This is a genomic window from Streptomyces sp. RKAG337 (assembly GCF_023701715.1).
Lineage (GTDB): Bacteria > Actinomycetota > Actinomycetes > Streptomycetales > Streptomycetaceae > Actinacidiphila.
The window spans coordinates 3669308-3784650 of the sequence record NZ_JAJOZA010000001.1; the positions used below are offsets into that span (position 1 = coordinate 3669308).

General features: G+C 70.0%; 101 protein-coding genes, 2 tRNA genes, 2 pseudogenes and 1 riboswitch (2 of these 106 running past the window's edge). Of the genes and pseudogenes, 51 read left to right on the plus strand and 54 right to left on the minus strand.

Annotation, left to right across the window (positions count from 1 at the left end; all coding sequences use genetic code 11):
• From LNW73_RS16260 to LNW73_RS36005, 7 genes are all read left to right on the plus strand, one after another.
• Positions 1-135, plus strand: the 3' portion of a protein-coding gene (locus LNW73_RS16260) for a hypothetical protein (RefSeq protein ID WP_250990405.1). 1011 nt of this gene lie to the left of the window's left edge; the window shows 135 of its 1146 coding nt (coding positions 1012-1146); its start codon lies beyond the left edge, outside the window; the stop codon is at positions 133-135.
• Positions 108-1337, plus strand: a complete 1230-nt coding sequence (locus LNW73_RS16265) for a hypothetical protein (RefSeq protein WP_250990406.1) — start codon at positions 108-110, stop codon at positions 1335-1337. The genes LNW73_RS16260 and LNW73_RS16265 overlap by 28 nt, the downstream gene beginning before the upstream one ends.
• Position 1338: 1 nt before the next feature.
• A complete protein-coding gene (locus LNW73_RS16270) occupies positions 1339-1821 on the plus strand; it encodes a hypothetical protein (protein WP_250990407.1) in 483 nt (160 codons plus the stop codon).
• 10 nt (positions 1822-1831) lie between these two features.
• Positions 1832-2671, plus strand: coding sequence for a hypothetical protein (locus LNW73_RS16275; protein WP_250990408.1), 840 nt, complete (start codon positions 1832-1834; stop codon positions 2669-2671).
• Positions 2672-2718: 47 nt separating this feature from the next.
• On the plus strand, positions 2719-2982 hold the full coding sequence (locus LNW73_RS16280) for a hypothetical protein (protein ID WP_250990409.1): 264 nt from the start codon (positions 2719-2721) through the stop codon (positions 2980-2982).
• Positions 2983-3400: 418 nt separating this feature from the next.
• On the plus strand, positions 3401-3763 hold the full coding sequence (locus LNW73_RS16285) for a hypothetical protein (RefSeq protein ID WP_250990410.1): 363 nt from the start codon (positions 3401-3403) through the stop codon (positions 3761-3763).
• Positions 3764-3766: 3 nt separating this feature from the next.
• A complete protein-coding gene (locus LNW73_RS36005) occupies positions 3767-5158 on the plus strand; it encodes a hypothetical protein (RefSeq protein WP_285391161.1) in 1392 nt (463 codons plus the stop codon).
• On the opposite strand, the gene LNW73_RS16295 is transcribed toward LNW73_RS36005, so the two are convergent.
• Together LNW73_RS16295 and LNW73_RS16300 are read right to left on the minus strand one after the other, a co-directional pair.
• Positions 5159-5698 (minus strand): hypothetical protein, encoded by a 540-nt coding sequence (locus tag LNW73_RS16295; RefSeq protein WP_250990411.1) that lies wholly within the window; start codon positions 5696-5698, stop codon positions 5159-5161.
• A 142-nt stretch (positions 5699-5840) separates the two neighbouring features.
• Entirely contained in the window at positions 5841-6581 is a 741-nt protein-coding gene (locus LNW73_RS16300; RefSeq protein ID WP_250990412.1) for a GntR family transcriptional regulator, read from the minus strand.
• 135 nt (positions 6582-6716) lie between these two features.
• Here LNW73_RS16300 and LNW73_RS16305 point away from each other — a divergent pair, with 135 nt between their 5' ends.
• Positions 6717-7121 (plus strand): recombinase family protein, encoded by a 405-nt coding sequence (locus LNW73_RS16305; protein ID WP_250990413.1) that lies wholly within the window; start codon positions 6717-6719, stop codon positions 7119-7121.
• A 411-nt stretch (positions 7122-7532) separates the two neighbouring features.
• On the opposite strand, the gene LNW73_RS16310 is transcribed toward LNW73_RS16305, so the two are convergent.
• Together LNW73_RS16310 and LNW73_RS16315 are read right to left on the minus strand one after the other, a co-directional pair.
• Positions 7533-7754 carry a helix-turn-helix domain-containing protein gene (locus LNW73_RS16310; RefSeq protein WP_250990414.1) on the minus strand — a complete coding sequence of 74 codons (222 nt, stop codon included), beginning with the start codon at positions 7752-7754 and terminating at the stop codon, positions 7533-7535.
• Between the two features lie 579 nt (positions 7755-8333).
• A tRNA-Ala gene (locus LNW73_RS16315) sits at positions 8334-8406 on the minus strand.
• A gap of 100 nt (positions 8407-8506) precedes the next feature.
• Between LNW73_RS16315 and LNW73_RS16320 the strand changes: the two genes are divergently transcribed.
• Positions 8507-9058, plus strand: a complete 552-nt coding sequence (locus LNW73_RS16320) for a helix-turn-helix domain-containing protein (RefSeq protein ID WP_250990415.1) — start codon at positions 8507-8509, stop codon at positions 9056-9058.
• Between the two features lie 29 nt (positions 9059-9087).
• A complete protein-coding gene (locus tag LNW73_RS16325) occupies positions 9088-10431 on the plus strand; it encodes a serine/threonine-protein kinase (RefSeq protein WP_250990416.1) in 1344 nt (447 codons plus the stop codon).
• 48 nt (positions 10432-10479) lie between these two features.
• On the opposite strand, the gene LNW73_RS16330 is transcribed toward LNW73_RS16325, so the two are convergent.
• The 12 genes from LNW73_RS16330 to dnaA form a co-directional block, all read right to left on the minus strand.
• On the minus strand, positions 10480-11802 hold the full coding sequence (locus LNW73_RS16330) for a hypothetical protein (protein WP_250990417.1): 1323 nt from the start codon (positions 11800-11802) through the stop codon (positions 10480-10482).
• Positions 11802-13724, minus strand: a complete 1923-nt coding sequence (locus LNW73_RS16335; protein ID WP_250990418.1) for a vWA domain-containing protein — start codon at positions 13722-13724, stop codon at positions 11802-11804. The genes LNW73_RS16330 and LNW73_RS16335 overlap by 1 nt, the downstream gene beginning before the upstream one ends.
• A gap of 206 nt (positions 13725-13930) precedes the next feature.
• Positions 13931-14071 (minus strand): DLW-39 family protein, encoded by a 141-nt coding sequence (locus LNW73_RS16340; protein WP_018559211.1) that lies wholly within the window; start codon positions 14069-14071, stop codon positions 13931-13933.
• Between the two features lie 180 nt (positions 14072-14251).
• Positions 14252-14325 (minus strand) — tRNA-Ile (locus LNW73_RS16345).
• A 62-nt stretch (positions 14326-14387) separates the two neighbouring features.
• Positions 14388-15089 (minus strand): DUF3566 domain-containing protein, encoded by a 702-nt coding sequence (locus LNW73_RS16350; protein WP_250976775.1) that lies wholly within the window; start codon positions 15087-15089, stop codon positions 14388-14390.
• 3 nt (positions 15090-15092) lie between these two features.
• A complete protein-coding gene (gyrA, locus tag LNW73_RS16355; RefSeq protein ID WP_138351183.1) occupies positions 15093-17678 on the minus strand; it encodes a DNA gyrase subunit A in 2586 nt (861 codons plus the stop codon).
• A gap of 41 nt (positions 17679-17719) precedes the next feature.
• Positions 17720-19753 carry a DNA topoisomerase (ATP-hydrolyzing) subunit B gene (gyrB, locus tag LNW73_RS16360; protein ID WP_308401994.1) on the minus strand — a complete coding sequence of 678 codons (2034 nt, stop codon included), beginning with the start codon at positions 19751-19753 and terminating at the stop codon, positions 17720-17722.
• A 257-nt stretch (positions 19754-20010) separates the two neighbouring features.
• Positions 20011-20592: a DUF721 domain-containing protein gene (locus LNW73_RS16365; RefSeq protein WP_250976774.1), complete on the minus strand. Its 582-nt coding sequence runs from the start codon at positions 20590-20592 to the stop codon at positions 20011-20013.
• A complete protein-coding gene (recF, locus tag LNW73_RS16370; protein ID WP_250976773.1) occupies positions 20589-21722 on the minus strand; it encodes a DNA replication/repair protein RecF in 1134 nt (377 codons plus the stop codon). Before recF ends, LNW73_RS16365 begins: the two co-directional genes overlap by 4 nt.
• Before the next feature lie 28 nt (positions 21723-21750).
• Positions 21751-22629: a phosphogluconate dehydrogenase (NAD(+)-dependent, decarboxylating) gene (gene gnd / locus LNW73_RS16375; RefSeq protein ID WP_250976772.1), complete on the minus strand. Its 879-nt coding sequence runs from the start codon at positions 22627-22629 to the stop codon at positions 21751-21753.
• A gap of 86 nt (positions 22630-22715) precedes the next feature.
• Entirely contained in the window at positions 22716-23846 is a 1131-nt protein-coding gene (gene dnaN, locus LNW73_RS16380; RefSeq protein WP_138351178.1) for a DNA polymerase III subunit beta, read from the minus strand.
• An 844-nt stretch (positions 23847-24690) separates the two neighbouring features.
• Positions 24691-26460, minus strand: coding sequence for a chromosomal replication initiator protein DnaA (gene dnaA, locus LNW73_RS16385; RefSeq protein ID WP_308407676.1), 1770 nt, complete (start codon positions 26458-26460; stop codon positions 24691-24693).
• 396 nt (positions 26461-26856) lie between these two features.
• Between dnaA and rpmH the strand changes: the two genes are divergently transcribed.
• From rpmH to LNW73_RS16430, 9 genes and pseudogenes are all read left to right on the plus strand, one after another.
• Positions 26857-26994: a 50S ribosomal protein L34 gene (gene rpmH / locus LNW73_RS16390; RefSeq protein ID WP_138351176.1), complete on the plus strand. Its 138-nt coding sequence runs from the start codon at positions 26857-26859 to the stop codon at positions 26992-26994.
• Positions 26995-27013: 19 nt separating this feature from the next.
• Positions 27014-27384: pseudogene (rnpA, locus tag LNW73_RS16395) on the plus strand (ribonuclease P protein component).
• Positions 27381-27713: a membrane protein insertion efficiency factor YidD gene (gene yidD, locus LNW73_RS16400; RefSeq protein ID WP_250976771.1), complete on the plus strand. Its 333-nt coding sequence runs from the start codon at positions 27381-27383 to the stop codon at positions 27711-27713. The pseudogene rnpA and the gene yidD overlap by 4 nt, the downstream one beginning before the upstream one ends.
• A 3-nt stretch (positions 27714-27716) precedes the next feature.
• Positions 27717-28856: a membrane protein insertase YidC gene (gene yidC, locus LNW73_RS16405; protein WP_250976770.1), complete on the plus strand. Its 1140-nt coding sequence runs from the start codon at positions 27717-27719 to the stop codon at positions 28854-28856.
• Positions 28857-28867: 11 nt separating this feature from the next.
• Entirely contained in the window at positions 28868-29401 is a 534-nt protein-coding gene (locus LNW73_RS16410) for a Jag family protein (RefSeq protein ID WP_285391165.1), read from the plus strand.
• 103 nt (positions 29402-29504) lie between these two features.
• A complete protein-coding gene (gene rsmG, locus LNW73_RS16415) occupies positions 29505-30269 on the plus strand; it encodes a 16S rRNA (guanine(527)-N(7))-methyltransferase RsmG (RefSeq protein WP_250990419.1) in 765 nt (254 codons plus the stop codon).
• Positions 30270-30502: 233 nt separating this feature from the next.
• Positions 30503-31552 carry a ParA family protein gene (locus LNW73_RS16420; protein WP_138351170.1) on the plus strand — a complete coding sequence of 350 codons (1050 nt, stop codon included), beginning with the start codon at positions 30503-30505 and terminating at the stop codon, positions 31550-31552.
• On the plus strand, positions 31549-32643 hold the full coding sequence (locus LNW73_RS16425; protein WP_250976767.1) for a ParB/RepB/Spo0J family partition protein: 1095 nt from the start codon (positions 31549-31551) through the stop codon (positions 32641-32643). Before LNW73_RS16420 ends, LNW73_RS16425 begins: the two co-directional genes overlap by 4 nt.
• A 263-nt stretch (positions 32644-32906) precedes the next feature.
• Entirely contained in the window at positions 32907-33524 is a 618-nt protein-coding gene (locus tag LNW73_RS16430) for a GNAT family N-acetyltransferase (RefSeq protein WP_250990420.1), read from the plus strand.
• 100 nt (positions 33525-33624) lie between these two features.
• Here the strand turns inward: LNW73_RS16430 and trxA are convergent, their stop codons facing one another.
• From trxA to LNW73_RS16465, 7 genes and pseudogenes are all read right to left on the minus strand, one after another.
• Positions 33625-33963 carry a thioredoxin gene (gene trxA / locus LNW73_RS16435; protein WP_250976766.1) on the minus strand — a complete coding sequence of 113 codons (339 nt, stop codon included), beginning with the start codon at positions 33961-33963 and terminating at the stop codon, positions 33625-33627.
• A 47-nt stretch (positions 33964-34010) separates the two neighbouring features.
• Entirely contained in the window at positions 34011-34961 is a 951-nt protein-coding gene (gene trxB, locus LNW73_RS16440; RefSeq protein WP_250990421.1) for a thioredoxin-disulfide reductase, read from the minus strand.
• Positions 34962-35062: 101 nt separating this feature from the next.
• Positions 35063-35962, minus strand: coding sequence for a hypothetical protein (locus tag LNW73_RS16445; RefSeq protein WP_250990422.1), 900 nt, complete (start codon positions 35960-35962; stop codon positions 35063-35065).
• Complete coding sequence (sigM, locus tag LNW73_RS16450) at positions 35959-36636, minus strand: RNA polymerase sigma factor SigM (RefSeq protein ID WP_164295677.1); 678 nt, start codon at positions 36634-36636, stop codon at positions 35959-35961. Before sigM ends, LNW73_RS16445 begins: the two co-directional genes overlap by 4 nt.
• Before the next feature lie 21 nt (positions 36637-36657).
• Positions 36658-38364 (minus strand): protein kinase family protein, encoded by a 1707-nt coding sequence (locus LNW73_RS16455; RefSeq protein ID WP_250990423.1) that lies wholly within the window; start codon positions 38362-38364, stop codon positions 36658-36660.
• A gap of 124 nt (positions 38365-38488) precedes the next feature.
• Positions 38489-40591: a murein biosynthesis integral membrane protein MurJ gene (murJ, locus tag LNW73_RS16460; protein WP_250990424.1), complete on the minus strand. Its 2103-nt coding sequence runs from the start codon at positions 40589-40591 to the stop codon at positions 38489-38491.
• 43 nt (positions 40592-40634) lie between these two features.
• Positions 40635-43033: pseudogene (locus LNW73_RS16465) on the minus strand (DUF6049 family protein).
• Positions 43034-43178: 145 nt separating this feature from the next.
• Between LNW73_RS16465 and LNW73_RS16470 the strand changes: the two are divergent.
• The gene (locus LNW73_RS16470) at positions 43179-44594 is read left to right on the plus strand and encodes a CCA tRNA nucleotidyltransferase (RefSeq protein WP_250976761.1); all 1416 of its coding nucleotides are present in this window, start codon (positions 43179-43181) and stop codon (positions 44592-44594) included.
• Between the two features lie 121 nt (positions 44595-44715).
• On the opposite strand, the gene LNW73_RS16475 is transcribed toward LNW73_RS16470, so the two are convergent.
• The 4 genes from LNW73_RS16475 to LNW73_RS16490 form a co-directional block, all read right to left on the minus strand.
• Positions 44716-45504: a proline-rich domain-containing protein gene (locus tag LNW73_RS16475; RefSeq protein WP_250990425.1), complete on the minus strand. Its 789-nt coding sequence runs from the start codon at positions 45502-45504 to the stop codon at positions 44716-44718.
• Positions 45505-45552: 48 nt separating this feature from the next.
• Positions 45553-46842: an MFS transporter gene (locus LNW73_RS16480; RefSeq protein WP_250990426.1), complete on the minus strand. Its 1290-nt coding sequence runs from the start codon at positions 46840-46842 to the stop codon at positions 45553-45555.
• A 136-nt stretch (positions 46843-46978) separates the two neighbouring features.
• Positions 46979-48058, minus strand: a complete 1080-nt coding sequence (locus LNW73_RS16485; protein ID WP_250976758.1) for an inositol-3-phosphate synthase — start codon at positions 48056-48058, stop codon at positions 46979-46981.
• Positions 48059-48078: 20 nt separating this feature from the next.
• Complete coding sequence (locus LNW73_RS16490) at positions 48079-48729, minus strand: PadR family transcriptional regulator (protein WP_250976757.1); 651 nt, start codon at positions 48727-48729, stop codon at positions 48079-48081.
• A 379-nt stretch (positions 48730-49108) separates the two neighbouring features.
• Between LNW73_RS16490 and LNW73_RS16495 the strand changes: the two genes are divergently transcribed.
• The 3 genes from LNW73_RS16495 to LNW73_RS16500 all read left to right on the plus strand — a co-directional run bounded on the left by LNW73_RS16495 (position 49109) and on the right by LNW73_RS16500 (position 53496).
• Positions 49109-50938, plus strand: a complete 1830-nt coding sequence (locus LNW73_RS16495) for a transglycosylase domain-containing protein (RefSeq protein ID WP_308407677.1) — start codon at positions 49109-49111, stop codon at positions 50936-50938.
• Entirely contained in the window at positions 50842-51864 is a 1023-nt protein-coding gene (locus LNW73_RS36380) for a penicillin-binding transpeptidase domain-containing protein (protein WP_308407792.1), read from the plus strand. The genes LNW73_RS16495 and LNW73_RS36380 overlap by 97 nt, the downstream gene beginning before the upstream one ends.
• 93 nt (positions 51865-51957) lie before the next feature.
• Positions 51958-53496 (plus strand): glycosyltransferase family 87 protein, encoded by a 1539-nt coding sequence (locus tag LNW73_RS16500; protein ID WP_250990427.1) that lies wholly within the window; start codon positions 51958-51960, stop codon positions 53494-53496.
• An 81-nt stretch (positions 53497-53577) separates the two neighbouring features.
• Here the strand turns inward: LNW73_RS16500 and LNW73_RS16505 are convergent, their stop codons facing one another.
• From LNW73_RS16505 to LNW73_RS16515, 3 genes are all read right to left on the minus strand, one after another.
• Positions 53578-54609: an alanine racemase gene (locus LNW73_RS16505; RefSeq protein WP_138351155.1), complete on the minus strand. Its 1032-nt coding sequence runs from the start codon at positions 54607-54609 to the stop codon at positions 53578-53580.
• Positions 54610-54645: 36 nt separating this feature from the next.
• The gene (locus LNW73_RS16510) at positions 54646-55767 is read right to left on the minus strand and encodes a lipid II:glycine glycyltransferase FemX (protein WP_250990428.1); all 1122 of its coding nucleotides are present in this window, start codon (positions 55765-55767) and stop codon (positions 54646-54648) included.
• Positions 55768-55864: 97 nt separating this feature from the next.
• Positions 55865-56167: a hypothetical protein gene (locus tag LNW73_RS16515; protein WP_164298569.1), complete on the minus strand. Its 303-nt coding sequence runs from the start codon at positions 56165-56167 to the stop codon at positions 55865-55867.
• Between the two features lie 256 nt (positions 56168-56423).
• Between LNW73_RS16515 and rpsF the strand changes: the two genes are divergently transcribed.
• The 8 genes from rpsF to LNW73_RS16555 all read left to right on the plus strand — a co-directional run bounded on the left by rpsF (position 56424) and on the right by LNW73_RS16555 (position 62735).
• Positions 56424-56714 carry a 30S ribosomal protein S6 gene (rpsF, locus tag LNW73_RS16520; protein ID WP_138351152.1) on the plus strand — a complete coding sequence of 97 codons (291 nt, stop codon included), beginning with the start codon at positions 56424-56426 and terminating at the stop codon, positions 56712-56714.
• A 65-nt stretch (positions 56715-56779) separates the two neighbouring features.
• Positions 56780-57394: a single-stranded DNA-binding protein gene (locus tag LNW73_RS16525; protein WP_250976754.1), complete on the plus strand. Its 615-nt coding sequence runs from the start codon at positions 56780-56782 to the stop codon at positions 57392-57394.
• A gap of 43 nt (positions 57395-57437) precedes the next feature.
• The gene (gene rpsR, locus LNW73_RS16530; protein ID WP_031512678.1) at positions 57438-57674 is read left to right on the plus strand and encodes a 30S ribosomal protein S18; all 237 of its coding nucleotides are present in this window, start codon (positions 57438-57440) and stop codon (positions 57672-57674) included.
• A 17-nt stretch (positions 57675-57691) separates the two neighbouring features.
• Complete coding sequence (gene rplI / locus LNW73_RS16535) at positions 57692-58138, plus strand: 50S ribosomal protein L9 (protein WP_138351150.1); 447 nt, start codon at positions 57692-57694, stop codon at positions 58136-58138.
• Between the two features lie 231 nt (positions 58139-58369).
• Positions 58370-59977 carry a phenylacetate--CoA ligase family protein gene (locus LNW73_RS16540; RefSeq protein ID WP_250990429.1) on the plus strand — a complete coding sequence of 536 codons (1608 nt, stop codon included), beginning with the start codon at positions 58370-58372 and terminating at the stop codon, positions 59975-59977.
• A 3-nt stretch (positions 59978-59980) separates the two neighbouring features.
• Positions 59981-60541, plus strand: coding sequence for a DUF4188 domain-containing protein (locus tag LNW73_RS16545; RefSeq protein ID WP_250990430.1), 561 nt, complete (start codon positions 59981-59983; stop codon positions 60539-60541).
• The gene (locus LNW73_RS16550; protein ID WP_250990431.1) at positions 60538-61653 is read left to right on the plus strand and encodes a GNAT family N-acetyltransferase; all 1116 of its coding nucleotides are present in this window, start codon (positions 60538-60540) and stop codon (positions 61651-61653) included. The genes LNW73_RS16545 and LNW73_RS16550 overlap by 4 nt, the downstream gene beginning before the upstream one ends.
• Positions 61650-62735 (plus strand): hypothetical protein, encoded by a 1086-nt coding sequence (locus LNW73_RS16555; protein WP_250990432.1) that lies wholly within the window; start codon positions 61650-61652, stop codon positions 62733-62735. The genes LNW73_RS16550 and LNW73_RS16555 overlap by 4 nt, the downstream gene beginning before the upstream one ends.
• On the opposite strand, the gene LNW73_RS16560 is transcribed toward LNW73_RS16555, so the two are convergent.
• Positions 62713-64080 carry an MATE family efflux transporter gene (locus LNW73_RS16560; protein WP_374118269.1) on the minus strand — a complete coding sequence of 456 codons (1368 nt, stop codon included), beginning with the start codon at positions 64078-64080 and terminating at the stop codon, positions 62713-62715. The two genes, LNW73_RS16555 and LNW73_RS16560, sit on opposite strands and share 23 nt — an antisense overlap.
• Before the next feature lie 422 nt (positions 64081-64502).
• Between LNW73_RS16560 and dnaB the strand changes: the two genes are divergently transcribed.
• Positions 64503-65999, plus strand: coding sequence for a replicative DNA helicase (gene dnaB / locus LNW73_RS16565; protein ID WP_187144945.1), 1497 nt, complete (start codon positions 64503-64505; stop codon positions 65997-65999).
• 105 nt (positions 66000-66104) lie between these two features.
• Here dnaB and LNW73_RS16570 read toward each other — a convergent pair whose 3' ends face one another.
• Together LNW73_RS16570 and LNW73_RS16575 are read right to left on the minus strand one after the other, a co-directional pair.
• Positions 66105-66671 (minus strand): dihydrofolate reductase family protein, encoded by a 567-nt coding sequence (locus LNW73_RS16570; protein WP_250990433.1) that lies wholly within the window; start codon positions 66669-66671, stop codon positions 66105-66107.
• Positions 66672-66785: 114 nt separating this feature from the next.
• Entirely contained in the window at positions 66786-67610 is an 825-nt protein-coding gene (locus LNW73_RS16575) for a MerR family transcriptional regulator (RefSeq protein WP_250990434.1), read from the minus strand.
• A gap of 98 nt (positions 67611-67708) precedes the next feature.
• Here LNW73_RS16575 and LNW73_RS16580 point away from each other — a divergent pair, with 98 nt between their 5' ends.
• The 5 genes from LNW73_RS16580 to LNW73_RS16600 all read left to right on the plus strand — a co-directional run bounded on the left by LNW73_RS16580 (position 67709) and on the right by LNW73_RS16600 (position 73411).
• Positions 67709-69106 (plus strand): serine hydrolase domain-containing protein, encoded by a 1398-nt coding sequence (locus tag LNW73_RS16580; RefSeq protein ID WP_250990435.1) that lies wholly within the window; start codon positions 67709-67711, stop codon positions 69104-69106.
• A 110-nt stretch (positions 69107-69216) separates the two neighbouring features.
• Positions 69217-69966 carry a DUF4097 family beta strand repeat-containing protein gene (locus LNW73_RS16585; RefSeq protein ID WP_250990436.1) on the plus strand — a complete coding sequence of 250 codons (750 nt, stop codon included), beginning with the start codon at positions 69217-69219 and terminating at the stop codon, positions 69964-69966.
• Between the two features lie 204 nt (positions 69967-70170).
• Entirely contained in the window at positions 70171-70815 is a 645-nt protein-coding gene (locus LNW73_RS16590) for an HAD family hydrolase (RefSeq protein WP_250990437.1), read from the plus strand.
• Between the two features lie 321 nt (positions 70816-71136).
• Positions 71137-72633: a globin domain-containing protein gene (locus LNW73_RS16595; protein ID WP_250990438.1), complete on the plus strand. Its 1497-nt coding sequence runs from the start codon at positions 71137-71139 to the stop codon at positions 72631-72633.
• On the plus strand, positions 72626-73411 hold the full coding sequence (locus LNW73_RS16600; protein WP_250990439.1) for a pyridoxamine 5'-phosphate oxidase family protein: 786 nt from the start codon (positions 72626-72628) through the stop codon (positions 73409-73411). Before LNW73_RS16595 ends, LNW73_RS16600 begins: the two co-directional genes overlap by 8 nt.
• Positions 73412-73482: 71 nt before the next feature.
• Here LNW73_RS16600 and LNW73_RS16605 read toward each other — a convergent pair whose 3' ends face one another.
• The 4 genes from LNW73_RS16605 to LNW73_RS16620 all read right to left on the minus strand — a co-directional run bounded on the left by LNW73_RS16605 (position 73483) and on the right by LNW73_RS16620 (position 76998).
• Positions 73483-73995, minus strand: coding sequence for an NUDIX domain-containing protein (locus LNW73_RS16605; protein WP_250976742.1), 513 nt, complete (start codon positions 73993-73995; stop codon positions 73483-73485).
• Between the two features lie 168 nt (positions 73996-74163).
• Positions 74164-75063: a LysR family transcriptional regulator gene (locus tag LNW73_RS16610; protein ID WP_250990440.1), complete on the minus strand. Its 900-nt coding sequence runs from the start codon at positions 75061-75063 to the stop codon at positions 74164-74166.
• A 211-nt stretch (positions 75064-75274) separates the two neighbouring features.
• Positions 75275-76417 (minus strand): cystathionine gamma-lyase, encoded by a 1143-nt coding sequence (locus LNW73_RS16615; RefSeq protein WP_250990441.1) that lies wholly within the window; start codon positions 76415-76417, stop codon positions 75275-75277.
• A gap of 203 nt (positions 76418-76620) precedes the next feature.
• On the minus strand, positions 76621-76998 hold the full coding sequence (locus LNW73_RS16620; protein WP_250976739.1) for a phage holin family protein: 378 nt from the start codon (positions 76996-76998) through the stop codon (positions 76621-76623).
• Between the two features lie 58 nt (positions 76999-77056).
• On the opposite strand from LNW73_RS16620, the gene LNW73_RS16625 reads away from it, so the two are divergent.
• Together LNW73_RS16625 and LNW73_RS16630 are read left to right on the plus strand one after the other, a co-directional pair.
• Positions 77057-77374, plus strand: a complete 318-nt coding sequence (locus LNW73_RS16625; RefSeq protein ID WP_250976738.1) for a cupin domain-containing protein — start codon at positions 77057-77059, stop codon at positions 77372-77374.
• 143 nt (positions 77375-77517) lie between these two features.
• Positions 77518-77733, plus strand: coding sequence for a DUF5326 family protein (locus tag LNW73_RS16630; RefSeq protein WP_138351137.1), 216 nt, complete (start codon positions 77518-77520; stop codon positions 77731-77733).
• Positions 77734-77857: 124 nt separating this feature from the next.
• On the opposite strand, the gene LNW73_RS16635 is transcribed toward LNW73_RS16630, so the two are convergent.
• The 3 genes from LNW73_RS16635 to LNW73_RS16645 form a co-directional block, all read right to left on the minus strand.
• Entirely contained in the window at positions 77858-79351 is a 1494-nt protein-coding gene (locus LNW73_RS16635; protein WP_250990442.1) for a flotillin family protein, read from the minus strand.
• Between the two features lie 180 nt (positions 79352-79531).
• Positions 79532-79732: a hypothetical protein gene (locus tag LNW73_RS16640; RefSeq protein WP_250976735.1), complete on the minus strand. Its 201-nt coding sequence runs from the start codon at positions 79730-79732 to the stop codon at positions 79532-79534.
• A gap of 71 nt (positions 79733-79803) precedes the next feature.
• Positions 79804-81219 carry a YibE/F family protein gene (locus LNW73_RS16645; RefSeq protein ID WP_250990443.1) on the minus strand — a complete coding sequence of 472 codons (1416 nt, stop codon included), beginning with the start codon at positions 81217-81219 and terminating at the stop codon, positions 79804-79806.
• A 61-nt stretch (positions 81220-81280) separates the two neighbouring features.
• Positions 81281-81393: riboswitch (TPP riboswitch) on the plus strand.
• Between LNW73_RS16645 and thiC the strand changes: the two genes are divergently transcribed.
• Positions 81387-83204 carry a phosphomethylpyrimidine synthase ThiC gene (thiC, locus tag LNW73_RS16650; RefSeq protein WP_285391173.1) on the plus strand — a complete coding sequence of 606 codons (1818 nt, stop codon included), beginning with the start codon at positions 81387-81389 and terminating at the stop codon, positions 83202-83204. Its footprint overlaps the riboswitch before it by 7 nt.
• Positions 83205-83321: 117 nt before the next feature.
• On the opposite strand, the gene LNW73_RS16655 is transcribed toward thiC, so the two are convergent.
• From LNW73_RS16655 to LNW73_RS16675, 5 genes are all read right to left on the minus strand, one after another.
• Positions 83322-84776, minus strand: coding sequence for an amino acid permease (locus LNW73_RS16655; RefSeq protein WP_250990445.1), 1455 nt, complete (start codon positions 84774-84776; stop codon positions 83322-83324).
• A gap of 157 nt (positions 84777-84933) precedes the next feature.
• Positions 84934-85890: a hypothetical protein gene (locus LNW73_RS16660; RefSeq protein ID WP_250976731.1), complete on the minus strand. Its 957-nt coding sequence runs from the start codon at positions 85888-85890 to the stop codon at positions 84934-84936.
• 715 nt (positions 85891-86605) lie between these two features.
• The gene (locus tag LNW73_RS16665) at positions 86606-87496 is read right to left on the minus strand and encodes a hypothetical protein (RefSeq protein ID WP_308401991.1); all 891 of its coding nucleotides are present in this window, start codon (positions 87494-87496) and stop codon (positions 86606-86608) included.
• 149 nt (positions 87497-87645) lie between these two features.
• Positions 87646-88890, minus strand: coding sequence for a metallophosphoesterase (locus LNW73_RS16670; RefSeq protein WP_250990446.1), 1245 nt, complete (start codon positions 88888-88890; stop codon positions 87646-87648).
• 280 nt (positions 88891-89170) lie between these two features.
• Complete coding sequence (locus LNW73_RS16675; protein WP_250976728.1) at positions 89171-90271, minus strand: LacI family DNA-binding transcriptional regulator; 1101 nt, start codon at positions 90269-90271, stop codon at positions 89171-89173.
• Positions 90272-90564: 293 nt separating this feature from the next.
• Between LNW73_RS16675 and hisC the strand changes: the two genes are divergently transcribed.
• The 5 genes from hisC to LNW73_RS16700 all read left to right on the plus strand — a co-directional run bounded on the left by hisC (position 90565) and on the right by LNW73_RS16700 (position 99796).
• A complete protein-coding gene (gene hisC, locus LNW73_RS16680; RefSeq protein WP_250990447.1) occupies positions 90565-91638 on the plus strand; it encodes a histidinol-phosphate transaminase in 1074 nt (357 codons plus the stop codon).
• A gap of 239 nt (positions 91639-91877) precedes the next feature.
• Positions 91878-93386 carry a cytochrome ubiquinol oxidase subunit I gene (locus tag LNW73_RS16685; RefSeq protein WP_250990448.1) on the plus strand — a complete coding sequence of 503 codons (1509 nt, stop codon included), beginning with the start codon at positions 91878-91880 and terminating at the stop codon, positions 93384-93386.
• 16 nt (positions 93387-93402) lie between these two features.
• The gene (gene cydB, locus LNW73_RS16690; protein ID WP_250990449.1) at positions 93403-94404 is read left to right on the plus strand and encodes a cytochrome d ubiquinol oxidase subunit II; all 1002 of its coding nucleotides are present in this window, start codon (positions 93403-93405) and stop codon (positions 94402-94404) included.
• A 77-nt stretch (positions 94405-94481) separates the two neighbouring features.
• Entirely contained in the window at positions 94482-98033 is a 3552-nt protein-coding gene (cydD, locus tag LNW73_RS16695; RefSeq protein ID WP_250990450.1) for a thiol reductant ABC exporter subunit CydD, read from the plus strand.
• Positions 98034-98086: 53 nt separating this feature from the next.
• The gene (locus LNW73_RS16700) at positions 98087-99796 is read left to right on the plus strand and encodes a sensor histidine kinase (RefSeq protein ID WP_250990451.1); all 1710 of its coding nucleotides are present in this window, start codon (positions 98087-98089) and stop codon (positions 99794-99796) included.
• Between the two features lie 33 nt (positions 99797-99829).
• On the opposite strand, the gene LNW73_RS16705 is transcribed toward LNW73_RS16700, so the two are convergent.
• The 5 genes from LNW73_RS16705 to LNW73_RS16725 form a co-directional block, all read right to left on the minus strand.
• The gene (locus tag LNW73_RS16705) at positions 99830-100696 is read right to left on the minus strand and encodes a Cof-type HAD-IIB family hydrolase (RefSeq protein WP_250990452.1); all 867 of its coding nucleotides are present in this window, start codon (positions 100694-100696) and stop codon (positions 99830-99832) included.
• 126 nt (positions 100697-100822) lie between these two features.
• Positions 100823-101800, minus strand: coding sequence for a MerR family transcriptional regulator (locus tag LNW73_RS16710; RefSeq protein ID WP_250990453.1), 978 nt, complete (start codon positions 101798-101800; stop codon positions 100823-100825).
• Positions 101801-101816: 16 nt separating this feature from the next.
• Complete coding sequence (locus LNW73_RS16715) at positions 101817-102710, minus strand: metal-dependent hydrolase (protein WP_250990454.1); 894 nt, start codon at positions 102708-102710, stop codon at positions 101817-101819.
• 74 nt (positions 102711-102784) lie between these two features.
• Entirely contained in the window at positions 102785-104641 is a 1857-nt protein-coding gene (locus LNW73_RS16720) for an SDR family oxidoreductase (RefSeq protein WP_250990455.1), read from the minus strand.
• The gene (locus LNW73_RS16725; protein ID WP_250990456.1) at positions 104638-105525 is read right to left on the minus strand and encodes a M24 family metallopeptidase; all 888 of its coding nucleotides are present in this window, start codon (positions 105523-105525) and stop codon (positions 104638-104640) included. Before LNW73_RS16725 ends, LNW73_RS16720 begins: the two co-directional genes overlap by 4 nt.
• 297 nt (positions 105526-105822) lie before the next feature.
• Here LNW73_RS16725 and LNW73_RS16730 point away from each other — a divergent pair, with 297 nt between their 5' ends.
• From LNW73_RS16730 to LNW73_RS16745, 4 genes are read left to right on the plus strand one after another with little or no spacing between them, the layout of a single operon-like run.
• Entirely contained in the window at positions 105823-106914 is a 1092-nt protein-coding gene (locus LNW73_RS16730) for an ABC transporter ATP-binding protein (RefSeq protein WP_250990457.1), read from the plus strand.
• Positions 106904-107866: an ABC transporter permease subunit gene (locus LNW73_RS16735; RefSeq protein WP_250990458.1), complete on the plus strand. Its 963-nt coding sequence runs from the start codon at positions 106904-106906 to the stop codon at positions 107864-107866. The genes LNW73_RS16730 and LNW73_RS16735 overlap by 11 nt, the downstream gene beginning before the upstream one ends.
• A complete protein-coding gene (locus LNW73_RS16740; RefSeq protein WP_250990459.1) occupies positions 107863-108780 on the plus strand; it encodes an ABC transporter ATP-binding protein in 918 nt (305 codons plus the stop codon). The genes LNW73_RS16735 and LNW73_RS16740 overlap by 4 nt, the downstream gene beginning before the upstream one ends.
• A gap of 31 nt (positions 108781-108811) precedes the next feature.
• Entirely contained in the window at positions 108812-109531 is a 720-nt protein-coding gene (locus LNW73_RS16745; RefSeq protein ID WP_250990460.1) for an ABC transporter permease, read from the plus strand.
• 36 nt (positions 109532-109567) lie between these two features.
• On the opposite strand, the gene LNW73_RS16750 is transcribed toward LNW73_RS16745, so the two are convergent.
• Both LNW73_RS16750 and LNW73_RS16755 read right to left on the minus strand, forming a co-directional pair.
• The gene (locus tag LNW73_RS16750) at positions 109568-110824 is read right to left on the minus strand and encodes a CynX/NimT family MFS transporter (RefSeq protein WP_250990461.1); all 1257 of its coding nucleotides are present in this window, start codon (positions 110822-110824) and stop codon (positions 109568-109570) included.
• Positions 110825-110878: 54 nt separating this feature from the next.
• Entirely contained in the window at positions 110879-111589 is a 711-nt protein-coding gene (locus tag LNW73_RS16755) for a FadR/GntR family transcriptional regulator (RefSeq protein ID WP_250990462.1), read from the minus strand.
• A 127-nt stretch (positions 111590-111716) separates the two neighbouring features.
• Between LNW73_RS16755 and LNW73_RS16760 the strand changes: the two genes are divergently transcribed.
• Positions 111717-112337 (plus strand): YceI family protein, encoded by a 621-nt coding sequence (locus LNW73_RS16760; protein ID WP_250990463.1) that lies wholly within the window; start codon positions 111717-111719, stop codon positions 112335-112337.
• An 82-nt stretch (positions 112338-112419) separates the two neighbouring features.
• Positions 112420-113181 (plus strand): rhomboid-like protein, encoded by a 762-nt coding sequence (locus LNW73_RS16765; RefSeq protein ID WP_250990464.1) that lies wholly within the window; start codon positions 112420-112422, stop codon positions 113179-113181.
• Here LNW73_RS16765 and pdxR read toward each other — a convergent pair.
• Both pdxR and LNW73_RS16775 read right to left on the minus strand, forming a co-directional pair.
• Entirely contained in the window at positions 113126-114592 is a 1467-nt protein-coding gene (pdxR, locus tag LNW73_RS16770) for a MocR-like pyridoxine biosynthesis transcription factor PdxR (protein WP_374118112.1), read from the minus strand. The two genes, LNW73_RS16765 and pdxR, sit on opposite strands and share 56 nt — an antisense overlap.
• 14 nt (positions 114593-114606) lie before the next feature.
• Positions 114607-115343, minus strand: partial view of an HAD family hydrolase gene (locus tag LNW73_RS16775; protein ID WP_250976710.1) — the 3' portion only. 109 nt of this gene lie beyond the right edge of the window; only the last 737 of its 846 coding nucleotides appear in the window; the start codon falls outside the window, past its right edge; its stop codon occupies positions 114607-114609.

Genomic DNA, 115343 nt, shown 5'->3' on the forward strand with positions numbered 1-115343 from the left:
TCGTTCTCACCGATCGGGGAGATCACCACCGTCGGCGCCGGCAGCCTCGTCCTGCGCTGGTGCCAGATCGCGAGCAACGCAACGCCGACGATCGTCCGCTCCGGCTCGTGGCTGCGCGCCACCCGGCTCAGCTGATGGCCGGCATCCACGCACTCGACGCGCTCATCGGGCAGGCCGCTGAGCAGCCCGAGCACACGTACACGTTCCTGTTCTGCGACCTGCTGACCGATGCGGTCCTCGCCGAGCTGCCGCTCCAAGACGTCAGCTACGGCTACGAATTGAACGGCATCGGCGCGATGCGCGCGTTCGTCCCATTGAATAACGAAACCTTCCCCCTCGACCCAATCAACGCGACAACCGGCGGCCGGACCGCGGTGTACGTCGACCGCGACGGCTCGATCCTGTGGGGCGGCATCGTCTGGACCCGCGACCCCGCCAAGGGCGGAATGCAAATCCAGGCCGCCGAATTCCTTTCCTACTACCAGCACCGCTATATCACTCAGACCCTGTCGACCCTGCTGGAAAACGTCACCGCGAATCCGGCGCTCGTCCCCGACGGACGCCGCCTGTACAGCGATCAAAAGTCGTTGCTCTGGAGTCTGTTCCGCTGGTCATCAATAGCGGCCGGCGGCGGCATCCGGATCGACATCAACCCCCTCGCGGGTACGGGCCACGGCGTGAGCAGGGTCGCCACGTACTTCGGGTACGAGCGGCAAGAGCTGTTCGCCCTGATGAAGCAGCTCGCCTCGGCTGACGACGGCTTCGACTTCGGTATCGAGGTCGGATGGAACCCCGTCGTGAACAACGTCCCTCCGTCGCGCTTCCGGAAAGCTGTCTCCTGGTATCCGCGCCGCGGCCGGGCTGCCGCCGATAGCGGATTGGTGTTCTCCAAGGGGGGCCCGGCGGCGAACATCGTCGCCTACAACTGGCCCGAGGATTACACCGCGGTCGCGGACCAGGTATGGGCCGTGGGCGACGGCGACGGCGAGGCGCGCCTCATCGCGGGCGCCGCTGATCTGGACATGCTCGCGGCCGGGTGGCCGCTGCTGGAGTCGGTGCAGCGGTACGAGGGCGTCACCGAGCTGGCCACCCTGCAAGGCCACGCGAACGCCGACGTCAACGCCCGCTCGGTCGCCGACGTCGCGCCCTGGTTCGACGTCCTCGCCGACGGCGACCCCGCCCTCGGCGGGTACAGCGTGGGCGACGAGGCCACGTTCACCATCAGCGACGACCCGCGGTTTCCCGATGGGCTGGAGGCGCAACTCCGCATTGTGTCGATGGACGTCAACGCCAGCAAGCGTCCCGAGATCGTCCGCCTTACCTGCGTGGGGGTGTGACGTGCCGCAATACATCCGCGAGCAGTCGGTCGAGGAGCGCCTTGCAGTGCTGGAGGACCAGCTCGCGCAATTGCGGCGCAGCGGTCGCCGGGCTGACGAACTAGCCATGCACCCCACCAATTTCCGGGGTCTCAATTACGACGACTCGACGGCCTATACGACCGTGTGGGAGACCACTTTCACGCCCCGCTCGGCGTCGCTGAATCTCGGGCTGATGTTCATTGGCGACGTCGTCAGCGCCGTGAATACGGGCGGCGACTGGCAGGTCTTCGTGAACACGACGGACGTCATCGCGTCCGGCTCGGTGCCCGCGACGTTCTCGTACGTCCTCCCCGACCTCGCTCTCGACCTTTCCCCTTACCTCGCCAAGGCGGATCTCCGCATTGACGTACGCACCCGCCGGACGGCAGGCGCAACGACCGGCGGCCGGAACGGTTCCGGCGGCTGCATCGGCTCATCCATCCGCTACGCCCGCATGATCTGAAAGGGAAGCCATGACCGGTATACGCGACAAGCTCGTGAACCTGCTCCGGAGTAAGGCCGGCGTTCACGAGGGGCGCGACCCCAACGGCAACTGGAACAACGTCCAACAGTTCAGCCCTGAGACACCCGGTCTGGAGTGGTCACAGGGTCAGCCGTGGTGCGCCACCTTCGAGGCGTGGGCCGCGCACCGGGTCGGCGCCGATGCGCTCTGGCCGATGACGGCGTCCTGCTACACCGCGGTGCAGTGGTGGAAGGACCGCGGCCGGTTCACTGAATACCCGGTCCTCGGCGCGCCCTTCTACATGGGCAGCGCAGGCCAGGACCACACAGGCGTCGTGTACGCCTACGACGCCGACTCGATCTGGACCGTCGAGGGCAACACCAACGTGACCGGCTCCTACCAGGGCGACGGCGTCTACCTGCGGGTACGCCCTCGCCGTGGCGCTGGCAGCCCGTACGGCTACGGCGTGCCGAACTTCCCGGAAGGCACGATCTCCGCAGACCCGCGCCTCGGGGGCATCGCGTCCGCCAAGGTCGCCCCGCCGGCCGCCCCGCCGCAGGTCCGTGTCTCCCTCTCGCACATCGTCGCCGCGGCGCACGCCGACCCGAAGGCCCGGCAGGGCGCGACCACGTACCCGGCAGACGTGAACGTGGTTGAGGCCGCGCTCGCCGCCGAGGGCCTGCTCAGTTCGGCGTACTCGCACGACGGCTCGTTCGGCACCAAGACCGTCACCGCCTATGCCGCGCTCCAGCACCGCTACGGCTACGTCGGCGCGGCGGCCGACGGCATCCCCGGCCGCACCTCCCTCACCAAGCTCGGCGCGGCTCACGGCTTCGTCGTCATCGACTGACCGACCGCACCCGCGGCCGGATCACCTCAGAGAAATGGACAACTGCCATGGCCAGTACCCTTCCCTCCGCTGACACCGTCGTGAAGACGGCCGCGACCTACGGGCGCGATCTCGCGGAGCGCGTCATCTGGACGTTCCTCGTCGCGGCTGGCGGCGTCGCCCTCGCGGCCGGCCCGGCGAGCATGTTCTCCGCGTCGTTCTGGCAGACCGTCGGCACGGCCGGTATCGCGGCCGTCGGCTCGCTCGTCAAGGGCCTGTTCGCCCGCGTCGTCGGAAGCCGGAACTCCGCCTCGACTGTGGCAGGGGTCTAGTGCACGCGGCGGCCCGATGCGCACGGGCGCGGCTGGGCCGCCGCGGCATTGCCCTGCTCATCCTCGGCGTGGGCCTGGCCTCATGGGGACTCGGCTTCATCGCCGCCCCCACGACCAGCACGCGCGGGCTGGAGCTGCTTCTCCTCGTCGGGCCGATCCACTGTTGGGCGCTGCTGTGGGTGGCCGCCGGAGCCGTCACGTTCGGCAGCGCCTTCCTCCGTATCGGCCGCGACCGGTGGGGTTTCGTCGCCGCGTGCGTCCCCCCGTTCCTGTGGGCGGCAGCGTACGGAACGGCCGCCGTCGATGGCGTCTACTCGCGGGGCGCGTTCGTCTGTATTTGGTACCTGACCTCGCACGTTGGCCTCACTGTGTGGGCCTCTCGCGTCCCCGAGGATCCATTGCCGGTGAGGGGGCCGAAGTGAATGAAGTCGTGGGCATTGTGGGCGCCGTCGTCACGGTCGTCGGCATGGTCATCACAGGGTGGATGTCGCTCCGCGGTACGCGAGCCGCCGCCGCCATCACCGCGGCCGGACAGGAGCGCAGCGCCGCCGCTGCTGCCGCACCGGCCGTGACCGCGGCCAACTTCGCCGTACTGCAAGCGACCGTCGACCGGGTCGACGAGGAGAACGCGGAGATCCGCACCGAGCTACGCGGCTTGCGCGCCCTCGTCCGCGCCTACTCCTGGACCGTCGACCGGCTCATCGCACAGATACGCCGGGGCGGCACCGAGCCCGAAGAGCTGCACGACCTGGTGAAAGAACACATGCGGACAGGAGCTTGAATCATGCTGCCTCCCGGGGTACAGACCGTCACCCTCACCGGCCACATCACCCGCCCGGATGGCCATGGGCTCGACGACTACGTGCACGTGACCCCGTCGCCGGGCGAGCTGGTGAGCGCCGAGCACGGGGTGATCATGCGCGGCATGGTGCCCGCCGCGCCGGACGCCGAGGGCGAGTGGTCGCTCGTGCTCTGCGCAGCCGACGCCGAGGGCGTGAGCCCGACCGGCTTCACGTACCGGATCGACCGGCCCGGTCGCTCGTACTACGTGAGCCTTCCGCATTCCCTCGGCACGGTAGACCTCTCGGCACTGACGCCGGTCCCGTCCGACGACGGCGACTACGTGATCGTGCCCGGCCCGCCAGGACCGGCCGGGCCGACCGGTGCCACCGGAGCGCAAGGCCCCGCGGGTGCAACTGGCCCGGCCGGAAGCACGGGCGCCACGGGACCGGCCGGCCCGACGGGAGCGACCGGGGCAACTGGCACACCCGGCGCAACAGGAGCGACCGGCCCGGCCGGGGCAACGGGACCACAGGGAATCCAGGGCGACACCGGCCCGACCGGTGCCACGGGCGCAGCAGGTACGCCCGGCGCAACCGGAGCAGCGGGCCCGAAGGGCGACACCGGCAACACCGGGGCGACCGGCGCCACGGGTGCGACCGGACCACAACCCGCCCTCGGCGCAGCCGGGGCAGGGCCCACCATCGCCCTCAAGTCCGATGACCCGACGACGACGAACGCCCGTACGCCGACCGCCCATCACGCCTCGCACGCCACGGGGGGCAGCGACCCCGTCACACCCGCTGACATCGGCGCCTACTCGCAGGCCGCCGGCGACGCGCTCGCCACGCGGGTCTCTGCGGTCGAGTCCGGATTCACCACGGTGAACGGCTACATCACCGACGCCCTCACCCGCATCGCGTCCCTTGAGGGCCGCATGACCGCGGCCGAGGCCGAGACCACCACGGTCTACAAGACGGCCGACGAGAGCCGCACCTCGCTCATCACCCTCACCGACGACGGGCACCTCTCGATCCCTGTTGCTGCGTCCTCGGTGTACGCCATCGACGTCCTGCTCATCGTCGATGGTGACCCGGCCGCGGACCTGGCTTTCCAGCTCGCGGCGCCGGCCGGATCGTCGGGCGGGTGGGCACCGGTCGCGACCACGCTGAGCACCGCCGACGGCACGGGCTCATTGCGGCTCACGAAGTTCGCGTTCGGCGCGCCGTCCAGCGTGGGCATCACGGCGGCCGGGCTGCTGGTCCTGCCCCGCGGCACCCTTGTGACTGGCGGCACGGCGGGCGTCCTCAAGGTGCAGTGGGGGCAGGTCGTCAGCTCGGCTACCCCGACGTGGCTGCGCGCTGGCTCGTCGATCCGGTTGACGCGTCTCGCGTGATCAGCCGAGCGACTTGGCCGCAGCCTCGTAGGCGCGGGCCTGCGTCGGCGTGAGGATGCGCGATACCCGCACGAGGGCCGTGCCGCTGACGTAGTCGTACTCGACGGCGGCGGGCATGGCCTTGCCGATGCGGCCGATGTACTCGGCGCGGGTGTGGGCCTCGGCTGCTGTGCTGAATACCTCGACGGATCCGCCGCGTTCGATCGCGTCGGAGCGCAGGCCCTCGACCTCGGCCGCCTTGACCCGGCTGTCGGAGAACGCCGTCTTCGAGGTGTAGCTCCCGGGGCGGCCGAGCAGGTGGTTCGGGTCGGTGTCCTCGGTGTAGACGAGCGTCGTCTTCATGGTCGGGATCTTCTTGCCGAGCCCGGTCGTGATGGCCTTCGCGTCGAGCGGCCCGGCCGGCTTGTCGGCGGCCGGCGGTTGGGCCGTGGTCGTGCTGGCCGAAGGCGCGGCGGCCGGGGCGTTGGGTGTCGGCGTCGAGCTGCATCCGGTGAGCGCGACGGCTGCGACGAGCGCGGCTCCGGCGATGGTGGTGCGCATGGTTCCCCCCACGTGTGGCGTGAGCGGCTCACGGTAGCGACAGGGGTGCGGCGCCCGGAGGTTCAGTGACCCGACCGTGACGTTCCGAGCAGCGCAGCGCCCCTGCCCTCGGGGGAGAGCAGGGGCGCAATCGGGCGCCAGGCTACGGCGTCGGCGTGTACTCGTAGCCGATGGTGTGCAGCTCGGGGAGGCACCACTCGCCGTACTCGACCATGCCGAGGTCATCGGACCAGCGGTGCGCACCGGCAAGGATGATCGAGCCTTCGTGCAGACCGAGGAGCCCGGCCTCGCGCCGGTCGGCAGCGCGGGCGTGGAAGTCGTCGCGGGCGTGCGTGATCCGGCGTCCGGTCGCGTGCATGATCTGTGTGATCAGGTGGTCGGCTTTGCCCGCGTCCGTCGACAGCAGGTCGGGGACCTGCACGGCGAACGTCGCGGGGTGCCAGCTCACAGACAGGCTCAGCCGGTCTTGCCCGCGGCCGGTCACCCACTCGCGGCGCACCACCTGATCACCGCCGTCGAGCCCGAAGAGTTCGCCGACGTACACCGGCGGAACGACGAGCGCCGCGGAGGTGACGCGCACCGTCTCGCCCTTGCCGTGAATGCTGCCGGTCCGCTGCACGCGGTCGAGCCGGTCACGCGGCGTGCTGGCCGCGAGCGCCGTATCGGAGACGAACGCGCCACGGCGAGGGCTGGTGTAGACGTACCCCTCGACGGCGAGCTGAGCTATGGCGTTCGCCGCCGTCTGGTGCGCGACGCTGAACTTTTCGGCGATGGCTCGGACACCGGGGAGTTGCGTACCGGGCGCGAGCTCCCCGTCGATGATCTGCCTGCGGTAGTGGCCGGTGATCTGCATGTACGGGGCGGGCGTTCCCTCGGTGCTCATGGTGCCCCTCTCGTCTGTTCTAGGTCAGCGCTCAGTGTACTAGAACACGGGCCCTTGACCTGTTCTAGGTCAGAGGTATCGTTGTCCTAGAACAGCACGCACCGTGTGCAGTCGCTCACTATCCCGGGGGCACCCATGACCCGCCCGCCCGGCACACCCGTCGTCCTCTACGCCTGCACCACCCACTACGGCAACACGGAGCAGCTCCTCGCTGACCTCCGCGCGCACGCCGTCGCGCACGGGTGGAACGTCGTGGCCGAACACGCAGACGCAACCGGCGCCGCACCGGAAGCCGAGCGCCCGGCATTCCTCAAGGCGAAGGCGCTGCTCACCAGCGGCGCAGCCGAAGGGATGCTAAGCCGGTACCCGGCGATGGCCGCCTATCACCCCCACGAGCAGGCTGCGTTCCGCGACTGGCTCGAAGTGCGGGGCGCATGGGTCCACTACACGTGGCCCGCCCCCCGGCATCGCCACCCGCGGCCGGACGGCGACGACTCGGTAGACCCGTGCGGCATCCCCGCTGCGGAGGTGGCGCGGTGAAGACCACGACCACCCCCCGCCTGTCCGGACATTGCCGGCTGGCGATGACTCCCGGCATGGCGTGGATGCACGGGCGCTGCTCGGGCTATCTGCTCGCGCAGCCCAGCACCAGCACGCCGCCGAGGGTCTGTGCCTGCACCATCTGCGGGCACGGTGCCCGATGACCGGCCGGCGGTACTGCTCGTGGTGCAAGATCGTGCAGGACGCGTGCGTGTTGGTCGGCGTGATCGAGCGAGCGAGTTCCGCGGCCTACCCCCTTTACGCGTGCCGAGGGTGCCGATCGATGCGGCGGCTCGTGCCGTTCGCGGACCACCCGGCGGGCACCGACGGCAGCCCGCGCACCGCACCACCGCGCATACGCCGCTGAGACTGGACTGCCGGCCGTTGGCCCCCCTCGCGGTCGGCAGTCCGCTACTCCCGCACGAGGTCGGCCAGGGGCACGCCGAGCGCACCGGCGATAAGGAGCAGGTGGTCGAGGAACGTACTCGACGAGCCCGCCTCGATACGGATGATCGTCGATCGGTCGAGGCCGGTCGCTCCGGCCAGCGCTTCTTGCGTTAAGTGCGCGTGTTCGCGGGTGGAGCGGATCCGCTGGCCGATGGCCTGGCGGCGCGGGAGCACCCATCCGGGCATCGGGTCTGCTGGCACATGGCCACGCTCTGTTGATCATGGCTGGATGTCAGTAGCATCGATGCAACATTTCCGGCGGTGACCTCCGGTTATGACTTACCTCTCAGGCAAACCAGATGCAGGGAGCACGGACCTTCGGGGATGGTTGCCCAAGTCACCGGTCGTGGCTCAGACTCCGCCATGACCGGGCAAGGAGCGGCGCAAGGGGTGTCCGCACATCCGCTCATTGCGCCGTTAGACGCCATGATTCGGTCAAGGCGTCCCGCCCCGCCCCGTTTTGGGGGCGGGGCGGTCTAGATTGCATGAGAGAGGCCCCCGCCGAGTTATCCGGCAGGGGCCTCTTCCCCGTAAGTCCCGCCTCCCCGCGGGTGCCTACAGGCAGACGGAGGGCGCACATCAGGCGCGTACGGGGAGCAACGCCAGCCCCCTCCGCGATCAGCACTCTACGGGGTGAGCGCTTACTTTCCAGTCCCTCGTTCGAGTGATCGAACGGCAAGATCACTAGGGGATGTGGACTCTATGCGGACTCTGATCATGGAAGCGGCCCCCCTGTTCGATAACAGGGGGGCCGCTCATCAGGGGTGGAGCCTAGGAGATTCGAACTCCTGACATCTGCCTTGCAAAGGCAGCGCTCTACCAACTGAGCTAAGGCCCCTCTTCGCAGAACAGCGTACCCGTTCCGGGACGCGACCCCGACCCAGTATCCCGGTCCGTAGGATGCTTTGCAGGATTCACGGCCGCAAACAGGAGTGCGTATGGACCCCTCTCCGCACGACGCCGCCAGCCGCGCGCAGGAGCTGCAGCGCAATTGGTACGGCGAGCCGCTCGGCGACCTCTTCCGCCGCCTCATCGGCGATCTCGGGCTGAACCAGGCGCGCCTGGCGGGCGTGCTGGGGCTCTCCGCGCCGATGCTCTCGCAGCTGATGAGCGGTCAGCGCGCGAAGATCGGCAACCCGGCCGTCGTCCAGCGGCTGCAAGCACTCCAGGATCTCGCCGGGCATGTCGCCGACGGCAGCGTGACGTCCTCCGAGGCGACCTCGCGGATGGACGACATCAGGCAGTCGTCCGGCTCCTCCGTCCTCACCGGCACCACCCACAGCTCCTCCTCGGGCTCCGCGGCCGGCGCCGCCCGGCACGTCGTACGGGACATCCAGTCGCTGCTGCGGGCCGTCGCGTCCGCCGAAGAGATTGCGGAAGCGGCGAACACCCTCGCGTCCAGCCATCCACAACTGGCAAAGTTCCTCCATGTGTACGGCGCCGGGCGCACCGCAGAAGCGATCGCCCACTACGAGGCGCACCAGAGCTGACCGGATGAGCAGGGGGCGGGTCGCAGACCATGGGTGAGGTCTTCGCAGGCCGGTACGAGCTGGTGGACCCGATCGGACGGGGCGGCTCGGGCGCGGTCTGGCGTTCCTGGGACCACCGGCGGGCACGCTATGTCGCGGCGAAGGTCCTCCAGCAGAGCGACGCGCACGCCCTGCTGCGCTTCGTCCGCGAGCAGGCGATGCGGATCGACCATCCGCACGTCCTGGCGCCCGCCAGCTGGGCCGCCGACGACGACAAGGTCCTGTTCACCATGGACCTGGTCCGCGGCGGATCGCTCTCCCACCTGATCGGCGACTACGGGCCGCTGCCCCCGCACTTCGTGTGCGCCCTGCTCGACCAGCTGCTCTCCGGGCTGACGGCCGTCCACGCCGAAGGCGTCGTGCACCGGGACATCAAGCCCGCCAACATCCTGCTGGAGGCCACCGGCACCGGCCAGCCGCACCTGCGGCTGTCGGACTTCGGCATCGCCATGCGCAAGGGCGAGCCGCGGCTGACCGAGGTCAACTACGTCGTCGGCACCCCGGGCTACTTCGCGCCCGAGCAGATGATGGGCGCGGAACCCGACTTCCCGGCCGATCTGTACGCGGTCGGCCTGGTCGCCCTCTACCTGCTCAGCGGGCAGAAGCCGGACGCCCAGGCGATCTACGAGCGCTATCTGAACGAGGGCGTCCCGCGCGCCCCGCAGGGTGTGCCCGAGCCGATGTGGCAGGTCATCGGCAATCTGCTGCAACCCGACCCGGACGCCCGCTTCCGCACCGCCACCGGCGCCCGCAAGGCGCTCTCCGCCGTGGTCGAGCTGCTGTCGGTGCCCGGTCTGGACGACGAGCCGGTCGAGGTCTTCGACCAGATCGGCCCACTGCCGGAGGGCTTCGACGCCCAGGGCCCGCACCGGAAGCGGCGTCGGGCCCGGGCCGAGGAAACCAGCAGCTTCCACCTCCCGGCGCCCCAGCCGCCACCGGCCCCGGCCCCGGTACCGTCCCCGGTACCGTCCCCGTCCCCGTCCCCGTCCCCGTCCCCGGAGTACGCACCGCAGCAGCCGCCCGCGTACGGCTACCCCCAGACGGGAACACAGACCCCACCGCCCCCCGCCCACAACCCGTACACGACGGCAGCAGCGGCCCAGAGCCACCTCCAGACAGGACCGGCCCAACCCGCGGCAGAGGCACCCACAGGCCCGCCCCAGCTGCCGGAACCCACCCGCCCGTACACAGCGGCGCTACACCCCACACCGCCCCCCGCCTTGCACCCGGCTCCGCAACGCCGACCGGGACCACCGACCAAGCTGGTGATCCCGATCCTGATCGTCGCCGCGCTCTGCTTCGCGGTAGGCATCTGGGCGCTGACAGCGGCCTGAACGACGGGGCCGGCCGAGGCATGCGGCCCCCGACACACCAACCGGCCACTACCAAGCAGGCGGCGGCCCGTACCCCGACTGCGGCGGCTGCGGCGCCTGAGCCGCGGCCGCAGCCGCAACCCGCGGCCGCCGCCGCGCCGCCACCAGCCACACCGCCAGGCTCAGCAGCAGGACCGTGCCCGCCCCGAGCGCCGCGAACGCCACCATCCGCATCGTGGAGCTCGAACCGCCACCCGTGGCAGTGCCGTCGGCCTTCGCCAGATCGTCGCCGCTGATGCTGAACCCGGCCTTGGCCGCGTCCCCGTCGTACCCCGGCGAAGGAGCCACCGCCCCCTTGACGTCCAGCCGCAGAGTGACGCCGATCGGGCCGTTCACGACGTCCTTGACGCCCGGGTGCACGCTGACCGCGAAGTAGTACCAGCCCGCGAACCGGGTGGCCGAGACCTTGCTGCCGCTCTCGAACCGGTTGGCGTACGAGACCGGTACGGTCTGGCCGGTGATCGACGTCTGCTTGCCCGCGTAGGACTCCGTGTCGTCGTCGATGTGGCCGCGGGCGGGGTTGTACGCGTCGACCCGCACCCCGGCGCTCTGGAAGCCGTTCTCCTTGGCCGCGGGCGCGTTGGCGAAGTCGGCGAAGAGGACCGCGTGCTGGCCCCAGTCCACCGGCACCTTGTAGAAGCGGGTCTCGCCGGGCAGCACCTTGTCGTTCCAGATGCCGCTCTTGATGGCCGCCGCATCGTTGAAGCTGGTGCCGCCCTGCGCCGGCTTGGGCGTACCGGTCACCGGCGTGGGAGACGCCTCCGTGGCGCTGGAGGCGGGCGCGGGCTTGGCGTCGGCCTTGAGTGCCGGCTCCGACATGAAACGGATCTCGACGGGCCACTCGGCCGGGTCCGAGGTCCCGGCGCTCTCCCGCTTGATCTCCAGGGTGTAGCGGTTGGCCTCCTGGCACCGCCCGTCCTTCTCGATGGTCCGCGCCGTGTAGCCGCCGACCGGCCGCGCCGCCCCGTCGTTGTCGAAGTGCGCGTCGAAGCTGTCGCAGTCGGTGCCGTCGGCACTCTGCAGCTTGAGGTCGATGCCGTCCCCGTAGGCGACCTTGGCGCCCGGCTTCGGAACGGCGAACGCCGACAGGTACGCCGAGGACTTCGCGTCCAGGTCCACGCCGTAGTACTTGGTGTCGCCCACCTTGAGGGTGTCCTTGTAGGTGCCGCCCGGCGTGAGCGCCTGGGCCTCGGCCGTCGTGGCCGCGCCCTTCACCGCCGTGCCCTGCGGCTGCCACACGGGCACGGCGGTGTCCGCCAGTGCCGTGCCCTGCAGCCCGGCGAGCGTCACGCCGGCCACCGCAACCGCCACCAACAGTCCGCGTCCGCGCATTACGCTCCGCCCCTCTTCGTCCGGCGCACCAGCGCCACCCCGCCGACGGCCGCGAGCGCGACCGCCCCGCCCGCTCCTGCCGCGATCATGTCCTTGCCGGTCATGAATCCGGTCATGAATCCTCCCCCGTCCGAGCCGCCGCTGTCGCGGCCCGCAGCCGAATCGCCGCCCTTGCCGGCAGCCTTCCCGCCGTCCGGTCCGCCGTCCTTGGTCTGGCCCTTGGCCAGGGCCGGTGCCTGGTACTGCGGCCCGGCCAGTTCGTCGCCCGTCACATCGACCCGCAGGACGACGCCGACCGCCGCGTTCCTCGCCAGCCGCGCGGCCTTCGGGCCGAGCGACACGGCGATGTAATAGTCCCCGGCGCTGTGCACCGCGGGGGCCGAGCCGCCGACGACCCAGCGGTTGGTCCAGGTCACCGGTACCGTCCCGAGCCCCACGGACAGGGGCTTGCCGGTGTAGCTGCGGTGGTCGTCGCCGCCGGAGGCGTCGCGCACCGGCTGCCGGCCCGGCCCGTACGTCCCCGTCTCGACGTAACTCCAGACGGAGGCCGCGGACGCGTCGTCCAGCACCGGCTCGTTGGCGAACTCGGCCGCATAGCTCAGCTGTTGTCCCCAGCCCAGCCGCACCTTGTAGAAGCGGGTCTGTGCGGGCAGCAGCTTGTCGCGCCAGACGCCCTTGGTGAGCGCGGCCGCGTCGTTGAAGCCGGTGCCGCCCGTGATGTCCTTCGGGTCGCCGGCGAGCGGGGCGGGCTTGTCGCCGTACTCGGTCTCGGCGGCCGCGGGCGTGGTCCCGGCCTTGAGCGGCGCCTCGCTCCCGTACCGGATCTCGATCGGCCACCGGCCCTGGTCGGAGCCGGGGGCGCTGGTCCGGTGCACCGAGAGCAGGTACGGGCCGGCCTTGTCGCAGCTGCCGTCGCCCTTGGCGGTGGGCACCCGGCTCACCGCCGCGGTGACGATCATCGCGCCCTCGTCCTGCCCGAAGTGCGCGGATCCGGTGTCGCAGGTGAACGCGTACTGGCCGGCCGACGCCGCCTTCAGCTCGATGCCGTCCCCGTAGCCGACCTTGACGCCCGGCTGCGGAACCGCGGTCACCGCGAGGTCCGCGGTGGCGGTGCCGTCCAGGCCCGCCGCGTACCAGCGGGTCTCTCCGGGCCCGATGGTGTCCAGGTACTGCCCCGGCGCGACGGCCGCCGCCCGTGCGGCCGTCGTGCCCCCGGTGATGCGGGTGCCGTCGAAGCGGTAGGCGTCGGCGCTGAGCTGCGACGCGCGCACCAGCTGCCGGGCGAGCGCCGCGGCGTCGGGGGCGTCGTAGTACGCGCCGTGTCCGGCCCGGGCGACGCACTCCAGCTCCGCGCGGGCGGCGCCCTTCACCTGGAAGCCGATGGTGTCGATCCGCAGCCCGATCCCGTCCCCGGCGAGCTGGGCCGCCACGTCGCAGGGCTTGGGCGCCCCGCAGTTGGACTCGCCGTCGGAGATCAGCAGGACCGTCCGCCGGCCGTCCTTGGGCAGGTCGCCCGCGGCCCGGGTCAGCGCCAGGGCGGTCGGGGTGTCCCCCTTGGGCTGGACGGCCGCCACGGCCCGCTTCATCGCGTCCCGGTCCAGCGGGACGACGGGCTCGGCGAGCTGGGTGTCGTCGCAGCCGTGCGGCTTGCCGGCGCCGTAGACCCGCAGCCCGGTCCTGTGACCGTCCGGCAGGGTGTCCACGACGGTGTTGACGGCCTTGCGGGCCGACTCGATCCGGGTGCTGCCCGAGCCGTCGGCTCCAGCCATCGATCCGGACGAGTCCAGCACCATGATCAGGCTGTCGTCCGCGGCCGGTACGGCGGCCTGCGCGGCCGCCGGCCCGCCGAGCGCCGCGAGGACGGAGATCAGCAGTCCGCCGCTCACCGCCCCGGCAGCCGCGCGCCACTGTGGTCGTTGCATGCTGTGCTCCCCCTCGACCGGACCGGCTCTATTTGCTACCGCGAAGGTATTGATTTGCGTGAGCAAACTCAAGACGTTTCCCGTCACGGTCCCGCAACAGCGGGCGCACCCTCACCGAGCGGCCGGCTTCGGCACGGAGCGCCCGGCCCGGCACAGCAAGAGGCCCCGACCGCTGTGCGGTCGGGGCCTCGGAGCACTTCGGCGTCTCAGACGCTCGCGCCGGAACCTGCCGGTACGGAGTCGGTCGCTTCCGTCCACAGATCCTGCTCGGCGCGGTCCGCCTGGATCTGGCGGTACACGAGGAGCCCGCCGATGGCGGCCAGTGCCACCAGGAGAAACTTCTTCACCGCGCGACCTCGTCCTTCTTGGATTGGGAGAGCCCTGACGCGCCCGACTATACACACCGGCCGATACCGAACGGTGACCTGCACCCGCTCCAACTCCCGTACCGGACAGCATCCGGACAGCCCGCCGGAGACAGCAAACGGCCCGTACGGATCAGGATCCGTACGGGCCGTTCAACGCGGTGGGCCTAACAGGACTTGAACCTGTGGCCTCTTCCTTATCAGGGAAGCGCTCTAACCGTCTGAGCTATAGGCCCGCGCTGCAACGAAAGATTAGCGCACCACAGGCCATGTCCCAAAATCGGAATCCGGCGCCCTGCTACTCGTCCTCGGCGAGCGTCAGCTCGACGCCCCCGACGAAGCCCGCGGACATGTTGTAGATGAAGGCACCGAGGGTGGCCAGCGCCGTCGCGAGGACCACGTCGATCACCGCGATGACCGTGGTGATGACCAGGACCCGGGACAGCGACAGGAAGGACACCAGGTCGAAACCACCGCTGCCACCGCCCTCCGCCGTCGTCGCGTCGCTGATCGTGCTGCCGACGGTGCTGAAGACGCCGATCGCGTCCAGCACCATCCACAGCACCGCCACCGCCACGATCGTGCAGACGCCCAGCGCGATGGAGAGCAGGAAACTGACCTTCATCACCGACCAGGGGTCGGCCCTGGCGACCCGCAGCCGCGCCTTGCGCGTCCGCGGGACGGTACGGGCGGCGGGACGCGGCCTGCGGACGCCCGCGGCGGCCGGCGCCCCCACGCCGGCCCCCTGAGCGGCCGGCGGCGCGTACGCCTGCGCGGGCTGGTGCGGAGGCTGCTCCGGTGCACCGGGAACCCCCGCGCCATAGGTTTGAAGCGGGCCCGCATGATGCGGCGGACGTGTGTCGGTCACGGTGGATCCCCCCTGCTGCGGGCCGCTGTCCGTGGGGGAACCAGGGGCACCGCCGGCACCGGCCTGGGTGGCCGCCTGCGGCCGGTCCGGGCCTGTCGTCCCACCAGCAGCGGCGCCCGTGGCTCCACTCACGGCCTACTCCTCGATTTCAGCGGCCACGGGCTGGTCGCCCTCGGCCTCTTCGGCGTCGACCTCATCGGCCTCTGCCCCAGCCTCGGCATTGCGGGCGATACCGACGACGGCATCCCGCTTGCCAAGGTTGATCAGTTGGACGCCCATGGTGTCACGGCCCGTCTCCCTGACCTCGTTGACCCGCGTACGAATCACTCCACCGCTGAGCGAGATGGCGAGGATCTCATCGGTCTCCTCGACCACCAGCGCCCCGACGAGGGAACCGCGGTCCTCGACGATCTTCGCCGCCTTGATACCGAGTCCGCCACGCCCCTGGACGCGGTATTCGTCCACCTTGGTGCGCTTGGCGTACCCGCCGTCCGTGGCGGTGAAGACGAACGTACCCGGCCGGACCACATTCATCGAGAGCAGTTCGTCGCCCTCTCGGAAACTCATGCCCTTGACGCCCGACGTGGCACGGCCCATCGGGCGCAGCGCGTCGTCCGTCGCGGTGAACCGGATGCACTGGGCCTTGCGGCTCACCAGCAGCAGATCGTCCTCCGCCGACACCAGCTCGGCACCGATCAGCTCGTCGTCGGAACCGTCCGCGGCCTCGCGCAGGTTGATGGCGATGACGCCGCCGGCCCGCGGGGAGTCGTAGTCCTTGAGCGCGGTCTTCTTGACCAGGCCCGCCTTGGTGGCGAGCACCAGGTACGGCACGGCCGCGTAGTCCCGGATCGCGAGGATCTGGGCGATCTTCTCGTCCGGCTGGAACGCCAGCAGGTTCGCGACGTGCTGGCCGCGGGCGTCCCGGCCGGCGTCCGGCAGCTCGTACGCCTTCGCCCGGTAGACACGGCCCTTGTTGGTGAAGAACAGCAGCCAGTGGTGCGTGGTGGAGACGAAGAAGTGGTCGACGATGTCGTCCTGCTTCAGCTTCGCGCCGCGTACGCCCTTGCCGCCGCGCTTCTGCGACCGGTAGTCCTCGGTCTTGGTGCGCTTGACGTAACCGCCGTGCGTGATCGTGACGACGATGTCCTCTTCGGCGATCAGGTCCTCGATGGACATGTCACCGTCGAAGGGGATCAGCTTGCTGCGCCGGTCGTCGCCGAACTTGTCGACGATGACCGCCAGCTCCTCGCTGATGATCTGCCGCTGCCGCTCGGGCGAGGCCAGGATCGCGTTGTACTCGTTGATCTTGGCCTGCAGCTCGTCGTGCTCCGCGACGATCTTCTGCCGCTCCAGGGCCGCGAGGCGCCGCAGCTGCATCTCCAGGATCGCGTTGGCCTGGATCTCGTCGATCGACAGCAGGCCCATCAGGCCCTCACGGGCGATCTCGACCGTGTTGCTGCGCCGGATCAGCGCGATGACCTCGTCGATCGCGTCCAGCGCCTTGAGCAGACCGCGCAGGATGTGCGCCCGCTCCTCCGCCTTCCGCAGCCGGAAACGCGTACGGCGGACGATGACCTCGACCTGGTGCGTCACCCAGTGCCGGATGAACGCGTCGATCGACAGCGTGCGCGGCACCCCGTCGACCAGCGCCAGCATGTTCGCGCCGAAGTTGGTCTGCAGATCGGTGTGCTTGTACAGGTTGTTCAGCACGACCTTGGCGACCGCGTCGCGCTTGAGCACCACGACCAGGCGCTGCCCGGTGCGCGAGCTCGTCTCGTCGCGGACGTCGGCGATGCCGGCGACCTTGCCGTCCTTCACCAGGTCGGCGATCTTCTGCGCGAGGTTGTCCGGGTTGACCTGGTACGGAAGCTCCGTGACCACCAGGCACTGGCGGCCCTGGATCTCCTCGACGTTGACGATCGCGCGCATCGTGATCGAGCCGCGGCCCGTGCGGTACGCGTCCTCGATGCCGCTGCGGCCCACGACCAGCGCGCCGGTCGGGAAGTCCGGGCCCTTGATCCGCTCCAGGAGCGCGTCCAGCAGCTCCTCGTGCGAGGCCTCGGGGTTCTCCAGGTACCACTGCGCACCGGCCGCGACCTCGCGGAGGTTGTGCGGCGGGATGTTGGTGGCCATGCCGACCGCGATGCCCGCGGAACCGTTGACCAGCAGGTTCGGGAAGCGCGCCGGGAGGACCGTCGGCTCCTGGTTACGGCCGTCGTAGTTGTCCTGGAAATTGACGGTGTCCTCGTCAATGTCGCGGACCATCTCCATCGACAGCGGCATCATCTTGCACTCGGTGTACCGCATGGCGGCGGCCGGGTCGTTGCCCGGGGAACCGAAGTTGCCGTTGGAGTCCACGAGCGGCATGCGCATCGACCAGTGCTGGGCGAGGCGGACCAGCGCGTCGTAGATCGAGGAGTCGCCGTGCGGGTGGTACGTACCCATGACGTCACCGACGACACGGGCGCACTTGTAGAAGCCCTTCTCGGGCCGGTAGCCGCCGTCGTACATCGCGTACAGCACCCGGCGGTGCACCGGCTTGAGGCCGTCACGGACGTCGGGCAGCGCACGCGACACGATGACGGACATCGCGTAGTCGAGGTAGCTGCGCTGCATCTCCGTTTCGAGGCCCACCGGCTCGATGCGCACGGTGGAGATCTCGGCATCGGCGGGCACGGCCGCCTCGTCGTCGGGCGTCACAGGGGGATTCTCGTCGGCCATTGCTGGTCAAAGTCCTTTCGGGCGGCGGCGGTGGGGCCGACTCAGATGTCGAGGAAGCGGACGTCCTTGGCGTTGCGCTGGATGAACGAGCGCCGCGCCTCGACGTCCTCACCCATCAGCACCGAGAACAGGTCGTCGGCCTGCGCGGCGTCGTCCAGGGTGACCTGGCCGAGCACCCGGTGGTCGATGTCCATGGTGGTGATCCGCAGCTCCTCGGCGTTCATCTCGCCGAGGCCCTTGAAGCGCTGGATCGCGTCTTCCCGGACCCGCTTGCCCTGGTTGCGGCCGATCTCCATCATCGCGTCGCGCTCACGGTCCGAGTACGCGTACCCGAAGTCGTCCCGGCTCCACTTGATCTTGTAGAGCGGCGGGCGCGACAGGTACACATGGCCGGCCTCGACCAGCGGGCGCATGAAGCGGAAGAGGAACGTCAGCAGCAGGGTGTTGATGTGCTGACCGTCGACGTCGGCGTCCGCCATCAGGATGATCTTGTGATAGCGGAGCTTCGAGATGTCGAAGTCCTCGTGCACACCGGTGCCGAACGCCGAGATCAGCGCCTGGACCTCGGTGTTCTGCAGGATCTTGTCGATCCGCGCCTTCTCGACGTTGAGGATCTTGCCGCGGATCGGGAGGATCGCCTGGTACTGCGGGTTACGGCCCGACTTCGCGGAACCACCGGCCGAGTCACCCTCGACGATGAAGATCTCGCACTTCGTCGGGTCGTTCGACTGGCAGTCGCTCAGCTTGCCCGGCAGCGACGCGCTCTCCAGCAGCCCCTTGCGACGGGTCAGGTCACGCGCCTTGCGGGCCGCGACCCGCGCGGTGGCCGCGTTGATCGACTTGCGGATGATGTCCGCGGCCTCGTTCGGGTTGCGGTCCAGCCAGTCCGTGAGGTGCTCGTGCACGGCCTTCTGCACGAAGGTCTTCGCCTCGGTGTTGCCCAGCTTGGTCTTCGTCTGGCCCTCGAACTGGGGCTCGCCCAGCTTGACCGAGATGATCGCCGTCAGACCCTCGCGGATGTCCTCGCCGGCGAGGTTGTCGTCCTTCTCGCGAAGGAACTTCTTCTCGCGCGCGTAGCGGTTGACCAGCCCGGTGAGCGCCGCACGGAAGCCCTCCTCGTGCGTACCGCCCTCATGGGTGTGGATCGTGTTCGCGAAGCTGTAGACACCCTCGGTGTACTGGGTGTTCCACTGCATCGCGACCTCGACGGAGAGCAGCCGCTCCTTGTCCTCCGCCTCGATGTCGATCACCGTCGGGTGAATCAGCTCGCCCTTGCGGGAGTTGAGGTGGTTCACGAAGTCGACGATGCCGCCGGGGTAGTAGTACTTCACCGAACGCACCTGGGGGGCGTCCTCCGCCTCCTCGACCACCTCGGCGCCGACGGTGGCCTTCGCCGACTCGCGCTCGTCGGTCAGAGTGATCGTCAGGCCCTTGTTGAGGAAGGCCATCTCCTGCAGTCGCCTGGACAGCGTCTCGAAGGAGTACTCAGTGGTCTCGAAGATGTCCGGGTCGGCCCAGAAGGTCACCGTGGTGCCCGTGGTGGACGACGCCTCGTTCTTCGCCAGCGGAGCGGTCGGGACACCCAGCTTGTAGTCCTGCGTCCAGCGGAAGCCGTCGCGGTTGACCTCGACGGTGACCTTCGTCGACAGCGCGTTGACGACCGAGACGCCGACGCCGTGCAGACCGCCGGAGACGGCGTAGCCACCGCCGCCGAACTTGCCGCCCGCGTGCAGCACGGTCATGACGACCTCGATGGCGGGCTTGCCCTCGGACGCGACGATGTCCACGGGGATACCGCGGCCGTTGTCGACGCAGCGGACGCCGCCGTCGGCCAGGATCGTCACGTCGATGGTGTCCGCGTGCCCGGCGAGGGCCTCGTCGACCGAGTTGTCGACCACCTCTTGGACGAGGTGGTGCAGGCCGCGCTCACCGGTGGAGCCGATGTACATGCCCGGACGCTTACGGACCGCGTCGAGGCCCTCGAGCACGGTGATCGCGCTGCCGTCGTAGACCGGACTGGAGTTCTCGTTGGGGTTGCCGGAATCGGCCACGAAGCGCCCTTTCTGGCACAGCACGAGCCGTCTCCCGCCGAGCGGGATCGGCTGCGTCGTTCGACATGTACCGCGACTGGGCGGCTTACGTATCAGTCTACCGGTAGCGCCGACATGAATGGGGCTTTGCCGGTACCTGAGTTCCCACGTGCCGTCCTGAACCACACTCACCCGACTCCCTACACGTGGACCAGGGCCAGAAACGGCTCACGCAGGCGTCCAGGGCTTCTGGCTGTCAACCCTCGACTACGGTGAGCAGGGTCTCAGCGGACCCACGGCTCTCACCCGTATGTGTCGCCCGGGCCCTTGCTGCCCGGCGCGCGCAGCCGGCCGTAGGTACGCGGCGGCCCCATCGGGCCCAGCACCTTGATCAACTTCACCGTGCCATGGCCCAGATCGCTGTTCAGCCTCGCCACCAGCGTCGGAGCCAGCAGCCGCAGCTGCGTCGCCCACGCCGTCGAGTCGCACTGCACCGTCAGGACGCACTCCTCCTCGTCGTACTTCGCCGGCTCGCAGTGCTGCGCGATGTCCTCACCGACGATCTGCGGCCAGCGGCCCATCACCCCGCCCACCGCGGCCGGCGCCTCCCAGCCGCGCTCGGTGATCAACCGGCTGATCGCGGCACCCAGCGGCAGCGGATCCCGGCCGTCGGCGCGCGCACCGCTGCGCAGGCCCCCGCGGCGCGCCTGCTTCTTCTGCTGCGTCGCCGCGCCCCGCGCCCGCGCCTGCTCCTTGGCGGCGCGCAGCGCGACCCGCGCCAGGTCGACGCCGGACAGCCCGTCGCCGGGGGTCTCCGCGTCCGGCGCTCCCGAGGCGGTCGGTTTTCCCGCGTCCCGGCCGTCCGCCGGCAGCTGCCCGCTCATGACACACGCTCCGCGGCGCCCTGCTCGACGGCGAACCGCGCCCCTGCCAGCAGATCCGGCACATCGTCCTCCACAGCCGCGGTGACCAGCACCTGTTCGCCCGGCGCCACCAGCTCGGCCAGCCGCCGGCGCCGCTTGGCGTCCAGCTCCGCGAAGACGTCGTCCAGGACCAGCACCGGCTCCCTGCCGTCCGCGCTCAACAGCTCGTACGACGCCAGCCGCAGCGCCAGCGCGTACGACCAGGACTCACCGTGGCTCGCATAACCCTTCGCCGGCAGCCGGCCCAGATGCAGCAGCAGATCGTCACGGTGCGGGCCGACGAGCGTCACCCCCCGCTCGATCTCCTGCTTGCGGGACTCGCCCAGCGCCTCCAGCAGCAGCCCGGACAACTCCTCCCGGCCACTCGCTCCGGCGAGTCGTTCGCCGATCGAACTGCGGTACTCCAACGCGACCGGGCCGCCCCCGGGAGCCAGCTGCTCGTACGCCTTGTCCGCCAGCGGCTGCAGCGCGGCCGTCAGGTCCAGCCGCTGCGCGAGCAGCTCCGCACCGACACCGGCCAGATGCTGGTCCCAGACGTCCAGCGTCGACAGGTCACCGCCCTTGCCGCCGTGCCTGCGGGCCATCGCCGCGCTCTTCAGCAGCGTGTTGCGCTGTTTCAGCACCCGCTCGTAGTCCGAACGGGTACCCGCCAGCCGCGGAGTGCGGGTCGTCAGCAGCTCGTCGAGGAAACGGCGGCGCTCACCGGGGTCGCCCTTCACCAGGGCGAGGTCCTCGGGCGCGAACAGCACCGACCGCAGAATGCCCAGCACGTCGCGCGGCCGGACCTGGTTCGAACGGTTGATCCGGGCCCGGTTCGCCCGGCCGGGATTGATCTCCAGCTCGATGAGCTGCTGACGGTCGCCCTGCACCACCTGGGCCCTGACCACCGCGCGCTCCGCCCCCGACCGCACCAGCGGCGCGTCGGAGGCCACCCGGTGGCTGCCCAGCGTGGCCAGGTACCCGACCGCCTCGACGAGGTTGGTCTTGCCCTGCCCGTTGGGTCCCACGAAAGCGGTGACGCCCGGGTCGAGCGGTACCTCGACCCGGGCGTAGGAACGGAAGTCGGCTAGCGACAGGTGCGCTACGTGCATGGCTGTGCGCCGGCCTCCCCGGTGATGACTACTTCTTGTTCTCGACCGCGTGGCCGCCGAACTGGTTACGCAGCGCCGCGATCATCTTCATCTGCGGGGAGTCGTCCTGGCGGGACGCGAAACGGGCGAACAGCGATGCGGTGATCGCCGGCAGCGGCACCGCGTTGTCGATCGCGGCCTCCACCGTCCAGCGGCCCTCGCCCGAGTCCTGCGCGAAGCCGCGCAGCTTCTCCAGGTGCTCGTCGTCGTCCAGCGCGTTGACCGCCAGATCGAGCAGCCAGGAGCGGATGACGGTGCCCTCCTGCCAGGAGCGGAAGACCTCGCGGACGTCGGTGACGGAGTCCACGGCCTCCAGCAGCTCCCAGCCCTCGGCGTAGGCCTGCATCATGGCGTACTCGATGCCGTTGTGAACCATCTTCGCGAAGTGGCCGGCGCCGATCTTGCCCGCGTGGACCGAGCCGAACTCACCCTCCGGCTTGAGCGCGTCGAAGATCGGCTGCACCTTGGCGACGTCCTCGGCGGAGCCGCCGTACATCAGCGCGTAGCCGTTCTCCAGGCCCCAGACTCCGCCCGAGACGCCGCAGTCGACGAAGCCGATGCCCTGGGCCTTCAGCTCCTCGCCGTGCTTCTCGTCGTCGGTCCAGCGGGAGTTCCCGCCGTCGACGACGATGTCGCCGGGGGAGAGCAGCCCGGCCAGCTCGTCGATGGTGGACTGGGTGGCCGCACCGGACGGGACCATCACCCACACGACCCGCGGACCCTTGAGGGTGTCCACAAGCTCCTTGAGGCTGTGGACATCGGCGACGTCCGGGTTCCGGTCGTAGCCGATGACGGTGTGGCCCGCGCGGCGGATGCGCTCGCGCATGTTGCCGCCCATCTTGCCGAGACCGATGAGACCGAGCTCCATCACAGATCCTTCGTTCGAAGCGTGCCTGACCTAGACCGAGCCTACGACGGCCCCGCGCTACCGGCTCAGCCGGAGAGGCGCAGGGGTCAGCCGGAGAGGCGCACCGGCATGATCAGGTACTTGTACGCGTCGTCCGCCTCCGCGTCCACCGCCGGGCGGCCGCTGAGCAGCGCGGGCTTGGTGGAGGTGGTGAAGGAGAGCTGGGCGACCGGCGAGTCGATCGCGCTGAGCCCGTCCAGCAGGAACGTCGGGTTGAAGGCGATCGAGATGTCGTCGCCGTCGAGCTTGGAGTCGACCCGCTCCACAGCCTGTGCATCGTCGCTGGAGCCGGCCTCCAGGGTGAGGACGCCCTGCTCGAAGCTGAGCCGCACCGGGGTGTTCCGCTCGGCGACCAGCGCGACACGCTTGACCGCCTCGACGAAGGGCGCGGTCTCGATGACGGCGACCGAGGCGAACTCGGTCGGGAAGAGCGTGCGGTACTTGGGCAGGTCGCCTTCGAGCAACCGGGTGGTGGTGCGGCGCCCGGCGCCCTCGAAGCCGATCAGGCCCTCACCGGCACCGGAGCCCGCCAGCGCGATGGAGACGGTGTCTCCGCTGGTCAGGGACTTGGCGGTGTCCAGCAGGGTCTTGGCGGGCACCAGGGCGACCGCGGAGATGTCCGCCTGCTCGGGCTTCCACATGAACTCGCGGACCGCGAAGCGGTAGCGGTCGGTGGCGGCGAGGGTGACCGTGTCGCCCTCGATCTCGATCCGCACACCGGTCAGCACCGGCAGGGTGTCGTCACGGCCGGCGGCGATGGCCACCTGGGCGGCCGCGGCGGCGAAGACCTCACCGGGCACCGTGCCGGAGGCGACCGGCATCGCGGGCAGTGCCGGGTACTCCTCCACAGGCAGGGTGTGGAGTGTGAATCGCGAGCTGCCGCAGACCACGGTGACGCGGGAGCCCTCGGTGGAGATCTCCACAGGCCTGTTGGGAAGTGCCCGCGTGATGTCGGCGAGCAGCCGGCCGGAAACGAGGACCGTGCCGTCCTCCTCGACCTCCGCGTCGACCGCGACCCGGGCCGAGACCTCGTAGTCGAAGCCGGAGAGGCTGAGCCTGCCCTCCTCCGCCTTCAGCAGCAGTCCGGCGAGGACCGGTACCGGGGGACGGGCCGGAAGGCTGCGGGCTGCCCAAGCCACTGCCTCGGCGAGTACGTCGCGCTCCACCCGGATCTTCACCGGAACCGCCTCCTGCTTGTTGCTGGCTGTCGGTGAACAGTCTGACAGCCGGCGCCGACAGTCGGTGCGGGTTGAGGTCAAGCCGGGCAGGGCGGTGTCGGGCGGTTCCGGCCCGAGTTGTTCACAGCCCATGCTTCCAAGCAGGTTCCCAGTTATCTATACGTAGTCGTAGTAATAGGTGTTGTGGATACCGTGGATAAGTGGTTCCTGCGCAGGTCAGGGCACGTTTTTTATCCACCGCGCCTGTGGGCGGAGGCGGTGCATAACCACCCGCTTCTGTGGACAGCCAGAAGTTGTGCACACCGCATACACAGGGGACCCCCACTTCTCCCCAGCACTGTCCCCAGAAATACCCGGGTTCTCCCCAGCCCAATCCACCCCCTTGGTGTGACGCGGTTCACTCTCCCCGGGGACAGACGCCGTTTTGTTGCCGAACAGTGGACAAACGTGTGGAGAAGCTGTGTACAACCCCCTTCAGGCTGTGGGCGGCCGGTGGACAACCTCCGGACTGACCGGTAACCACAATCTCTGTCCACAGGCTGTGGACGAAGGTTTCCCACAAATCCACACCCCACTGACCTCGCCTGATGAGTATGCAGCGGGCCTGCCTGTGGAGGCAGTTGGGACAACTTCCCAGTCCCCAGGGTGTGGACGGCCGTTTCCGGCCCAACCTGTGGAGAAGCTCCGGTCACGAGCCCTGATTCGAACAAAAAGAAGCGCCCCGGGAGTTCGACTCCCGGGGCGCTGAGCGTTTCCACCGTGCTTCAGGCGTGATCGATGCCGTGATCGAGGCCGTTGTCCGAGCCCTGGACGGGTCCTGGAGGCGCTCAGGAGGCGCTCAGGATCAGCTCTTGATCCGGTTCGTCAGCTCGGTCACCTGGTTGTAGATGGACCGCCGTTCGGCCATCAGCGCGCGGATCTTGCGGTCCGCGTGCATCACCGTCGTGTGGTCGCGGCCGCCGAACAGCGCGCCGATCTTCGGCAGCGACAGGTCCGTCAGCTCACGGCACAGGTACATGGCGATCTGACGGGCGGTGACCAGCACCCGGCTGCGCGACGATCCGCACAGGTCGTCCACGGCCAGCCCGAAGTACGCCGCGGTCTCCGCCATGATCGCGGGCCCGGTGATGTCCGGCACCGAGTCCTCGCCGCCCGGGATCAGGTCCTTGAGGACGATCTCGGTCAGCTGCAGGTCCACCGGCTGCCGGTTCAGGCTCGCGAACGCGGTGACGCGGATCAGCGCGCCCTCCAGCTCGCGGATGTTCCGCGAGATGCGCGAGGCGATGAACTCCAGCACCTCGGGCGGGGCGTTGAGCTGTTCCTGCACCGCTTTCTTGCGCAGGATCGCGATCCGGGTCTCCAGCTCGGGCGGCTGGACGTCCGTGATCAGGCCCCACTCGAAGCGGTTGCGCAGCCGGTCCTCGAGCGTGACCAGCTGTTTGGGCGGCCGGTCGGAGGAGAGCACGATCTGCTTGTTCGCGTTGTGCAGGGTGTTGAAGGTGTGGAAGAACTCCTCCTGCGTCGACTCCTTGCTCGCGAGGAACTGGATGTCGTCGACCAGCAGGATGTCCATCTCGCGGTACCGCTTGCGGAAGGTGTCGCCCTTGCCGTCGCGGATGGAGTTGATGAACTCGTTGGTGAACTCCTCCGAGCTCACGTACCGCACCCGGGTGCCGGGGTAGAGGCTCCGCGCGTAGTGCCCGATGGCGTGCAGCAGGTGGGTCTTGCCGAGCCCGGACTCCCCGTAGATGAAGAGCGGGTTGTAGGCCTTGGCCGGCGCCTCGGCGACCGCCACGGCCGCCGCGTGCGCGAACCGGTTCGACGAGCCGATGACGAAGGTGTCGAAGAGGTACTTCGGGTTCAGCCGGGCGGTCGGCTCGTTCGGCGGACTGCCCTGGCTGCCGCGGCCGGGGGGCGCCTGGTCGTGACGGCCCTGGTCGCGGTGTCCGTCCCGGGGTCCGGAGTCGTGACGCCCCGGGTCGTGCCGGTCGCGCTCCGGCGGCTGCGACCGGTAGCCGGACTGCGGGGCCGGCGGATAGGACTCACGGTCGCGGTCCGCCGGGTAGCGGTCCCGGTCGCTCTGGTAGCTGTCGCGCTCCTGGAAGCCGCCGAGCCGCGGCTGCTGCCAGGGGTCGTCGGCGGCGGGCCGCGGCGGCCACTCGTCGGTGCCCGGGCGCCCGGACGGATGGTCGGGGTAGGCGCGGCGCATCCGGGGGCCGTCGTCGTGCGACGGGCGGTCGGACTGCGGGCGGTCGTAGGACTCGTCGTACTCCCGCCGGTGCTGGCCGTACGGAGCGGGCTCCTGGACCGGCTCCTGCGGGGCCGGCGCCGGACCGTCCTGGTCGCCGCCGGACGCGACGGCGATGGCGATGCCGACCGGGTGTCCGAACTCACGGCTGAGGACTTCGGTGATCAGTGGCAGCAGGCGCCCCTCGAGGACGCTCTTGGCGAACTCGTTGGGGGCGGACAGCACCGCGGTGCCCGCGACGAGGGCGAGCGGCTGGGTGCGCTTGAGCCACTCCGCGTCCTTCGGCTTGAGGTCCTCGCTCTCCACCAGGATCTTCTGGAGTACGCGGGGCCACACTGCGGCTAGATCGGCGGATACGTCAGCCACAGTGCACGCTCTCTCAGTCGCTGGTGGTGCCGAGGAATCCCACGAAGGTGTGGTTCTTGGGACGGGCGGGAAGAATGTCGGGTCGGGTGTGCGGTAGATGCCCGAGTTCGGCCACGGTAGTCAGCGCAGGCCCAGTGGTTCAAGTCGTTGTCCACAGGCTGTGCACAAACGGAGCCCCAGGTGACCCCGGTTTGACCGGATGGGTCAACCGCACGTACCGTATCGAGGTCGAGTTGTCGATGGCTGCTGCCGCCTGCCTACCGATGGGCGAGGATCAACCGGGACCCCCTGGAAGATCGTCAAGCGGTGCACCTAAATGGTCCGCGAGTTTTTCGTGGGCGCACGGTGACAGCCAGGCGACGTCCCGCCTCATCCGATTTTCCCTGGAGCCCCCGAGTGAGCAAGCGCACCTTCCAGCCGAACAACCGCCGCCGCGCCAAGACCCACGGCTTCCGTCTGCGGATGCGCACGCGTGCAGGCCGCGCCATCCTGGCGACGCGCCGCGTCAAGGGCCGCGCCCGCCTGTCCGCCTGATCGCAACAGGTCACATGCCGTGCTGCCCACCGAAAACCGGCTGAGGCGGCGCCAGGACTTCGCGGCAGCGGTACGCCGTGGACGCCGAGCGGGTCGCCCGCTTCTGGTTGTCCATCTGCAGGCAGAGACCATGGACCCGCACGTATCGGGGGGGATCACTCCCCCGGCACGTGCGGGTTTCGTCGTGAGCAAAGCAGTCGGCGGAGCCGTGCAGCGCAACCTTGTGAAGCGCCGGCTGCGGCACCTGGTACGCGAGCGACTGGCCCTGCTGCCCCCGGTAGCCTGGTAGTCGTACGAGCGCTGCCCGGAGCGGGTGGTGCTGACCATGCACAGCTGGCCCGCGACCTGGACGCCGCCCTGCAGCGGCTGCTGGGAGGGGTTGCGCGATGAAGTACCCACTGCTGGCGCTGATCAAGGTGTACCAGTGGACCATCAGCCCTTTGCTGGGCCCGGTCTGCAGGTACTACCCCTCGTGCTCGCACTACGGGTACACGGCCATCGACGTGCATGGAGCGGTAAAGGGGTCGGCACTGACCGCCTGGCGCATCCTGCGGTGCAATCCGTGGTCGCCCGGCGGTGTCGATCATGTTCCGCCACGTAAACGCCCCCCGTGGCACGATCGGCTGCGCAACATGTTGCGCAACAGCAAGGGCGGTCCCTCCGCCGTCGCTGAGACCAGCCCGGCCGCAGAGACCTCGCCCCATGCTCAAGGAGCCTGATTAGTGGACACGATCTCGAATCTGTTCAGTTTTATCACCACGCCGGTCTCCTGGATCATCGTCCAGTTCCACTCGGTGTACGGGAAGATCTTCGGCGCCGACAGTGGCTGGGCCTGGGGCCTGTCCATCGTGTCGCTCGTGGTCCTGATCCGGATCTGTCTGATCCCGCTGTTCGTCAAGCAGATCAAGTCGACCCGCAACATGCAGGCGCTCCAGCCGAAGATGAAGGCGATCCAGGAGCGCTACAAGAGCGACAAGCAGCGACAGTCCGAAGAGATGATGAAGCTGTACAAGGAGACGGGTACCAACCCGCTCTCCTCGTGCCTGCCGATCATCGCCCAGTCGCCGTTCTTCTTCGCCCTGTACCGCGTGCTGAGCAGCATCGCCAACGGTCACACGATCGGTGCGATCAACCAGCCCCTGCTGGACAGCGCCAAGCAGGCGCACATCTTCGGCGCTCCGCTGGCGGCCAAGTTCACCGAGAGTGCCGACAAGGTCGCGGCCCTCGGCGCCTCCATCACGGACGTCCGCGTCGTCACCGCGATCATGATCATCATGATGTCGGCGTCGCAGTTCTACACGCAGCGCCAGCTGATGACGAAGAACGTCGACATGACGGTGAAGACGCCGTTCATGCAGCAGCAGAAGATGCTGATGTACGTCTTCCCGGTCATGTTCGCCGTGATGGGTGTCAACTTCCCCGTCGGTGTCCTCGTCTACTGGCTGACCACCAACCTGTGGACCATGGGCCAGCAGATGTTCGTCATCCGCCGGAACCCGACGCCGGGCAGCCTGGCCTTCAAGCAGCGCCAGGACCGGCTGCGGGCCAAGGGCAAGCTGGTGGAGCCGCCCGAGGAGATCGCGGCCAAGGAGGCCGTCGAGGTGGCCCGTGCCAACCGCCAGCAGCCGAAGCGGCAGACCAAGGCACGCCGTACGACGGCCGCCGGCGCCGCTCAGGGTTCCGCGTCCGGATCGTCGGCCTCGGCCGCTTCGGACACGACGGCCGACAAGCCGAGCCTGACGAAGAAGGAGCCCGAGGACGCCAAGCCGTCCGGTGGCTCCAGCGCGTCCGGCTCCCCCAGAACGTCCAAGGGCGGACAGCGCAAGGGTCAGCAGCGCCCCAAGCACCCGTCCAAGAAGTAGTGCAGAACCTGATGAGGAGCCCATCCGTGACGGAAGGCAACAGCACCACTGTGACCGACGGCGGCTCCGCCGATCGCCTGTCCCGCCTTGAGCAGGAAGGCGAGATCGCAGCCGACTACCTGGAGGGTCTGCTCGACATCGCGGACCTCGACGGGGACATCGACATGGATGTCGAGGGCGAGCGAGCTGCTGTCTCGATCGTCGGCGAATCCTCCAGCCGTGACCTGAACAAGCTGGTTGGGCGGGACGGCGAGGTGCTGGAGGCACTGCAGGAGCTGACGCGTCTCGCGGTGCACCGGGAGACCGGCGACCGCAGTCGGCTGATGCTGGACATCGGTGGCTTCCGGGCCCGTAAGCGGACCGAGCTGGCGCTGCTGGGCGCCAAGGCGGCGGATGAGGCGAAGGGCACCGGGCAGCCGGTCAAGCTCGACCCGATGACGCCCTTCGAGCGCAAGGTCGTGCATGACGCGGTCGCCGCGGCGGGGCTGCGCAGCGAGTCCGAGGGCGAGGAGCCCGAGCGCCGGGTGGTCGTGCTTCCGGTCTGATCGGGCCCGAGCACGGCCCAGTACGGCTCAGTCGGCCCCGTCTGCTCGCGGACGGGGCCGATCCTTGTAAGCCTGGAAGTCGCGGTGTGCGGCAACGGGATCGATGGAAAGGACAGTCCTCGTGACGGAGGAGGCAGCGGAGGCGGCGGCGGAACTTCCCGCACCGCCCGAGCAGGCGCAGGCAGTGTTCGGCGAGCGTTTCGCCGATGCGGTCCGCTATGCGGAGCTGCTGGCCGACGCGGGGGTGCGCCGGGGTCTGATCGGTCCTCGTGAGGTGCCCCGGCTGTGGGAGCGGCATCTGCTGAACTGCGCGGTGCTGTCCGAGGTGATTCCGCAGGACATGACGGTGTGCGATGTGGGCTCCGGAGCGGGGCTGCCGGGGATTCCGCTGGCGCTGGCCCGTCCGGATCTGCACATCACCCTGCTGGAGCCGCTGCTGCGGCGGACCACGTTCCTCGACGAGGTGGTCAAGCTGCTGTCGCTGTCCAATGTGACGGTGGTGCGGGGGCGTGCCGAGGAGATGGTGGGCAAGCTCCCGGCGGTGGATGTGGTGACGGCCCGCGCGGTGGCGCCGCTGGAGCGGCTGGCCGGCTGGGGGCTTCCGCTGCTGCGTCCGCACGGCGAGATGGCCGTTCTGAAGGGGGACACGGCCGAGGAGGAGCTGAAGGCGGCGCGGGCCGCGCTCGGCCGGCTCGGTGCCGTGGATTCCTCGGTGATGCAGGTCGGCGAGGGCGTGGTGGATCCGCTGTCGACGGTGGTGCGGGTCGTGGTCGGGGAGAGCCCCGGCGGGGTGCGGGCGGCGACGCGCAGGGCCAAGGCGGCGCGGGCCAGCCGGGCGGCGAAGAACCCGGGCCGGCGTCGGTACTGAGGCGCGTTCTACTCCATACAAACGGCCAAAACGACATAATCCGGAGTGTCTCCGAGATAACGGGCACATCGCTGTGCATCGTGTTCCACGTGAAACGTCGCTCCCTGCTCCCAGGAGTCCTCAGCCGCGGTCGTGCCGCGGCTGAGGCGCGCGCCAAGAAGCCCTCAAAGTCGGCCCATGAGGTGGATTCATCCACAGGCAGTCGGGCCTCGCTGGTTCACGACCCCGAAAGCATGGCAGGCTCTGTGCATTGCGAGCCTGTAGTCGAGGAGAGTGAATCCTTGCGGTCCGACGCCAACATCGCGGGGCCGATGACCGATCCGGTCCCCGGTCCCCGTTCGGAATCATTCGGGGGTGATGTTTCACGTGAAACATTGCCCCCGATGGACGACACCCCCATCGGTCGCGCCGCCCAGTTGGCGGTCGAAGCGCTCGGTCGGGCCGGCGAGGGGCTCCCTCGGCCGGCTCAGACCCGAGTGATGGTGGTGGCCAATCAGAAGGGCGGGGTCGGGAAGACCACGACCACGGTCAACCTTGCCGCCTCGCTCGCCCTGCACGGGGCGCGGGTGCTGGTGATCGACCTCGATCCCCAGGGCAACGCCTCCACGGCGCTGGGTATCGACCACCATGCCGATGTGCCGTCGATCTATGACGTCCTGGTGGAGAGCCGACCGCTCTCCGAGGTCGTACAGCCGGTCCTCGATGTCGAGGGGCTGTTCTGTGCACCGGCCACGATCGACCTCGCCGGTGCTGAGATCGAGCTGGTGTCCCTGGTGGCACGGGAGAGCCGGCTGCAGCGGGCCATCGAGGCCTATGAGCAGCCGCTGGACTATGTCCTCATCGACTGCCCGCCGTCGCTCGGCCTGCTCACCGTGAACGCTCTGGTGGCCGGTGCCGAGGTGGTCATCCCGATCCAGTGCGAGTATTACGCGCTGGAAGGCCTGGGGCAGCTGCTGAAGAACGTGGATCTGGTCCGCGCTCATCTCAACCCCAAGCTGCATGTATCAACCATCCTGTTGACCATGTACGACGGCCGGACCCGGCTCGCCGCTCAGGTCGCGGATGAGGTGCGTACCCACTTCGGCAAGGAAGTGCTGCGCACGAGCATCCCGCGCTCGGTCCGGATCTCGGAGGCACCCAGCTACGGCCAGACCGTGCTGACCTACGACCCGGGTTCCAGCGGGGCACTGTCCTACCTCGAAGCGGCGCGTGAGATGGCGTTGCGCGGCGCCGAGGGCACCAATGAGCATGATCAGCACAGCATGTCGGAGGGGATCCAGTGAGTGATCGACGCAGAGGGCTCGGCCGTGGTCTAGGCGCGCTGATCCCGGCGGCACCGTCATCGGCGGGTACATCGCCGTCCGCGGTACCGCTGCTGACCGCGGACCGGAGCATGCTGGCGGCCACCAAGGTCGCCGGTCTGAACTCCAGAGCCCACGATGCTCCGCCGACGGTGGACATCCCGGTTTCACGTGAAACAGAGCCGGATCCGCCGGCGGCCGAAGCGCCCGCGGCGCCGAGCGCGTACTTCGCCGAGCTGCCGATCGACTCGATCACGCCGAACTCGCGGCAGCCCCGTGAGGTGTTCGACGAAGATGCGCTGAACGAGCTCATCACGTCCATCAAGGAAGTGGGCCTGCTCCAGCCGGTCGTCGTGCGACAGGCCGGCCCGGAGCGCTATGAGCTCATCATGGGCGAGCGCCGGTGGCGGGCCTGCCGGGAGGCGGGTCTGGAGAACATCCCGGCCATCGTCCGGGCGACCGAGGACGAGAAGCTTCTCCTGGACGCGCTCCTGGAGAACCTGCACCGTGCCCAGCTGAACCCGCTGGAAGAGGCGGCGGCCTACGACCAGCTGCTGCGCGACTTCGCCTGCACGCATGAGCAGTTGGCCGACCGGATCGGGCGTTCGCGCTCGCAGGTCTCCAACACGCTGCGCCTGCTGAAGCTCTCGGCGCCCGTGCAGCGACGGGTCGCGGCCGGAGTGATCTCCTTCGGACATGCGCGCGCTCTGCTCTCCCTGGAGGACGGGGAGGATCAGGATCTGCTGGCGCACCGCATCGTGGCCGAGGGGCTGTCGGTGCGGGCGGTCGAAGAGATCGTCACCCTGATGAACGCCGAGCCGCAGAGCGCGAAGAAGGCCGTGGGCCCGCGGGCCGGACGGCGGGTCTCCCCGGCGCTGACCAATCTCGCCACGCGGCTGTCGGACCGTTTTGACACCAGGGTGAAGGTCGACCTGGGGCAGAAGCGCGGAAAGATCGTGGTGGAGTTCGCCTCGATAGAGGATCTGGAGCGGATCCTGGGGACGATGGCCCCCGGTGAAGGCAAGGTCCTGGAGAGCAGGCTCGACGAGGAGTCCGACGACGACGTCGAATGAGTCCGCCGTTCAGGGGAGCGGGTGGTGTTCCGGCCGGAACACCACCCGCTCTTTGCTTGTCCTCAGTGTCCTGGGACAGGGGGCGAGACTACGATGCGTAGGGGTAGGGAGCCTCTCTGGGGAGGGAAGCCCATGCGTGCGTCGAAGGTCGGACTGGAGCACGAGCGGCACATGGCCGCTCTCGTGGCAGCGGGACTGGGCTTGGGGGCGGTGGGGGGATTCGTGGGCAGTTTGGTTCGCGACAGAAATGAGGGCCTGGCCGTATGGGGCGTCGGCTCGTTCCGCTCACGTTGGACAACCTCTCGGATCTCCCCAAGCGCTGCAGATCGTGCGTCTTCTGGGAACTCGATCCGGTAAGCGGTGAGGCCGCCGTCCAGGCGGGCAAGCCGGAGCTGGAGAAGGAGGCGTGGGTCTCCGCGGTCCTGCTGGAGTGGGGCTCGTGCGGCCGGGTGGTGTATGTCGATGACGTCCCGGCCGGCTTCGTTCTCTACGCGCCGCCGGCGTATGTTCCGCGCTCCATGGCCTTCCCCACCAGTCCGGTCTCGCCAGACGCGGTACAGCTGATGACCGCCAGGATCATGCCCGGGTATCAGGGGCAGGGCATCGGGCGGGTCCTGGTGCAGACCGTCGCCAAGGACCTGGTGCGCCGTGGAGTCAAAGCCGTCGAGGCGTTCGGCGACGCGAAGTGGGCCGAGCCGGGATGCGTCCTGCCGGCCGACCACTTGCTGGCGGTGGGCTTCAAGACGGTGCGCGCCCATCCGCGGTATCCCCGGCTGCGGCTGGAGCTGCGATCGACGATCTCCTGGAAGGAAGACGTCGAGATGGCGATCGACCGGCTGCTGGGAGCCGTCCAGAAGGAGCCGGTCCTGCGGCCGCTGTGAGCTCTGTGGACACCCCGGAACGCGAACAGGCCCGCTCCTTCGAGGAGCGGGCCTGTTTCACGTGGAACGGTCGAACGGTGGAACGCCGGACGGCGTCGACTCAGACGGCGTCGCCGATGAAGTCCGCCAGGTCGCGCTTGATGGCGGCCTTCGGCTTGGCGCCGACGATGGTCTTCACGACCTCGCCGCCCTTGTAGACGTTGAGCGTCGGGATCGACATCACGCCGTACTTGGCAGCCGTGACCGGGTTCTCGTCGATGTTGAGCTTGACGATGGTGATGTCGTCGGCGTGCTCCTCGGCGATGGCCTCCAGGGAGGGGGCGATCTGCCGGCACGGGCCGCACCACTCGGCCCAGAAGTCGACCAGCACGGGCTTGTCGCTGGCGAGGACCTCCTCGGCGAAGGTCGCGTCGGTCACAATCTTGGTCTTGCCGGCCACGGCAGTCTCCTCAGGCTTGATACGTGTGGGGGAGAGGGTTTTGAGGGTCAGGCGGTCTTCTCGGCGTCCGCGAGGGCGGCGAGGAAGCGTTCGGCGTCCAGCGCGGCCGAGCAGCCGGTGCCGGCCGCCGTGATCGCCTGACGGTAGGTGTGGTCCACGACGTCACCGGCGGCGAAGACACCGGAGATGTTCGTACGGGTGCTGGGCGCGTCGACGGTGAGGTATCCCTCGCCGTCCAGTTCCAGCACACCCTTGAACAGCTCGGTGCGCGGGTCGTGGCCGATGGCGATGAACAGCCCGGTGACGGGCAGCTCCGAGGTCTCACCGGTCTTGGTGCTGCGCAGCGTCAGGCCGGACAGCTTGTTCTCGCCGTGGATCTCGGCGACTTCGCTGTCCCACACGAACGAGATCTTCGGGTCGGCGAAGGCGCGCTCCTGCATGGCCTTCGAGGCACGCAGGCTGTCGCGGCGGTGGACGATCACCACGGACTTGGCGAAGCGGGAGAGGAAGGTCGCTTCCTCGATCGCCGTGTCGCCGCCGCCGATGACGGCGATGTCCTGGTCCTTGAAGAAGAAGCCGTCACAGGTGGCGCACCAGGAGACCCCGCGTCCGGAGAGCTGGTCCTCGTTGGGGAGGTTCAGCTTGCGGTGCTGGGAGCCGGTGGTGACGATGACGGCCTTCGCGCGGTGGACGGTGCCCTCGGTGTCGGTGACGGTCTTGATGTCACCGCTGAGGTCCACCGCGACCACGTCGTCCGGGATGAGCTCGGCGCCGAAGCGCTCGGCCTGGGCGCGCATGTTGTCCATGAGGTCCGGGCCGAGGATGCCCTCGCGGAAACCGGGGAAGTTCTCCACCTCGGTGGTGTTCATCAGCGCACCGCCTGCGGTGACCGATCCCTCGAAGACCAGCGGCTTCAGGGCGGCGCGCGCTGTGTACAGCGCGGCGGTGTAGCCCGCAGGCCCGGATCCGATGATGATCACGTTACGGACGTCGCTCACGGGTGTCTTCCTCGTCTCTACCGACTACTGCGGGGCCCTGGCGGGACTCTCGTCCTGCCTAACGGATCCTAAGGGTCCAGCATTCCCGCGGCGGTACGCCGTCAGCGCGCGTACGTGTCCTGGCGAAGTACCCGGCCCGGCTTGGTGGAGCAGCCGGCGTCCACGACATACAGATCGACATGGGCCGGGTCGCCGGGATGGGGAAGGACCACCAGATACGCGTCGGTGCCCTCGAAGGGTTCGTGCGCGGAGGCGAGCGGCTGCTCGGAGCGGTGGACGCCGTCCTGCACACACGGCGGCAGGGGGACGGAGTGGGTGCGCAGCGGCGTGTTGGCGGGGGTGTCCGAGCCGAGCGCCGGGCTCTGCGGATCGCCGCCGGCCTTGGCGGTCGAGTACGTCCCCAGGAGTTCATGGACGCGTGCCTGCAGGGCACTCGCGGCCATGGCCTCGGTCGGTGTCTCGGCGGGCGTCCGCGCGGCGCCCTGGGCGCTCGAGTCCTTCTTGGCGGTGTCGCTGCTGGTCGTACCCACGTCGATGGAGTGCAGCAGGACGCCGCCGAAGCCCAGGACGGCGACCGTGGAGGCCGTGACGAGCAGTGTCCTGGCCCAGCGGCGCCGGGGGCGGGCGTGGCCGCGTCCGGGTCCGGTGGAGGCCGGAGCGTGGCCGGTGGGCCGATCGGCCGCCGCCGCTGTTCCACGTGGAACCGATGCGTCGGCTGTTCCACGTGGAACAGCCGGGGGTGCCGTCGCGTCGAGCAGTGCTTCGGCGGCGAGTGCGGCGTCGATGCGGCCGGCGATGTCGGCGGGCATGCGCGGGGGGCCGGGGAGCGTGCCCAGCAGGTTGCGGATCTCGTCCAGCGAGGTGCGCACGTCGGAGCAGAGCGCGCAGCCGTCGAGATGGCCGCGTACGTCCGCGGAGCGGCCCGGCGGAAGGATGCCTTCGGCCAGGTCCGAGATCTCCGAGACCTCGGGGTGTGCGTCCATCCCCGTCGTCGAAGTCACTGGTGGCCACCTCCGCCCTTTTCCGTTGCCGTCTCTGGGACGGATGTCCCCTCCGTCCGGTTCCTTCCCCGGCCTGGGTCCGCGTTACTCCCCTGGTCGGCGCGCAGATGAGTGAGGAGTGGAAGGAGCCGTGCCCGGCCGCGCGCGCATCTGCTCTTCACCGTGCCGGTCGGCACATCGAGTACGGCGGCGGCCTCGGCGACGGGATAGCCCTGCATGTCCACCAGGACCAGGGCGGCGCGCTGATCGGGAGGCAGGGTGGCCAGGGCGGTGATCAGTTCGCGGTGGAGCTCGCCGCGCTCGGCGGGGGCGGCGGCGGACTCATGCGGTTCGAGGAGCGTCTCGAAGCGGTCCTCGTCGACGACGGGGGAGGTGCGGCGGGAGGCGGTCTTGCGCGCCCGGTCCAGGCACGCGTTCACGGTTATCCGGTGCAGCCAGGTGGTGACCGCGGACTGGCCCCGGAAGGTGTGGGCGGCACGGAAGGCGGACACCAGAGCGTCCTGGACGGCGTCGGCGGCTTCCTCGCGGTCCCCCAGGGTGCGCAGGGCGACCGCCCAGAGGCGGTCGCGGTGGCGCCGGACGATCTCCCCGAAGGCGTCGGGGTCTCCCGCGACGTGCCGGGCGAGGAGATCAGCGTCGCTGGCCTCCTCCCCCGGCTTGCTGCCGTCGTCCACAAGCGCCTCCCCGTCCGCCGCTCAGCTGTTGCCGAGGACCTTTATTTCCGTGATGCCGCCACGGAAGCCACCACCGGACTCGGGTGGCAGGTCGGTGATGTGGATCAGGACGTAGCGCGTTTCCACCGGCTGGCCGGCGGTCACCTGAACGGTGCTCCCGGCCTTGGCCGCCGGGGCGAACCGCTGCGGGAAGGCCGCCAGGGCGGTGGGCCGGGAAGCGTCCGGTGCCGCGGCCAGCACCTCCACGGTCTGGCCGGGCACCCACATCGTGAGGTCGATGCCGGTGACCTTACGTCGGCTGCCCAGGTCGACGATGATGCCACTGCCCTGGATGCGGTTGGGCAGGTTGCCGAAGTTCGACTGGCCCTTGTAGTTGCTGGTGATCCAGGAGGTGTCGGCCTTGCCGTCGACGGCGAAGGCGACCTTGTCGGCCGCTATCGGGGCGTCCAGGGGCGAGAACTCACTGGCCGAGGAGATCGCCAGCGGTGTGCCGGGAGCGGCACTGCTGGGGTCCTGGCCGGCCCGCTGGGAGGTGCCGGTGTCGTCCTTGTTCTGTTCCTCGCGGCCCATGAGGGTGTCCGCGAGCTGCCAGCTGCCCAGGCCCAGCGCGGCGATCAGCAGCGCGGAGACGGCCCACTTGAGCACCTTGCCGGTGCGGCCGGGAAGGGCCGGCGGCGGAGCGGGGGGCGCGGGGGCCGGCCGGGGCGTGGCGGGCGGCTGGCGGTAGGGACCCTGCTGGTACGTGGTGCGCTGGTACGGCGAGATGTCCGGCTCGGGAGGCTTGATCCGGGGCAGTCCGGCGACCGCTCGGGCCAGCTCCTCCGGAGTGGTGCAGGGCGATTCCTCGCGGGAGGCGGTGGCGCCCTCGTTGACGAGCGCCCGCATCGCGATCTCGGACAGCCCGCGGTGGACCCCCGCGCGCACCTGGTCGGGAGCGACGAGCCCGACGGCCTTGGGGAGGCCGGTGAGGCCGTACGCGTCTTCCTCGTACGGCCAGCGCCGGGTGAGCGAGGCGTACAGCAGCGCGCCGATCGCCTCGGTGTCCTCGCGCTGCGGCCGCTCGGACTTCAGACCGCGCAGTGCGGCGGTGACGGCGAGGCCGCGGATGCGGTACTGCCCGGAGCCGGTGCGCAGGATGGAGCCGGGGCTGAGCCGCAGATGCGCCAGTCCCTCGCGATGGGCGGCGGCCATGGCCTGGGAGACCTGGCTGACCATCTGGTAGGCGTCGTGCGGCTCCAGCGGTCCGGCGGCCAGGCTGTCACTGAGCGCGGCGGCGTCGGGGAGCCATTCGTGGATGACGTAGACGAGGTCGTTCTCCTCGACCGCGTCGAGGACCTGGACGAAACGGGGATCACCCAGGAGCGCGGCCGAACGGGCGGCGGCGAGCACCTGACGCGCCCTGGCGTGGTCGGCGGGCAGGAGATGGATGCCGACGGCACGCCGTAGCTTCTCGTCGACCGCCCGCCAGCTGCTGAAGCCGTCGAGGCGGGTGACGCACTCCTCCAACTGGTAGCGGCGGGCGAGCTTGTGGCCGCTGTGGAGTTCCGGCGGCTTGCTGTCGCCCTTGTGCTGCTCTGCTGCTGCCTCGTCCTGCGGTGCGTCCCGCGCGTCCTGGGGGTTGTCCTGATCCGTCGTCTCGTCGGGTGTGGCCCCGTCCTGCTGGACGGTGGGCGGCGGCTCGCCGCTCTCATTGGCCACTCCGACGGCAGCCGTACTCCGATCCGCCACCGTCGTTCCTGCCTCCCCATCCGTTGCGCGATCCCACTTCAGAGCCAAGGCCAATTGTGCCCACAGTCCGGCTCTCTGCACGACACACGGCGGGAGCCGATGGTTGCCCGCCGTGTTCTTTCGATCAGCGGCCGAGTCTGCCGCGCACCATTCCGACCATCGCGGTCATTTCCTCGATCCTCATGCGCTTGGCGGCGATGTAGAAGATGCCGATCAGCAGTGCGCCGCCGACGATCAGGGAGACCAGCGAGCCGGACGCCCCGCTGCCCAGCGTCCGGGTGATGCCGTAGACCGCGACCCCGGCGGCCAGGGCGGCGGGGACGCAGGCGCCGGTGAGGCGCGCGTACGTCCGGGTGATGCGCTTGCCGTCGAGGTCGCCGCCCAGCCGGGTGCGCAGCCGCCTGACGGCGACTCCGACGCCGACCGCGTAGGCCAGCCCGTAGGAGAAGGCCATGCCGACCACGGCCCAGCGGGAGGGGAGCACGACGAAGCAGGCCGCGGAAGCGGCGGCGTTCACCGCGGCGACGATCACCGTGTTGTAGAAGGGGGTGCGGGTGTCCTCGAAGGCGTAGAAGCCGCGCAGCACGACGTACTGCACGGAGAACGGGATCAGTCCGATCCCGAAGGCCATCAGGATGAATCCGATGTTGCGCGCGGAGTCCGTTCCGGTACCGGCGTACAGCAGGCTGCACATCGGGACGCCCAGGGCGAGGAAGGCGAAGGCGGCCGGGACGATGGCCACGGCCGAGGTGCGCAGGCCGTAGGAGATGTCGTCGCGGACCGCGGGTGAGTCCCCGTCGTGGGCGGCGCGGGAGATCCGGGGCAGCACGGCGGCCATGACGGAGACCGTGATGATCGCCTGCGGCATCTGCCAGATCAGCAGCGCGTTGTTGTACGCGGTGATGCCGGTGCCCTGGAAACCGAGCTTGTCGGCCTCGGATCCGGCCCAGGTGGCGAGCTGGGTGACGACGATGAGGCCGGCCTGGTTGGCGAGGACGAAGAAGAACGTCCACTTGGCCAGCTTCGCGGCGTGGCCGAGTCCGTGGCCGCGCCAGTCGAAGCGCAGCCGGAACTTGAAGCCCGCCTCGCGCAGATAGGGCAGCATCGCGATGGACTGCACGGCCAGGCCGAGCAGGGTGCCGATGCCGAGCAGCTGGATGCCCTCGGGGGAGATCGTGGTGGCGTCCATGTTGGTCGTGCCGTAGGAGCCGTAGACCCAGATGAACATGCCGAAGGTGAAGATGACGACGATGTTGTTGAGGACCGGGGTCCACATCATCGCGCCGAACTTGCCGCGGGCGTTGAGGATCTGGCCCATCACGACGTGCACACCCATGAAGAAGATCGTGGGCAGGCAGTAGCGGGCGAAGGTCACCGCGACGTCGAAGGTGGCCGGGTTGTCCGCGATCTTCGTGGACATCATGCGGACCAGCAGCGGGGCCGCGATCACGGTGAGCGTGACGATGCCGCCGAGGATGACCATGACGAGGGTCAGCAGCCGGTTCGCGAAGGCGGTGCCGCCGTCCTCGTCGTCCTTCATCGCGCGGACCAGCAGCGGGACGAAGACGGAGTTGAGGCCGCCGCCGACGGTGAGGATGTAGATCATCGTGGGCAGGACCATCGCCACCGCGTAGGAGTCGCCGAGGGTGGCGACCCCGATCGCCGCGGCGATGACCAGGGTGCGGACGAAGCCGGTGAGGCGGGAGACCAGGGTGCCGGCCGCCATCAGGGCGCTGGACTTCAGGATGCTGGCGCCGCGGCCGGCCGAGCGGGGCGCGGGGACCGGGGCCGCCTGCTGCTCCGGCTCGGGCACCACCACGGTGGGCCCGGTGGGCGCCGCGGCGGGCTGCTGGTCGCGGTACAGGTGCGCGAACGCGTCGTAAGGGGGCGGCTCCTCGGCCGCGTGGGTCACCAGGTCGTCCACCCCGACGTACTGCGTGGTGGCGTCGTCGCCGTACGGCATCTGGTACGGCTGTTGCTGCGGGGGCCACGGCTGACCGTACGGCGGGGGCGGCGGCGGAGGGTGCGCGGCGCGGTCGTAGAGGGCCTCGCCGACGGGGTCCTGCGCGGTCGGATCCTGCTGCTGGTAGGGATCGTAGGCGTAGGTGTTCTGCAGGTAGGGGTCCGGCGGGACCGGGTGGTGGCCCGGGGGTGGCGGCGGTACCTGTGCGCGCGGATCTCCGGCCGGAGTCTCCCGGTCGCGGTCACCGTCGTACGGCGCGTTCATCTGCCCCACCTTATTGATTGTCCGCTGTCGAGACCCGGCCTGGCTATCGGTCCACCTTCTCACCCGGCGGGGACGGGTCCGTGTTTTCCGCGGCGGTGTCCGGAGCCGGGTCACCCGGCTGCCCGGCTTCGGCGCGGTCCGCACCGTCGCTCTCCTCCACGCCGTCCGCACCGCCCGCACCGTCCGCACCATCGGCACCGTCCGTGCCGTCGTCGCCGTCACCGGCCGCGTCGCCGTCGTCGTCTCCGTCGGCATCGGTACCACCGGCTCCGGCGGCCGCCTTGCGCTTGCGCTGGTTGTACATCTTCACCCCGGCCAGCGCGAGGAGCAGCAGGCCGCCGGCGATCACCAGCATCACGGTGTCGGTGATCGACGTGACCTTGACGTTGAACGAGATCGGATCGCCGTACTTGACGCCGTCCTTGGTGTAGAGCTGGGCGGTCACCTGTGCCAGGCCGTTCGCGCCCGCCTTGGTGGGGAACTTCAGCGAGCGGGTGTGGCCGCCCTCGACGGTGACCGGCTGGGGGTCGCCGACGTCCAGCCGGATCTGCGCGCTGGAGGTGAGCCGCAGTTCCAGTCCGGTGACGGCCTGCCCGAGCTCGTTCTTCACGGTGACCGGGATCGTGGCACTGCGCCCGGACAGGGTGAGGTTGGTCTTGTCCAGTATGTGCACCGAGCCCATGAGGTCGGTGAGGTAGGAGCCGATCGAGTTACGGAAGAGCGCGGCGCCGACAGGGTCGCCGCGCCAGGCGTTGGACATCGAGCGCAGCACGGCGGCGGTGAAGGGGACGGTGACCCGGTCCTTGCGGCTGAGGATCACCGTGAAGCCGTTGAGCTGGCCCTGCGTCCGCTGGATGTCCTGGAACGCGCTGGTGCTGATCTCCTGCTTGCGCAGGTAGTCGGGGTACGCGGAGGTGCCGGGCACCTTGTGGTTGGCGGCCGGGTCGGCGGGCGCCTTGGTGGCCGCGTCGAAGCTGATGGTCTGCGCCCAGGGGCTGTGGCCGACCGCGGAGATGCCCCGGGCCATCTCCTGGGCCTGGGACGCGGTGGGCATGCGCTGCGGGGCGACGACGATGCTGCGCTGCTTGGTCGGCGCCTGCAGGGTGATCATCAGGGTCTGGGAGAGGAACTCCTGGACCGCGAGGGCCGCCGTCGAGGCGCGCGTCATGTCGCCCGCGAACGCCTTGGAGAGGACGGCGTCGGTGACCACCGCCGTGGTGCCGCCGCTGATCGGCCGGGCGGACGTCGGGGTGTAGTCGAGCGAGCCGGTCTCGCCGAAGCTGTCGCTGCGCGCGATGACGTTGTCGGCCCCGCCGGCGGTGGCGACGTCCACGATCGACGGATCGACGGCGCCCTCGGCCGGCCAGGCCACATTGGCGGTCGGTTCGAGGCCGAGGATCGTGTCGACGGTCCTGACCCCAGATCAGTGGCCGTCTTGAGATGGCCGAGGGTCGCGGGGACGTCCTTGCCGTGATGGGCGATCGACGCGATGTCGGTGTCGCCGAAGGGCAGCGACACCACTTCATGGCCGGCGGTCGCGGACTTCAGGTCGTTGAGCCACTGCTTGGCGTTCTCGGTGCCCGTGCCCGGCGTCGTGTGCGCGATGTCACCGTCAGGACCCAGCACCCGGTAGCTGCGGGTCATGAAGTCGACGGTGGCGAGCAGGTCGGGATCGACGACCCAGGTGATCGGCAGGGTCCTGCCCAGCTCCACCATCTGCTGCAGCCGGCCGCCGGGGGCGAGATCCGCCGCGAGGTCGTCGTCGAGGAAGATCGGACTCTGCTGGTCGTCGGTGTCGCTGCGCACGGCCAGGTGCGGCCGGTCGGCCAGCGGCCACAGGAACGTGAACTGGGTCGGCTTGGCCTCAGCCTTCGCGTACCAGGGGAGAAACGTCCGCTGGATCCCCAGGACGTGGTTGTAGGCCTCGTCGGCGGTCTGGCCGTTGAGGGTGACCCCGAGCTGGTAGACGCCGTCAGCGCCCAGCTCCAGGGCGCTCACGGGCACCTTCAGGGAGAAGGGGCTGCTCGTGCCGGACGGGATGTCCGCCAGCTTGGCCGTGTGCTCGGTGAGCAGGCTGCCGTCGTCACCGGTGCTCCCGGTGCGTGCGGCGGCGGAGCTGATCGCGCTGCGGCTGGTCAGCGGGCTGCTGGAGGAGACCCGCAGGCCGGCCTCGGCATGGGTGATCGTGGCCCGTCCGGTGTTGGTGACGGTGCCGTCGACGGTGATCGTGCCGTCCTTGGCCGGGGTGACCGGGTCCATGGATTCCAGGGACACCTGGGCGGTCCGTGATCCGGTACCGGCCGTGGTGGCGTAGGCGGCGGGTGCGGCGTGCACCTGCAGCAGGCCCGCGAAGAGCGACGCCCCGGCGATCAGCGCGGCCACGCGGCGTAGCCGCCGCGGACGAGCCGTGGGTGTACCGGGTGACTGTGCCGCCTCGCCCACTCGTTTGCCCGTCCTGTCGTCAATCGGATGTGCGTCCTGGCATGTTAACGATCGGGCGAGAGGCAAAGTGCTGCGGACTGCTCCATGTGGACCGGGGACATAACGCGGAGGCCAGGAGGCTCGCGGCCACGTACCCTTTTACGTTGTGCCGAATGCCAACAATGACCCCCAGATCCAGCAGGCCCCTCACACGGTCGCGCCGGTCGCCGAAGACCTCGGCCGCCGCTTCCAGGAAGCCGGCTTCAAGCTCGCCCTCGTCGGCGGCTCGGTCCGTGACACCCTGCTCGGCAGGCTCGGCAACGACCTGGACTTCACGACCGATGCCCGCCCGGAACAGGTGCTGAAGATCATCCGGCCCTGGGCGGAGGCCGTGTGGGAGGTCGGTATCGCCTTCGGCACCGTCGGGTGCATGAAGGACGGCTTCCAGGTCGAAGTCACCACCTACCGGTCGGAGGCCTACGACCGGACCTCCCGCAAGCCCGAGGTCTCCTACGGCGACACCATCGAGGAGGATCTGGTCCGCCGGGACTTCACGGTCAACGCGATGGCCGTCGCGCTGCCGGGAAGCGTCTTCGTCGACCCGTACGGCGGCCTCGACGACCTGGCCGGCCGGCTGCTGCGCACTCCCGGTACGCCGGAGGACTCCTTCTCCGACGACCCGCTGCGGATGATGCGCGCCGCGCGCTTCGCGGCCCAGCTGGACTTCGAGGTCGCTCCCGAGGTCGTCGCCGCGATGACGGCGATGGCGGACCGTATCGAGATCGTCTCGGCGGAGCGGGTCCGCGACGAGCTGAACAAGCTCATCCTCTCGGACAACCCGCGCAAAGGTCTGCGGCTGCTGGTCGACACCGGGCTGGCGGAGCGGGTCCTGCCGGAGCTCTCGGCGCTGCGCCTGGAGCGTGACGAACACCACCGGCACAAGGACGTCTACGAGCACTCGCTGACCGTCCTGGAGCAGGCCATCGACCTGGAGACGGACGGACCCGACCTGGTGCTGCGGCTGGCCGCGCTGCTGCACGACATCGGCAAGCCGCGGACCCGGCGCTTCGAGTCCGACGGCCGGGTCTCCTTCCACCACCACGAGGTGGTGGGCGCGAAGATGACCAAGGCCAGGATGGCCAAGCTCAAGTACCCCAACGACATGATCAAGGACGTCGCCCGGCTCGTCGAGCTGCATCTGCGGTTCCACGGGTACGGCACCGGGGAGTGGACGGACTCCGCCGTCCGGCGTTACGTGCGCGACGCGGGCCCGCTGCTGGGCCGGCTGCACAAGCTCACCCGGTCCGACTGCACGACGCGGAACAAGCGCAAGGCGGCGGCGCTCTCCCGTACCTATGACGGGCTGGAGGAGCGGATCGGCGAACTCCAGGAGCGGGAGGAGCTCGATTCGATCCGTCCGGACCTGGACGGCAACCAGATCATGCGGATCCTGGATGTCCCACCCGGCCCGGTGATCGGCAAGGCCTACCAGTTCCTGCTGGAGCTGCGGCTGGAGAACGGCCCGATGGCCGAGGAGGACGCGATCGCCGCACTCAAGGAGTGGTGGGCGACGCAGGGCTGAGCATTCCGGCGGACGCGATGTTCCACGTGGAACATGGCGCGGCCCGGACAGCGCGAGGGGCGATGTTCCACGTGGAACATCGCCCCTGCGTGCGTCGGTGGGACCGGCGGGCCTAAGCGGACTACTTGTCCTTCAGGCAGAGCAGGAAGTCGCTGCCGCTACCGGACTCGGTGTAGGCGTACCGGAAGTCCGGGGCCGCCGCCGTGCACTTCGTCTCGGCCTCGGAGTCGCCGTACTCGCCACTGATCACGGCCAGGACCTTGTACTGCGCCGTGGCGTCCGTGCAGGAGACGACCTTCAGGTCCGGGTTGGTGTCGCTGGAGCTACCGCGGTGCATGCAGTCGCCGACGACGGCCGTGCTGGCGCTCTTGTCGAGCGCGTTCACCCCCACGATCGCGGCGATCACGATGAGCGGGACCAGGATGCCGTAGGCACCCACGCGCCCGAAGATCGGCTTTCCGGTCTCGCGGGGCGGTCCCCAGCCACCGGTGGGCGCGGGGAGCTTGTTGAACTTCCCCCGCGCACCCAGGTTGATGAGCAGGGTGACCGGCGTGATGATGAACGAGGCGATGCCCCACCAGCCCTGCCACAGGGTCTTGGTGGTCATGTCGCGGTGCGTGGCTATGCCGCAGGAGCGGCAGTAGTTGGCCTTCAGCTTGAGGAACCGCATGATGACCAGGAAGCCCTGGTGACCGCGGACCGTGGCGTGGACGGCGGGGTAGCCACCGCAGAAGGTGCACGCGCCGGGCTGGGCTCCCTGCTGGGGATACGGCTGCGGCCCCTGCTGCCCGAAGGGGTCAGCGCCCTGCGGCGGTTGCGGCTGGCCGTACGGGTTGCCGCCCTGCGGCGGCTGCGGCTGGCCGTAGGGGTTTCCACCCTGCTGGTACTGCGGTGGCGGTGGAGTGGTCATGGGTGTCCCCCGATTGGTATGTATGAGCGACGTAAGAACGGGCGAACACTACTGGAGACCCCTGACACGGAGCATCGCCAGGGCCACCACCGCGTACAGCAGGGCCAGTAGGGCGATCAGGAGCGCGGACCGGCCGTCCGGCGGAAGCATCAGGGCGGCGACCGCCGCGGCACCGACGAAGGCGACGTTGAAGGCCACGTCGTAGAGCGAGAACACCCGTCCCCGGTACGCGTCGTCGACCGAGGACTGGACGACGGTGTCGGTGGCGATCTTTGCGCCCTGGGTACAGATGCCCAGGGCGAAGGCGGCGACCAGCATGGGCGCGGGGTCGAACGGCAGGGCCAGCGGCGGGAGAAGCACGGCGGCGGATCCGGCGCAGACCGTGATCCAGCCGGCGGTGCCGAAACGGGCGGTGGCCCAGGGTGTGATGACGGCGGCGGCGAAGAAGCCCGCGCCCGAGACACCCACCGCGAGTCCGAGCAGGGCCAGACCGCCGCTGCCGTCGTCGCCCGGCCGGTCCGACGCGGTGTTCCAGGCGTAGCGGCACAGCATCAGCAGGACGACGGTGAGTGCGCCGTAGCAGAAGCGCAGGGCGGTCATGGCGGCCATGGCCCGCACCGCGGCCGGGCGGCCGCGCAGATGGCGCAGCCCCTCCGCGAGGCCGTGCACGGTACCGGTCAGCGCGGTGCCGAGGCGTGGTTGGACGAGCTCCGGGTCGGGGCCGAGGAGGTCGCGGTCCAGGACGAGGGCGGCCAGGCCCGCGCAGAGGTAGACGAACGCGGCGAGCAGCACCACGGTCGCGTCGGCTCCGGCGCCCTTGGCGAGGCCGAGGTGGACGAGGAAGGCGAGACCGCCGCCGGCCGTCGCGGCCAGCGTCCCCGCGGTCGGCGACAGCGAGTTGGCCATCACGAGCCGCTCCCGGTCCACGACGCGCGGCAGTGCCGCCGACAGCCCGGCCAGGACGAAGCGGTTGACGGCGGTGACGGACAGCGCCGACAGATAGAACAGCCAGTCCGGGACATGAGCCAGGATCAGCGCGGCCGTGCCGCAGGAGAGCACCGCGCGCAGCAGGTTGCAGTACAGCAGGACCTGGCGCCGCCGCCAGCGGTCCAGCAGCACCCCGGTGAAGGGCCCCAGCAGGGAGTACGGCAGCAGGAGCACGGCCATCGCGGAGGCGATGGCGGCGGGGGACGCCTGCTTCTCGGGCGAGAAGACGACGTACGTGGCGAGCGCGACCTGGAAGACGCCGTCGGAGAGTTGGGACAGCAGGCGCACCGCGAGCAGCCGCCGGAAGTCGCGCAGCCGCAGCAGCACGCGGAGATCGCGCACAACAGCCATGGGCACAGCCTCACATGACGCGTCAGGCCCCGGGCGCAACACCCGGGGCCTGACGGTTACGCGTCGTGCGTGATCAGCGGTTCAGTGGCGATCAGCGGGTCGGTGCCGATCGCCCGTGAGCCCGAGCCGGCTGGGCTCAGCGCTCGACCTCGCCCTTGATGAACTTCTCGACGTTGTCGCGGGCCTCGTCGTCGAAGTACTGCACCGGCGGGGACTTCATGAAGTACGAGGACGCCGAGAGGATCGGGCCACCGATGCCGCGGTCCAGGGCGATCTTCGCGGCACGCACCGCGTCGATGATGACGCCGGCCGAGTTCGGGGAGTCCCAGACCTCGAGCTTGTACTCCAGGCTCAGCGGGACGTCACCGAAGGCGCGGCCCTCGAGGCGGACGAACGCCCACTTGCGGTCGTCGAGCCACGCCACGTAGTCCGACGGGCCGATGTGCACGTTGTCGGCACCCAGGTCGCGGTCGATCTGCGAGGTGACGGCCTGCGTCTTCGAGATCTTCTTCGACTCGAGGCGGTCGCGCTCCAGCATGTTCTTGAAGTCCATGTTGCCGCCGACGTTCAGCTGCATGGTGCGCTCCAGCAGGACACCGCGGTCCTCGAAGAGCTTCGCCATCACACGGTGCGTGATCGTGGCGCCGACCTGCGACTTGATGTCGTCACCGACGATCGGCACGCCGGCCTCGGTGAACTTGTCCGCCCACTCCTTGGTGCCGGCGATGAAGACCGGGAGGGCGTTGACGAACGCGACCTTGGCGTCGATGGCGCACTGCGCGTAGAACTTCGCAGCGACCTCGGAGCCGACGGGCAGGTAGCAGACGAGAACGTCGACCTGGCGGTCCTTGAGGATCTTGACGATGTCGACCGGGGCCGCGTCCGACTCCTCGATGGTCTCGCGGTAGTACTTGCCGAGACCGTCGTGGGTGTGACCGCGCTCGACGGTGATACCGCTCTGCGGAACGTCGCAGATCTTGATCGTGTTGTTCTCGCTGGCGCCGATGGCGTCCGCGAGGTCGAGGCCGACCTTCTTCGCGTCGACATCGAAGGCGGCCACGAACTCGACGTCACGCACGTGGTAGTCACCGAACTGCACGTGCATGAGGCCAGGCACGCGGCCGTTCGGGTCGGCGTCCTTGTAGTACTCGACACCCTGCACCAGCGACGCGGCGCAGTTGCCCACGCCAACAATGGCTACGCGAACCGAACCCACGGTTGCTCCCTGTGTAATCGTCACGCGGTTCCCCGGTCTCCGGGTTGGCCGCCATGTTCTTGAGTGTTGCGGTCTTGTGTGTTGTCGTCCTGCTCGGCCGGCGGGCGCGTGGTGCGCCCGTTGCGCTCGGTCTCGATCAGCTCGTTGAGCCAGCGGACCTCGCGCTCCACCGATTCCATGCCGTGCCGTTGCAGCTCGAGCGTGTAGTCGTCGAGCCGCTCACGGGTGCGCACCAACGAGGCGCGCATCTTGTCCAGGCGTTCCTCGAGGCGGCTGCGCCGCCCCTCGAGGACGCGCATCCGGACGTCCCGTGACGTCTGGCCGAAGAAGGCGAACCGAGCCGCGAAGTGCTCGTCCTCCCATGCGTCCGGCCCTGAGTGGGCGAGGAGCTCCTCGAAGTGCTCCTTGCCCGCCGTGGTCAGCCGGTAGACGATCTTCGCCCGGCGGCCGACGAGGGGAGCGGCCAGCGGATCCACGTCCGGAACCGTCTCCTCGATCAACCAGCCCTGGGCGACCAGCGTCTTCAGGCAGGGATAAAGGCTGCCGTAGCTGAACGCGCGGAACACACCGAGCGAGGTGTTGAGCCGCTTGCGCAGCTCGTAACCGTGCATCGGGGATTCGCGCAGCAGGCCGAGGACAGCGAATTCGAGGATCCCGGAGCGCTTGCTCACTGCCCCGCCTTCCGTCCTGGCCACCGCTGAACCCGGGTCCGCCCCGGTGTGTGGTGGTGCTTGTGCCGGCCCGATGTATCGAGTCGATACATCGCGACGATAGAACGGCTTGATCTATCTGGCAAGGCGGCCCGCGGTGACCGGTGTCACATCGGGAAACCTGTGAAGCCTCAGCCGTCCGTTATGTGATGAAGGTTGGTGTCACAGGGCTTTTGAGCCTGCGTACTCTGTTCGCCATGCAGAGCACCGGGAACCCTGTGACGCGCGTGAGCGTCTTGGTCCTGGGTGCAGTGCGGCCTGACACTGCCGCACTCAGGGGGACCCACGGATATTCATTGCCGCCTTCAGGCGATCCCGCCTGTTCTAGGAGTAGCTGTTCATGAGCGATCACCGTCGCAAGCCGCCGCAGTCGCCCGGCGGCGGTCGCGCAGCCGCCCGGCGCGGAGCGCAGCAGGAACCGCCGTCGCCGACCGTCGGCCGGCGCGCCGCCAACCCGCCGTCGCAGGCACCGTCACCGGGCGGTTCCGCCGCTGACGGACCCTCTTATCCCGGCCGCGCGGCCGCGCGCCGTGCTGGGCAGGGCGGTCGCCGCCGTGCGGCGAACGCCGCCGAGGGCGCGGGTGTCGCGGAAGGCGCGGGCGGTTCCGGTGGCGGCGGGCGCCGCAGGCCCGGCGGTGGTGGCAGCGGCAGTGGCAGTGGTCCCGGTGGCCGTGGACCCGGCCGTCCCCCGAAGAAGCGCTTCATCGACTATCCGCGCTGGGGCAAGACCGGCTGGCGCCACTGGATGCCGTCCTGGAAGCAGGTCACGTCGCTGACCATCGCCTTCTTCGGCACGCTGGTCGGTATCGCGGGCATCGCGTACGCGATGGTGCAGATCCCGGACGAGAACCTCGCCGCCAAGGCGGAGAACAACGTCTACTACTGGGACGACAACACCCCGATGATCGCGACCGGCGGGGAGATCAACCGCCAGAACGTGACGATCGACCAGATCCCGCGGGCGATGCAGTACGCGGTCATCTCCGCGGAGAACAAGACCTTCGAGGGCGACAGCGGCGTCGACCCCATGGGTATCGCGCGTGCCCTGAAGAACATGGCCACCGGCGGTGAGGTGCAGGGTGGTTCGACGATCACCCAGCAGTACGTCAAGAACTCCCGGCTCGACCAGTCGCAGACCGTCACCCGCAAGTTCAAGGAATTGTTCATCTCCATAAAGGTCGGCGCCAGTGTGAAGAAGCCGGTCATCATGGCCGGCTACCTGAACACCTCGTACTACGGCCGGGGCGCCTACGGAATCCAGGCCGCGGCCCGGACGTACTACGGCGTCGACTCCAAGGATCTCAACCCGAGCCAGTGCGCTTTCCTGGCAGCGCTGCTCAAGGGCCCGACGTACTTCGACCCCGCCGGCGCGGTGGACATCGACTCGCGCGCCACTCCCGAGGCCAACAAGGCCAACTCCATGCAGCGCTGGAAGTGGATCCTTGACGAGGAGGTCAAGGACGGCCACCTGACGGCTCAGGAGCGGGCGAAGTACACGGCGTACCCGACGCCGGGACCGGTGAAGAAGAACGCGCAGATGGCCGGGCAGATCGGTTACCTGGTGAGCCTCGCCAAGTCCTACGTCATCAACAGCACCGGACTCAAGATCACGTCCGACGACCTGGCCAAGGGCGGCTACCAGATCCACACCACCTTCAACAAGCAGAAGGTGGCGGAGCTGGAGGCGTCGATCAAGGCGGTCCGCGACAAGAACCTGAAGCCGGACACCCGTAAGGACACCTCGGGGAAGAACACCACCCTGGACAAGGACGGCGGGTTCGTCGACAAGTTCGTGCAGTTCGGTGGCGCCTCGGTCAATCCCAAGGACGGCGCGATCATCGCCATCTACGGCGGCACCGACGCGACGCAGCACTTCACCAACAACGCCGACGAGACCGGCGCGCAGGTCGGATCGACCTTCAAGCCGTTCGTCCTGGCCGCCGCGATGACCCATGGCGCGCGTGACCCCAAGGGGGAGGCGGACCAGGGTGACGACCAGCGCACCAAGGTCTCGCCGAAGAGCATCTTCAGCGGTAAGAACGACCTGAAGATCAACACCTACGACGGCAAGCCCTGGCACGACAACAAGGGGAGGAGTGGACCCAGCCCAACGACGACGGCGAGTCCGAGGCGAAGGTCACGCTGCGCGAGGCCATGGAAAAGTCGATGAACTCCCCCTACGTCCAGCTCGGTATGAACGTCGGCACGGACAAGGTGCATGACGCCGCGATCGCGGCGGGTCTGCGGCCCTCCGCGTCGAACGGTCTGAACGACTACAAGAACAGCGTCACGTATTCGATCGGCACCTCGTCGCCCAGCGCGATCCGGATGGCCGGGGCCTACTCGACGTTCGCCGCGAGCGGCATGCAGAACGACCCGTACTCGGTCACCAGCGTGTCGGACAAGAGCGGGCAGATCTACAAGCACGAGAAGAAGGCGAAGGTGGCCTTCGAGGCGAACGTGGCCGACACCGTCACCAACGTGCTGCAGGGCGTGGTCGAGAAGGGCACCGGTGAGCCGGCGAAGCTCGACGACGGCCGGGAGGCCGCGGGCAAGACCGGTACCACCGACGACAACAAGTCGGCCTGGTTCATCGGCTACACACCGTCGCTGTCGACCTCGATCGGTATGTGGCGCCTGGACGACAAGGCCGAGGCCAGCAAGAAGACCTTCCTGTCGATGTACGGCACCGCAGGCAAGGCGAAGATGCACGGTAATTCGTTCCCGGCGCAGATCTGGCACGACTACATGAGCCAGGCCCTCAAGGGCACCGCGAAGCAGACCTTCAACGAGCCGTCGAGCGATCCCGGCGAGATGGTCTACGCCCCCGGCACCAGCCCGACACCCACGCCGTCGCAGACGACGCCCAGCCAGACTCCGTCGACGACCAAGGCTCCGACGACACCCACGACGACGCCGCCCACGACGCCGCCGACCTCGCCGACCGATACGCCGACGACGCCCTGCTCGCCGCTCGACTGGAACTGCCACCACACGCCCGGCGGCGGCAGTACCTCGCCGACACCCTCGACCACCACGACCCGGCCCGGCAACGGCGGTGGTGGAGGGAACAACGGCAACGACTTCTCCGACTGACGGATGAGCCGTTAGCAGTGCGGCCGGGGCCGCGGAGGGCCAATGCCCTCCGCGGCCTCCTGCCTTCCCGGGCCATGCGGCAGGATGTCCGCCATGACGAGCGTGCGCGAAGACGACCAGCTGGAGGCCCTCGTGCCGCCGACCGACGAGGATCCGGTGGCCGCATCCGCCAGCGAGGTCATCGGCGGGCCGCTGGGACGCCGGGCGGAGACCGGAGTGCACCGCTGGTGGAACCCGCTGCGGGTCCTGGTGATCCTGGTCATCGGCATGTTCGCGCTCGGAATGGTGCAGAAGCTGCCCTGCTACAACAGCGGCTGGTTCCAGCCGGGTGACGCGCAGTACATCCACGCCTGCTACTCCGACATCCCGCACCTGTTCGGCGGGCGCGGCTTCTCGACGGGGATCGTGCCGTACTTCGACCGGATCCCGGACGAGGTCTCCACCGACTTCCACTATCTGGAGTACCCGGTCCTGACCGGCCTCTTCATGGAGGTCGCGTCCTGGTTCACCCCGGACGGCGGCTCGGAGCAGCACCGCGAGCAGATCTACTGGCTGGTCAACGCGGGCATGCTGATGGTCTGCGCGGTGGCCCTCGTGGTGTGCGTCGCGCGCACCCACCGGCGCCGCCCCTGGGACGCCCTGCTCGTGGCGCTCTCCCCCGCGCTGGCGCTGAGCGCCACCATCAACTGGGACCTGTTCGCGGTGGCGCTCACCGCGGGCGCCATGCTGATGTGGGCCCGCAGCCGCCCGCTGGCGGCCGGCGTCCTGCTCGGCCTGACCACTGCCGCCAAGCTCTACCCGCTACTGCTACTGGGGGCGCTGTTCGTGCTCTGCCTGCGGGCGGGCCGGCTGAGGGCCTTCTGGACGGCCGTGGCGGGGGCGGTGGGGGCGTGGCTGGTGGTCAACCTGCCGGTGATCCTGCTCGCGCGCGACGGCTGGGCGAAGTTCTACTCGTTCAGCCAGGACCGCCGGATCGACTACGGCTCCATCTGGCTGGTCATCAGCCAGCAGACCGGCAAGCCGCTCGACGGCGTCAACTCCTACGCCGTCGCCCTGATGCTGCTGCTCTGCGCGGCCATCGCGGGGCTCGCGCTCTACGCGCCCCGGCGTCCGCGCTTCGCGCAGCTCGCCTTCCTCGTGGTGGCCGCCATAGTGGTGGCCAACAAGGTCTACTCGCCTCAGTACGTGCTGTGGCTGCTGCCACTGGCCGTGCTCGCCAGACCGCGGTGGCGGGACTTCCTGGTGTGGCAGGGCTCCCAGGTCCTGTACTTCCTGGGCATCTGGATGCAGCTCGCCTATGTGACGGGCGGCAACAAGCACCACGGGCTGCCCCAGGACGGCTACCACCTGGCGATCGTCATCCACCTCCTCGGCACGCTGTACCTGTGCGGCGTGGTGGTGCGGGACATCCTGCTGCCGGAACGCGATGTGGTGCGCTGGGACGGCGAGGACGACCCGTCCGGCGGTGTGCTGGACGGCGCGCCGGACGTGTTCGTACTCGGCCGGGCCCATGAACCGCGGCACGCGGCCCCCTTCACGGGGACGCCGGTGGAGTGGGGCGTGGAACGGCGTGAGACGGCGGGACAGCGGCCGGTGGAGGGCGGGGGCGCGACAGCGGCCGAGACCGGCTGAGAGGCGCTCAGAGCCGCTGAGGAGGCGCTGAGCGGCGTCCCGGCGGCCTGGGGTGGCTGGTGGGGTGGCGTCCCGCGGCCGTCAGCGGTCCAGGACGCGGTCGAACTGGGTGGTGGTGTGCCGCAGGTGCGCCACCAGCTCGTCACCGACCGCCGGCGGGGCCACGTCGTTGGGCAGGAACAGGATGGAGACCTGCATGTGCGGGGGCTCCGCGAACCACCGCTGCTTGCCGGCCCACACGAACGGCGAAAGGTTGCGGTTGACGGTGGCCAGGCCGGCCCGCGCGACACCCTTGGCGCGCGGCATCAGGCCGTGCAGGGCCTTGGGCGCTTCGAGCCCCACACCGTGGGACGTCCCGCCCGCGACCACGATCAGGTGGCCGTCGTCGGAGGCCTTCTGCTGGCGGTACCCGTAGCGCTCGCCCTTGGCGATGCGCGTGACGTCCAGGACGGCGCCGCGGTACTCGGTGGCCTCGTGGTCGCCGAGCCACATCCGGGTGCCGATCCGGGCACGGAACTTGGTCTGCGGGAACTGCTGCTGCAGCTGGCCGAGCTCATGCGCCTTGAGGTGGCTGACGAACATCGTGTGCAGCGGCAGCCGGGCGGCGCGCAGCCGCTCCATCCAGCCGAAGACCTCCTCCACCGCGTCGGAACCGTCGGTGCGGTCCAGCGGCAGATGGATGGCGAAGCCCTCCAGCCGTACGTCGTCGATGGCGGCGTGCAGCTTGACCAGGTCGTCCTCGGCGACGCCGTGGCGCTTCATGCTGCTCATGACCTCGATGACGACCCGCGCGCCCACCAGCCCGCGCACGCCCTCGACGGAGGACACCGACCGGATCGCGCGGTCCGGCAGCGGTACCGGCTCCTCGCCGAGCCGGTACGGGGTGAGGACCAGGAGGTCCCCACCGAACCAGTCCTTGATCCTGGCGGCCTCGTAGGTCGTACCGACCGCGAGCATGTCGCTGCCGAGCCGGGTCGCCTCGTCGGCGAGCCGCTCGTGTCCGAAGCCGTAGCCGTTGCCCTTGCAGACCGGGACGATGCCGGGGAACTGCTCGGCCACGGACTGCTGGTGCGCACGCCAGCGTGCGGTGTCGACATACAGGGTGAGCGCCATGGCCTGGTCAGGACCTTTCCTTCGTCTGCTCGCCGGTCAGCGGCGGGACATGTAGATGTCGAGTGCCTTGTGGAGCAGTTTGTTGAGGGGGAAATCCCACTCGCCCAAGTATTCGGCGGCCTGGCCGCCCGTGCCCACCTTGAACTGGATCAGGCCGAACAGGTGGTCCGTCTCGTCGAGGGAGTCGCTGATGCCGCGCAGGTCGTACACGCTCGCCCCGAGGGCGTACGCGTCCCTGAGCATCCGCCACTGCATCGCGTTGGACGGCCGGACCTCCCGCTTGTGGTTCGCGGAGGCGCCGTAGGAGTACCAGACGTGCCCGCCGACGATCAGCATGGTGGCCGCGGCCACCGCCTCGCCCTCGTGCACGGCCAGGTACAGCCGCATCCGGTTGGGGTCCTCGTTGTTGAGCGAGGTCCACATCCGCTGGAAGTACGACAGCGGGCGGGGCCGGAAGTGGTCGCGCTCGGCCGTCACCTCGTAGAGCTTCTGCCAGACCGGGAGGTCGTCGTAGCCGCCCTGCACGACCTCGACACCGGCCTTCTCGGCCTTCTTGATGTTGCGGCGCCACAGCTGGTTGAAGCCCTTGAGGATGTCGTCCAGCGAACGGTTCTCCAGCGGCACCTGGTAGACGTAGCGCGGCTGCACATCACCGAAGCCGGCGCCGCCGTCCTCGTTCTGCTGCCAGCCCATCCGGCGCAGCCGGTCGGCCACCTCGAAGGCGCGGGGCTCGATGAACGTCGCCTCGACGTCCCGCAGCCGCTTGACGTCCGGGTCCGAGATGCCGGCCTTGATGGCGGGCGCGTCCCAGCGGCGGATGACGACGGGCGGGCCCATCTTCACCGTGAAGGCGCCCTGCTGCTTGAGGTGCGCCAGCATCGGCTGCAGCCACTCGTCCAGGTTCGGGGCGTACCAGTTGATGACCGGGCCCTCGGGCAGGTACGCGAGGTACCGCTTGAGCTTGGGGATCTGCCGGTACAGCACCAGGCCGGCGCCGACGATCTGGCCGGTCCTGTCGTCGAACCAGCCGAGGTTCTCGGAGCGCCATTCGTTCTTGACATCCGCCCATGCCGGAACCTGGCAGTGACTGGCCGAGGGCAGGCTCTGGATGAATGCCAGATGCTGCTCACGGCTGATGGTCCTCAGGGTCAAGCTCATGCGGGGCGCTCCCCATCGCTACGACTGCGGTCTTATCTGCGCCGAAGCCTACTGCGATCGGGGAACCGCCCCGCCAGCCCTGTGGACAACTCTCCGGTCAGCCTCCGAAGAACCCGCCGTGTGCCATACCCAGGTAGAAGCCGACCGCGGCCGCGCCGAGCCCGATGATCAGCGCGAAGCGTTCGGCGGTGGTGACGGAGATGAATTGCCCGTATCCCCCGGTGATGATCCCGGCCAGGCCGGTCAGGGAACTGAGCAGATGCAGGCTGTCGAAGATCGACGTGACGATGGCGATGCCACCGAGGACCAGGGTGACCGCGACCAGCGTGTTCTCCAGGGGATGGGCCTGGCCGTCGGTGTTGAACGTGAGGCGATGGGTCCGTGCCGCTTGCTGTGCCATGGGAGACCTCCGTAACGGAGCCGTAGCGCATCGTAGCGCCGTTCCTACCCGATGTGTACAGATTGAGGGCATTAGCGGCCGGATTTCAACCGGAGGCGGTTGTCCGGGTAGTCTGTACGGTCTGCACCGGTGTCTGCGCTGGTCCACAACGATCCACCGTGATTGTCAGTGGTCGGCGCTACCGTTGCGACGCAATGCAAACCCTCCTGCCACGGAAATGCCGTGGCCGCTGAGTCCAAAGGAGGTGGGTTCCACAATGCGTCACTACGAGCTCATGCTTATTCTCGACCCCGATCTCGAGGAGCGCGCTGTCTCCCCGCTGATCGAGAACTTCCTCACTGTCGTCCGCAACGGCGGCGGCAGCGTGGAGAAGGTCGACACCTGGGGCCGTCGTCGCCTCTCGTACGAGATCAAGAAGAAGGCCGAGGGTATCTACTCGGTCGTCGACCTCAAGGCTTCGCCCGAGGTCGTCAAGGAGCTCGACCGTCAGCTCAACCTGAACGAGTCGGTTCTCCGGACCAAGGTCCTCCGCCCGGAACTGCACTGAGCCTGCGGGCTTAGAGCAGTACCGGTTCCGAGAAGCAGCCAGCACACCGCCGAGAGGTCACCACCATGGCAGGCGAGACCGTCATCACGGTCGTCGGCAATCTCGTCGACGACCCCGAGCTGCGCTTCACCCCGTCCGGTGCGGCGGTCGCGAAGTTCCGTGTCGCGTCCACACCCCGCATCTTCGACAAGCAGACCAACGAGTGGAAAGACGGCGACGGCCTCTTCCTCACGTGCTCGGTCTGGCGTCAGGCGGCGGAGAACGTAGCGGAGTCGCTGCAGCGAGGCATGCGCGTCATCGTGCAGGGCCGGCTGAAGCAGCGGTCCTACGAGGACCGCGAGGGCGTCAAGCGGACGGTCTACGAGCTGGACGTCGAGGAAGTCGGCGCCAGCCTGAAGACCGCGACCGCCAAGGTCACCAAGACGACCGGCGGCGGCCGTAGCGGCCAGCAGGGCGGTTACAGCGGTGGCGGCGGCGGTGGCGCACAGGGCGGCCAGGGTGGCGGCAACTGGGGCGGAAGCTCCGGCGGCGGCCAGCAGGGCGGCGGCGGTGCTGCTACCGACGACCCCTGGGCGACCAGTGCTCCGGCCGGCGGTGCCCAGCAGGGCGGCGGCGGAAGCTGGGGCGGGAACTCCGGTTCCTCCTCCGGCGGCGGCTTCTCGGACGAGCCGCCCTTCTAAGGGCGTCACGACACCAACTTCTTGATCAAACAGGAGAGACACCATGGCGAAGCCGCCTCCGCGCAAGCCTAAGAAGAAGGTCTGCGCGTTCTGCAAGGACAAGACCGTCTACGTGGACTACAAGGACACGAACATGCTGCGGAAGTTCATTTCCGACCGCGGCAAGATCCGTGCCCGCCGCGTGACCGGCAACTGCACGCAGCACCAGCGTGACGTCGCCACGGCCGTGAAGAACAGCCGTGAGATGGCACTGCTGCCCTACACGTCGACCGCTCGCTAAGGAAGGGTGACCGAAACATGAAGATCATCCTCACCAACGAGGTCTCCGGCCTCGGCGCCGCAGGCGATGTCGTAGAGGTCAAGTCCGGCTACGCCCGCAACTACCTGGTCCCGCGCGGTTTCGCGATCGCCTGGACCAAGGGTGGCGAGAAGGACGTAGAGCAGATCCGTCGTGCGCGTCGGATCCGCGAGATTCACACCCTTGAGGACGCGAACGCCGTCAAGGCGAAGCTGCAGTCCGTCAAGGTGCAGCTGACCACCCGCGCGGGTGACAGCGGCCGACTGTTCGGTTCCATCACGCCGGCCGACATCGCTGCGGCGATCAAGGCCGCCGGTGGCCCGGACGTGGACAAGCGTCGTGTCGAGGTCGGTACGCCGATCAAGACCCTCGGTGCCCACAAGATCTCGGTGCGTCTGCACCCCGAGGTCGAGGTCAAGCTCGACCTTGAGGTCGTTGCTGCCTGATCTGCCGCGCTTCGGCGCAGCGCGAAGGACCGGTACCCCGCAGGGGGTGCCGGTCCTTCGTTCGTTCCGGGATGTTTCACGTGGAACATCCCATCGGCAGCCGGATGTTCCACGTGAAACATCGCACCCGGGTGCCCACTTGGCCGCCGCGCGTACTCAGGTAGGTACCGGGCCCGGAGTGAGTAGCGCAGCCCATGCCGGGGACGGGGCCGCGCGGCCACCATGTGGGGCATGGCAATGGGAAGCTTCGCGCGGCAGTGGCTGCTGAGAATCATCAGCTTCGGGCTCACCGCTCTGTACCGGCTCTACCGGGTGCACCCCTTCGTATGGCGGGTGATGGCCCGCAACTACCGCCCGTGGATGAGCGGTTTCGCACGCCTCCACGCATGGATGACCTGCCAGTTCGCGGCGCTGGACGTACCGGCGTACGCCGCGCACCTGGAGAACGGCGGCTGGCGGTTCCGCTGGTTCCGGCTCGACTCCTACCTGGCCACCGACAAGGAGTCGTACGTCAAGGCGTACCCGGAGGAGATGCGCTGTTGGAAGGGGCGGGTGGAGATCGCCGGCAGCGTGGTCGACGAGTCCTCCGGCTCGTCCGGCACTCCGTACAACTGGGTGCGCAGCCGCCGCGAGTTGAACACCGTGCACCGCAATGTGGCCGGCTACACCAGCCTGGTCTTCCCCTCGAAGCGGCTCTTCGTGATCAACGCCTACTCGATGGGCGCCTGGGCCACCGGCACCAACACCGGAATCGCCATGGCCCGGATCGCCACCGTGAAGAACACCGGGCCCGATCTGGAGAAGATCGTCGACACGCTGCGGCACTTCGGGCCGCGCTACGACTACCTGGTCACCGCCTACCCGCCGTTCCTCAAGCATCTGCGGGACCGGCTGGCCGGTGAGCCCTGGTTCGAGGAGAAGAGCTACCGGCTCGCGGCGATGGTCGGCGGCGAAGGCATGACCGAGGCGCTGCGCGACTACGTCGGCGATGTGTTCGGCAAGGTCCGCTCCGGCTACGGTGCATCCGACCTCACGATCGGGATGGGCGGCGAGACCACCTTCAGCGTCTGGCTGCGCCGGATGATGCGCGAGGACGCCACCGTCAGGGCCGCCTTCCTGGGCCCGGACGAGCAGCGGCTGCCGATGGTCTTCCAGTACAACCCCCTGGAGACCTATCTGGAGACCGCCGGCGACGACCGGACCGGCGAAGTGCTCTGCACCATCAACTCCACCGCCGTCATGGCTCCCAAGCTCCGCTACAACATCGGCGACGAGGGCACGTTGATGTCCTTCCCCCAGGTCTGGGAGATCCTGCGGGAGCTGTTCGCGGACCGACCGGTCCTGCTGCAGCGCGCGGAGGCCGCCGCCCTGCGCGAGAAGATGCGGCTGCCGCTGCTGTTCCTGTACGGGCGGGCCGACTCGACCGTCTCTTACATGGGGGCCAACATCTACCCGCAGGACGTCGAGTACGGCCTGTACGAGGGCAATCCGATGGCGGACCGGATCGAGAGCTTCTGTCTGGCGCTGGAGGAGGGCGACGACCTGGAGGCGCGGCCCGTCGTCCATGTGCAGCTGCGGGAGGGGACGGTGCTGGACGCCGACGGGACCGCGAAGCTCGCGGAGGTGTGCCGGGCCGGCGTGCTGCGGCATCTCGCCGCCTGCAGCCGGGACTTCGCCCAGTCGCTGACGGAGGACTCCTCGGCCGGCGAGGTGGCGGCACGGGTGCACCCGTACGGCTCGGGGCCGTTCGCGGGTGGAACGGGGACCGCGGCCGGTGGCAGCAGCCACGGCATCAAGAACAAGTACCTGCTCGGTGCGACCGCGAAGGGCGGTGCCTGAACCATGCGCAGTACCGACTTCTCGCTCACCCCGGCGCCCGGACAGGCCGGTGCCATGTTCGTCGGCGCCACCCGCTACTCGGGGCTGCGCGCGATCATCACGCTGGGCCCCGGCTATGTGCGGATGGTCCGCGAGATGAGGCGGATGAAGGGCTATGTCTGGCACAAGGTGTACTGGCGCTTCCCCTTCACTCTCGGCACGATCGCGTTCTTCGTCGACCGCGACGAACTGCTGAAGTTCGCCCGGGGTAAGGCCCATCACGAGCTCATGTGCTGGCTGACGGACGAAGGCAAGGGCCGCGCGACCGGCGGCTGGATCCGCATCTACACGGCGGACGCGGCCGGGTACACCAACGGTGTCTGGCGGGCCGAGGACGGTGCGCTGTCCCACGTCGAGACCTTCGAGCCGCTGAGCACGGAGCTCTCCGCAGGGCGCGCACCGCGGCCCGTCAAGCATGTGCGGCACGTGAGACGGCGTGCGCAGCGCACTGCGGAGCCGCGTGGGGCGCAGAGCGGCACAGCGCCGGCGGCGCGGTGCCCGGAGCAGCTGGACGGCAGGCCGTGACCATCACCGTCACCAAGGTCGGCGGACGGAACGAGCTGCGGGAGTTCTGCGAACTGCCGCTGCGGCTCCACCCGCGTGACCGCTACGTGCCGACCCTGGAGCCCCAGATCCGCACCTGGTACCGGGAGCGGACCGTCGAGCTCCATGTCGCGCGCGATGCGGCAGGCACGCCCGTGGGCCGGATCTGCCTGCACCGCTACCCCGCGTTCGACAACAGGATCGGCCGGCGCGCCCAGCTCTTCGGGCTCACCGAGTTCGCCGATCCGCAGGACGTCGGGGAGGACGTGGCCAAGGAGCTCTTCGAGCTGACCGAGCGGGCCGGTACGGGAACGGATGTGGCGTTCGGGCCGGTCAGTCTGCTGCCCAACCAGTCGGGCGGCGTCATCACGTCGGGGTTCGGCGACCGCGGGTTCATCGACTCCGCCTGGAACCCGGCGTACTACCCGGCCGCCTATGAACAGCACGGCTTCACCCGGCGGTTCGGCGCCGACACCTGGGTCTGCGAGAACCTCGACGGTCCCGCCGCCGTCGACCCCGGCCAGGCGTTCCTCTTCGACGACAGCCGCATCGCCGGCGAGGGCCTGCGCATCCACCACGGCTCGCGGCGGAAGTTGGCGGAGCAACTGCCGCTGCTGCGCGCCATGCTCAACGCCTCCTTCGCCCAACTCGGCTACTACACCGAGATCTCCGCCGCCGAGCTGGCGGCCCAGACGGACGGGCTGGCCCATCTCCTCGACGAGCGACTGCTGCTCTATCTGACGGCGGAGGGCGAACCGGTCGCGTTCGTGCTCGCCGTCCCCGACATCTCGGAGTTCGTCATGGCGGCCCGTGGCCGGATGGGGCTCCCGCAGCAACTGCGGCTGCTGGCCACCCGCGGCCGGTACCGCAGCGAAGCGGTACTGATCATCAAGGGGACGGTGCCGGGCCACCAGGGGAAGGGCTATCTGACGCTCCTCGCCCGCGAACTCCACCGCAATCTGCGCAGCGGCGGCTACCGGACGTTGCGCAGCACCTTCGTCGAGCACGGGAACGCCGCGTCGGCCGCGCAGTACCGGCGCGTCGGCGGCCGCCCGCTGCACGGCTACACCTTCTACGAGAGGGCAATGCGGTGAGCAACCGGGACTCGGTCCACTGGACGGCGCTCCTGCGGGAGCGCGAGGAGCTGTGCCGCCGCGCGCCGAGCGCGCACAACACGCAGCCCTGGGTGCTGCGCTACGACAACGACGCCGTCGAGGTGGGCTGGGACCCGGCCCGGGAGCTGCCTGACGGCGACCCCGGCCGCCGCGATCTGTTCCTGTCCCTGGGCGCTTTCGTGGAGACCTGTCTGATCGTCGCGGCGGACGCCGGGCTCGCGATACGCGCCGAGATCACCGTCGACGAGGAACGGCGAACGGCGGCCCGGCTGGTGCCGGCGCCCGATCTGTACGCGACGCCCTTCAGCGCGCGGACCGTCGGGCTGCGCGGCTGTGCGCGGGGCTCCCACACCGGGGGACGGCTCACCGCGGCGGACCTCGGCGCCGCCAGGGCCGGACTGGAACGGACGAGCCTGGTGGAAGTGCCCGCGCGCGAACTCGCGGGCCTCGCGGTACGCGCCGACCGGTGGCTCTTCGGCAGCGCACCGGTGGTGCGGGAACTGCGCACCTGGCTGCGGCTGAACCGGAGTCATCCGCGGTACGCGGCCGACGGTCTGACGTACGAGGCGCTGGCCATGTCGCGCGCCGAGGCTGCGGGGCTGCGGGCGGTGCTCGTACCGGGCGTCTACGGGGTGCTGCGGCGCCTCGGGCTGGCCCGGCTGCTGGCCGCTTCGCAGAGCGGGCTGCTGCGCTACGAGGGCAGCGTCCTGGTCCTCACCGGGCCGGCCGGGGCCACCGCCTCAGACGCCGGTGCACCGGCCGGGTCCCCGGCGGCCCTGGTCCGGGCCGGGCAGGAGCTCGTACGGGTCTGGTACGGGCTCGTGGAGCGGGGCATCGCCGTGCATCCGCTGAGCCAGATCCTCGACTGCCCGCGGACGGAGCGGGAGCTGGCGCGGCGCCTGGGAGGCCGGGAACGGCCGCTCGCCGTCTTCCGGGCGGGCCGGGCGGCCGGACCGCCGGTAAGGTCGGCACGGATCGGTGTGACGGGAAACTGGTCCAGCACCACCGCCGCGTCCCCCGCAGCGGGCGAGAAGGCGGCTACGCCCGCACCGCACCGGTGACGATCCAGCGGCCGGAACGCGCCCGCAGCTGGAGCGCGACGAGCCGGGTCAGCATCATCAGCGTCATGGCCCACCACAGGGCGGTGAGGCCGCCCCCGAGGACCGGGACGGCGAGCGCGACGGGGGCGAAGACGGCCAGCGTGCCGAGCATGGACCAGGCGAGGTAGCGCCCGTCGCCCGCGCCCATCAGGACGCCGTCGAGGATGAAGACGATGCCGGAGACCGGCTGGCTGACGGCGACCACCAGCAGGACCGGCATGAGGGCGCTGCGCACGGACGGGTCGGAGGTGAAGAGCGTCGCGATCAGCGGGCGGCTCGCGACCACCAGCAGCCCCAGCAGCACGCCGGAGGCGATGCCCCACTGCACCATCCGGCGGCAGGCCGCCCGGGCGCCCGCGGGGTCGTCCGCGCCCAGATAGCGGCCGATGATGGCCTGCCCCGCGATGGCGATGGCATCGAGGGCGAAGGCCAGCAGCGACCAGAGGGTGAGCGTGATCTGGTGGGCGGCGATCTCGGTGTCGCCCAGCCCGGCGGCGACCGCGGTGGCGATCAGCAGGACCGCCCGCAGGCTCAGCGTGCGGATCAGCAGCGGAACGCCCGCCTGGGCGCAGGCCCGGATGCCCGCGGCGTCCGGGCGCAGCGACGCGCCGTGCCGGCGCGCTCCGCGGACGACGACGTACAGGTACACCGCGGCCATGCCGTTCTGGGCGATGACCGTTCCCCAGGCCGAGCCGGCGATGCCCAGCCCCGCGCCGTAGACCAGGGCCACGTTGAGCCCCGCGTTGGCCGTGAAGCCGCCGAGCGCCACGTAGAGCGGCGTCCTGGTGTCCTGGAGGCCGCGCAGCACGCCGGTGGCGGCGAGGACGGCGAGCATGGCGGGGATGCCGAACGCGCTGATCCGCAGGTAGGTGACGGCGAACGGTGCGGCGGTGTCGGACGCTCCGAAGAGACCGACGAGTGCCGGAGCAGTGGGGACGACGAGCGCGATGACGGCGACGCCGAGCAGCAGGGCGAGCCAGATGCCGTCCATGCCCTGGCGGATCGCGCCCGGCAGGTCGCCCGCGCCGACCCGGCGGGCCACGGCGGCGGTGGTGGCGTAGGCGAGGAAGACGAAGACGTTGACGGCGGTGGTCAGCAGGGCGGCCGCGACGCCGAGTCCGGCGAGCTGCGGGGTGCCGAGGTGGCCGACGACGGCGCTGTCCACCATGACGAAGAGCGGCTCGGCGACGAGTGCGCCGAAGGCGGGCACCGCGAGTGCGATGATCTCCCGGTCGTGCCGCCGCCGGGTCTCCTTGGAGAGGTGGCGGGGGCGGCTCTTCTGGGGAGGCTCGGCGACCGGGTTCACCACCTCAGGATAATCATCCACAAGTAATACCTGCAAGGCCTGATCAACTATTACGGGCAACTGCGTAGAGTGATCTCCTCCGCGTGGTTTGTCGCGATCTTGGCCCAGTGGCGAAACTTTTTCTTCTGCACAGCCCGCCGATGCTGAAAGACCAGGTCAGGGCGGTTCAGGTCGGCTGATTGTGTGTTTGTCCACAGCGGTTTCCCAAGGCCTGTACACAGGTTGAGGCGGCTTCTCCACAGGTTGGATGCCTCCGTCCACAGGGCCTGTGGATAACCGTCTTGGCCAACGGTCTTCTGGGCCCTACCGTGAGCCCCCTGCCCGACGCGCCGTACGAGGAGCCGGGTGTCTCAATTGTCAGAGCCGTGGCGTAAGAAAGAGACGCACGGTATGGCGCCAGGTCGGACGGAGGAGGTGGCGGGGTGACCCAACCCGAACCCGCGGACGACCACTGGGGTGACGAACCGCCGTTCCCCCCCGACAGCGGTCCTGGTGACCGGCTGCCGGTCACCCACTTCCGTTCGGGACAGGGCGGCAAGCGCAACAAGAAGGACGACGGCGAGGACCGCAGCAACTGGTCCGAGGGCGGCGGCGGTTTCGAGCGCGTACCGCCGCAGGACCTCGACGCCGAGCAGTCCGTCCTCGGCGGCATGCTGCTGTCCAAGGACGCCATCGCCGATGTCGTCGAGGTGCTCAAGGGCCAGGACTTCTACCGTCCGGCCCACGAGACCATCTACACCGCGATCCTCGACCTGTACGCCCGGGGCGAACCGGCCGACCCCATCACCACCGCCGCCGAACTGGTCAAGCGCGGTGAGATCACCCGCGTCGGCGGCGCCCCGTACCTCCACACCCTGGTCAACGCGGTCCCCACGGCGGCCAACGCCGAGTACTACGCCGAGATCGTGCACGAGCGCGCCGTCCTGCGCCGCCTCGTCGAAGCGGGCACCCGCATCACCCAGATGGGATACGCGGCCGACGGCGACGTGGACGAGATCGTCAACTCCGCCCAGGCGGAGATCTACGCGGTCACCGAGCAGCGCACATCCGAGGACTACCTCCCGCTCTCCGAGATCATGGAGGGCGCCCTCGACGAGATCGAGGCGATCGGGTCCCGCAGCGGCGGGATGTCCGGCGTCCCCACCGGGTTCACGGACCTCGACTCGCTGACGAACGGCCTCCACCCGGGCCAGATGATCGTCATCGCGGCCCGCCCCGCCATGGGTAAGTCGACCCTGGCGCTGGACTTCGCCCGCGCCTGCTCGATCGGCAGCGGCATGCCCAGCGTCGTGTTCTCCCTCGAAATGGGCCGCAACGAGATCGCGATGCGCCTGCTGTCGGCGGAGGCACGGGTCGCACTGCACCACATGCGGTCCGGCAGCATGACGGACGAGGACTGGACGCGGCTCGCCCGGCGGATGCCGGACGTGTCGGCGGCGCCCCTCTTCATCGACGACTCGCCGAACCTGTCGATGATGGAGATCCGCGCCAAGTGCCGCCGCCTCAAGCAGCGCAACGATCTGCGGCTGGTCGTCATCGACTATCTGCAGCTGATGCAGTCCGGCGGATCCCGGCGCCCCGAGAGCCGTCAGCAGGAGGTCTCGGACATGTCCCGAAACCTCAAGCTGCTGGCCAAGGAGCTCGAGGTCCCCGTCATCGCGCTCTCCCAGCTGAACCGTGGCCCCGAACAGCGCACGGACAAGAAGCCGATGGTCTCCGACCTCCGTGAGTCCGGCTCCATCGAGCAGGACGCCGACATGGTCATCCTGCTGCACCGCGAGGACGCCTACGAGAAGGAGTCCCCGCGCGCGGGCGAGGCCGACCTCATCGTCGCCAAGCACCGTAACGGCCCCACCGCGACGATCACCGTGGCCTTCCAGGGCCACTACTCACGCTTCGTGGACATGGCGCAGACCTGAGGGCCCGGGCGGTAGGGTCTCGCGGCTGATGCCGTCATCGCACGGCCGTGCCGTACCGATGTCGTCCACGACATCACCGGGAGACCAGCGGGTGGGTGCTGCTGCTCAGCGCCTCGTCTCGTACCTGGTCAGGATCACGCCGCCGGGAAGCGTCCGCGTCTCCACCAGGTTGAGGTTCACCCAGTTGTCCAGCGCGGTGAAGAACGGCGTGCCGCCGCCCACCAGGACCGGCGCGGTGGCCAGCACGTACTCGTCGATCAGCCCGGCCCGCATGGCCGCGCCGGCGAGCGTCGCGCCGCCGATGTCCATCGGGCCGCCGTCCTCGGCCTTGAGCCGGGTGATCTCGGCGACCGCGTCGCCGGTGACCAGGCGGGTGTTCCAGTCGACCTCGTCGATCGTCGAGGAGAACACCACCTTCGACATGTCCCGCCAGCGGCGCGCGAACTCGATCTCCGCCGGGGTGGCGTTGGGCTGCTGGTCGCCCGTCGGCCAGTAGGAGCTCATCGTCTGCCACAGATTGCGCCCGTACAGCGACAGGTCGGTCGCCTGCAACTGGTCGGACCAGAACTGGAACAGCTCGTCGCTCGGCGGTCCGCTCCAGCCGATGTCGTCGCCGGCCGCGGCGATGTAGCCGTCCAGGGTCAGGTTCATGCCGTAGATCAGTTTCCGCATGGCGCCAGCCTTCCGTGAGTCGGTCCCACGCGTACAGACCGGCGCGCTGCGGGAAACTCATCGGTGCGCGATCTGTGCCGGGTCGTGCCGGTGTCCCGGCACGACCCGGGCGGGTCAGTCCTGGGCGATGGGTTCCTGGACCTCGGTGACCCACTTGGCGTGGTCCTCCGGGCATTCCAGGTAGAGCTCGCGGGAATAGCCGGTGGAGCGGGCGCCGGTGGCGTCGATCCACCGGGCCAGGGTCTGGGCGGTCGAGAGGATGTCGTCCATGGATCCGTGGTGCACGATCGTGGCGGCCCTTCCGATCGCCGGCAGGTCCACGATCGTGAAGTCGTGGCTGGCCGCCGGGTCCGCGGTGACGGTCAGTCCCGCGTGGACGGTGATCGCGCCGTCGCCTTCCGGGGCGTCCTCGTAGTAGGCGACCCCCGGTCCGGTGACGGCCACGCCCGCGGTCTCCAGCCGGCGGCACAGCTCGTCGTAGAGCGGCCCGATGACCGGTCCGATCTGCTCGGGGTCGAACCCGGCGGCGGTGCCGGTCAGTTCGGCCACCCGGACCGCTGGAATGCGTTTGACCACGACGTCGTCGGCAGTCATACGTCCCTCACTTTCGATCGACCGGAGCCTCGCCTCGACATGCGTCAGCCGCCTGGCGGCGGCCGCCATCGTCTCCTCCAGCTCCGCCCGGCGCAGCCGCAGCATGCCGCGCAGCTGCTCGGTGCTCACCTGCTCGTCGAGGATCGACCGCACCTGTTCGAGGCTGAAGCCGAGGTCCTTCAGAGCGATGACGCGATGGAGCCGGGACAGCTGGCCGGCTTCGTAGAAGCGGTAGCCGCTGGCGGGGTCGACGCGGGCGGGCCGCAGCAGCCCGATCGCGTCGTAGTGGTGCAGCATGCGGACCGATACCCGGCCGTGCTTGGCGAAGTCTCCGATGGTGAACATGACGTCTCCCAGTGCAGGCCCTCACACAGTGTCAGAGTCAAGCACGGCCGCCGGAAACCCTTCGAGTGGTCGGCACGGTTTCTGCGAGGCTGACCCGCATGTCCGAGACACCTGACGTACCTCCCGCCGCACCGACGGCCGAGGAACTGCTGCCCACCACCCGTCGTGCCCTGCTGCACCGGCTCGCCAGAGCGCAGGCAGAGGGCCGTACGCCGTCGATGGTGGGTGCGGTGGTGCGGGACGGAGCCACGGTCTGGGCGAGCGGCCGCAGCATGATGGAGGGGCACGGCCCCGACGGGGACACCCAGTACCGGATCGGGTCGCTGACCAAGACCTTCGTGGCGGTGCTGGTGATGCGGCTGCGGGACGAGGGCCTGCTGGACCTGGCGGACCCCCTCGGGCTGCACCTGCCCGACACCGAGCCGGCCCGGGCGACGATCGCCCAACTCCTCGCGCACACCTCGGGACTGGCGGCCGAGACCCCCGGTCCGTGGTGGGAGCGCACCTCCGGCGAGCTGCGCCCCGAGCTGGCCGACCTGCTCGGCGCGGCACCGGTGAAGCATCCGGCCGGCCGCGTCCATCACTACTCCAACCCGGGGTTCGCCCTGCTGGGTGCGCTCGTGGAGAAGCTGCGGGGGAAGCCGTGGGGTGACGTGCTGCGTGCGGAGGTGCTGGAGCCGCTGGGCATGACGCGGACGACGCTGCTGCCGCAGGCACCGCACGCGGGCGGCTGGGCGGTGCATCCGTGGGCCGACGTGATGCAGCCGGAACCGCTGCACGACACCGGGCGGATGGCGCCGGCCGGCCAGCTGTGGTCCACGGCGGACGATCTGTGCCGCTGGGCGGTGTTCCTGACCGGGGGCGACGAGCGGGTGCTGAGCGCCGCGACCGTCGCCGAGATGCGAACCCCGGCCGCGGCGCCGGCCGGGGAGGACTGGGACCCCGGCTACGGGCTCGGCCTCCAGCTGCTGCGCCGCGACGGCCGGCTGCTGGCGGGACACACCGGGTCCATGCCGGGCTTCCTGGCGACGCTGTGGGTGAGCGTCGAGGACGGTGTGGGAGCACTGGTGCTGACCAACGCCACGTCCGGGCCGCAGGTCGCCTCCGTCGCGGCCGACCTGCTGGCGATCGTCGCGGACAACGAGCCGCGCTTCCCCGAGCCGTGGCGCCCGCGGTCGGCGGCTGACCCGGCGCTGCTGGCCCTCACCGGCCCCTGGTACTGGGGCACCACACCGTTCGTGCTGCGGCTGCGCGCGGAGCGCGACGTGGAGCTGACGGCACTGGACGGGCGGGGCCGTGGCGCCCTGTTCCGGGCGGAGCCGGACGGGACCTGGACCGGTCTCGACGGCTACTACGCGGGGGAGACGCTGCGCGTGGTGCACGGTGACGACGGCGAGGTGCGCCATCTCGACCTGGGATCCTTCGTGTTCGCCCGGGAGCCGTACGACGAGGCCGCCGGGGTGCCGGGCGGCGTGGACCCGGAGGGCTGGAGGTAGTGCTAGCACCCGTATCAAGAGACCTGATGACCGCATGGGACCGGTGATGGGCGGACCTTAGGTTGGTTGCGGAGCGTCGGACGAGGGTTCCGGCGATCGGGGAGACTGTGATGACAGCCAAGCGTTCCGCCGTACTGATCGTGTCCGCGCTCATCCTGGGAGCCGCGCTCACGGGCTGCGACGGGGTGAGCATCCACAGCAGCCCGGAGCACAAGGCCGTCGATGACGCGAAGGCCGCGGGCCCGGTCAGTGCCGTCGAGGTGGGCACCGGAAGCGGGGATGTCCGCATCCGGCCGGGCACGGGCGGCGGGGTCACCATCCACCGGACGGTGCGCTATCACGGAGACGACAAGCCGACTCCTGGCCAGAAGGTCGAGAACGGCCGGCTGACGTTCATCAACGGCTGCGACAACTGCTCGATCGACTACGAACTGACCGTGCCCGCCGGGGTGAGCGTGAAGGTGAGCACGAGCAGCGGGGACGTGGACGTGCAGGGGGTCGCCTCGGCGGATCTGACGACGCACTCGGGCGATATCGATGTCTCCGGGATCGCGGGGGCGCTGACCACCTCGGCGAGCTCGGGCGATCTGACGGCCACCGGACTCGGTGGAGCCGACGTCAGCGCGACCGCGTCGTCGGGCAACATCCGGCTCACGTTCGCCAAGTCGCCGCAGAAGGTCATGACGAAGGCGTCGTCGGGTGATGTCACCGTCCAGGTGCCCGGGGGGCCGTACGCGATCGATGTCAGCACGGGCTCGGGCGACAGGACCGTGTCGGTGCCGACCGACCCGTCGGCCACCGCGCGCATCCAGGTGAAGACGGGCTCCGGCGATGTCACGGTCAGCCGGGTGGGGTCCTGACCCGTCGCCGAGGGTGCTCCACGGCCGATGACGGTCGGCACCGGCGGCGTTCTCCGGCCGTGATGTTCCACGTGGAACATCACGGCCGGAGCCGTGGTACGGCGTCCCTGCCGCACAAATCGAGTGGCCTGATCGGTGGATCCCGTCGCACGCTGGGAGTATCTCCGCGTAGGCGGGACCGGTACGAAGCAGGGAGACGCTCGCGTGGCACGGCTGCACATTTTCGACATGGACGGCACCTTGATGCACGGCTCCTCGGCGAGCCTGGAGCTGGCCCGGGAGCTGGACATGGTCGAGGAGATTCAGGAGCTGGAAGGCGGGCTGATCCGGGGCACCCTGGACCCGCCGGGGTTCGCGGAGCGGGTGTACGCGCTGTGGGCGACGCTGACGGAGGAGCGGCTGAAGGCCGCCTTCGAGGGTGCGCCGTGGCTCGACGGCATACGCGAGGTCTGGACGGAGATCACCGATCGCGGTGACCACTGCGCGGTGATCTCCCTGTCGCCGGACTTCTTCGTGGGGCGGCTGCGCGAGTGGGGCGTGCACGAGGCGCGCTCGTCGGTCTTCCCGCCGGTGCCCTTCGCGCCCGAGGCGGTGCTCGATCTGGCGGGGATCCTGGTGCCGGAGTCGAAGGTGAGCATCGCCGATGAGCTCTGCGCCCAGTACGGGGTGACGCGGGCGGACTGCGTGGCCTACGGGGACTCGCTGTCGGACGCGGCGCTGTTCGGGGTGGTGCCGACGTCGGTGGCGGTGAACGGTGACCACTATGTACGGGATCTGGCCACTCATGCCTATTCGGGTCGCGACTTGCGTGAGGCCTTTGCCCTGGTGAATCAATTCGATCGCGAATGACCGAATGGGGCCACAACTGATACCCGGCTGACGTTGTCCAAACCGAATTCCGTGACTCTGTGGGAAGGGTCACGGGATTTGGCCAACGTGCTCCGGTGAATCGGCCAACGGGGCTTGTCGAACAGCGCGTTCCGGGTATGGTCGACTGCGTTCGAGCGCCTCGGGCCGCCGCAAGCCGACGGATCCTAACCTGAATGCAGCCCCGTTTCCTGTGCTTCCGGCTATTTGTCCGATGCGCCGCCCCTGCGTGACACGCTCGCAACCCACCACGCGTGACACACGTCGGGAAATCGACCGGGGAAGTTCGAGGCGAAGTTCACGATGGACGCTCTGACCACCAACTCGGCCGAGACGGATCCGAACCGGGGCTGGTTCACTCCGCCCGAACGGGAAACCGACTCGCATCAACGCACGGCGGACGGCGGTGAATCCGACATACCCAGCAGGTCCCCGGCCGCCATAAGACCCGTCGGCAGGGCCGCCGCCCGCAAGCAGCGGGCCCAGCAACAGGCGGACCAGCAGGAGCAGGCACAGGAGCAGGAGCAGACGGGCCACCAGGCGGATCAGCCGCCGGACGGGCACGCACCCCCGCAGGAGGCCGCGCCCATACTCGCCCCGGAACCCGCCCCGGCCCCCATGCCGGAGCCCGCGCCGCCCCTCCCCGCCTCCCAGGCCGCACCCGCGTCCACGGCCTCGCCGGACGCGCTGCTGATCCGGCGGACCATGGCGGAGGTCGCTCCGGTCGCCGACCGGACCACCGGCTACTTCTACGCCCTGCTGTTCATCCGGCACCCGGAACTGCGCGAGCTCTTCCCGGCGGCCATGGACGCCCAGCGCGACCGGATCCTGAAGGCCCTGCTCACCGCGGCCGAGCACATCGACGACACCGAGACGCTCGTCGAGTACCTGACCAACCTCGGCCGCGGCCACCGCAAGTACGGGACGCAGCCGGAGCACTACCCCGCCGTCGGCGAGGCCCTGATCGGGGCGCTCAGCCGGTACGCCGCGGCCGTCTGGGACCCGCTGACCGAGGCCGCGTGGGTACGCGCCTACACGGTGATCTCGCAGGTGATGATCGACGCGGCCGCCGCCGACGAGCGGCACGCGCCGCCGTGGTGGCAGGCCGAGATCGTCTCGCACGAGCCCCGCACCCAGGACATCGCCGTGGTGACCGTACGGCCCGACCAGCCGTACCCGTTCCTGGCCGGCCAGTACACGTCGCTCGAAACGCCCTGGTGGCCACGGGTGTGGCGGCACTACTCCTTCGCCTCGGCGCCCCGCTCGGACGGTCTGCTCTCCTTCCACGTGAAGGCGGTCCCGGCCGGCTGGGTCAGCAACGCGCTGGTGCACCGGGCGCGGCCGGGCGACGTGATCCGGCTCGGACCGCCGGCCGGTTCCATGGTCGTCGACCACACCACGGACAGCGGACTGCTGTGCGTCGGGGGCGGTACCGGCATCGCGCCGATCAAGGCGCTGGTCGAGGACGTCGTCGAGCACGGCCGCAAGCGCTCGGTCGAGGTCTTCTACGGTGCGCGCCACGACCACGACCTGTACGACCTCGACACGATGCTCCGTATGCAGGAGGAGCACTCCTGGCTCTCCGTGCGCCCGGTGGTCGCCGACACCCCGAGCAGCAGCCTGTCGGGCCCGCTGCCGGACATCGTGCGGCAGTACGGCCCGTGGGAGGCGTACGACGCCTATCTCTCGGGCCCGGCCGGGATGATCCGCAGCAGTATGGACGCGCTGGTCGGCGGCGGTATGCCCTCGCACCGCATACGCCACGACGCGCTGGAGGAACTGGTGGCGGCGGGTGACTAGCCGGGTGGAGCGACCGGGCAGCGACGGCGAGCACCTGCTCCAGACGGAGCTGGGCACTGGCCTGCGCGCGGACCGGTTCTACGACGACCAGGTGCGGGACCGGCTCAATCCGCGGATGCGGGAGTTCGTCGCCCGGCAGGAGATGTTCTTCCTGTCCACGGCGGACCGGCGCGGGGAGTGCGACAGCACCTTCAGGGCCGGGCCGCCCGGTTTCGTGCGGATCCTGGACGACAGGACGCTCACGTATCCCGAGTACCGGGGCAACGGGGTCATGGCCTCGCTCGGCAACATCCGCGAGAACCCGCACGTCGGGATCCTGCTGATCGACTTCGCCCGGGACCGGATCGGGCTGCACATCAACGGCCGCGCGCTGCTGATCCCGGACGAGCGGATGCGCGCCGAACACCCGGAACTGCCGGACGATCCGGTGCCCGGCCGCCGTCCGCAGATGTGGGTCGAGGTGGAGGTCGAGGAGGCCTACATCCACTGCTCGAAGCACATTCCGCGGTTGGTCGCAGCGCCGTTGCAGAAAGGTTCCGCCGCCGGCGGCGGGCGGTCGTGGGGCACCGACGACGTACGCCGCAAGGGCGGTGACCACTTCGGGGCGGCGGCGGAACGCATCCCGGTACAGCCGGTACCGGCGGCTCCCGCGCCCGTGCAAGTGCCCGTGCCGGTGCCGGTGGCGCGGGTGGTGGCCGCGCCACCCGGTCCGGCGGAGCGGCGGCGCACCCGGCGCGCGCGGCGGCTCCGCGGCTGGTTCCTCCGGCAGGCGGGCTGACGGGCGGGCTGACGGGCGGGTTCACCGGCAGGCGGGCCGACCGGCAGGGGCTCTCCGGGTCAGCGGCCGGCTCAGCCCAGGTCGGGGCCGACCAGTCCCAGTACGCCTTCGATGTTCGCGTCGAGGTAGTGCCGCAGCGTCAGCGGCACCACCTCGACGGAGGCCAGCCCGACCCGGCTGAACGGCACACGGACGACGTCGTACGTCCCGCACGGATCGTCCACCTCGGGACCGTGCCGGCGGGCCGGGTCCATCGAGGCGAGCCGGCACACGAAGAAGTACTGCACCTTCACGCCGTGGGCGCCGTTCTCCGCGATGTGCTCGACGGTGTCGACGAAGGCCGGGACGACGTCGGTGATCTTGGCTCCCAGCTCCTCGTCCACTTCACGGTGCAGGGCGTCGACGACCGAGGGGTCGTCGTCCTCCACACCGCCGCCCGGAGTGATCCAGTACGGGGCGAGGCCCGGTTTGGTGCGCTTGATGAGGACCATGCGGTCGCCGTCGAGCAGGATCGCGCGGGCGGTGCGCTTGACCACCGGGCGGGTGGCGGGGGCTTCGGCCGGAGTTGCGTTCTCCAGGGGCATGGTTGAGATCTGCCGCGGCACAAGGACCGACAAACGCACCGGGAGCAGTGAATCGGAGCATTCGATTCCCGTTGGCGCGTCACCGGCGCTCGCCGGGCTCCGCCGGCCACCTGCCAGGGCCCCTCGATCCGGCCCTGGGCGGCCTTGACGCGGCCGGTCGTACGGCGGCTACCAGCCCTGTGCGGCGGTCAGCAGCCGATCGTGCGCCCGCGCGAGGTGGGGCAGTGCGAGGGTGCCGACCCGGGTGGCCAGGAAGTAGGTCCGCAGCGGTGGCACGGGAGGCTCCAGCAGCAGGGCGATCTCCCCGGCGGCGAGTGCGGGGCCGCACAGATAGCGGGGCAGGACGGCCAGCCCCGCCCCGTCGCGTACGCAGTCCAGGACGGCGCGCAGGTCGGGGACGACGACCGCGGGATCCCGGGTGGGCTTGGCGTCGAAGACGGCCGACCAGTACTGGGACAGCAGCCGGCACTCCTCGTCGCAGGTGACGACGGGCAGGTCGTCGAGCATCTGCGGGCCGTGGTCGCGCACTCCGTGCGGGCCGCCGGCCTGTTCCAGCCAGGCGGGCGCGGCGACCAGGGCGTACTCCTCGTCCCACAGCGGTACGGCCGCTATCAGCCGGTCACGGGGCTGGACGCTGACGACGGCCAGGTCATGGTGGCCGGCGGCGAGCCCGGCCAGCGCCTCGTCGTCGCCGCTGAGCGAGACCCGCAGGTGCAGCCCGTCGGTGACCAGCGGCGCCAGGGCGGGCAGGATGCGCAGCGCGGTGAACTCGGCGGGGCCCGCCAGATGCAGGCTGTGGGTGCCGGGGCCGTCGTCGTCGGGGGCCGCCGCGGTGATCTCCAGCAGCGCGTCGAGGTGCGGGGCGACCTTGTGCGCGAGCTCGTCGCCCACGGTGGTGGGGGCGACGCCGCGGGGCAGCCGCAGGAAGAGCGGGCGGCCGACCTGCCGTTCCAGCGTGCGTATCTGGCCGGTGACGGCGGGCTGGGACAGGCCCAGGAGCTGGGCGGCCCGGGTGAAGGAACCGGCCCGGTGCACGGTGACGAAGGTACGCAGGAGGGCCAGGTCCACCGTGGTCTCCTCGCAGACAGAACCTGACGCATCGTCAAGTATAAATTTATCGATAGGTCGTACCAGGTACTGTGATTGGACACTGACGCAGAGTCAACTAGCCTTGTTCGAGCGCATCTTCGCGCGTTGCGCCAGGGCGGTTCGAGCCACGAGGGGGGAGGCTCGAACCGCCCATTCTGCGTAGGGCTCCCTGCATATATGCGTAGTGGCCCTACTGAGCGGCGTCCAGGGCGCGGGTGACATCGGCGACGATGTCGGCCGCGTCCTCCACGCCCACCGAGAAGCGGATGAAGCCCGGCGGAACCGCGTCGCCGCCCCAGCGGGCCCGGCGTTCGGCCGTGCACTGGACGCTGCCGAAACTCGTCGCCTCGACGGTGATCTGGAGCGCGGAGAGGAAGCGCTCGGCGTGCTCCTTGTCGGGCAGCGTGAAGGAGACGACGCTGCCGAACCGGCGCATCTGACCGGCGGCGAGTGCGTGCGCCGGGTCGGTGGGCAGGCCGGGGTGGCGCAGCCTGGTCACCTCCGGGCGGCCGGCGAGCGCTGTGGCCAGCTCCAGGGCGTTGGCGGCCTGCCGGTCCACGCGCAGCGAGAGGGTGGCCAGCGAACGGTGCGCGAGCCAGGCCTCCATCGGGCCGGGGATCGCACCGACGGTGTTGCGCCACCGCCGGGTCTGTTCGGCGAGCTCGGGGTCGCGGGTGGTCACGTAGCCGAGCAGCAGGTCGCCGTGGCCGGTCAGGGCCTTGGTGCCGCTGGCGACCGAGAAGTCGGCGCCGAGGTCGAGCGGGCGCTGGCCGAGCGGGGTGGCGAGGCTGTTGTCGACGGCGACCAGGGCGCCCGCCGCGTGCGCGGCGTCGGCGAGCCGGCGGATGTCACAGACGTCCAGGACGGGGTTGGACGGGGTCTCCAGCCACAGCAGACGCGCGCCGTCCAGCAAGGCCAGCTGCGCGTCGTCGCGGGTCGGTGCGAGGCGCACGGTGACTCCGTACGACTCCAGCCGCTGCTGGAGGGCCCGGGTCGTCTGGTAGCAGTCGGAGGGCAGCACTACGGTGTCGCCCGCGCTCATCTGGGACAGGAGCACGGCGGAGACCGCGGCCATCCCCGAGGCGAAGACGGTCGTCCTGGCGGTCGGGTCGGCGGGGGACTCCAGCTCGGAGATCGCGTCTTCCAGCAGGGTCCAGGTCGGGTTCTGCTCCCGGCCGTAGGTGTACGGGCCCGTCGCGTCGCCGGGCAGGTGGAAGTGCGAGACGAAGGTGGGGCCGGGCAGGGAGGGTTCGTACGGCTGGGCGGGCGGGCGTCCGGCGTGCACGCTGCGGGTACTTTCACCGCTGCCGCTCGGGCTGTCGGACTCGGCCATCGCTGCCTCCTGGGACCTGGGTCGCACCTGTTGCGCGAGTGCGCGCTGGTCCAGTCAACCCGATCCGGGTCGGGGGCCGGGGCCTCCGGGGCGGGGCTTCGAAATCGACTGCTGACGATCCCCCGACCTCCGGCCGGGGGTGCCCCCAGCGGCCCCGGCCCCCTCCGGTCCTCGTAACGGCATCGGGTCCTCCTCCCCGGCGCTCAGTCCTCGTCCGGCAGGAGCATGTTGAGGGCCCAGGAGACGATGCTGATGATCAGGCCGCCGATCAGCGCCGCCCAGAAGCCGTCGACGTGGAAGTCGAGGCTGAGCTTTCCGGCGAGCCAGGAGGTGAGCAGCAGCATCAGGGCGTTCACGACCAGCGTGATCAGGCCCAGGGTGAGGATGAACAGGGGGAAGGACAGCAGTTTGACGACCGGCTTGACCAGCCAGTTCACCAGTCCGAAGACGACTGCGACCAGGATGACGGTGAGCACCTTGTGCCAGGTGTCGTCACCGGTGAGGGTGATGTCCTTGACCAGCCAGATGGCCACACCGAGGGCCCCGGCGTTGGCGAGTGTCTTGACGACGAAATTCTTCATGGTGTGATCGTGGCAGAACTGATCGCCCGGGCAAGAGCTGCGACGAGGGAGAGCTGCGATGAAGGTGTTCCGGCTGGACGACCTGGAGGCGGAGCGGGCCGCCAACAACGGGGCCTATCTCAGCTTTCTCCGCGAACGGAACATGTCGGCGGGGCTGTACGCGCTGCAGGCCGGGGAGCTCGATCCGCAGGTCCCGCACCAGCAGGACGAGATCTACCTGGTGGTGAGCGGGCGGGCGGCGATCACCGTGGGGGAGGAGACGACCACGGTGGCCCGGGGCAGCGTCGTCTATGTGCCGGCGGGGGTGCCGCACCGCTTCCACCACGTGACGGAGGACCTGCGGGTCATGGTCGTCTTCTCGCCGCCGGAGGCCTGAGCCCGGGCGACTGAGGGTCGGACCCCGGGGTTCCGTAGGGGAACGGTCAGGGAAGGATCGGGTCTCCGACCCCTCCGCCGGCCCCCTCCGCGGCTCTAGAGTCGAAGCACGGGGACAACGAAGGAATCTGGAGGGAAACAGTCATGGAAGAGCTGGTCAAGGGTCTGCCCTGGTGGATCAAGTGGGTTGCGATCCCGGTGATCGCTCTCGTCGTCTTCGGCGGCTTGATCATGAGCCTGGTCGGATTCGTCATCGGTCTGCTGTTCAAGGTGCTGGTCTTCGCGGCGCTGGTCGGCGGGCTGATCTTCCTGGTGAAGAAGTTCACCTCGGGATCCTCGTCCTCGCATCGTGACTGGTAATCCCCCGGGGGGCCGGAACCCGTACATCCCGTCCGCCGGCGGCACCCGCCGCGCCGGACGGCCGGGCGGGGGCGGCGCGGCGCGATGACGCGCCCCGCCCCCGCCCTCACTCGTACGTCGTGGATCAGGCCTGGTCGTCGTCCTGCAGCGGTATCAGGTGGCTGCGGGGCGTCGATCCGTTGGCAGACGCGGGCGGCGGCACGGCGCTGACGCCGTTCTCCGTTCCCATCGACGCGAGCAGCTGGCGGGCCAGTCCGAGCCCGGTGCCGCCCATGGTGAGTGCCTTGGCGAACATGTCGGACATGCCGTCCGCGCCGTTGAGCAGCACCATGTGCTCCACGTTGCCGAACGCCGAGGCGCCCGCCTTCACGATCTCCGGCCAGTTCTCGGCCAGCTGCTGAGCGACCACGGCCTCCTGGTTGGTGGCCAGCGCCTCCGCGCGCGCCTGGATCGACGCGGCCTCGGCCAGGCCCTTGGCCTTCGCTGCCTCGGCCTCCGCGAGCCCGCGGGCCTGCGTCGCCGCCGCCTCGGCCTCACCGGTCGCCCGGGTGGCCGCCGCCTGTGCCAGCCCGCTGACCTTCGTCATCTCGGCCTGCGCGGCCGCGGCTATCTTGACCCGGTTGGCTTCGGCGATGGCCGCCAGCTCGGTCTCCTTGGCCTTGGCCTGTGCCGCCGAGATCCGCACATCGCGTTCGGCCTCGGCCAGCGTCCGCTTCTCGTACGCCTTCGCGTCCGCCGGCTTTCTGACGTCGACCTGGAGCTGCTGCTCACGCCGCTGCGCCTCCAGCTCCGCGACGCGGGTCTCCTGGACCACGACCTCCTGCTTGGCCGCGGCCTCCGACAGCGGTCCCGCCTGCCGTGATGTCGCGGCCGCCTTGTCCCGTTCGGCCTGGTAGCCGGCCTGCAGGATCTCGCTGTCCCGGGTCGCCTCGGACATCCGGGCGGCGGCCTTCTGCTCCGCCTCGGTGGCCAGCCGGTCCGCCTCGGCCTGGGCGATCCGCGCGTCCCGGTGGACGGCCGCGGCGTGCGGCGCGGCCAGGTTCTTGATGTACCCGGTCGGGTCCTCGATCTCGTGGATCTGCAGCGAGTCGATGATCAGGCCGAGCTTCTCCATCTCCGAGCCGGAAGCGGCCCGGGTCTGCCCGGTGAGCTTCTCGCGGTCACGGATCATGTCCTCGACCGTCAACCCGCCGACGATCGACCGCAGATGACCGGCGAAGACGTTGTGCACCCGGTCGCCCATGAACTTCTGCTGGTCCAGGAAACGGCGTGCGGCGTTGGCTATCGACACGAAGTCGTCGCCGACCTTGAAGATGACGACTCCGCGCACCTTCAGCGGAATGCCCTGCTGCGTCACACAGTCCACCAGCAGCTCGGTCTCGTTGAGATCGAGCGAGAGCTTGCGCACGGCCTGGACACCGGGGACCACGAACGTCCCGCGCCCCGTGACGATGCGGAATCCCAGCCCTTCCTCGATGCCCTCGGTGCGGTGCCGGGAACCGGAGATGACAAGCGCCTCATTCGGCTCCGCGACCCGCCACATCAGCTTGAACAGCCCGATCACGATGATGATTGCGGCGAGAACGAGTCCCGCCACGACGCCGATGATCATCGGCATACGCCCCCTTACAGCGGCCCCCATGCGGGGCCTGACGATCGCGAGTGTGCTCCCGCGCAAGGCCGTGGTGAACACCCTGACGGAACCTTGGCGCAGTCTTGATACGAAGCCCGCTCAGCCGACGCGCGAAGCCTTCCCGGCCGACGCGCGAAGCCCGTTCAGCCGGAGTCGGAACCCCGCTCAGCCGAAGGCTGCGGCGACGTAGACCGTCCGCGGGGCCTGGTATTCCACGACCACGATCTGCGTCCCGGTCTCCATGCGCTCGCCCGGTGTGACCGGATACGCGAGGAACGCCTCGGCGCCGCCCCGTACTTGGACGATCACCTCGCCGACCAGCCCGGGGCCGATCCGCCCCGTCACCCTGCCCTGCAGCCCGATCATCCCGGCCATCGTCCCCCCGTTCCCCGCCACAACCCGCCGCCGCCACCCGCCCTCGCGAGTACGGCCTGCCGCTACTTCCCCCGGCGCCGGTGACCGCCGCCGGTCCTCGCGGGGAGAGTGTCCCCCGCCCTCGGTCCGCCCGCCCTCGGTCCGCCCGCCCTCGGTGCGCCCGCCCTCGGTCCCACCGCCCTCGGTCCCACCGCCCTCGGTTCCCCCGCCCTCGGTCCGCCCGTCTTCGTAACGCTTGTCCTCGTATTGTGCCGGTCGGCACTGACAACGAGCGCCGCCAGCAGCGTCGTCAGGGGAACCGACGCGACCAGGCCGATGCTGCCGACCAGCGTCCGGACGATCTCCTCCGCCACCAGCTCGCTGCCGGCGACCCGCAGCACCCCGCTGCGCGCCACCGAGAACAGCAGCAGGAGCGGCAGCGCCGCACCCGCGTACGCCATCACCAGGGTGTTCACCACCGACGCGATGTGGTCCCGGCCGATCCGCATGCCGGCTCCGTAGAGCTTGCGCCAACTCGCGCCGGGGTCGGCGTCCTTGAGCTCCCACACCGCCGAGGTCTGGGTGACCGTCACATCGTCCAGGACGCCCAGTGAGCCGATGATGATGCCGGCCAGCAGCAGACCCTTGATCTCGATGCCGGGGTAGAGGGTGTGGATCAGCCCGGTCTCGTCCGAGGTGTTGCCCGTGAGATGCGCCCAGGAGATGAAGACCGAGCCGAGGATCCCGATCAGGAAGAGCGAGCACAGCGTGCCGATCACCGCCACCGACGTACGGGCGTTGAGTCCGTGGCACATGTAGAGCGCGATCAGCATGATCGCGCTGCCGCCGATCACCGCCACCAGCAGCGGATCGTGGCCGTGCAGGATCGCCGGGAGGATGAAGAGCGTCAGGATCGCGAAGCTGATGACCAGTGCGATCAGCGCCATCAGACCGCGCATCCTGCCGACGGCGATCACCGCGAGGGCGAAGATCCCGGCCAGCAGCGCGAGCGGGAAGCCGCGGTCGACATCGGTCACCGCGTACTGCAGTTCCTTCGGAGCGTCGGGTGCGTACGCCACCACCACGCCCTGGCCCGCCGTGTAGCGGCGGGTCTGGTCGGGGTGCACGATCTCGGTGAACGTCCGGCCCTGGTCCTTGCCCGTGGTGACCTCGATGGTCGCCTTCTCGCAGCGTTCCGGCGGGGAGGCGGCGGCGCCGGGTGTGGACCGCGCCGGTGACTGTGTGTTCGCCTCGGCGCAGTCGACGTCGTCGATCCTGGTGACCCGCGCCTGTTGCGTCTGCTGGTCGAAACCGACCCCGGTGCGCGCGTGCGGGGGCACTCCACCCGGCCACAGCACGATCAGCCCGGCGAGCACCGCTGCGGCGAAGGGGACCAGAACCACCGCGATGACCTTGCGGAGGTGCTTCGAGACCGGCGGCACCGGACCGTGACCGTGGGTGTGCGAGTGCGCGTGCGGCGACGCCTGGGGGGTGTCCACGGGCCGATCATCGCAAGACCCCCTGGTGTGCGTTCGTCCGCACCCGCTACCGTGGGGGCACCTTTGCAATCGCGGGAGCTCGGAGCACCGGGCTGAGAGGGCGCTGAAGAACTGCGCCGACCGCTGAACCTGTTACCGGGTAATGCCGGCGTAGGGAGTTGGGTCTCATGACCACGCAGGATGCACGCATGCCTGTCTCCGTTCAGTCCGTTTCGACGGAAAAGCCCGTTTCGGCGGGGCCGTCCGTCGCTGCGGAGAAGCGCGAGCCCGGCTGGCACAAGGGCTACCTGACCGGCACCAGGCCGGACATCCAGGTCCCCGTGCGCCAGGTGCACCTCACCACCGGCCGTGACGTGACGCTGTACGACACGTCGGGGCCGTACACCGATCCGAACGTCACCACCGACGTCCGCCGCGGCCTGGCGCCGCTGCGGGAGAACTGGATCATCGGCCGCGGCGACACCGAGGAGTACTCGGGCCGCCCGGTCCGCCCCGAGGACGACGGGATCAAGCACACCTCCCCCCGCGGCGGTCTGCGCAACCTCGACGCGGTCTTCCCCGGCCGCCCCCGGGTGCCCCGCAGGGGGCGGGACGGACAGGCGGTGACGCAGCTCGCGTACGCCCGCCGCGGTGACATCACCCCGGAGATGGAGTACATCGCGATCCGCGAGAACGTCTCCCCCGAGGTGGTGCGCGAGGAGATCGCGGCCGGCCGGGCCGTGATGCCGATGAACGTGAACCACCCCGAGATCGAGCCGATGATCATCGGGAAGCGGTTCCTGGTGAAGGTCAACGCCAACATCGGCAACTCCGCGGTCACCTCCTCCATCGAGGAGGAGGTGGACAAGATGACGTGGGCCACCAAGTGGGGCGCCGACACGGTCATGGACCTGTCCACCGGCCGCAACATCCACACCACCCGTGAATGGGTGCTGCGCAACTCCCCCGTGCCCATCGGCACCGTCCCCCTCTACCAGGCACTGGAGAAGGTCGACGGCAAGGCCGAGGAGCTGACCTGGGAGGTCTACAAGGACACCGTCATCGAGCAGGCCGAGCAGGGCGTCGACTACATGACGGTGCACGCCGGCGTGCTGCTGCGCTACGTCCCGCTCACCGCCCGCCGCAAGACCGGCATCGTCTCGCGCGGCGGCTCGATCATGGCCGCCTGGTGCCTCGCGCACCACAAGGAGTCGTTCCTCTACGAGAACTTCGAGGAGCTCTGCGACATCCTCGCCTCCTACGACGTCACGTACTCGCTCGGCGACGGCCTGCGCCCCGGCTCCATCGCGGACGCCAACGACGAGGCGCAGTTCGCGGAGTTGCGGACGCTGGGCGAGCTGAACACCATCGCCAAGCGGCACAACGTGCAGACCATGATCGAGGGCCCCGGGCACGTCCCGATGCACAAGATCAAGGAGAACATCGACCTCCAGCAGGAGATCTGCGAGGAGGCGCCGTTCTACACGCTCGGCCCGCTCACCACCGATGTCGCGCCCGCCTACGACCACATCACCTCGGGCATCGGCGCCGCGATGATCGCCTGGTGGGGCACCGCGATGCTCTGCTACGTCACGCCCAAGGAGCACCTGGGCCTGCCCAACCGGGACGACGTCAAGACCGGCGTCATCACGTACAAGATCGCGGCGCACGCGGCGGACCTGGCCAAGGGCCACCCGGGGGCGCAGGACTGGGACGACGCGCTGTCCGACGCCCGCTTCGAGTTCCGCTGGGAGGACCAGTTCAACCTGGCCATGGACCCGGACACCGCGCGTGACTTCCACGACGAGACGCTGCCGGCGGACGGCGCCAAGACCGCGCACTTCTGCTCCATGTGCGGTCCCAAGTTCTGCTCGATGAAGATCAGCCAGGACATCCGCAAGGAGCACGGCGGCGATCTGCTGCTGGACCCGGAGGCCGGGATGCGGCAGAAGTCCGCCGAGTTCGCGGCGAGCGGCAACCGGGTCTACCTGCCGCTGGCCGACTGACCACGGTTCATCGACCGCCGCACATGCGTGAGGTCCCGGTGGGAATCCCACCGGGACCTCTGTCGTGCACCAACATGGAGACCTGCGAGTCGTTCGGGTCGATCGGGTACCGCCGGGTCAGATCAGGTCCATGGCGGCCACTTCGTCGGGGCGGCCGTAGCTGACCGGTCCCTGGAAGCGCTTCCGCGCGGTGGCGAACCACCAGACGGTGGCGATGAGCAGCACCACACCCAGGGCGATCGGGGCGTAGTTGAACGAGGTCGTGGTGATCGGGGAGACCTGGGGCAGCATGAACAGCACGCTGCTGAGGACGATCCAGGTCACGGCGACCGTTCCGACGACCTTGCCGTAGCGCCCGAGGTTCCAGGGGCCGGACTCGAACTCGTCACCCAGGCGCAGCCGCAGGAAGATGGGCACGCCATAGGCGAGGAACAGCCCGACGACATTGACGCTGACAATGGCGGTGAAGGCGGTGTGGGACCACCAGCCGGGCAGTACCAGAATGATGGAGCAGGCCGCCGCGAGCCATACCGCCTTGACGGGCGTACGGGTGCGCGGGGACACCGAATGCCACCAACGCGAACCGGGCATCGCACCGTCACGGGAGAACGCGAAGATCTGCCGGGTATTGCTGGTCATGTTGGCCAGGCCGCAGAACAGCATGGCGCCGATCACGATCAGCAGCAGCAGTTTGGCGGTGCCCATGCCGAGCGCGTCGATGAGAATCTGCACCGGCGGTGCGGCAGAGCTCGCCTCGGCCGCGTAATCACGAATCGCGTACACCAGGGCGAGCATGAGGATCAGGCCGATGCCCGCCGAGTAGGCGATCGACCGCATGATGCCCTTGGGCGCGTTGACCGTCGCCTGCACGGTCTCTTCCGACATGTGGAAACTGCCGTCGAAGCCGGTGAAGGTCCAGCTCGTGACGAGCAGACCGAGCATCGCGCCGTAAATCCCGTTGGAGAAGCCGGTGTTGTTCTCGAAATGCGTCACGAAGGAAACCGACTGGTGGTGGTCGGGTATGACGGTCAGACAGATGACGATCACGACCATGCCGATGAACAGCCACCACACGGAGATGCGGTTCAGCAGGGCGATCAGCTGCACCGTGTAGGTGTTGGCCAGCGCCTGCAGCAGCAGGATCACCGCCGTGATGCCCACGGTGCGCTGCGCCGTCACCTCGTAGTCGGTCCACTGCATCGCGATGAAGGCCTGGATGAAGGTGGCGGCGGCGTAGCCGGTGGCGGCCGTCCCGCCCACCTGGCCGACGAAGTTCAGCCAGCCGGTGTACCAGGACCAGGCGCCGCGGTGCCGCTTGGCGAGCTTGCCCGCGGAGAAGTACAGCGCGCCGCTAGTCGGATAGGCGGAGGCGATCTCTCCCATCGAGGCGCCGACGAACAGCACCATGATGGACACGCCTATCCAGCCGAATATGAGAATCCGCGGACCGCCGGCCGCCATGCCGAAACCGAAGGAGGAGAAGATACCGGCGATGATGTTGATGATGGTGAAAGAGATCGCGAAGTTGTCAAACGCGCGAAATCGCCGGGTAAGTTTCCGCGGATAGCCCATGGCATGCAGCGTCGCGTCGTCGTCGAGGGTGGCGACGGGCGCTGGAGGACGAAGAGTTTTCGAGTGTGAAAGAGATCTGTGCTCGGTCACAACCGCAGCCTTTCTGAGACATGGAGGACGGGAGGACTTCGTCGTGCGATGTGGAGCGGCAGAGGTGTCAGGCGGCACTCGGAATCGGCAGTCCGCACAGCTTTCTGGCCCTGGTCAGTTGTTCCTCGGGCGCTCCGAACGCACTCCAGGGCATACGGGACGCATAGGGTCCTGATGCCGTGAGGACTTCCCGTGCCTCGAATTCCAGCTTCGCCATGACCAGGGCATGCGCCAGATAGGCCAGGTCGAGCACCGGGGTGAACCGGTACTTGGCCGTCTCGGGAAACCAATGGGTGTAGATCCCCATCGTGGTCGCTTTCCACTGGGGTTGTTCCCAGGTGCGGTCCGCCAGCAGCGCGGAGGGGTCGTAGTCCTCGACCAGCGCCACCAGCGGCAGCAGCCGCAGGGGCGAGTTGGTCGGTGCCCGGTGGCTCAGGAACGAGGCGACGTCCCATCGCGCGCTCGCCGAGCCGCCGTTGCGGGTGAAGAAGAAGGCCAGGAACCGGTGGTGCGCCTCACGGTGCCAGGGGTCGAGCCGGAGGATGTGGGCGAACAGGTACCAGGGCCCGGTCGGCTCGGTCAGCAGTCCGCGCGGCGCGGGGTCGCGGGGTCGCTGGAGCCGGGTGAGCGCCAGTTGGGTCACCCAGGGCGTCGGGTCGGTGGGCAGCATCTCCGAGGCCCGTTCGCACGCGCCCTGCGCTATGCGGACCAGCGCCCCCTCGCGGAGGTCGCCGGCGTCGGCCATCCGTAACGCCCGGAGCATCGCCACCCGCGCCCACAGCAGCGCGGACTCGGCGCTGGGTTCCTCGGCCAGCCAGCGTTCGGCCAGGTCGGAATCCGCTGCCTCGGAGGCCAGTACGAGGGACCGGTGGGCCCGCACTTCGAAATCCCCGCGGGTCTCCCTCAGGATCTCGTGTGCGCCGAGGTACCGCCCGGCCTTCACATCCATGCAGGCCCGGGCCAACTGACGATCATCGGCCGCCGGATGCCACACGTACTGCCCCTCGAACGAGCCAGCAGCCACTATCCCCCTCCAGATCCTGCAGACGACACCACCCGCACACGCACATTCCGGTCATGCTGAATTCAGCCAGACCCTCTGAATTCAGCCAGGCACCTTCCGTAGATCCATCGGCAGCGGGTCACACCCTACTCATCATCAACTCGTATCGAAACCAGTCGTCCGGAGTAACTCGTTCCACGCCAATTGCCGTCTCCTGCAATGGAGTCTGGCCTGATCCACGCCGTTCGACTCCAGTCGTCCCGGTGGTCGGGCAGAGTACGCCAAAGTATGCTTCTGGCATATGCGCGAGCGCATGGGAACGTCGCCTCTGCACTCTTCCGATCGAATGCTGCTGGAGTGATGGCGCGCCGCTGACCTGCGGTTCTGCGGGAAATCCGGTTGGGAGCGCGCCCATTCGAAACACTCTCGAAGGCGGAGTTGTCCACGGATTGGACTTTGTCGGCCGGCCGCGGCATTGCGTTAACGTTTCAACCAGATGGGCCCGGAGCCGCAGCATTCTCCTGCGGCTTCGGAGTCCTTCCGCTGTCCGCGTAGCCGGGGAACGCCGCCCTGGCCCGGTGCTCGACGCCGTCGACACCGGGGTGAGGCGGGCTACGCCGCGCCGCCTCCGGCGCACAGCGCAGGTGTGTTCATGCGTCACATGGGGGCGGATGGCCCCAAATTCGCCCTATAGGTGCGGAGTTCCGCATTCCGCCCATACTCACAACCTGGTGCGTTATCTCGAACCCTCGTCCGGGCCCGTGAAGTCGGGGCTCGAAAAGTCCGGGCTGGAGAAATCGGGGCTGGAGAATCGGTGGCCGGGTCCTGGGGATTCCTCGGGACCGGGACTGGTGAAGTCCGGGCGGGAATAGCCGAGTCGGGGCATTCGCGAGGGCTGGGTGCCGTTGGGGCGCGGAGCCTCGAAGTCCGGATGGGGTGCCAGCGCGGCGTTCGTTCTGGCTTCGGCGAGGAAGGGCAGGACGCCGCGGTCGCGCAGTGCCCGCCGCCACGCCTCGCGGGCGGCGGCGACCTCGGGCGGGAGGGAGCCGGAGTCGTCGTCATGGATGGCGCTCGCGCTGTCGCGCAGGGCGGTGAGGAGCAGGCCGACCATCCCGACCAGGATGCCGCACCCGGTGACGCCCGCGAAGAGCCAGCCGGCGGTGCGCAGCGGTGCGGCGATGGCGGGTTCCGGCGTCATCGCGTGCAGGACGTAGCCGATCAGCAGGAAGATCAGCGCGGCGGTGCCCGCCAGGATGGGCGTCAGCACGGCGACCACGGCGAACAGCCCGGCGCCGGAGCCCGCGGAGTCGGCCACGCCCATGGCGGCGTAGCTGAACGCCCGGTTGTCCGCGGCCGTCACGGGCTCGGTCCGGCGGATGATCTCGGACTCCTCGAGGGCCTCGCGGATCTGCTCGCGGACCTTCAGATACTGCTGGTATTCCGGTGCGGCGCAGGCGGAGATGACCTCCGCGGCGCTGAGCGCCATGGTGCGGAGCTGTTCGCTGTTGAGCACGCCTTCGTGTCCGCCGTGCTCGTCGTGCCCGGTGTCCGCGGTGTGCAGTGCGTCGTCGAGGACTCGTTCGAAGTCCGGGCGGTCTTCGTTGAGCAGGTGTGGAGCGCTGTTCATGTGCATCCCCCGATGCTCCGTCTCCGGTGCCTCCCCGCTGTAAGTGGAGCCGGTCGGCCGGTGAAGCGGAGGAGAGCGTGCCTTACGGATATAGCGATGGTAGAGCGCGGGATGAGGGGGTGACAGAGTGCTTCCCGGAAATCTGCCGATCAGGAAAGGGGTGGTAGTTCGGCAACGAGCAGTCGGCCGTCCATGGTTACGCCACCGTCCATTGCCAATGCCAAGTTCTCGGCATATGCCATCGGGCCATTGACGACCGGGGTTCGTTCCTCCCCGTCCGCGGTGTATTCGCCGCCGACCTCGCCGAGCAGGTACGGGATGGGGCTGTGGCCGTGGACGACCTGGTGGCCGCCGTAGGTGTCGAGGAGTTCCCGGGCGGCCTGCGGGCCGTTGTCGCCGCGGAAGGCGAACCGCTTGGTGAGCTTGCGGAACAGGTCCCAGCACTCGTCCGCGTCGCCGCGCTGGAGGATGCCGGTGACGGCGTCGTTCATCGCGTCGATGGTGGTGCCGTAGTCGAGGTACGCCGTGGTGTCGGAGTGCAGCAGCAGATGACCGTCGGTCAGGTGCGCGGCGTCCAGCCGGGACATCCACGTCAGATGGCGGTCCTCCAGCCGGTCCATGTCGGAGGGCTGGCCTCCGTTGAGCCGCCAGGCGGCGAGGAACGACGCGGTGCCGCCGGTGGAGTTGACGGGGGTGTCGCCGAAGCGGTGGGCGCCGAGCAGCAGCAGCTCGTGGTTGCCCATGATGGCCTTGGCGTAGCCGCCCGCGGCGGCCGCCTCGGCGGAGAGCTGCATGACGAGCTCGATGACGCCGATGCCGTCCGGGCCGCGGTCGGTGAAGTCCCCGAGGAACCACAGCCGGGCGGTGCCCGCCGACCAGTGGCCTTCGGCGTCGATGAGGCCCTGGGCGTGGAGCGCCGTGCGCAGCTCGTCGATGTACCCGTGGACGTCGCCGACGACGTAGAGCGGACCGGGCTGGTCCGCGTCGACGGGAGCTATCACCGGGAGGTCGTGTGCGGTCGGGGTGTAGTCCTCCGGCACCAGACGGGTGTCGAGCTGGGTCGCCTCGTACCCGGCCGGGGGCGCGGCGGCGGGCGCCTGGGCCGGAGCCGCCGGCGCGGCGAAGGACGCGGGCGCACCTGCCGGCCCGTCCGCACCGCCCGCGGCACCGGTACCGGGCGCACCGAGAACGTCTGGTGTGCCTGGCATCACGGGAGCGCCGGAAGCATCGGCGAACCCGTACGACCCGTTGCCGGGCGTGGCTGCCTGACCGGTCTCCCGACCGCCTTCCGGTCCGGCCTCCGGACCCGCGTCCGGACCTGCCGGACGCCAGCTCACCATCGCCTTGAGCACGGGCCCGTGACCTGCCCCCTGTGTCATCGACCCCTCCACCATCGCGCCGCCATCCGCCCATCATAGGAATGACGCTGTCGTGGTGTGACATACCTGGGTGCCGGGTTTTCGGCCGGTGCCGACAAACACCCCCTAAATCGGCGTCCTGGGGCGGTCCGGTGGCCGATTCGGGCTCCTGCTCGGACTCCTGTGCCGACTCCTGAACAGGTTTCCGAACGGAGTCCGGTGCGGACTTCCGCGCGGGGTTCCGGTTCCGGATCCCCGCGCGGACTCCCCGGCGGCTCGTGTGCGGTGGTGCGGTGCGGGTTTCCCGGACCAGGCCTCAGCTCCCGGCCGGACTGCGCGGGGGACTGACCGTGGTGCGGTGGGTACGGCGTTGGGACGAGGTGCGGACGATGAGGTCGGTCTGCATGATCTGCTGGACGGGATGGGTGGCGCCCACCCCTTCGATGGCGTCGATGAGGAGCTGGACCACCGCGGTGCCGATCTTCCCCGGCTTGAGGGAGAGCGTGGTGATCGGCGGTTCGGTGCTCGCGTAGACGCTGCTCTCGCTGCAGCAGACCAGCAGCAGATCGTCCGGCACCCGCAGTCCGTAGCGGCGGGCGGCGGCCAGCAGATCGGTGCCGTTGGGGTCGAAGAGACCGTAGACGGCGTCGGGCCGGTCGGGACGGGCGAGCAGCCGGTCGGCGGCGACGGCGCCCGCGCACGGGTCGTGCGCGGGGTAGGACTCGTAGACCGGCTCCTGGCCCACCCGCTCGCACCATTGCAGGTACGCGGTGGTGGACAGCCGGGTGTAGGTGTCGGTGCTGGTACCGGTGAGCAGGCCGATCCGGCGGGCTCCGGCGGCAGCGAGGTGGTCGAGGATGCCGAGGACGGCTTCCTCGTGGTCGTTGTCGACCCAGGCGTGGACGGGGAGGCTGCCGGCGGGCCGGCCGTCGCTGACCACCGGAACGCCCTGTCGGACGAGTTCCATGACGACGGGGTCGTGGTCGGAGGGGTCGATGACCACGGTGCCGTCGAGCGCGACGTTGCTCCACACGTCATGGCGTGAGGAGGCGGGGAGGATGACCAGGGCGTAGCCCCGGGCGAGGGCGGCCGAGGTCGCGGCTCTCGCCATTTCGGCGAAGTACGCGAACTCGGTAAAAGTGAACGGTTCTTCGCCGTAGGTGGTGACCGTCAGGCCGATTAAGCCCGATCGGCCGGTGCGCAGTGTGCGGGCGGCCGCGGACGGGCGGTAACCCAGCCGTTCGGCGACCTCCCGGACATGGCGGCGGGTGGCGTCGGGCAGTCGGCCCTTGCCGTTGAGTGCGTCGGAGACAGTCGTGATCGAGACACCGGCGGCAGCGGCGACATCTCTGATGCCTGCCCGCTCGAGCCGGCGTCCGATGGGCCGGCTCGCCTGGTGGTTCCCTGCTGCTGTCATGGCGACCCGATAGTAGGGCGGGGTTGGTCCGTCCGCTGGGGCCCGGAAAAGCCAGTCAGACGATACGTTTCTGCAAGATCGAAAGTGCCTTGTGGGGTGTAATGCGCAGCTCGCAAGCGCTTACTTCGAGCCGGTCCCGGTGCCATGAGGGCGATCTCCCGCCCATTGGTTCGTATTGCGTGGAGGTATCAACTCACTCCTACGAGGGATGCGCACCACCGCGCGCGCCACCGGCGCACAGTGTGGCGCACGGCACTTTCCCACTCCCTCACGCCCCCTCGTATGGTGTGGTCATGACCCCGAAGCTGCGCGCGGAACTGGACGGCATCCCCACCTACAAGCCCGGGCGACCCCCGGTCTCGGACGAGGGTGCTCCGGCCTACAAGTTGTCCTCCAACGAGAACCCCTTCCCGCCGCTGCCCGGCGTGCTGGAGGCGGCCACCGCCGCCGCGGGTTCGTTCAACCGTTATCCCGACGCGGCGTGCACCGAGCTGATCGCCGAGCTGGCGCACCGCTTCGGCGTGCCGCAGACGCACATCGCGACCGGCACCGGCTCGGTCGGCGTAGCGCAGCAGCTGCTGCAGTCGACCGCGGGGCCGGGCGACGAGGTCATCTACGCGTGGCGCTCCTTCGAGGCGTACCCGATCATCACGCGGATCAGCGGCGCGACCCCGGTGGAGGTGCCGCTCACCGAGGGCGAGGACCACGACCTGGACGCGATGGCCGCCGCCATCACCGACCGGACCCGGCTGATCTTCATCTGCAACCCCAACAACCCGACGGGCACCGCCGTACGCCGTGCGGAGCTGGAACGCTTCCTCGACCGGGTGCCGTCCGAGGTGCTCGTGGTCCTCGACGAGGCGTACCGGGAGTTCATCCGGGACGCCGACGTGCCGGACGGTGTCGAGATCTACCGCGACCGCCCGAACGTGGCGGTGCTGCGCACCTTCTCCAAGGCGTACGGCCTGGCCGGTCTGCGGGTGGGCTTCGCCATCGCGCACGAGCCGGTCGCGGCCGCGCTGCGCAAGACCGCGATGCCGTTCGGTGTGAGCCAGCTCGCGCAGGACGCGGCGGTCGCCTCGCTGCGCTCCGAGGAGGCCCTGCTGGAGCGGGTGGCCGGCCTGGTCACCGAGCGGGACCGGGTCGTCGGGGCGCTGGCCGCGCAGGGCTGGACGATGGCGGAGACGCAGGCGAACTTCGTCTGGCTGCGGCTGGGGGAGCGCACCCTGGACTTCGCGGCGGCGTGCGAGCGGGCCGGGGTGGCGGTACGGCCGTTCCCGGGCGAGGGCGTGCGGATCACCATCGGCGAGACCGAGGCCAACGATCTGCTGCTGAACACGGCGGACGCGTTCCGCAAGGAGCTGTAGCAGCAAGCGCGCCGGCACCGGACCGTGGCGCCGGCGCCTTGTACCACCTGCCGTTTTCGCCCCCTTCCACCCCCGGTGGGAGGGGGCGAACTGCTGTGCGCGATACTTAGCTTGTGAATGCGTTCACTTTCACAAGCGGACGTGTTTGCCCCCTTTCCTATGGGTTTCACGCGAGGGTTGGGGCGAAAAGTTCGAGTTTGGACCGGTGCAGGCAACCGGTACAGGTAAGGAGTCGTGACGTGCAGCTCTCGCTGGAAACCGTCGACGTCGCGCGATGGCAGTTCGGCATCACCACCGTCTACCACTTCCTCTTCGTCCCGCTGACGATCAGCCTCTCCGCGCTCACCGCGGTCCTGCAGACCGCGTGGGTCCGCAGCAAGAACGAGAAGTACCTCAGGGCCACCAAGTTCTGGGGCAAGCTCTTCTTGATCAACATCGCCATGGGCGTGGCAACCGGGATCGTCCAGGAGTTCCAGTTCGGCATGAACTGGTCGGACTACTCCCGGTTCGTCGGGGACATCTTCGGTGCCCCGCTCGCCTTCGAGGCGCTGATCGCGTTCTTCTTCGAGTCCACGTTCATCGGACTGTGGATCTTCGGCTGGGACAAGCTGCCGCAGCGCATCCACCTCGCCTGCATCTGGATCGTCTCGATCGGCACGATCCTCTCCGCGTACTTCATCCTGGCCGCGAACTCCTGGATGCAGCACCCGGTCGGCTACACCTACAACAAGGTGACCGGCCGCTCCGAACTCACCGACTTCTGGAAGGTCATCACCCAGGACACCACCCTGGTCGTGGTCTTCCACACCATCACCGCGGCCTTCCTCACCGGCGCCGCGTTCATGATCGGCATCTCGGCCTACCACCTGGCGCGCAAGAAGCACATCGCCGTGATGCGCACCTCGCTGCGGCTCGGTCTGGCCGTCGCCGTCGTCGCGGGGCTGCTCACCGCGATCAGCGGTGACTCGCTCGGCAAGGTCATGTTCAAGCAGCAGCCGATGAAGATGGCCGCCGCCGAGGCGCTGTGGGACGGCGAGGGGCCGGCCCCGTTCTCGATCTTCGCCGTCGGCGATGTCGAGAAGGGCCACAACAAGGTCGCCGTCGAGATCCCCGGGATACTGTCCTTCCTCGCCGACGGCAACTTCTCCTCGTACGTGCCGGGCATCAACGACGTGAACAAGGCCGAGCAGCAGAAGTACGGCCCCGGTGACTACCGGCCGAACATCCCCACCGCCTACTGGGGTTTCCGCTGGATGATCGGCTTCGGGATGACGTCCTTCGCGGTCGGCCTGGCGGGGCTGTGGCTCACCCGCCGCAAGCTCTGGGTTGCCGAGGAGCACCGCACCGGCGAGGACGAGGCGCCGAAGCTGATGCTCACCAGGAACACGCCGTTCGGCGACCGGTTCGCCGCCTGGTACTGGCGGATCGCGCTGTGGACGATGGTCTTCCCGCTGCTGGCCAACTCGTGGGGCTGGATCTTCACCGAGACCGGCCGTCAGCCCTGGGCCGTCTACGGGCTGCTCCGCACCTCCGACGCGGTCTCCCCCAATGTCTCCACCGGCGAGGTGTTCGCCTCGCTGATCGCCTTCACCTTGCTCTACGCGGTGCTCGCGGTCGTCGAGACCAAGCTGCTGCTGAAGTACGCCAAGGCCGGGCCGCCGGAGCTGACCGATGCCGACCGGAATCCGCCCACGAAGATCGGCGGCGACTCCACCGACGCCGACCGGCCCATGGCCTTCTCGTACTGAGAGGAAGGAGCGCGACATGCACCTGCACGACGTCTGGTTCGTACTCATCGCCGTCCTGTGGACCGGCTACTTCTTCCTGGAGGGCTTCGACTTCGGGATCGGGATCCTCACCAAGCTGCTGGCCCGCGACCGCCCCGAGCGCCGGGTACTGATCAACACCATCGGCCCGGTCTGGGACGGCAACGAGGTGTGGCTGCTCACCGCGGGCGGTGCGACGTTCGCCGCGTTCCCCGAGTGGTACGCCACGCTCTTCTCCGGCTTCTATCTGCCGCTGCTGATCATCCTGCTCTGTCTGATCGTCCGCGTCGTCGCCTTCGAGTACCGCTCCAAGCGCTCGGAGGACCGCTGGCAGACCAGGTGGGAACAGGTGATCTTCTGGTCCTCGCTGCTGCCGTCCGTGCTGTGGGGCGTCGCGTTCGCCAACATGGTGCGCGGCGTGAAGATCGACGCGAACAAGGAGTACGTCGGCACCTTCTGGGATCTGCTGAACGTCTACTCGATCCTCGGCGGGCTCGTCACCCTCACGCTCTTCACCTTCCACGGCGCGGTGTTCGCCGCGCTGAAGACGGTCGGCGACATCCGGACCCGGGCCCGCCGGCTCGCCTTCCGGCTGGGCAGCACGGCCGCGGTGCTCGCGGTGCTCTTCCTGGGCTGGACCCAGAAGGACAACGGTGACGGCACGACGCTCGGCGCGCTGATCGTCGCGGTGGTGGCACTGGTCGCGGCGGTCTGGATGATCCGGATCGGCCGGGAGGGATGGTCCTTCGTCTTCTCCGGCATCACGATCGCGGCGTCGGTGGCGATGCTCTTCCTGGCGCTCTTCCCGAACGTCATGCCGTCCTCGCTGAACCCCGCGTGGAACCTCACCGTCACCAACGCCTCGGCGACGCCGTACACGCTGAGGATCATGACGTGGTGCGCCGCGATCGCGACGCCGGTCGTGCTGATCTACCAGGGGTGGACGTACTGGGTGTTCCGCAAGCGGATCGGCACCCAGCACATCGCCGAAGCCCACTAGGCGGCTTCTGCCACATCCGGCCACGGTCCGGCGCCTGCCGCCGCCGGCCGAGCTCCTTGCCGAAGGGAATGTTCCACGTGAAACCAGTCGATCCGCGTCTGCTCCGGTACGCCCGTGCCAGCCGCGTCTTCCTCGTGGCGTCCGTGGCCCTCGGTCTGGCCGGGGCGGGGCTGGTCGTCGGCCAGGCGATGCTCATCGCCGAGATCGTCGTCGGCGGATTCCAGCACGGTCTCGACGCCGGCGAGTTGCGCACTCCGCTGCTGCTGCTCGCCGCCGTCGCGGCCGGCCGGGGGATCGTCGCCTGGCTGACCGAGCTGTGCGCGCACCGCGCCAGCGCGGCGGTCAAGTCGGAACTGCGCGGCCGTCTGCTGGAACGGGCCACCGCCCTGGGCCCGTCCTGGCTCTCCACCCAGCGCACCGGTGAACTCACCACGCTCGCCACCCGTGGGGTCGACGCGCTCGACGACTACTTCGCCCGCTATGTGCCGCAGCTCGGACTGGCCGTGGTCGTACCGGTCGTGGTGCTCGCCCGGATCGTCACCTCGGACTGGGTCTCGGCGCTCACCATCGCGCTGACCCTCCCCCTCATCCCGCTCTTCATGGCGCTGATCGGCTGGGCCACCCAGGACCGGATGAACCGTCAGTGGCGGCTGCTCGCGCGGCTGTCCGGGCACTTCCTGGACGTCGTCGGCGGCCTTCCCACCCTGAAGGTCTTCGGCCGGGCCAAGGCGCAGGCCGAGTCGATCCGCACCATCACCGACGAGTACCGGCGCGCGACGATGCGGACGCTGCGCATCGCGTTCCTGTCGTCCTTCGCCCTGGAACTCCTCGCGACGATCTCGGTGGCGCTGGTCGCCGTGGGCATCGGCATGCGGCTGGTCCACGGGGACCTGGACCTCTACACCGGGCTCGTCGTCCTGGTGCTCGCGCCCGAGGCGTATCTGCCGCTGCGGCAGGTGGGCGCGCAGTACCACGCGGCCGCCGAGGGGCTGGCCGCCGCGGACGAGGTCTTCGCCGTCCTGGAGACGGCTCCGGCCACCGCCGGGACGCTGCCCGCCCCCGATCTGCGGCACGCGGTCATCACCGTGGACGGTCTGACGGTGCACCACGACGGCCGCGAGCGGGCCTCGCTCCCCGAGGTCTCCTTCACCGTCTCCCCCGGTGAGACGATCGCCGTCGTCGGTCCCAGCGGTGTCGGCAAGACCACGCTGCTGGCCGCGCTGCTCGGTTTCGCGCAGCCGTCCGGCGGCCGGATCCTGGTCGACGGCGCCGATCTGGCGTCGCTCGACCCCGGGAGCTGGCACCGGCAGATCGCCTGGGTCCCGCAGCGGCCGCACCTCTTCGCCGGGACCGTCGCCGAGAACGTCCGCCTCGCCCGGCCGGACGCCACCGACGAGCAGGTGCGAACCGCCCTCCGGGACGCCGGCGCCCTCGACTTCGCCGGCCTGGACACTCCGCTCGGTGAGGGCGGCGCCGGAATCTCCGCGGGCCAGCGCCAGCGGCTCGCCCTCGCCCGCGCCTTCCTGGCCGACCGCCCGCTGCTGCTGCTCGACGAGCCGACCGCCAACCTCGACGGTGACACCGAGGCGGCCGTGGTGGCCGCCGTCCGCCGGCTGGCGGTGGGCCGCACCGTCCTGCTCGTCGTCCACCGGCCGGCCCTGCTCGCGGTGGCCGACCGCACGATCCGGCTGCGGCCCGCTCCGGCCGCGGCGACCGCTGCCGGGGAGGCACCCCCACCCCTGGCAGCTCGTCAGGAACCGCTGCGGAACGGCACGTCGGCCACGCCGCCCGTCCCGCCCGTGGACGCTCCGCCGGCCGCCGGTGGGGGACGTCCGCTGCGGCGGGTGCGGCGGATGGCGGGGCCGTTGCGCGGACGCTTCGCGCTGGCACTGCTGCTGGGGGCGCTGGCGCTCGGCTGCGCGGTGGGTCTGATGGCGACGTCCGGATGGCTGATCAGCCGGGCGTCGCAGCAGCCGCCGGTGCTGTACCTGATGGTCGCCGTCACGGCGACGCGGGCGTTCGGGATCGGGCGGGCGGTCTTCCGCTACGCGGAGCGGCTGGTGTCGCACGACGCGGTCTTCCGTTCGCTCGCGGACCTGCGGGTGGCCGTCTACCGGCGGATCGAACGGCTCGCTCCGGCCGGTCTGCGGGCGACCCGGCGCGGCGATCTGCTCTCCCGGCTGGTCGCGGACGTCGACGGACTGCAGGACTACTTCCTGCGCTGGCTGCTGCCCGCCGGAGCCGCGGCGGGTGTCTGTGTGGCATCGGCGGCGTTCACCGGCTGGCTGCTGCCCGAGGCGGGCGTGGCGCTGGCGGCCGGTCTGCTGATCGCGGGCGCGGGGGTGCCGGCGCTGTCCGCCGTCCTGTCGCGGCGGGCCGAGCAGCGGCTCGCGCCGGCCAGGGGCGAGCTGTCGACGCAGGTCGTGGACCTGCTGACCGGCACCGCCGAGCTGACGGTGGCGGGCGCGCTGCCCGGCCGGCGGGAGCGCGCCGCGCGCTCCGACCGCATCCTCACCCGGATCGCCGCCCGGTCCGCCGCGACGACCGCGCTGGGCGCCGGGCTGACCGCACTGGTGTGCGGTCTGACGGTGGTGGCCTGCGCGTACGCCGGGATCCAGGCCGTACGGGACGGCCGGCTCGACGCGGTCGCCCTGGCGGTCGTGGTGCTCACCCCGCTCGCCGCGTTCGAAGCGGTCACGGGGATGCCGCTGGCGGCGCAGTACCGGCAGCGCAGCCGGGCGGCGGCGCTGCGGGTGCACGAGGTGCTGGACGCGCCGGAGCCGGTCCGGGAGCCGGAGCGGCCGGCGGAGCCGCCGGCGCTGCCGTTCCCGCTGGTCGTCCGGGATCTGACGGCCCGCTACCCGGGCCAGCACCGGCCGGCGCTGGCGGGTCTTGACCTCGAACTGACGCAGGGTCGCAGGATCGCGGTGGTCGGCCCGTCGGGTGCGGGCAAGACGACCCTGGCGCAGGTGCTGCTGCGCTTCCTGGACGCGGAGAGCGGTTCGTACGCCCTCGCCGGTACCGAAGCGGCCGCGCTGGACGGCGACGCGGTGCGCCGGCTGGTCGGCCTGTGCGCGCAGGACGCGCATGTCTTCGACAGCTCGGTCCGCGAGAACCTGCGGCTGGCGCGCCCGGCCGCCGATGACGACGCGCTGCGCGCGGCCCTTGCCGCCGCCCGGCTGGACGCGGACCTCGACACGCTCGTCGGCGAACACGGGGCCCGGCTGTCCGGCGGGCAGCGCCAGCGCCTCGCGCTGGGCCGCGCGCTGCTCGCCGACTTCCCCGTCCTGGTGCTCGACGAGCCGGCCGAGCACCTGGACCTGCCGACCGCGGACGCGCTGACCGCGGATCTGCTCGACGCCACCCGGGGCCGTACGACCGTGCTGATCACGCACCGGCTGGCGGGCCTGGCCGGGGACGCCGTCGACGAGATCGTCGTCCTCGACCGGGGGCGCGCCGTGCAGCGCGGTACGTACGCGGAGCTGGCCGCCGTCGAAGGACCGTTCCGCCGCACACTCGAACGGGAGCGCGCCGCCGACCTGGCGGCGGACGCTTCCGGAACGACGGACGCTTTCGGAACGCCCGACGCTTCCGGAACGACGGGCGTGGTGGACCTGGCTGCGGTCTGACCTGGTGACGGTCCGACCGGCGAGGACAAAGCGGACGAAATACGCTGATGGGCATGGCAGACGACAGTGCGCCGACCACTCTCAGCTTCCAGGGCATGGCCTCGCAGATCACCGTCCGCCTGCCCGAGCTGCTGGAGGCCGTCGTCTCCGTCGGCACCGGCCTCGAGCTGCACACGACGCTGCGCAGGATCGTCGAGACGGCCGCCGAACTGGCCTCCGCCCGCTACGCGGCGCTCGGCGTGCTCAACGCCGACGGCACCGGCCTCGCCGACTTCGTCACGCACGGCATCTCCGAGGAGGACGCCGAACGCATCGGCGCCCTCCCTGACGGCCGTACGGGGCTGCTCGGCGAGCTCATCCGCCATCCGGTGCCGTTGCGGCTGGCCGATCTGACGAAGGACCCGCGGTCGTCGGGGGCCCCGCCGGACCACCCCCCGATGCACGCCTTCCTCGGGGTGCCGATCCGCGTCCACACCGAGGTCTTCGGGAACCTCTACCTGACCGAGAAGCGCGGTGGCGGTGAGTTCACCGAGGAGGACCTGCACGTGGTGCGGATCCTGGCCACCGAGGCGGGGATCGCGCTCGGCAACGCGCGGCTGTACGAGGCCACCCGACAGCGCGAGCGCTGGATCAACGGCTCGGCGGCCCTCACCACCGCACTGCTGACGGGCGACGCGGCCGAGGACGCGCTGGACGTCGTCGCCGAGCAGGCCCGCAAGCTGGCCGAGGCCGCCGCGGGGCTGGTGCTGCTGCCGACCGCGGAGGGCGGCCTGGAGGTCGTCGCGGTCTCCGCGGACGAACCGGCCGGGATGCTCGGCACCGTCATCGACGCGGCGAGCCCGGTCGCCGAACTGCTGCTGAACGGGGAGCCGGTCTTCGTCGACGACTCCTCCATGGACGTGCGGATGACCACCCATCTGGCGCCCCGGTTCGGGCCCAGCATGATGCTTCCGCTCAAGAGCAACGGCCGGGTGATCGGCACACTGGCGCTGCCGCGCGAACGCGGCGGCAAGCTGTTCACCGAGGTGGAGCGCACGCTGGCCACCCAGTTCGCCGCGCAGGCCGCGCTGGCGCTGCTGCTGGCCGACGTACAGCGCGACCGGGAGCGGCTGGCGGTCTACGAGGACCGCGACCGGATCGCCCGTGATCTGCACGACCTCGTCATCCAGCGGCTGTTCGCGACCGGTCTGATGCTGCAGGGCGCGCAGCGCCGCTCGGTGGTCCCGCAGGTGCGGGACGGGATCGGCAAGGCGGTCGACGAACTGGACGCCACCATCCAGGAGGTGCGCACCGCGATCTTCGCGCTCCAGCAGGCCCCCGCCGACGCGCCGGCCGGCCTGCGGACGCGGGTGCTGCGGGAGATCGGCACGGCGGCCGTCCCGCTGGGCTTCCAGCCGTCGGTGCGGTTCGTCGGGGCGGTGGACGCGCTGGTCGGCGAGCTGACGGTGAAGAACCTGATCGCCGCACTGCGCGAGGTGCTGTCCAACGCCTTCCGGCACGCGGGCGCGAGCCGGATCGACGTGGTGATCGACGCGACGGTCACCCTGCCGGGCGCCGCCGGGGACGACGGTGACGGTGACGGGGGCGGTGTGACGGGAGTGCGGCTGACGGTCACCGACGACGGGGTGGGCATCCCGGAGGAGGGCCGCCGCAGCGGACTGGGCAATCTGGCGCGCCGCGCGGAGGCCCTCGGCGGATCGAGCGGTTTCGGGCCGGGGCCGGACGGGGTGGGAACGACGGTCGTCTGGGAGGCGCCGCTGTAGCGGCGGCCGTCCCGTCGGGTCCGTCCTGCGGGTTCAGTTGCTGCGGGCCGCCAGGATTCCCTCGATGATCCGGGCCACGCCGTCGTCCTCGTTGGCGGTGGTGCGGTGCGTGGTGGCGGCCAGCACCGCGGGGTGCGCGTTCGCGACCGCGTACGAGGTGCCCGCCCAGCTGAGCATCGCCAGATCGTTCGGCATGTCGCCGAACGCGACGACCTCCTCGGCCGACACACCGCGCTCCGCGCAGCACCGGGCGAGCGTGGTGGCCTTGCTGACCCCCGGGCCGCTGATCTCCAGCAGCGCGGACGCGCTGGAGCGGGTGATCTCGCCGTGCTCCCCTGCGGCGCTCAGCGCCATCGCGAGGAATGCGTCCGGGTCGGCGTCCGGGTGCTTGGCCAGCAGTTTCAGCACCGGCGCACCGTTGTCGGCGAGCAGCTCCTCGGCCGGCGCGATCACCGCGTCGGGCATCGGGGCGTACGGCGGGTACGCGGGCTCGTACGAGAAGCCGTTCGTCCGTTCCACGGCGAAGGTCGTGCCGGGGACGGCCGCGCGCAGTGCCTCCACGACCGTGAGCGCGTCCTTGGTGTCGAGCGGGTACGCGGCGAGCAGTGTGCTGCGGTGCAGGTCGTAGACGGCGGCGCCGTTCGCGCAGATCGCCATCCCGTGCCGGGCGGTGTGCTCGGCGACGACGTTCATCCAGCGGGCCGGCCGCCCGGTGACGAAGAAGACCTCGATACCCGCCGCTTCGGCGTCCGCGAGCGCGGCGATCGTCCGGGCCGAGACCGTCTTGTCGTCACGCAGCAGCGTGCCGTCGAGGTCGGTGGCGATCAGCCGGGGCGTGCGGGCCGACGGGCGGGCGTCCGGGGACTGGGGATGCTCGGGGGCTGAGGTCACACCCCCCATCCTCCCGTATACGGCCACGACACCCGTACGCAGGTACGGGCGCGCCGCTCCCGCCCTCGGAGTACAGCTCGATCTCCACCCGCGGGTGATCCGCCGGGTCCGACTGCTCGGGGCTCATGGAAACGATCATCCCTGGCCGCTCGGGCCGCCGGTCCGCGGGCCGTCCGTCCGCGGGCCGTCCTCGGCGGGGAGGCCGGCGAGGGTGTCCATGGTGCGGGCCCGCACCTCCCGTTCGGCGGCGGCGGCGATGAAGGCCGGCACGTTGCGGCGGCCGACCAGCTCGCGGACGGCGCCCACGGTGTCCGCCGGCAGCGAGACCGGGACGTGGGCCGGCTCCGTCGGGAGCGCCTCGTCCGTCGTGAGATCGCCGAGGTGTCTTCTGACCTGCTCGGTGGCCATCATGCGCATCGCGCGGGCCAGTTCCGCGTCGATGGTCTGCTGGGCGAGCGGCCGCAGCCGCCGGACCAGGGACGCCGCCTCCGTCGCCTCCGCGTCGGTGGGCGGATGGTCCAGATAGCGCTGGAAGACATGCTCGGTGGTGAACTGCAGGAACCGCTCCGAGATGTACTCGACCTGGATCCGCAGCTCCCGCAGATGACCGGTGATCGCGGTCAGCGGGACGCCCGCCGCGTACAGCTCGACGGCGACGGCCAGTTCCTGGGGACTGGGGACGAGGAACTCGTCCTCGCTGCCGGGGACGGTCTCCAGCACCCCCAGGTCCAGGGCGTCGACGATGGCGGCCTGGTCGGGGACCCCGCCGAACGCCTCGGTCAGCTCGGCGCGGGTGATCCGGGCCGGGGTCTCGTCGGACCAGGGCCGGTCCACCTCGTTGACCAGGCCGAGGACCCCGCCGAGCCCGGTGCCCGCGTCCCACGCCTCCAGCAGCTCCTTGATGCTGGCCAGCGTGTATCCGCGCTCCAGGAGGTCGGCGATCTGCCGCAGCCGGGCCAGGTGCGTGTCGTCGTACACGTTGGCCCGGCCCCGGCGTTCCGGTTTCGGGAGCAGCCCGCGGTCCTGGTAGCCCCGGATCGTCCGGACCGTGGCGCCGCTGAAGTGGGCCAGGTCCTCGATCCGGTAGGCGCGATGCTCGGCGGAGACGGTCAAACGGTCCTCCCTGGACTCACGAGGCGGCCGCGCGGCCTATCGCGCCCGCCGCGATCCGTGCCGCCGGGGAAGTCGCCAGGTACTCGACGGCCCTGCGCAGCGACCCCTCCTGTGACGGATGGTACGACCGCCGGAGGTATCTGGGCATGGCCATGTTCAGCGCGGCCCAGGAGGGCAGCAGCCCCTTGGCGGCCGCCGCGCGGTGGTCGCGGAAGCGGTACCTGCCCTGCGGCAGCTGCGGATCGTGCCGCATCAGGTAGCGGGCCCCGGTCACCCAGAGGTACGCGAGGGCCGGCCAGGCGAGGACCATGCCCTCCGCGCGGCGCAGATAGCGCGGCAGGCCCTCCCCGGCGACGTGCTGGTACATGTCGAAGGCGACGGCCCGGTGCTCGACCTCCTCGGCGCCGTGCCAGCGCAGCAGGTCCAGCATCACCTCGTCGGTGCCGGCGTCGTCCAGTGCCCCGGCGGCCAGGATCCAGTCGCCGAGCACCGCCGTGAAGTGCTCGATCGCGGCGATGAGCGAGAGCCGGAACTTCAGCCACTCGGCCCTCGGTATCGGTGAGCCGAACGGCGGCCTCTCCCCGAGCAGGACGTCGAACATCCACTCCACATGCCGGGTGTAGCGGTCCGTGTCGAGGTTCTGCTCGGCCAGATGCTCCAGGACGTAGGCGTGCTGCACGCTGTGGGTGGCCTCCTGGCCCATGAACCCCTTGACGTCCTTGAGCAGTTCCTCGTCCGTGACCAGGGGCAGGGCCTCCTTGAAGACCTTGACGAACCACCTCTCCCCGGCGGGGAGCAGCAGGTGCAGCACATTGATGACATGGGTCGCGGTCGGCTCGTCCGGAATCCAGTGCAGCGGCGTCTGCTTCCAGTCGAACGAGACCCGGCGCGGTTTGATCGCGTAGCTCATGGTGTCGTGACCTCCTTACAGGGGCTTACCGGGGCTTACGGGGACTCATCGGGGTTTACGGGGACTCACCGGGCTTACAGGGGCGGGTCGAGACGGGCCAGACCGCGCAGCGCCCTGGGGGACAGCCGGCCCAGCAGCCGGGCGCCGCGCGCCTCGGGGGTGACCGGGACGACCGCGGAGTTGCGCATCACCGCGCGCACGATCGCCTCGGCGACCTTCTCCGGCGGGTAGTTGCGCAGTCCGTACAGCCGGGACGACCTGGCGCGGCGCCGGTCCTGCTCCGTGTCGGTGACCCCGGCGAAGCGGGTGGTCGAGGTGATGTTGGTGTTGACGATGCCGGGGCAGATGGCGCTCACCCCGATGTCGTGCGGGGCCAGTTCGGCGCGCAGGCATTCGCTGAGCATCAGCACGGCCGCCTTGGAGGTGCTGTACGCGGGCAGCGCGCGCGACGGCTGGAAGGCGGCGGCCGAGGCGGTGTTGACGATATGGCCGCCCTGGCCGCGGTCGACCATCTGCCGGGCGAAGAGCCGGCAGCCGTGGATGACGCCCCACAGGTTCACGTCCAGCACCCGCTTCCAGTCCTCGGTGGTGGTGTCGAGGAAGGAACCGGCCAGCCCGATGCCGGCGTTGTTGACGACGACGTCGGGCACGCCGTACTCGGTGGCGGTCTTCTCCGCGAGCTTCTCCATGGCCTGCTCGTCGGAGACGTCCACGGTCTCGGCCCAGGCGCTGGGAGCGCCGATCAGCCGGGCGAGTTCCGCGGTGCGGGCCGCGGACTCCGCGTCCCGGTCCACCGCGATGATCCGCGCCCCCGCCTCGGCGAAGGCGAAGGCGGTGGCGCGTCCGATGCCGCTGCCGGCGCCGGTCACCAGCACCAGCTGACCGGCGAACCGCTCACCGGCGGGGCCGGGCTTGTCGGGGGTCTTCCGAACGGGACGGCCCTCTTCGTTGGACGTCACGAACTCACCGATCCACTGGGCGATCTGATCCGGGCGGGTGCGCGGCACCCAGTGCTTGGTCGGAATGGTGCGGCGCCGCAGGTCGGGGACCCACTGCTCCAGCTCGTCGTAGAGCTTCTCCGAGAGGAACGGGTCACCGGTCGGGGTGATCAGCTGGACCGGCACATGGGCGTAGGCGTCCGCGCGCGGCGCGCGCAGCCGGTCCCTGACGTTGTCCCGGTAGAGCCACGCGCCGTGCGCGGCGTCCTCGGGCAGCGAGGCCGTCGGGTAGTCCGCCGAGGAGATCTTCTCGGCGCGGGCGAGCAGCTTGGGCCACTGCCTGCCGAGCACTCCGCGCCAGGCCAGCTCCGGCAGCACGGGCGTGTGGAGGGCGTACACGTACCAGGACTTGGCGCCCTGGCCGAGGAGCTGGGCGAGCCGGCGCGGGGTGGGCCGTGCGACGCGCTGCTTGATCCAGTGGCCGAAGTGGTCGAGGGAAGGCCCCGAGATGGAGGTGAAGGTGGCGATGCGGCCCTCGGTCCGCCCGACGGTGGCGAACTCCCAGCCCTGCACCGAGCCCCAGTCGTGGCCGACGAGGTGGACCGGCCGGTCCGGGCTGACCGCGTCCGCGACGGCCAGGAAGTCGTCGGTCAGCCTCTCCAGCCGGAAGCCGCCGCGCAGCGGTTCCGGCGCCGTCGAGCGGCCGTGGCCGCGCACGTCGTAGAGCACGACGTGGAAGCGGTCCGCGAGCCGGTCGGCGACCTGGGACCAGACTTCCTTGCTGTCGGGGTAGCCGTGCAGCAGCACCACGGTGGGCAGCGACGCGTCCCCGTACTCGGCGACGCACAGCTCGACCCCGTCGCCCGCCACCCACCGCTCGCGCGCCGCCCCGGACCCGCTGCCCGCCCCGGACCCGCCGCCCGCTCCCGACCCGCTTCCCGCCCCCGACCCGCTGCCGTTCCCGGTCCCGTCTCCCGCGCCGTCTCGGCTCATACGGCCAGCCCCGCTTCCTTCCAGCGCTTCACATGTGGCAGTTCGTCGTCCAGCCAGTACGCGTCCGTCGCGGTGACGACGAGGATCTCCTCGAACTTCGCCCCGGTCCCGCGGAATCCGAGATGGGGCTCGACCGCCCACAGTCCGGGCTGCGGCGGGTGGTCGGACATCCGGTACGGGCTCCACAGCGGGGACCAGCCGTCCCGGTGGCCGTGCAGCGCGTCCTTCGCCAGCCCCTTGAGGCTCTGGGTGCCGAAGCCGGCGATCTGCGGTGACCAGCGCCGCTCCCGCACGCGGTCGACCTTGTGGGCGATGACGCCGAACGGATAGGCGCGGTGGCGGTTGGCGTAGCCCTGCTTCGCCATCAGCCGGTCCACGTCCTCGTAGATCGCCCGCAGCGAGCGGCGCTCGCGCACCTCGCGCAGGATCAGCTCGCGGTGCTCGCGCAGATCCGCCAGCAGCCGGTCATGGACCGGGTTGAGGCCGAGGCACCCGGAGTACCCGATGTCGGCGGTGAACCCCTTGTAGATCGGGGCGGTGTCCAGGATGAAGGGCATGCCCGGCTCCAGCCGGCGCTGCGTGGGGAAGAACTGCAGCGGCACCTTGAAGCCGGTGAAGGCCGTCCGGTCCCCGAACCAGGCGAACGGCAGATGGAACCAGTCGCGCACACCCCGCTCGCGCAGCCACTCCCGCATCATGCGGGCGGCCTCCCGCTCGGTCACCCCCGGTTTCAGCTGCGCCGCGACCGCCTCGGCGCACGCGTACGCCAGCCGCTGCACCTCCCGGAACCCGTCCAGCCCGTCCGGATTCCTGCTCCGCCCGTCCGAACCGTCCGAACCGTCCGAACCGTCCAGCCCGTCCGACCCGTCCGATGGATGACTCATCACGACCGCCCACCCCTCAGTACGGCACCCAGCACGGCATGCGCCAACCCTGACATCGATGAATGTGACATCACTTCATGGCAGGGTCAAGGGTGCCCGCACCGCCTGTGGAAAACTCCCGCCCCGCCGTCCGGGCCCGTCACCCGGACTCCCGCCCGGACCCCCATTCGCCCCGCCACCCGGACCCCCGCCGGAACGCCATGCCCCTGACATCAGTCCGGCGCTCGGAGGAGATCCCCTACGGGAGGTCAGCCCGCAGGACTACCCCGATGGGGCCCCGCAGAGGGACGCTCCGCTGTGGTCCGCGCCACTACCGTCGACAACGTGACTGTGATCGTGACCGAAAGCCTGAGCAAGCGGTACCCGAGGGTGACCGCCCTGGACCGGCTCTCCGTGGACATCACCCCCGGCGTGACCGGGCTGGTGGGTGCCAACGGAGCCGGCAAGTCGACCCTGATCAAGATTCTGCTGGGTCTGTCCCCGGCCACCGAGGGCCGTGCCGCCGTGCTCGGACTCGACGTGGCCACCGAAGGCGCGGCGATCCGCAGTCTCGTCGGGTACATGCCCGAACACGACTGCCTGCCGCCCGATGTGTCGGCGACCGAGTTCGTCGTCCACATGGCGCGGATGTCCGGGCTGCCGCCCGCCGCGGCCCGCGAGCGCACCGCCGACACCCTGCGCCACGTCGGACTGTACGAGGAGCGGTACCGCGCCATGGGCGGCTACTCCACGGGCATGAAACAGCGCGTCAAGCTGGCGCAGGCACTCGTGCACGACCCGAAGCTGGTCCTCCTCGACGAGCCGACCAACGGCCTGGACCCGGCGGGCCGCGACGAGATGCTCGGACTGATCCGCCGGGTCCACAGCGACTTCGGCATCTCCGTCCTGGTCACCTCGCACCTGCTCGGCGAGCTGGAACGCATCAGCGACCACGTCGTCGTCATCGACGGCGGAAAGCTGCTGCGCTCCTCCTCCACCAGCGACTTCACGCAGGCCACGGCCTCGCTCGCGGTCGAGGTCACCGACACCGACCGGCACCCGCACGGCACCGACGCGCTGCGCGCGGCGCTGACCGCGCTGGGAGTCTCGGTGCAGGGCGAGGGGCCCGGATCCGGCGGCGCGAACATCGGCCACATCCTGCTGGTCGAGATGGACGGCGAGGCCACCTACGACCTCATCCGGGACGCGGTCGCCGAACTCGGCCTGGGCCTGGTCCGGATGGAACAGCGACGTCACCGGATCGCGGAGGTCTTCAGCACGGACGACGAGACGGACGACAAGACGGACGACGAGACGGACGACGAGACGGATGCCGACTCCGACGTCCTCGAGACCGCAGGCGCCACCGGCAGCCGGCCGCAGAAGGGAGGCAGCCGAAATGCAGCCTGACACCGTTCCCGCATCCGCATCCGCATCCGCATCCGCACCTGTTCCCGCCCCCGCAGCGCCGGAGGCCCAGCGCGGCGCCGATGTCATCCACAACATCGGCTACCGCCACTACGACGGCCCGCGCCTCGGCCGCGGCTACGCCCGCGTCTCGCTCTTCTCGCAGAGCCTGCGCGGCGCCTACGGCCTCGGCCGGTCGGCGAAGTCCAAGGTGCTGCCGATGCTGCTGTTCGCCGCGATGTGCGCTCCCGCGCTGATCATCGTGGCGGTCGCGATCGGCACGAAGATGACCAAGCTGCCCATGCAGTACATGCAGTACACGATCTTCCTGCAGATGGTCATCGCGCTCTTCGTCGCGGCCCAGGCCCCGCAGTCCGTCTCCCGTGACCTGCGGTTCAAGACGACGCCGCTGTACTTCTCGCGCCCCATCGAGCGCATCGACTACGTCGCCGCCAAGTTCGCGGCGATGACGGCGGCGCTGTTCATCCTCACCGCGGTACCGCTGGTCATCCTCTACGTCGGCGGACTGCTGGCGAAGTTCGGCTTCGCGTCCCAGACAGCCGGGTTCGGAAAGGGAATCGTGGCCGCTCTCCTGCTCTCCCTGCTGCTGGCGGGCATCGGCATGGTGATCGCCGCCATCACCCCGCGCCGCGGCTTCGGCGTCGCCGCGATCATCGCGGTCATCGCCATCTCCTACGGCGCGGTCAGCGCGATCCAGGGCGTCGCCTACAGCCAGGGCAACTTCGAGGCGGAGGGCTGGTTCGGCCTCTTCTCCCCGATCAGCCTGCTGGACGGCGCACAGTCCTGGTGGCTCGGCGCCACCGTCTCGAACCCGGGCAACTACGGCCCGCCCAACGCCTTCGCGGGCACCGTCTACCTGTTCGTGCTCCTCGCCGTCATCGCCGGCTGCTTCGGCCTGCTGATGCGCCGCTACCGGAAGGTCGGACTCTCGTGACGACGATCACCATCGACAACGTCTCGCGCTGGTTCGGCAACGTGGTGGCGGTCAACGACGTCACCATGTCGATCGGCCCCGGCGTGACGGGCCTGCTCGGCCCGAACGGCGCGGGAAAGTCCACCCTCATCAACATGATGGCCGGCTTCCTCGCCCCGTCCACCGGCTCCGTCACCCTCGACGGCACGCGGATCTGGCGCAACGAGGAGGTGTACCACCACATCGGGATCGTGCCCGAGCGGGAGGGGATGTACGACTTCCTCACCGGCGCGGAGTTCGTGCTCGCCAACGCCGAGCTGCACGGACTGTCCGACCCCGGCGCCGCCGCCCACCGGGCGCTGGCCACCGTCGAGATGGCGTACGCGCAGGACCGCAAGATCGACACGTACTCCAAGGGCATGCGGCAGCGCGTGAAGATGGCCTCGGCCCTCGTCCACGACCCGTCGGTGCTCCTGCTCGACGAGCCCTTCAACGGCATGGACCCGCGCCAGCGGCTCCATCTCATGGACCTGCTCCGGCAGATGGGCTCCGACGGCCGCACGGTGCTGTTCTCCTCGCACATCCTGGAGGAGGTCGAGCAGCTCGCCAGCCATATCGAGGTCGTGGTGGCCGGCCGGCATGCCGCCTCCGGTGACTTCCGCAAGATCCGCCGCCTGATGACGGACCGCCCGCACCGCTACCTCGTACGGTCCAGCGACGACCGGCAGCTGGCCGCCGCGCTCATCGCGGACGCGTCGACGGCCGCGATCGAACTCGACTGGTCGGAGAAGGCCCTGCGCATTCAGGCGATCGACTTCTCCGCCTTCACGGAACTGCTGCCGCGCGTCGCCCGCGAACACGGCATCCGGCTGTACACGGTCTCGCCGTCCGACGAGTCCCTGGAGAGCGTCTTCTCCTACCTGGTCACGGCGTAAGCGGCCCAACGGCCTTAAGGAGCCCACAGCGATGTACAACCCCACCGTGGCCCGGCTCACCTTCCGGGCGCTGCTCGGCAGGCGCCGCGCACTCATCCTCTGCGCGCTGCCCGCGCTGCTGATCGTCATCTCCGTCGCCGTGCGCGCCCTGGCCGGGGTGGACGACAACGTCACCAGCGACCTGCTGGGCGGCTTCGCGCTCGCGACGATGGTGCCGCTGATCGGCGTCATCGCCGGTACGGGCGCCATCGCGCCGGAGATCGACGACGGCTCGATCGTCTATCTGCTGGCCAAGCCGCTGAAGCGGCCGTCGATCATCCTGACGAAACTGGCCGTCGCGATCGGCGTCGCCATGGCGTTCTCGGCCGTCCCGACCTTCATCGCCGGCTACATCCTGAACGGCAACAGCCAGCAGCTCGCGGTCGCCTACGGCATCGCCGCGGCCGTTGCGTCGATCGCCTACGCCGCGGTCTTCCTGCTGCTGGGCGTCGTCACCCGGCACGCCGTGGTGGCGGGACTCGTCTACGCGCTGGTCTGGGAGTCCCTCATCGGCAACCTCGTCCCGGGCGCCCGCACCCTCAGTGTTCAGCAGTGGTCGCTGGCGCTGGCGCAGAAGATCGGGGGCGGCGACATCGTGCAGTCCGACGTCGGGCTCCCGGTCGCGATCGTCCTGCTCATCGGGGTGACCGTCGCCGCCACCTGGTTCGCCGCGCAGCGGCTGCGCTCGCTCACCCTGGCGGGTGAGGAGTAACCGAGGGCGACGGACGGGAAGGGCAGGGGCCGGGGGTCAGACCTTGCGGTCCCTGCCCGCGCCCAGTCCCGCGGCGAGCTGCGCGCCGCACAGCAGCAGCATCAGCACGATCGGGGCGGTCCAGCCGCCGCTGCTCTGGTAGAGCGCGCCGGCCGCCAGCGGTCCGGCGGCGGCGAGCAGATAGCCGACGCCCTGGGCCATGCCCGACAGCCGTGCGGCGGTGAACGCGTCCCGGCTGCGGAGCACGATCATCGTCAGCGCCAGCCCGACGGCGCCGCCCTGGCCGACGCCGAGCAGCGCGGCCCACGCCCAGGCGCCGCCGACCGGGTCCACCAGGAGCCCGGCGTATCCGGCGGCGGTCAGGCCGACGGCGACGGCCACCAGCGGACTCTGGTTGCGCATCCGGCCCGCGAGCAGCGGGAAGACGAACGCGCCCACCACCTGGATCAGGTTGCTGACGGCGAAGACGATCCCGGCGGCGCTCCTGCTCATCCCGTGGTCGGTGAGGATCGTCGGCATCCACGCGATGACGACGTAGACGAGCAGCGACTGCAGGCCCATGAAGCAGGTGACCTGCCAGGCCAGCGGCTTCCGCCAGACCCCCGCGTCCCGGACCGGAACCGGGCTGTTCGTCACAGCGGGGGTAGGCACGGCGGAACGGCTCCTGCGGGACAGCACCACCTGCGGGAACCAGACCGCCGCGGCGACGGCCGCCGGCAGGGCCCAGAACGCCAGCGCGGCCTGCCAGCTGCCGCCGAACGACTTCTCCAGCGGGACGGACACCCCGGCGGCGGTCGACGCGCCGATGACCATCGCGCAGGTGTAGAGCGAGGTCATGCTCGCGGCCCGGTGCGGGAAGTCGCGCTTGATCAGACCGGGCATCAGGACGTTGAGCAGGGCTATCGCCGTGCCCAGCAGGACGCTTCCGGCGAACAGCGCCACGATGGAGGACAGCGACCGCACCACGATCCCGGCGGACAGCACCGCCAGCGCGGCGAACAGCACCTGCTCGGTGCCGAACCGCTGGGACAGCCGGGGCGCGACCATCGAGCCCAGCCCCAGGAAGAGCACCGGCACCGACGTGACCAGGCTGCTGACCGTCGAGGAGAGCCCGTAGTGCGCGCTGACGTCGCCGACCAGCGGCGCCATGCTCGCCAGCGCGCCCCGCATGTTGAGCGAGGCCAGCACGATTCCGGCCAGCAGCAGTACGGGGTGGGAGAGCAGCCGGCGCGACCCGGACGGGTGGCCGGGCTCCGCGTCGATGAGCGGGACGGTGGCGGTCGGATGTGACAAGACGGGCCCCTTTCCGGGTGGTGACGCGTTCTGAGGGGACGGTGCCGGTGCCGTTCAGCCGGCCGGGCGGTCCGGTCCTGCCGCGAGGAGGGCTTCGACCGCGCGCAGCGGCTCCCGCAGCAGCGCCCGCGCCGCGCTGTCGGCCGCCTGCGGATCCCCCGCCTCGATGGCGTCGACCAGCGCGGTGTGCGTCTCCAGGTCGATCGGCGGCATGTCGCTGTCGCCGACGGCGGCGAGCAGCGTCTCGCGGACCGACGAGCTGAAGTAGCGGTAGACCTCGGTCAGCGCGGCATTGTGCGCGGCGTCCACGACGCACTGGTGGAAGTGGACGTCGTCGTCGGCCTGCGTTCCGCCGATCAGTTCCGCGCCGTGGTGGTGCACGCTGCCGAGCGCGGAGCGCATCCGCTCCAGGTCCTCCGGCGTCCGCCGGACGGCGGCCAGCCGGGCGCCCTCCGCCTCCAGCGCGAGGCGCAGCTCCAGTACGTCGCGGATACCGGCCCTGCGCATGCCCAGCAGCACGGCGGCGGGGTCGGCCCGGGAGATCACATAGGTGCCCTGGCCCTGCCTCGACTCCAGCTGGCCGGCGTGCGCGAGCACCCGGACCGCCTCGCGGACCGTGTTGCGGCCCACGCCGAGGAGGTCGGCCAGTTCGTGTTCGGTCGGGATGCGCATCCCGACCTGCCAGGTGCCGGCGGCGAGCTGCTCGCGGAGCTGCTCGACGACGGTGTCGACCAGGGACCTGCGGTCCGCTGAATGAAGGATCATCCGGTCATCCTACAACTACATCCCCAGTCCTGTCCCGCCATCCGTTCGGGTGAGGTTGTTGAAAGTTAAATGGAATGGAGTTATGGTGAATGAAGTTGAACGTTGAACCACTCGTAAGGAGCACATCATGGGCCTCTTCAACCGCACCAGGACCACCGACGCCGGCACCGCGGGCAGCACCGTGACGACCGTCCCCGCCGCGAGCGACCTCTCGCACCTCACCGGCGAGTACACCGTCGACCCGACCCACAGCGAGATCGGCTTCTCCGTCCGGCACGCGATGGTCACCACCGTCCGCGGCCAGTTCGCCGAGTACGAGGGCGCGCTGCACCTCGACGGGAGCAACCCGCACCTGTCGACCGCCGAGCTGGTCATCAAGGTCGCCAGCATCGACACCAACCAGGCACAGCGCGACGAGCACCTGCGCACCGGTGACTTCTTCGACGCCCCCGCCTTCCCGGAGATCACCTTCCGCTCCACCGACGCCGAGCGCCTCGGCGAGGACTCGTACCGCATGACGGGCGACCTCACCATCAAGGGCACCACCCGCCCGGTCACGCTCGACCTCGCCTACAACGGCTCCGCCAAGGACCTGTACGGCAACGAGCGCGTCGGCTTCGAGGGCACCGCGAAGATCGACCGCACCGACTGGGGCCTGAACTACAACGCCGCCCTGGAGACCGGTGGCGTCCTCATCGGCGAGCAGGTCAAGCTGCGCTTCGACATCTCCGCCATCAAGGGCGCCTGACACCCCCTGCCGGGTGTGCGCGATCACGAACGTCCGAAACGCGATTGGCCGGGTCAGCCGGCCCTGACAGATGATGTGGGGGATGGCCGCAGAGCAGGACACCCCGATCCCCGTCGAGCGCCGCCGCATCACCCTCCAGGGTGTGGGGCGCTTCGGCGCTTCCTGGGTGCGTTCCTCCCCCGGGACCCACATCTGGCTGCTGATCCTGACGATCACGACCTGTGTGGTCGCCGTCGTGTCACCCCACGTGCGGGCGTATCTGCTGCACCACGTCAGCACCAACCTCATCGAACTGCGGCAGCACCCGGTCCGGGTGCTGCTCGCCAGCGCCCTGTGGGTCGCGACCCCGTCCGGCTTCGCGATCTACTTCGTCTTCTACGAGCTGATCCACGCGCCCGCCGAACGCTGGATGGGCACCTGGCGCTGGCTCGTCGTCGTCGCCACCGCGCACATCGGGGCCACCCTCGTCAGCCAGAAGGCCGTACTGTTCGGCATCCATTACGACCGGCTGCCGCGGTCCCTCGCCCACACCGTCGACGTCGGGGTCAGCTACGGGATGGCCGGTGTCGTCGGCGTGCTGACGTATCTGGTGCCGCGCCCCTGGCGGTGGGGCTATCTGCTGGGGATCCTGACGTTCTTCACCGTGCCCGTCCTCACCAGCCGCACCTTCACCGACCTCGGCCATCTCACGGCCGTCCTCATCGGCCTGGCCTGCTACGGGCTGACGCCGACCGCGCGGCTGCCGGGCGGTCCGCGCCGCCCGGTGCCCCGCACCGGTCACCGGGAGGTCAGCGACCGCCGGCCGGCGGAAGTGCCCGGCACAGGGCTTCCAGAGCGCCGCTGAACGCATGGTCGGACGGCGTGCCGTAGCCGACCACCAGCCCGTCCTGCACCTCCATCGCGCTGTCGGGATGGCGGTATCCGGCCAGTCCGTCCAGGACGAGACCCTGCCGGAGCGCGGCCCGGACGGCGGCGCTCTCGGTGCCGGGCGGCAGTTCCAGTACGGCGTGCAGCCCGGCCGCGACACCGGAGACGCCGATGTGCGGGGCCCGCTCGGCCAGCGCGGCGACGAGCAGGTCGCGGCGCCGGCGGTAGTGCTGCCGCATCCGGCGGACATGGCGGTCGTACGCGCCGGAGGCGATGAGATCCGCGAGGGTCAGCTGGTCCAGGGCGCCGGCCGTGGCCTCCCGCTCGCCCTTGACCGCCACCACCTGCTCCACGAGCGGTCCTGGCAGCACCATCCAGCCCAGCCGCACCGCCGGTGACAGGCTCTTGCTGACCGATCCGAGGTAGACGACGTGTTCGGGTTCGAGGCCCTGCACCGCGCCGACCGGCTGCCGGTCGTAACGGAACTCCCCGTCGTAGTCGTCCTCCAGGACGATGCCGCCCGTCGTCCTGGCCCAGTCGACGACGGTCGCCCGCCGCCCCGGACCGAGCGGCCCGCCGGTCGGGAACTGATGGGCGGGGGTGAGCAGCACGGACCTGGCGCCGCTCGCCGCCAGCTCCCCGGTGCGAGCGCCCTCGGCGTCGACCGCCAGCGGCACCGTACGGACCCGGGCCGCCGCCAGGATGCCGCGGTGGAAGGGCAGCCCGTACGCCTCGACGGCCATCGGGCCGCGCAGCACCTGGACCAGCAGCCGCAGACCGTGGGCGAAGCCCGAGCAGACGACGATCCTGGCGGGGTCGGTACGCACCCCGCGGGCGCGGGCGAGGTACTCGGCCAGCGCCTCGCGCAGCTCGGGTCGGCCGTGCGGATCACCGGGACCGAACGCCTCGGTGGGTGCGGCGGTCAGCGCGCGGCGGGCGGAGGTCAGCCAGGCGGCGCGGGGGAAGCTGCCGGCGTCCGGCTGGCCCTGCAGCAGGTTGTACGCGGGCCGCGCGGCGCGCGGGGAGGGCGCGGTGGCGGGGGCCGGGTTCGGCTTCGGGGGCGCGGTGCGCGGTGCGACGCGGGTGCCGGAGCCCTGGCGGGCGGTGAGCCACCCCTCGGCGACGAGTTCGGCGTACGCCTCCGCGACGGTGTTGCGGGCGATGCCGAGGTCGGCGGAGAGCGAGCGGTACGGCGGCAGCCGGGTGCCGGGGGTGAGGCGGCCGGTGCGGATTGCCTCGCGCAGCCCCCGCATCAGCGAGGCGCGCCGGCCGCCGGGGCCGGTCAGGTCCAGATGGAGATCGCTGCCGACGAACCCGTCGGGACCCGGCCCCGCACCGTCAGCCGCACTCGGATCCCCACCCGCCGGATTGACCCTGCGAACCGTCATGGGACCGCACGCTACTACCGGGCGCTGTGCGGCCCGGGGGTGACGGCGAAGAGCCGTTCCAGGACGACCGCGATGCCGTCCTCGTCGTTCGAGGTGGTCACCTCGTCCGCGACGGCCTTCAGCTCGTCGTGCGCGTTGGCCATCGCGACGCCGTGCGCGGCCCACGCGAACATCGGCAGATCGTTCGGCATGTCGCCGAAGGCGATGGTGTCGGCGGCCGTCAGGCCCAGCCGGCGCGCGGCGATGGAGAGGCCGGTGGCCTTGCTGAGGCCGAGCGGCAGCAGTTCGACGATGCCCTCGCCGGCCATCGTCACCCCGACCAGATCGCCCGCGACCTCGCGCGCGACCTGGGCCAGACCGTCGTCACCCAGGCCCGGGTGCTGGAGGTAGAGCTTGTTGAGCGGGGCGCTCCACAGCTCGCTGTCGTCCTGCATGTGGATGACCGGCAGCTCGGGATTGTGCTGGTACCCCGCGCCGATCAGGACCTCGCCGTCCAGGCCGTCCCGGCTCGCGGCCAGGAAGAGCGGGCCGATCTCGGCCTCGATCTTGGCCAGCGCGAGCCCGGCGAGCTGGCGGTCCAGCGTCACGGACGTCAGCAGCCGGTGTTCGCCCGCGTGGTAGACCTGTGCGCCCTGCCCGCACACCGCCAGGCCCTCGTAGCCGAGGTCGTCCAGGATGTGCCGGGCCCAGGGCACGGAACGGCCGGTGACGACGATGTGCGCGGCGCCCGCCGCGGTGGCCGCGGCGAGCG

Excerpts from the sequence above, each read along its gene's own strand:
- LNW73_RS16275 (WP_250990408.1), top strand. The coding sequence starts at position 1,832 with ATGACCGGTATACGCGACAAGCTCGTGAACCTGCTCCGGAGTAAGGCC.
- LNW73_RS16280 (WP_250990409.1), top strand. The coding sequence starts at position 2,719 with ATGGCCAGTACCCTTCCCTCCGCTGACACCGTCGTGAAGACGGCCGCG.
- LNW73_RS36005 (WP_285391161.1), top strand. The coding sequence starts at position 3,767 with ATGCTGCCTCCCGGGGTACAGACCGTCACCCTCACCGGCCACATCACC.
- LNW73_RS16295 (WP_250990411.1), bottom strand. The coding sequence starts at position 5,698 with ATGCGCACCACCATCGCCGGAGCCGCGCTCGTCGCAGCCGTCGCGCTC.
- LNW73_RS16300 (WP_250990412.1), bottom strand. The coding sequence starts at position 6,581 with ATGAGCACCGAGGGAACGCCCGCCCCGTACATGCAGATCACCGGCCAC.
- LNW73_RS16305 (WP_250990413.1), top strand. The coding sequence starts at position 6,717 with ATGACCCGCCCGCCCGGCACACCCGTCGTCCTCTACGCCTGCACCACC.
- LNW73_RS16310 (WP_250990414.1), bottom strand. The coding sequence starts at position 7,754 with ATGCCCGGATGGGTGCTCCCGCGCCGCCAGGCCATCGGCCAGCGGATC.
- LNW73_RS16320 (WP_250990415.1), top strand. The coding sequence starts at position 8,507 with ATGGACCCCTCTCCGCACGACGCCGCCAGCCGCGCGCAGGAGCTGCAG.
- LNW73_RS16325 (WP_250990416.1), top strand. The coding sequence starts at position 9,088 with ATGGGTGAGGTCTTCGCAGGCCGGTACGAGCTGGTGGACCCGATCGGA.
- LNW73_RS16330 (WP_250990417.1), bottom strand. The coding sequence starts at position 11,802 with ATGCGCGGACGCGGACTGTTGGTGGCGGTTGCGGTGGCCGGCGTGACG.
- LNW73_RS16335 (WP_250990418.1), bottom strand. The coding sequence starts at position 13,724 with ATGCAACGACCACAGTGGCGCGCGGCTGCCGGGGCGGTGAGCGGCGGA.
- gyrA (WP_138351183.1), bottom strand. The coding sequence starts at position 17,678 with ATGGCCGACGAGAATCCCCCTGTGACGCCCGACGACGAGGCGGCCGTG.
- LNW73_RS16365 (WP_250976774.1), bottom strand. The coding sequence starts at position 20,592 with ATGAGCGGGCAGCTGCCGGCGGACGGCCGGGACGCGGGAAAACCGACC.
- recF (WP_250976773.1), bottom strand. The coding sequence starts at position 21,722 with ATGCACGTAGCGCACCTGTCGCTAGCCGACTTCCGTTCCTACGCCCGG.
- gnd (WP_250976772.1), bottom strand. The coding sequence starts at position 22,629 with ATGGAGCTCGGTCTCATCGGTCTCGGCAAGATGGGCGGCAACATGCGC.
- yidD (WP_250976771.1), top strand. The coding sequence starts at position 27,381 with ATGAAGTACCCACTGCTGGCGCTGATCAAGGTGTACCAGTGGACCATC.
- LNW73_RS16410 (WP_285391165.1), top strand. The coding sequence starts at position 28,868 with ATGAGGAGCCCATCCGTGACGGAAGGCAACAGCACCACTGTGACCGAC.
- rsmG (WP_250990419.1), top strand. The coding sequence starts at position 29,505 with ATGGAAAGGACAGTCCTCGTGACGGAGGAGGCAGCGGAGGCGGCGGCG.
- LNW73_RS16420 (WP_138351170.1), top strand. The coding sequence starts at position 30,503 with ATGGCAGGCTCTGTGCATTGCGAGCCTGTAGTCGAGGAGAGTGAATCC.
- LNW73_RS16430 (WP_250990420.1), top strand. The coding sequence starts at position 32,907 with ATGGGGCGTCGGCTCGTTCCGCTCACGTTGGACAACCTCTCGGATCTC.
- murJ (WP_250990424.1), bottom strand. The coding sequence starts at position 40,591 with ATGAACGCGCCGTACGACGGTGACCGCGACCGGGAGACTCCGGCCGGA.
- LNW73_RS16475 (WP_250990425.1), bottom strand. The coding sequence starts at position 45,504 with ATGACCACTCCACCGCCACCGCAGTACCAGCAGGGTGGAAACCCCTAC.
- LNW73_RS16480 (WP_250990426.1), bottom strand. The coding sequence starts at position 46,842 with ATGGCTGTTGTGCGCGATCTCCGCGTGCTGCTGCGGCTGCGCGACTTC.
- LNW73_RS16495 (WP_308407677.1), top strand. The coding sequence starts at position 49,109 with ATGAGCGATCACCGTCGCAAGCCGCCGCAGTCGCCCGGCGGCGGTCGC.
- LNW73_RS16500 (WP_250990427.1), top strand. The coding sequence starts at position 51,958 with ATGACGAGCGTGCGCGAAGACGACCAGCTGGAGGCCCTCGTGCCGCCG.
- LNW73_RS16505 (WP_138351155.1), bottom strand. The coding sequence starts at position 54,609 with ATGGCGCTCACCCTGTATGTCGACACCGCACGCTGGCGTGCGCACCAG.
- LNW73_RS16510 (WP_250990428.1), bottom strand. The coding sequence starts at position 55,767 with ATGAGCTTGACCCTGAGGACCATCAGCCGTGAGCAGCATCTGGCATTC.
- LNW73_RS16515 (WP_164298569.1), bottom strand. The coding sequence starts at position 56,167 with ATGGCACAGCAAGCGGCACGGACCCATCGCCTCACGTTCAACACCGAC.
- rpsF (WP_138351152.1), top strand. The coding sequence starts at position 56,424 with ATGCGTCACTACGAGCTCATGCTTATTCTCGACCCCGATCTCGAGGAG.
- LNW73_RS16525 (WP_250976754.1), top strand. The coding sequence starts at position 56,780 with ATGGCAGGCGAGACCGTCATCACGGTCGTCGGCAATCTCGTCGACGAC.
- rpsR (WP_031512678.1), top strand. The coding sequence starts at position 57,438 with ATGGCGAAGCCGCCTCCGCGCAAGCCTAAGAAGAAGGTCTGCGCGTTC.
- rplI (WP_138351150.1), top strand. The coding sequence starts at position 57,692 with ATGAAGATCATCCTCACCAACGAGGTCTCCGGCCTCGGCGCCGCAGGC.
- LNW73_RS16540 (WP_250990429.1), top strand. The coding sequence starts at position 58,370 with ATGGCAATGGGAAGCTTCGCGCGGCAGTGGCTGCTGAGAATCATCAGC.
- LNW73_RS16545 (WP_250990430.1), top strand. The coding sequence starts at position 59,981 with ATGCGCAGTACCGACTTCTCGCTCACCCCGGCGCCCGGACAGGCCGGT.
- LNW73_RS16570 (WP_250990433.1), bottom strand. The coding sequence starts at position 66,671 with ATGCGGAAACTGATCTACGGCATGAACCTGACCCTGGACGGCTACATC.
- LNW73_RS16575 (WP_250990434.1), bottom strand. The coding sequence starts at position 67,610 with ATGTTCACCATCGGAGACTTCGCCAAGCACGGCCGGGTATCGGTCCGC.
- LNW73_RS16580 (WP_250990435.1), top strand. The coding sequence starts at position 67,709 with ATGTCCGAGACACCTGACGTACCTCCCGCCGCACCGACGGCCGAGGAA.
- LNW73_RS16585 (WP_250990436.1), top strand. The coding sequence starts at position 69,217 with ATGACAGCCAAGCGTTCCGCCGTACTGATCGTGTCCGCGCTCATCCTG.
- LNW73_RS16595 (WP_250990438.1), top strand. The coding sequence starts at position 71,137 with ATGGACGCTCTGACCACCAACTCGGCCGAGACGGATCCGAACCGGGGC.
- LNW73_RS16605 (WP_250976742.1), bottom strand. The coding sequence starts at position 73,995 with ATGCCCCTGGAGAACGCAACTCCGGCCGAAGCCCCCGCCACCCGCCCG.
- LNW73_RS16615 (WP_250990441.1), bottom strand. The coding sequence starts at position 76,417 with ATGGCCGAGTCCGACAGCCCGAGCGGCAGCGGTGAAAGTACCCGCAGC.
- LNW73_RS16620 (WP_250976739.1), bottom strand. The coding sequence starts at position 76,998 with ATGAAGAATTTCGTCGTCAAGACACTCGCCAACGCCGGGGCCCTCGGT.
- LNW73_RS16625 (WP_250976738.1), top strand. The coding sequence starts at position 77,057 with ATGAAGGTGTTCCGGCTGGACGACCTGGAGGCGGAGCGGGCCGCCAAC.
- LNW73_RS16630 (WP_138351137.1), top strand. The coding sequence starts at position 77,518 with ATGGAAGAGCTGGTCAAGGGTCTGCCCTGGTGGATCAAGTGGGTTGCG.
- LNW73_RS16635 (WP_250990442.1), bottom strand. The coding sequence starts at position 79,351 with ATGCCGATGATCATCGGCGTCGTGGCGGGACTCGTTCTCGCCGCAATC.
- LNW73_RS16640 (WP_250976735.1), bottom strand. The coding sequence starts at position 79,732 with ATGATCGGGCTGCAGGGCAGGGTGACGGGGCGGATCGGCCCCGGGCTG.
- thiC (WP_285391173.1), top strand. The coding sequence starts at position 81,387 with ATGACCACGCAGGATGCACGCATGCCTGTCTCCGTTCAGTCCGTTTCG.
- LNW73_RS16655 (WP_250990445.1), bottom strand. The coding sequence starts at position 84,776 with ATGGGCTATCCGCGGAAACTTACCCGGCGATTTCGCGCGTTTGACAAC.
- LNW73_RS16665 (WP_308401991.1), bottom strand. The coding sequence starts at position 87,496 with ATGAACAGCGCTCCACACCTGCTCAACGAAGACCGCCCGGACTTCGAA.
- LNW73_RS16670 (WP_250990446.1), bottom strand. The coding sequence starts at position 88,890 with ATGGTGGAGGGGTCGATGACACAGGGGGCAGGTCACGGGCCCGTGCTC.
- LNW73_RS16675 (WP_250976728.1), bottom strand. The coding sequence starts at position 90,271 with ATGACAGCAGCAGGGAACCACCAGGCGAGCCGGCCCATCGGACGCCGG.
- hisC (WP_250990447.1), top strand. The coding sequence starts at position 90,565 with ATGACCCCGAAGCTGCGCGCGGAACTGGACGGCATCCCCACCTACAAG.
- cydB (WP_250990449.1), top strand. The coding sequence starts at position 93,403 with ATGCACCTGCACGACGTCTGGTTCGTACTCATCGCCGTCCTGTGGACC.
- LNW73_RS16700 (WP_250990451.1), top strand. The coding sequence starts at position 98,087 with ATGGCAGACGACAGTGCGCCGACCACTCTCAGCTTCCAGGGCATGGCC.
- LNW73_RS16705 (WP_250990452.1), bottom strand. The coding sequence starts at position 100,696 with ATGGGGGGTGTGACCTCAGCCCCCGAGCATCCCCAGTCCCCGGACGCC.
- LNW73_RS16715 (WP_250990454.1), bottom strand. The coding sequence starts at position 102,710 with ATGAGCTACGCGATCAAACCGCGCCGGGTCTCGTTCGACTGGAAGCAG.
- LNW73_RS16720 (WP_250990455.1), bottom strand. The coding sequence starts at position 104,641 with ATGAGCCGAGACGGCGCGGGAGACGGGACCGGGAACGGCAGCGGGTCG.
- LNW73_RS16725 (WP_250990456.1), bottom strand. The coding sequence starts at position 105,525 with ATGAGTCATCCATCGGACGGGTCGGACGGGCTGGACGGTTCGGACGGT.
- LNW73_RS16735 (WP_250990458.1), top strand. The coding sequence starts at position 106,904 with ATGCAGCCTGACACCGTTCCCGCATCCGCATCCGCATCCGCATCCGCA.
- LNW73_RS16745 (WP_250990460.1), top strand. The coding sequence starts at position 108,812 with ATGTACAACCCCACCGTGGCCCGGCTCACCTTCCGGGCGCTGCTCGGC.
- LNW73_RS16755 (WP_250990462.1), bottom strand. The coding sequence starts at position 111,589 with ATGATCCTTCATTCAGCGGACCGCAGGTCCCTGGTCGACACCGTCGTC.
- LNW73_RS16760 (WP_250990463.1), top strand. The coding sequence starts at position 111,717 with ATGGGCCTCTTCAACCGCACCAGGACCACCGACGCCGGCACCGCGGGC.
- LNW73_RS16765 (WP_250990464.1), top strand. The coding sequence starts at position 112,420 with ATGGCCGCAGAGCAGGACACCCCGATCCCCGTCGAGCGCCGCCGCATC.
- pdxR (WP_374118112.1), bottom strand. The coding sequence starts at position 114,592 with ATGACGGTTCGCAGGGTCAATCCGGCGGGTGGGGATCCGAGTGCGGCT.